Here is a 115,343-nt window from a genome sequence, read left to right on the forward strand (position 1 = left end):
ACTCTTCAATAGTAATTTCACCTCTGCCATAGCAATACTTGGCAAGAAACGGATAAACAGTAAGAACAAGGTAAAGAACAAACCAATAGATCCGATGAAGATACCTACATCGACCCAAGTTGGGTAGAACATCGCCCAAGATGATGGTAGGTAATCACGGTGTAGTGAAGTCACAATAATTACGAAACGCTCGAACCACATACCAATGTTTACGACGATAGATAATACCCATGAGATCGGAATACTAGTACGAATCTTCTTGAACCAGAATAACTGTGGTGAAATCACGTTACAAGTCATCATCGCCCAATAAGCCCACGCATACGGACCAGCCACACGATTAGCAAATGCATACATCTCGTATTCTGAACCAGAGTACCATGCAATGAACAACTCAGTTAAGTAAGCGATACCTACGATAGATCCCGTTACCATGATGATCTTGTTCATCGACTCGATGTGGAACATGGTGATATAGTTCTCAAAGTTCATCACTTTGCGAAGAATCAATAATAATGTCTGTACCATCGCGAAACCAGAGAAGATCGCTCCCGCTACGAAGTACGGAGGGAAGATCGTGGTGTGCCATCCTGGAATGACGGAGGTAGCAAAGTCCATAGATACAATCGTGTGTACTGAAAGTACCAGTGGTGTAGAGATACCGGCTAATACTAGGGAAACGATTTCAAAACGTTGCCAAGTTTTTACCGATCCATTCCAACCAAATGATAAGGTAGAATATACTTTCTTTTTCAAACCAGTAGCACGGTCACGTACCGAAGAGATATCCGGTAACAAACCTACGTACCAGAATACTAATGATACCGTAAAGTAAGTAGAGATCGCAAAGGCATCCCATACTAATGGTGAGTTGAAATTTACCCAAAGTGAACCATATTGATTCGGAAGTGGGAAAATCCAGTAAGCTAACCAAGGACGACCCATGTGAGCAACAACGTACGTAGCGGCACAGATTACAGCGAAGATCGTCATCGCTTCTGCCGAACGGTTGATGGAATTACGCCAGTTTTGACGGAAGAGCAAAAGTACAGCGGAGATCAACGTACCGGCGTGACCGATACCTACCCACCATACGAAGTCGGTGATATCCCAAGCCCAACCTACGGTCTTGTTCAAACCCCAAGCTCCAATACCAGTCCAAAATGTGTAACCGACACTGATAACCCAAAGCATGGCTCCGCAGACAGCCACGATAAATCCTATCCACCAAGCTTTGTTCGGCTTGTTTTCAACCGGAAGCAATACATCGTCCGTCACTTGGGCGTACGTGATCTTTTTCCCGGTTACTAATGGTTCTCTTAATATTGATTCGTTATGCGATGACATAGTTGTTTATTTCAAAAAATTGAACAAGATTAAGCCTCAAAGCTGTTTCTAACTTTCGTCATATAACCGATGTTCGGTTGTACGTTGATTTCTTCCAATACGTAGTAGATACGTTCGCTACGCAATGCTTTGGAAACTTCTGAATTAGGATCGTTAGCATCTCCGAAGATCATAGCATTCGCGCTACACACGCCTGAACACGCCATTTTGATATCTCCATCCTTTAACGGACGGCCTTCTACTTTTGCTTGAAGCTTACCTGCTTGGATACGTTGGATACACATAGAACATTTCTCCATTACCCCACGTGAGCGAGTGGTAACATCAGGGTTCAACACTAATTGTGTGAACTCATTGTTCAAGTAGTTATCAAAACGAGAATCATTCCAGTAGTTGAACCAGTTGAAACGACGTACTTTGTACGGACAGTTGTTCGCACAGTAACGTGTACCGAAACAACGGTTGTAAGCCATGTGGTTCAATCCTTCTGAAGAGTGAACGGTAGCTAATACCGGACAAACTGTTTCACAAGGAGCGTGTGAACAGTGCTGACACATCATTGGCTGATGCACCACTTTCACATTCTCGAATGAAGAAAGGTTAGCAATATCATCTTCTTTTGTGTAATCTACTCCGTCTTCCTCGATCGTATAGTAACGGTCGATACGCATCCAGTGCATCTCACGACGACGGCGAACCTCTTCACGACCTACTACTGGGATATTGTTTTCGATGTTACACGCTACGATACAAGCACCACAACCTGTACATGCGTTCAAGTCGATTGCCATCACCCATTTGTGACCTGGCTGCTCGTACTTGTTCCACAAGTCGTATGTTTTGTGATCATCCGAAAATTTACCGGCTTCAGAAGCTGGGTTCTTTAAGAATTTAGAGAATGTCGTTTCACGAATGATGTTACGACCTTCAATCGTATGGTGTGTTTGCGTTTGTGCCAACTCGTAAATACGAGATGCTTTCGTGATAGACACTTTGTTCACAAACTGCAATGTTCCAGCTTTTACTTGTGCGAATGGAAATGCATTCACCCCAACATTATTACCCGCTTTACCTACTTTAGTACGACCGTAACCTAAGGCTACTGATGCTGTACCTAACGCTTGACCTGGCTGTGATAGTACAGGAAGTTCTACTTCGAAATCACCTGCTTTAATCGTAGCGGTACTTTTCTCACCAAAACCAAGACGTTCTGCATCTTTAGGGTTAAGGGCAACGTAGTTGTCCCAAGTCACTTTAGATACTGGATCTGGCAATTCTTGCAAGAAAGCGTTGTTGGCGTAACGACCGTCGCGAATCGCTGCCGATTCGTACAGTGCTAATTCGAAGTCGTCACCCGCTTTGATTGCTTGAGCAGCTGTAGTTGCCGCAGAAGCTGCCGCATTTACATTACCAGTAAAAGAAGCAGCACCACCTGTCGCATTACCTTTGAACTCGAATCCTGTTTGTAGGATATCTGTCCAAGTTTTTGAACTTCCAGCTAGAATGTTGGTTTCCCAAATATTGCGAACGTACGTGTAGATATCGGTGTTGTTACCTGCCCAAGTTAGTAAGCTAACTTCTGCTTGGCGGGTGTTGAACACAGGATTGATCGTAGGTTGTACGATCGTGTAATAACCCACTTTTGACGACTCATCGCCCCAAGACTCTAAGAAGTTGCTCGTTGGCGCGATTGCTTTCAATTCTGAAGCAGTCTCATCGGCACGATCGGAGAACGAAAGGGTGAAATCTATTTTAGAAAGTGCCTGCTTTACAGCTGCACTGTCGTAGTAATCGTATACTGGGTTGCTATTCCAAAGAATAGCAGTACCAATCTGACCTGCATTGGCCATGCCCAATAAAGCAGCAAATTCAGACTCAGAACCTTGGTATTTCTTCGAATAGTTAGCTAGATCGATTGTCGTGCCATATGCGCCGATTGCTACGTTGATCGCATTGGTCAACGTTTGGATATGTACGTCATTCGCGCCAGCTACAACAACAGCTTGACCACGGTTTTTCAACAATTCTTGTGCAGCTAACTTGATTGCTTTTGCCGCATTAGCTTGCTGAATACCGCCAGCTAAGGAAGAACCAGTGATCTCGTTGTATAAAGAGATCAACACAGCAGCTTCTTCAGAAGGCTTGATGGCGATACGCACATCTGCATTAGTACCCGTCATGCTCAATCCAGTTTCGAATTGGATGTGACGAGACATTTTGCCTGCTTCTAAAGATTGGTAGTTTCTATTCTTGATGTAATCTTGTGTATGCTCTTCACCATCTAACCAAGTTCCTAAGAAGTCAGCGCCTACCGATAGGACCACTAATGCTTGTTCGAATTTGTAGGATGGAATTACTGCTTGACCAAAGCTAGCCTCGTTGGCTGCACGGATACCAGAGTAAGAGATTGGATCCAATTGTACGTGTACGGTACCTGGATATTTATTGGTGAATTCTGCAATAGCTGCCAAGGAAGTTGGGCTATTGATCGTTCTAGAAACGATGGCTACGCGTTTACCAGCCTGTACTGATTTGTTTAATGCCTCAATAACTCTAGCATCTAACTTAGCCCATTCTACATCTCTCCCATTGATTTGTGGATTCTGTAGTTTATTGGTCATATCGTACAAGTCTAATACTGAAGCGACCGTAGCCGACTCTGTACCTTGTACTAAACCAACACTGTTCGGGTTTGCCTCTACCAAGATAGGACGACCTTCACGTGTGCGGACTAGAATACTTTGTCCATTAAATGATGAAGCGTAATAGTTAGGAACACCCGGCGTTACTTCCTCTGGTTTGATTAAGTAAGGAACGGCCTTGTGAACAGGTGTATTTTGACAAGCAGCCAAAGAAACGGCACCTAAACCAAAACCCAAGACTTTCAAGAAGTCACGACGAGGCGTTTTGGTGCTCAATCCTTCTTCATTCAATACATCCTCTACGGGAATCGACTCAGAAAACTCTCCCTTGCTCGATTGTACGAACGCAGGAGTTTGATTTAGCTCTTCTAACCCTTTCCAATATTTTTTGTTGCTATCCATGTAAAGCTGTATATTAAGATTGCGTTTTTTCTGATTTGATTAATAGTGACACTTACCACATTCTAGACCACCGATCATTGCGGCTGTCATTTTCTCTCCTTTTTTCAATTTATCGTGTGCCTCGATTAATTGATCGTAGTACTGATTGTCGGTGTCTACCGAAGTTTCGCGGTGACAATCGATACACCATTTCATGGTTAGAGGAGAATATTGATATACTTCTTCCATCGTTTCGATTGGACCGTGACAAGTCTGACATTCTACACCTGCAACAACAACGTGCTGTGAGTGGTTGAAGTAAGCGAAATCTGGAAGGTTGTGGATTCTGATCCACTCAATCGGACGGGTATCGTTACCGTAAGTACGTGTCTCTGGATCCCAATCTACCGCACGGTACAATTTGGCAATCTCTGGAGAGATACCACTATCATTGTCATAGTGATCACCAGCAGTAATGGTATTATGACAGTTCATACATACGTTTGCCGAAGGAATAGACGCATTCTTAGATTTGAAAGCACCTCCGTGACAGTATTGACACTCGATCTGATTGACACCCGCGTGAATTTGGTGCGAGAATTTAATCGGCTGTACTGGCTGATAACCTTGATGTACACCGACATTCCAACCTGTCTTCCAACCGACAACACCCAGAAGTGCGACAATCATCAAGACCGCGAAGAATACCAATTTCTTATTGCGAACGAATGCTTTGGCAAACTGACCAAATTTCGATCCGCGAGCAGCATATTCTGCTGTAGCTACGTCAATAGATTCTTTGTTGGTATCGATTACTTTCTCTAAAGTCTTCGTGATACGAGACAATAAGATAGAAACACCTACCACGATAACGACCAATACAGATACAATGACAATCATCAATGTACTTGCACCTTGGCTACCACCAGCACCACCACCTTGCGCCGCAGCCTGCTCTTTCTTAGCAGCCGCTTTTGCCTCTTCTGCTTGAAGATACGCGATAATGTCACGCACATCGTCATCAGATAGGTGGCTGTAAGGAGCCATCATCGTAGGGAACTTTCCTTTTAACTCCACAGCTTGTGGATCGCCAGAATCGACCATACCTTGTGGATTGTGTACCCACTTGATAATCCAAGACTCTTCACGACGATCGGTTAATCCTGCCAAATCTGGTCCTGTCAATTGACGACCTACAGCGTGACAAGAATTACACGCGTTTGCTTTAAAAAGAGCACCTCCATTAGAGGCATCCTGCGCATTTGATACACTTGTAACGGCAAACAACAACACCAAACCAACTGATATTGACTTCGCCAGCTTTCCCAAAACGGATGAGATATTTCTCATATTTAGCACTTTATACTATTTTAATGTGTATGATATATTCAAAATCTCTTTGAAAGTAGAGTTTTCACCCCACTAAACTTTGCACAAAAGTATAACTATTTAAACAATCCCTGACAATTTGGTGACTGAATAGTTTAATTTATAACCGTTCTAAATAATAGCCTTAAAACGGCATTTAAATGGGTTTATTTCGTATTTTTGTATACAGAGGTAAACAATTTACGCATGAAATTACTTATAATTTTGGGCATCATTTGGATTTCATTGTTACAAGTTAATTGTAGTGATGAATCTACTAAAAATCGAACAGAAATGAGCAACAGCAAATACAATGAATTAACAGCAGAAGAGAAATATGTAATTGAGGATAAAGGAACAGAGCGACCATTCACGGGCGACTTGTTGGACAACAAACAGCAAGGCACGTATTTATGTAAACGCTGCGACGCTCCGCTATACCGATCAGAAGATAAGTTTGAATCTTTCTGTGGCTGGCCTAGCTTCGACGATGAAATAGAGGGAGCAGTACGCCGCGATACGGATGCCGATGGCCGCCGCACCGAAATTCTATGTAACGCTTGTGGCGCGCATTTAGGCCACGTCTTTAACGGCGAAGGTTTTACAGCGAAGAATACACGCCATTGTGTGAATTCGATTTCGATGAAGTTTGTACCGGAAGTGGTGGAGTAGGTTTTCGGGAGTCGAGAAGGGAGTTAATAGGGTTTAGAAAGTTGATAAGGTTGATACCTTAGATTGCCGCAGCGTTGTGCCTCGGCTTCGCAATGACGACTTTCAAGTAACGGACGACCTTCCATTATGTCGTCATCGCGCGGAGGAACGACAACGCGATCTTTTTATTAGTTAATAAGGTTGATAGTGTTCATAAAGTTGATAGCGCTTTAGATTGCCGCAGCCTCGTGCCTCGGCTTCGCAATGACGCCTTGGTGAGTCAGTAGTAATGTTTGGTAATTCTTAAAGCAATTCCTTAATCCGAATATTCCGAAAGGATACCGAGTCGGTATGGTTTTGTAAAGCAATCCTACCTGAAGCGTACTTTCCAAAGTCGGGGTAAGCCGTAATCGGACTATTGCTCACTAATTCGTGAAATGCAGGTGAATCCACTTCGCGCTCGAAAGTCAGCTTGTCGTTCAACCAAAAGCTTACCTTTCCTTTTTGTTGTACGATACGTGCCTTATTCCATTGCCCGTAGGGCAATGGCAAAGAATTTTCCGCCTTACAATCTACCGAATACAAGCAGCCTGCCCAGTGCGTAGAATCCCGCTGATGCCGCGGCTCAGCAAATTGATTATCCAACAATTGCATCTCCAAACCTGTGGCAAAAGTCGCCGCATACGCCGAATCTTCTTTTACATTGATCAGAATGCCGCTATTTCCCCCTTTATTTACTTTCCACTCCAAATCCAATTCAAAATCTTGGTATTCCTTATCGGTGATGAGATCACCGAATACGCCATCCGCCTTGTGCGGATCGCAGATCAACTCGCCTTGTTGCACTTTCCATTTGGAAGCTGCATTTCCTGCATTGTACAAATGCCAACCCGTCAACGAATCACCGTGCAATAAATCATGCCACTCCCCCACTTTACCTTCTTGCTCCGCTACTGTTTGTTTTTGCTCCGACTGCCTACAGCTAGAAATGAGCAGGACAAGTAGGATATTGAATACTATTCTCATAAAGTTTACATTGAGCTCACAAGATAGTAAATGCATCAAGAAAACAGCGGATGCCATCGGCAGATGTTACAAAGCATCTAGGTAGGCCATATACAAAGGCACACTACGAGCGATCCACGACTCCTCGGTATTCAGCTCCAGATCATAGTACGCAAACAAGGGCTGATAATCTGCTTTTACGTAATCAAAAGTCAGTTCGAATGGCCGTGTCAGCTCCTCCAAAGTATATTTATATTTTTCTTCGGCGCTATATATTTCTTCAGCAACACCTACAGAAATTGCGAGTGCGATTTTCTTGCCTTCCATTTTAAAACCACTTTTACTACCATATGCCCAACCATAGGTAAGTACCTCATCTTGCCATGTTTTAAAAAGTGGCGGACTGCTAAACCAATAGAATGGGAATTGAAAAACAATTTTATCGTACTGTTCGATGAGCTGTTGTTCTGCCGCCACGTTGATCATGCCATTGGGATATTCCCGATACAAATCATGTACATGGTATCGCTCCGGATTTTGCTGCAACGCACTCATCCATCTTTTATTGATGACCGAATTTTCCAAATCGGGATGTATAACTATTATTAAGATCTTCTCCATTCCACTATTTCCTATTTTCGATTCGAATATCATGCTTTATTTTTCGACTAATGTCATCCAGTGATAATAAAGCATTTTTGTAACTTCGCGTTATGACGTCGGATATCATTCAACTATTGCCAGATGCTGTGGCCAACCAGATCGCTGCTGGAGAAGTTGTACAACGACCCGCTTCGGCTGTGAAAGAACTGGTGGAGAATGCGATTGATGCTGGAGCAGATCAGATCAAACTGATCGTAAAAGACGCCGGAAAATCGCTAATCCAAGTGATCGACAACGGCTGTGGCATGAGCGTGACAGATGCACGCCTTTGTTTTGAAAGGCATGCTACTTCAAAAATTCGAAAAGCAGAAGATCTATTTGCCATCCGCACGATGGGATTTCGTGGTGAAGCCATGGCTTCTATTGCCGCTATTGCCCATGTGGAATTGCGCAGCAGACGTGTGGAAGATGAACTGGGTACGATTGTACAAATCGAAGGCTCTACCGTACTGGATCAATACCCCGAAAATATTCCTGCCGGAACCAATATCTGCATCAAAAATCTTTTCTACAATATACCTGCTCGACGCAATTTCCTCAAAAGTAATGCGGTGGAGATGCGTCATATTATTGACGAATTTCAGCGTGTCGCTTTAGCGCATCCCGAAATTAGTTTCTCCTTGCATAGTGATGGCAACGAAGTTTTTCGCCTGCCCAAAGAGGTATTGAAACAACGCATTGTACACCTATTTGGAAATAATTACAATCAGCGGTTGGTGCCCGTGGAAGAGGATACGACAATCTTGCGTATTCAGGGTTTTGTGGGCAAACCGGAGTTTGCGAAGAAAACCCGCGGTGAGCAGTTTTTCTTTGTGAACAAACGCTTCGTCAAAGATCCTTATCTGAATCATGCGGTAATGAATGCGTTTGAAGATATTCTTCCCTCCGATTCTTTCCCATTTTATGTGCTATGCATAGATATTGATCCGGCAAAGATCGATATCAACGTGCATCCGACGAAGACGGAGATCAAGTATGAAGACGAAAAATCCATCTACGCGATACTCCGCTCTGCCGTCAAGCGCTCGTTGGGTAGATACAATATAGCTCCTACGCTAGATTTCGACCAAGAGACGAGCTTCAATCACATGATCTCCCAGAAACCATTGGACGAGATACAAGCTCCAACGATTACGTTCAACCCGAGTTTTAATCCATTTGAATCGGAAGGCGGCAGCAGCACAACACGCACCTCTACTAGGAGTGCAGACTATGCGATGGGATTTGAGAAAAAAACCGCCATCCCGCAAAACTGGGATACCTTATATCAGATTACCGAACAGGACAACACGGCACAGCAGTTGCCACTCATTCCTACAGAAGAAAAAGAAAAGGCAGAGCAAGAAGAAATCAAAACCAGCGTCGTCAAGCAACCCTTTCAGCTACACAACAGATACATTGTATCGCAGATCCATTCGGGCTTTATGCTGATTGATCAACAAGCCGCGCACGAACGGATCTTGTATGAGCAATTTGTAGAACATCTGGAACGTCAGCAAGGATTGAGTCAGCAAAGCCTCTTCCCACAAACAATCGAATTAAGTAATTCCGACGCGGCTTTGATGCAAGAAATATTGCCTGATATACAGTCGCTGGGATTTCAGTTACGTCCATTTGGAAAAACAACGTATATTGTAGACGGTATTCCGGCAGATGTGGGCAACCACCTCAACGAGACTACGGTGATTGAGCAATTGCTAGAAGATTTTAAGAACAATAAGGATGAGCTCAAGATGAGCAAACGCGAAAATTTGGCAAAAAGCTTGGCGCGTAGCGCCGCGCTAAAAAGTGGCACCGCGCTTGACCATGCTTCGATGGCAGACTTGATAGACAAGCTGTTTGCCTGTACGGCACCGAGCATCTCCTTACAGGGAAAGCCGATCATCATTACATATACGCTGCAAGAACTGGCCGAACGATTTGCAAAAACACTATAATAACAAAAACTATACTTTAAAGATTGTATGAATCCGTTGAATAATTTACCTCCTATTGCCAAGAACCTCTTGATTATTAATATCATTTTCTTTGTAGGCTCAGCAATTTTTTCTGGATCCAGCGAGTTTTTTGGTGTGTTTTATCCGGATTCCCCTTTATTTAAGGTTTGGCAACCGATCACCTATATGTTTATGCATGGCAGCTTGATGCATATCTTCTTTAACATGTTTGCTTTGGTGATGTTTGGTTCTATCATTGAGCAAGTGCTGGGCAATAAACGTTTTCTAAATTATTACTTGATTTGTGGTCTGGGTGCATTGGTATTACAATATGGTGTACAGGCGATAGAGGTATATCAAATTACAGGTACTATAAGTGCACGCGATTGGTTGGAAATCGATATGTATAGTGGACGTACCTACGCCACTCGCCCAATAGATCGCGATAGTTTGGAAGTGCTCGCGTCGATCTATAGAACACCGATGGTTGGTGCGTCGGGCGCTGTTTTCGGACTTTTATTGGCATTCGCGTACTTGTACCCTAATATGCCTTTGCAGTTCCTCTTTATTCCGGTGCCGATCAAAGCGAAATACTTTGTAGGTGGCTATATCCTGATCGAGATTTATCTAGGCTTTGCTCACACTACTTCTTCTATTGCGCATTTGGCGCACGTAGGCGGTGCACTTTTTGGTTTTATCCTGCTTAAAACCTGGGGAATCAGACGTACAAATTTTTACTAGGATAGGTGATGTACAACGAAGGGACTTTGAAGGAATTTCTGCGAACGACATATCGTTCGGGATCTCCTGTACCCTATATTATCTCAACGAAAATTCTGCTATTCGTACTGATCTACATCTTTGATCTATTGTACGACACAGAGACGATCACAGCGCCACTATTTGACCAAACGTTGGCTTTGCTGAGCCTTCCAAAATCTTTTTCGGTTTTCTTACAGCAACCTTGGTCATTATTGACCTATACTTTTCTCAATCAGAATTTATTAGAATTACTGTTTGATTGCTTGTGGCTGTATTGGACGGGGCGTATCTTTCTCAATCTACTGCAAACGCGTCAATTGATTACCGTATATATTGGTGCGATCATTTGTGGTGCTTTGATGTATTTGGGAATGAGTCAGCTCAACGTATTCGCACAACAAGGCGCTTCTTATCTCTACAGTGGAGCAGTAGCCAATGCTGCTGTGATCGGATCATTGCTAATTCTGGTGCCAGAAACCGAGATTCGTTTGTTTTTATTTGGTAATGTACGCTTACGCACCATCGGTCTGATATATTTGGCATTACAATTGGGTTATTATATCCTAAATGATCAATCTGCTGCTGGAGCTTATGTGGTTGCTATCATTTGGGGAGTTGGGTTTATGCACGCACTAAAACAGGGGAATGATTGGAGTCTTTTGTTTCGTAAGAAAAAGAGACATTCGCTAAAGGTAGTGCATCACAAACCAACAGGGCCAACATACAAAAGTTACCGTGCAGATCTTCCTAATCAGGAGGTCATCGATGAGATCTTAGATAAAATATCACTCAATGGATATGACAGTCTAAGCGCATTTGAAAAAGAAATCCTCTTTAAAGCCAGCAAGCAGGAAAAGTAGTACCATGCCCAGACATACGAATAAACTTGGTTTTTTTAGTAAATTGATCTTGCTGTTCAATGCGCTTGCGTTATTGGCGCTATTTGCAAGTTATTCAGCATCGTTTGTTAATCCGACCTTCTTCTGGCCGACCGCAATTTTTGGTCTCGCCTACCCTCCTATTCTTCTCGCTAATATCATCTTCGTAATCTATTGGCTCGTCAAGAAACCAAAATTTGCCCTTGCATCGTTTGTGGCCATATTGATTGGCTGGCCGTTGATGACCAAGCATATTACATTTAATAGTAGCACAGCGGCAGCACAGGCAGAAGATAGCACCCTTCGGGTAATGTCTTACAATGTACATCTCTTTCAGGCGATTCAGGATAAGCATACGCAAACCCAAGATAGCGTGATTAAGCTCGTGCAAGATCATCAGCCCGATGTGCTGTGCATGCAAGAGTTTCAGAGCACGGTGACTGGCGAACAGAAATTCACCGAAAAGATGAAGAAGGCTTGCGATTTTAAAGATTACTACTTTTCTCCGGCCAATGAAAATGCGTATCACGGCTACGGACATGTGACGTTTTCCAAATACCCGATCGTAGATGCGGGCGTGATCAATGATTATTCTTATGGGATCAACCGAATCGTATTTACGGATATTGTCAAAGATCAGGACACGATTAGAGTATATAATGTGCACCTACGCTCTTTCTTGTTGCAAGATGAAGATAAGGATTTCATTAAAAACCCTTCTGGTGCTGATGATGAAAAAGCAGCTGGTAAACGTGTAGGTCGTAAATTGAAAGATGCCTTTTATTACCGCAGCAGACAAGTGGAATATCTTTTAGCGCATTTTGAGACCACCAAACATCCAAAGTTGGTAATGGGCGACTTCAACGATACGCCGATGTCATTTAGCGTGAATACGATTGGAAAAAACATGAACAATGCCTTCCAAAAGAAAGGGAATGGCTGGGGCGTTACCCACTTTGAGGTATTCCCAATACTACAGATCGACTATATCTTTTCTGACTATGATGTATTGGATTATGGCATCATCAAACGTAAGTTTTCCGATCATTACCCGATCTGGGCAGATGTGAAGCTCTAAAAGATTTCTATTATTAATATTCCCAACGTGGCTTGGGCACACAAGTAATATCTGCTGTTTTGCGTAGCACAATAGGTCGTTGGTCAAAGCGGCTTTCTAGCACCACACTATCCGCGCTTTGTGCCGTTATTTTGAATCTTGGAATATACGTTCCAGATCGGTAACAGCCAGAGATCTTTTGTTTAAAATTGGGTTTGGTGTACAAGCCATCTACGATTAAGCTATCGCCACGCACCACATAAACGCCTTTGGCATACTCCGTCCAACTGCCAGATCCAAAACAGCTATCCGACATGTTTTTCACCGTAGAATTGACCCGAAGTGTGGCGTAAACAGAATCACAGGTCACTTTGAATTCGTGCAAGGTATAATGCAGCATCTGCTCTTGACCCGGAATGGAATCCTGCACCCATTCGCCCTGAAAAAAATCAGCTCCCGTCGTTTGCATTTCGGATTGCCGCACACAGCTGGCAGAAAACAAAAGCATGCCCACTAAAAGTAGGCATGCTTGGCTACGATATCTATTTATCATCGTAAAAATAATATACTATTTGATGTTTCCAACCATCGTCTCTGGGCGTACCCATGCATCAAAATCTTCGGCAGTCACATAACCTAAGCGCACGGCTTCCTCTTTCAAGGTTGTGCCATTCTTATGCGCTGTTTGCGCGATTTCGGCCGATTTATAATAACCGATTTTGGTGTTCAATGCAGTCACCAACATCAAGGAGTTATCTACCAACTCTTTGATACGCGTATGATTTGGCTCAATTCCTTGTGCACAATGCTCATCAAACGACATACAAGCATCGCCAATCAGGCGTGCCGACTGCAAGAAGTTGTAGGCCATCAATGGTTTGAATACATTCAATTCGTAATGTCCTTGCGTACCACCAATGGTGATCGCGACATCGTTACCCATTACCTGTGCTGCCACCATCGTCAATGCTTCACATTGCGTTGGGTTTACTTTTCCAGGCATGATAGAAGATCCCGGCTCGTTCTCTGGAATCAATATTTCACCAATTCCCGAACGCGGACCAGAAGCCAACATACGGACATCATTCGCAATTTTATTCAAAGAAACCGCCAACATCTTCAATGCACCGTGAGATTCTACAATCGCGTCGTGTGCTGCCAAAGCCTCGAATTTGTTAGGAGCCGTCACAAATGGATGTCCGGTGAATTCAGCAATGTATTTAGCGACCAACACATCATAGCCTTCTGGCGCATTTAATCCTGTTCCTACGGCTGTACCGCCCAAGGCGATTTCTGACAAGTGAGAAAGGCTGTTATTCAACGAACGCAATCCGTAATCCAGTTGCGCTACATAACCCGAGATTTCTTGTCCTAACGTGATCGGCGTAGCATCCATCAGGTGCGTTCTACCAATTTTTACCACTTCTTTGAAATCAGCGGCTTTCTTCGCCAAGGTATTGCGCAATTGCGTCACACCAGGGATGGTTGTTTCTACGACCGCTTTGTACGCCGCAATATGCATTCCTGTCGGATACGTATCGTTAGAAGATTGTGATTTATTTACATCGTCATTCGCTTTCAAGATAGGCTCGCCTTCACCGATCTGACCGCCAGCCAGTACTTGCGCACGATTGGCAATCACTTCGTTCAGGTTCATATTTGACTGTGTACCAGAACCTGTTTGCCAGATCACCAATGGAAAATGCTCATCTAGCTTGCCAGCTAATATTTCATCACACACTGCTGCGATGGCGTCTCTTTTTTCTACCGGCAATACGCCCAAATCGTAGTTCGCGTAAGCAGCAGCTTTCTTCAAGTAAGCAAAACCATCGATCACTTCTTTCGGCATAGAGGCCGAAGGACCTATTTTAAAATTATTGCGTGAACGCTCCGTTTGTGCTCCCCAGTATTTGTCTGCAGGCACTTGGACTTCGCCCATCGTATCCTTCTCGATTCTGAATGACATAGTAAAATATGATTGTTTATATAAAGCAAAGTTAATGAAAATAAGCCTTTTTGCGGAATGTGTATACCGCCGCAAGCAAAGTGAAATGTCACATTAAGGTCACATACCCAATCTTCTATTGAGGTGCTCCTTGATATGATGATACAATTGTTTGGGCTTGAGCGTACGCCAAGGAAAATCATTGAGGTAATCGCCGAAACTCACGTAATAATCGATCTGATTACGCACAAATTCCTCGATCACGTGCGGTCTAAAGTTGACCCCAGCAATCCAGCCATCCTCAATATCTTGAAACCACTCTTCGTAATACGAATCGTCCGACGCATGAAAGTTCAACACGTTCTCGCCGATCAGTACAAATTGGGTGATGCCCGCATTAATCATCACGTCGATAAGCTCTCGCTTCATCATCATCACATCGTTGTATATCGCATCGTTCCATTCCCCGATCAGCTCAATAACTGCGTATCCGCGATCATAGTCGGCATACAAAACTTTGAGGTATAGGGTGTGCGACCCAAAATCATCCCATTGTGGATGCAGCAGAAAGTTGTAGATCTTCTTATCAAATTCAAACTCACTATACTCCATTCCAAAGAATGGGCTGCGCTCATCTTCTGACGCAATGTAATCATCTCTCCAACTGTAAAAAGGCTCTATTTCGTGCATTTAAAGATTTTTTCAAATATTACAAATAATTTATTTTTATAAAAACATGTTGGACTTCATTTTGTACATAAAATAATTGTTATTATGTTTTTAACATTGTGATTTTGCAAGTAATTTTGCTTTCCAAACCACGCAGATGCAGAAGGAGACTAGGAAAAATATTTTTGTTGCCGCCACTTATGGCGCGACATTAGTGCTGGGGTTAATTTTAGGGCAAAACTATGCTGATCAGCAAGGTAATAAGCCAGGAAATACCCTTGTACCTATCGGCCTTTCTGACAATACGTACAAGCTACAACAAGTCGTCGATCTGATCTCTGCCGCGTATGTGGATAGCATCAATACCGATTCGATACAAAACGGAGCAATTAATCATATTATTGCCCATCTAGATCCTTATTCTAGCTTTTTACTTCCCAAAGAATCTCAGTCTCAAACTGAAATCCTCGAAGGAACTTTTGAAGGCATCGGAATGGAATATTTCAACCTGAACGACACACTCTTAATCGTAGGATTGATTACCAATGGACCAGCAGATAAAGCCGGTTTCAAAGTGGGTGACCGCATCTTGCGCATAGACAATAAGCCGCTCGCTGGTGTTGGTGTTTCTAAAGAAGAAGTAGACAAGTTGATCCGTGGCAATCGCGGCTCGGAGGTCAGCTTCCACATCAAACGCGAGAACATTGAGCTTCCGGTACCTATCAAAGCGACGCGCGATCAAATCAATGTCAGTTCACTGGACGTAGCCTACATGATTGAGCCAACTGTAGGATTCGTTCGCATCCGTAGATTTGGGCAGCGTACCGCGGATGAATTTCGATCGGCTATCATACAGCTGAAAAAACAAGGAGCGCAAAATTTAATTCTCGATCTTCGGGACAATGGTGGCGGATATTTTCATGTTGCGATACAATTAGCGGGCGAATTCTTCTCGGACAAACGCCTCATCGTGTATACTGAAGGTGCACACGAAAAGCGACGCGAATATTTTTCAGAGCGCACGGGAGAGTTTAAGGATGGCAAATTGGTGATATTGGTCAATGATCGCACCGCATCGGCTAGCGAAGTTGTGGCGGGCGCCATTCAGGACTGGGATCGCGGTACGATCATCGGTCGTCGCAGCTACGGGAAAGGGATCGTGCAAGAGCAGTTTGATTTTGCAGACGGATCTACGATTAACCTAAGCATTGCCAAGTACTTTACGCCGCTAGGCAGAAGCATTCAGAAAAAATACAGCGCCAACTGGTCCAACATGGATGCAAAGACCAGTTTGTACAAAGGATTGTGGGCGTTAGATACATTGTATGCGCATGGACAGGCTTACAAAACCGGTATGGGGCGCGAAGTTTACTCTGGCGGAGGTATTGTACCGGATATTCTTATTCCAAGAGATTACAACGAATTGAGCTTGTTGTATCAGCAAATCTCGAAATCGAACTACTTGGATCAATTCGTATACGAGCGCTTCACCAAGCAGCTCCCTGCCTATTCTATCGAGAACTTTTTGCAAGGTTACAATTTACCTTATACTGAATATTTGGCTTTTATAGAGTTCCTGAACAAAACGGGAGGTATTGAGGTTTCTGCGCAAAAACAACGCGATCTGCACGATCTCATCCAGACCGATATCGAAGCATTGGTAGGACGTTATTATTTTGGGCGCGAAGCATATTTCAAAGTCAAAAACCGCGATGACAAATACATTCGCAAAGCGATGGAAGCCTTCGCGCCACAATTGATCGTACAAAAATAAGCCTTTCGAAAAATCATTTCCGAAAGGCTCATCTTTATATATATTGGTGCTTTCGCACCATGAATTCTCCAATACTAGAATTTCCAGCGCACGAATGCTTCAATCGCTTCGTAGTTCGCCAATCCAAGTTGATGATACAAGCCTGCTGTCTCGCTCGTACGATCTTCGGCACGCACCCAGAATTCACGTGGATCATCTCCTGGGAATACCGGCACATCTTTCTGTGATTGGTGTTTGAAGATGGCAATACGCTTGCGCTTCACCTCTTGTGGAGATAATGGCACGGCCATTTCGATCTCGTGGATCGGATATTCGTGCCATGCACCTCGGTACAACCACAACCAACAATCCTTCGTCCATTCATCTGTTTCTCTCAAGCGGATCAATGCTTGTAGAATAATATCAAAACATACACGGTGTGTGCCATGTGGATCGGCAAAATCGCCTGCCGCAAATACTTGGTGTGGTTTTACCTGACGAAGTAATTCCATGGTTTGTTGGATATCGTCTTCAAAATCTACTTCTTTAGAAAACTTGCCGCGATCATAGAATGGCAAATCTTGGAAATGAATATGCTCATCTGGCAATCCAACAAAACGTGCTCCCGCAATCGCTTCTCCTTTACGAATCAAACCTTTGATCGTACGGATCACTTCTGGATCTACTTGATTTGGCTTTTTAGATTCGAAGAAGGTTCTGGCTTCGTCGTATATTTTTTGTTTTGCTTCTTTTTCTTCAGCGCTAGATGCAAAATCAATCACAAACTCTAAATAGCGAAGCACATCATCATCCCAAACGGCCGTATTCCCAGAAGTCTGGTACGCCACATGCACCTGATGCCCTTGATCTGCCAAACGGATAAACGTACCGCCCATAGAGATCACATCATCATCTGGATGCGGGGAGAAAAGAATCACATTTTTAGAAGCTGGATTGGCACGCTCCGGACGATTGGAATCATCCACTCCCGGCTTGCCACCTGGCCAACCTGTAATGGTGCGTTGTAATTCGTTGAACACGCGGATATTGATCCCATAAGCTGGTCCTTTCTCGGTCACCAACTGCGCCATACCGTGTGTATTATAATCGTCGTCCGTCAATTTCAGAATTGCTTTGTCCAATTCCAAAGAAAGCCAAACAACTGCTTTTTTGGCTAATTCATCTGTCCATACCACATCTTCCGCCAACCAAGGCGTGTCAAAACGCGTTAATAAAGAAGCGGCATCCTGATCTAATATGAATTCTACATTATCCGAAAGTTGTAAGTAGGTTGCTGGAATATCTGCAGAAAGTTCGCCTTCGATGGCTTTCTTCACAATCTCGGCTTTCTTCTCATTCCAAGCCATCAAGATAATCTCTTTGGCTTTGAAGATCGTACCAACTCCCATCGTAATGGCTTTGGTAGGTACATTTTCTTTACCACCGAAATCTCTTGATGCATCTCTACGCGTCAAGTCATCTAGAGTAACTAAGCGTGTACCAGAGTTTGGCGCAGAACCTGGCTCATTGAAACCGATGTGTCCTGTACGACCAATACCTAATAATTGAATATCTAAACCGCCATAACTGCTGATCTTGCGCTCGTAATCCTCACAGTATGCGTGAACCTGATCTGCAGGAACAGTACCATCCGGAATATGAATATTTTCAGTCGGAATATCAACCAGATCAAACAGGTGTTTTTTCATGAAAGAAACGTAACTCTGATCTGCCGTCGGGTGCATTGGATAGTATTCATCCAAGTTGAACGTGACAACATTTTGAAAGCTTAATCCTTCCTCGCGGTGCAAACGTACTAGCTCACGATACACTTTGATCGGAGTAGCACCGGTAGCCAAGCCTAAGATTGCTTTTTCACCGTTGTGTTGTTTGCTTTGAATTAAGTGTGAAATACGATGAGCTACGTCGATCGACGCTTCATCTGCTGTTGGATATACCTTCACAGGCACCTTCTCAAACCGAGTTTCTTCCAATAAATTTAATCTGGCCATTCTATTAAAATAAGTTTTATTACGGTAGTGATAGAATAGCAAATGTAACGAAAAACCCAGAAAATTTTGGCTGAATCGAAGAAATATCGATCAAAAATATTCGAACTGCTACGGAAGTAAATAAATGCAGCTCTGAGACATACATCATATTTAAACTTTTTGCACATCGTCAGTCTAACTTTAATTAAATTTACAAAAACGAGAAATCTATGAAGTCACTACTTGCATTCCTGATATTTTGCCTACCCATCATGGCCTTTTCGCAATCTAAAGAAGAACTAGTCGAGAAAATAACTGCAAATCCAAAGGATGTGGGTAGCATTGCTTTGATTCAGAAAGTTGGCGGCTACGATCCGGATTACAAAGAACTGACAGCTCTATTTAAGAAACTGGACAAAAAAGTGCGTAAAAGCACGCAAGGACAGATTTTTGATCGCTACCTACAAGCGTTAGAAAACAGTTCGGTCGGCAAGAAAGCACCAAGCATTACCCAATTCGATCTAGAAGGATCACCGTATGCACTATCTGATCTGCAAGGACAGTATGTGTTGGTCGATTTTTGGGCGAGTTGGTGTCCACCTTGTCGTGCCGAAAACCCGAAACTGGTGGCGCTATATGAAGAATTTAAGAGCAAAAACTTTGAAATATTAGGTATTTCCTTCGACTCAGAATTCGAAAATTGGGCAAAAGCGGTAAAAGATGACAACCTGACTTGGAAGCATATCTCAGATTTGCAAGGCTGGAATAACTACGCGAGCTTGGTTTACGGTGTTAAAGCGATTCCTCAAAATATTTTGGTAGATCCTCAAGGCATCATTATCGGACGCAATCTACATGGCGACGCTCTTCGTGCTAAGCTGATGGAAGTCTTGTAATTCTGCCAAAAAGCCCCCAATCGAATAGTCTACCATCTTGCCAGACTTTTTCTTATATTAGAAAAAAATGAGGTTATGAGAAAAGTAGAAACGGATTTGATTCACGAAGGCGAGCAGTATAATGATACACGAGCGGTGACACCGCCCATTTATCAGACAGCGACGTACTTGGCGGGTGGGACGATGGAGGAACAATTATCTGATGCTACTGGAACCAAATCTCCTTATTTCTATCATAGACATGGTAATCCGACCAATAGTCAGCTCGGCGAAATAGTAGCCAAACTAGAAAAGTCGGAAGATGCGCTCTTGTTAGCCACCGGTATGGCGGCGATTTCCACGGCTGTGCTCGCTACTGTTGTAGCAGGAGATCATGTCATTGTGCAAAAGGCACATTATGCCGCGGCACAGGTTTTCTTCCGCGAATTTCTTCCTGCTTATGGCATCGAAGTAACGCATGTAGATCAGACAAACATCGCTGAATTTGAGGGTGCAATTCAGAAAAACACGAAGTTGATTTATCTCGAAACGCCTTCCAATCCCAATCTAGAAATCACGGATCTGGAAGCGGTGGCGCAATTGGCCCGAAAAAATCAGATCTTCACCATCGTTGATAATACGTTTGCTTCTCCGATTAACCAAACGCCTCTCGATTTTGGAATTGATGCTGTGATACACAGTGCGACCAAATATTTAGGAGGACATAGCGATCTCACAGCTGGCGCAATCTGTGGCAGCAAAGAATTTATTCACAAAGCTTGGCGCAGATCATTGCTGTTAGGCGCTTCTCTTAGTCCGATGGATTCTTGGCTATTACTACGTGGGCTCAAAACGCTCTCGCTCCGTATCAAACAAATCAATGAAAATGCGCTAACATTAGCGACTTGGCTGGAAGGAAAACAAGGAATTCAAAAGGTTACTTATGTGGGTTTGCCTTCGCATCCGCAACATGCTCTGGCCAGTAAACAAATGCGTGGATTTACTGGAATGCTGTCGATAGAATTGGCTGGTGAGGATGAACAAAAGGCTTACGCCAACGCGCAACGTCTGTTAGAGAAACTCGATATTTTTGCCAATGCAGTAAGCTTGGGCGGGGTAGAATCATTGATAACGCATCCAGCTAGCTTGTGGAACTCTACACAGCAGCCCGGAACACCTAGCAAACCAGCTTTCCCTTTAGGTTTGCTGCGCATCTCCGTCGGGATTGAGCATATTGACGATCTCAAAGCAGATCTGCAACAAGCGCTGGAATCCATACAATAAGATGCCATCTTCGCGGTGGCGTATTATGCTTCGCCGCGAAGCAATTCGAAGATCGTAATCTCTGGCAATATACCGACGCGACCTGGATAACCCAAGAAGCCAAAGCCTGTATTCACATACAATTTCTTGTTTCCATCTTTATACAAACCGGCCCATTCTGGATAGATATACTGCGCCGGACTCCACTGGAAATGTTCGGCACGCACACCAAACTGCATACCGTGTGTATGACCAGCAAACATGGCATCTACATCGCTATCCAACACTTGTGCACGCCAATGTGATGGATCGTGCGACATCAGCAATTTGACCGCATCTTCTTCAGTACCTTGTAATGCTTTAGCCAAATCTCCTTTTTTAGGAAAACGACCCATACCCCAGTTTTCGACACCCACAATAGAAATACTTTCGTTGCCCATCGTAATGCGACGATTTTCATCGCGAAGTAGATCCCAGCCCATGACTTTGTGCGTATCTACCAAATTTTGAAAATTTTTACGCTTCGCGGCCGAATCTTCAAAACCATATTTGTAATCACCATAATCGTGATTTCCGAGCACAGAGAATACGCCCAATTCGGCCTTTACCTTAGCAAATATATCTTGGTAATCGCGCATTTCCGAAGCTTCATTATTCACCAAATCACCCGTGAAAAAGATCACATCAGGTTTCTCTCCCAGCAACATTTCTACACCGCCTAATACTGCTTTGCGATTGTAAAAAGAACCGGAGTGCACATCCGATAATTGACCCAATTTCATCCCATGAAACTCTTTAGGCAAGTTGGGAAGATATAACTTTTGATGACGAATTCTATAATCGTACGCACTGGAGATTACGCCCCAAGTTAATGGAAAGAAAGGTATGGAAGCTACCGCAAGCCCCGATTTTAATAAAAAATCTGATCGACTAATACCGTGTTTTTTTTCTTCGACCAGTTCTTCTTGTTTTTCGACAACTGGACTCGGTTCTTTCTTGCGAAATAATCTCGCGAGCCATACGCCTCCACGGCGAATATCGTCGATCAAAAGGATAATCACGTAGATCAGCTTGCAGACCACCGTAATAAAAAATGCGACCAAGATGATGGATCGATACATCAACGGAATACTAAATTTGTAGGAAACAAATACTCCTGCGGCTAGAATTGCGCTGTAACCCCACCAAACCCAAGTAAACCATTTCTTTTTGGCAAACTGTATTCCCGAGCTGCGCAGCGCAAAGAATATGTATAAGTCAAAAACAAATAGTAAAATGGTATTATAGATAATCATCATAATTAATTCCTTTCGTTTAGCGCTAAGCGCTTCAAAGATTCAATCCATTTTGGATTAAGGTTTAGGCTTTCTACCATAGCCACCTCTTCGCCACCTAATGCTTTAAATTCATCAGCGTATTCTACTTGTATCTCATCCAACGTTTCGATACAGTCGGCAACGAATGCCGGGCTAAATACTAACAAACGCTTTTTGCCAGCAGTAGCCAAATCGTGCAACGCATCGGAGGTATACGGCTGTATCCAAGGCGTTTTCCCTAAACGAGATTGAAAACAGACGGAGTATTGTTCTGGTCTAAGACCTAATCTCTGTACAATTGCTCTAGTAGTCGCATAGCATTGTGATACATAACAATATGGATTGGTCGTTTCTCGACATACCGCGCATCCATGGCTTTCGCAAGGGGCTTCCTCTTTGCGCGGATTGATTTTCTGCAATTGCCTTACCGGCAATCCATGGTAACTGAACAGAATATGGTCGAAGCTATTCAGATCATGACGTTGTGCATGCTCCGCGATAACATCTATCAGCAAATCATCATCACAAAAGCTATTCACAAAACTGATTGCGGGAATGTATTGCCATGTACGCACAATCTCCATGACGCGGTCAATGACTGATCCTGTGGTAGCCGAGGCGTACTGAGGAAACATCGGAATGACGCGAATAGATTCCAACAACATACCTTCCATCTCCCCGAGCACGTCAGGTAGTGAAGGATTTTGATAGCGCATGGCTAATGCCACATGGTATTCTTCGCCCAAAGCCGCTTGCAGCATTTCTTGCTGCTTTATACTGTAATACATCAAAGGAGAGCCCGTCTCTTCGTCCCAAATGGTTTTGTAGGTTTCGGCGGATTTTTGCGCTCTTCGCGGCACGATGGCACCTTTTACCAGCAAATTGCGCGTAAAGTACGGAATATCAATCACCCGGCCATCCATCAAAAACTCATCTAAATAACGACCAACATCGCGGGTAGTAGGCTTATCCGGTGTACCTAATTGCACCAGCAATATGCCTTTTTTTGCACTCTTCTTCATGTACCAACAAATTTAAGATTTCTCCATTATCGTGCCCGTAAAAGGCACGCAATGTGATGTAAAAATGACCTTACAATGCTTCAATAGATGCTTTTACATCTTTCATCAACCACATCGGTGTAGATGTAGCACCGCAGATGCCGACGGATTCATTAGATTGAAAAACGGCTGCATCCAACTCACTTACATCCGAGACAAAATAGCTATTGGGATTAGCCGATTTGCACACATCGTATAAGACTTTACCGTTAGAAGATTTCTTACCCGACACAAAAACGATACGGTCATATGCTTGGGCAAAATGCAACAAGTCTTCGTAGCGATTGGATACTTGACGACAGATCGTATCATTGGCCTTTACTTCGTGACCACGATTGATCAACTCTTCTTTGATCGCATAAAACTTATCGACACTTTTAGTCGTCTGACTATACAAGGTAAATGATTGCGGCAATTCTACATCGTCCAGCTCAGCAATATCTTGGAATACTAACGCTTCATCGTTCGTTTGCCCTTTCAATCCAATCACCTCGGCATGACCATGCTTACCGAAAATGAGTATTTTCTCCTTGTTATCGTGAGAAGTTTTAATCCTATTTTGCAGTTTTAATACCACCGGACAGGAAGCATCGATCAATGTAATATTATTTTCTAATGCCGTTCTATAAGTTTCTGGCGCTTCACCATGCGCTCTAATCAGCACTTTAGCATTTTGTAAACCTGGCAGATCTTCATGGCTGATAATCTGCAGACCTTTCGCTTTTAATCGCGCGACTTCTTCATCATTATGCACTATATCGCCCAGACAATAAAGCTGTCCTTCTTCTTCCAAGATCTCCTCGGCCATATCAATGGCATAGACCACTCCAAAACAGAAACCGGAATCCTTGTCAATGGTAACTTGTAAATTCTTCGACATAGTGGTACAAAGATAATCAATAGATGCGAGATACAACTCTTTGTCAATCTGCATTTATATCCAACGATTATGCGTGCAATTTGTTCATCTTTATATATGATTTGGCACGAATTTAAAATTCCAGAACACGAAGGCGTATCTTCTATCCAAGTAAATGGCAAAAAACTCTGCTTAGTTTACCAGTCCGGACAGCCATATATTACAGGCACAAAATGCCCGCATGCTGGTGCTGACCTATCTCAGGGCTGGTGCGAGGATGGGAAATTAATCTGCCCATTTCACCGACATGGTTTTGATATCAAGACAGGAAGAGGAAATCCTGGCCAAGGAAACTACATAAATACCTACCCCGTAAAACAAGAAAATGGCAGTTGGTACGTCGGTATTACAAAACCTTGGTGGAAAATATTTTGAGAACAATAATTAGTTATTTATATTTGATCTAAATAAATATAAATACCACATGTGTCATTCACGAATGCTCAGCTCGAATGGGCAAACTCATATCACCTATTGTCCAAGCTGCAAAACCTATTACATCTGGCAAGATTCCACCTTGCTATCTTTTGATGGGGAGCACTTTCAACAATTTGCAAACGGCGTACACACGTATAAAGGACGAGAAAAATTCTTCACCTGTCCAGATGGCGTATCGCGCATGATGTTACCCACACCACTCCCAGAGTTAGCGCTCACTTTTACCTTTCCTGAATGGGGAAATTTTATCCTATCATTGGAAGAAGCTCGCTATATAACGGAAATCTATCAGATGGTTGGACAGTTCTAAAATCATCTTTAGCGTAACGATAACCTATCGCCTACATCAAACTCCATGATACAGTTGAAATTAATCCCTACATTTGTGGGTAAAATTTCGACGACTAAACATACTTTACATGATTAAAAAGCGATTACTGCCTATCTGCATGGTGATCACCTCCATGGTAGTAGGTTGTGGAGAATCTAAACAAAACGACAACATGAACAACCCTTTGTTAGGATTCTTTGACACCCCTTTTAATGTTCCACCGTTTGACAAGATCAAAGACGAACATTTCCGTCCGGCTTACGCCGAAGCCCTCAAATTGCATAATTTAGAAGTAGATTCTATTGTCAATAATGAGGAAGAGCCAACCTTTCAAAACACAATCTTAGCGTTAGAAAATGCGGGCTCCATGCTGAGTCAGGTAGCCGTGATTTTTGGCAATCTGAATTCGGCCAACAAAACGGATTCTTTGCAAGCCATCGCTGCTGATATGGCCCCAGTGCTATCCGCACACCGCGACGAGATTCAATTAAACGCGAAATTATTTGCGCGTGTCAAAGCCGTCTACGATCAAAAAGATGCTTTGGGTATGGATAAAGAAGACATTAAGCTGCTAGAAGAAACCTACAAAGGTTTTGTACGTGCAGGAGCCAACTTACCAGAAGAGAGCAAAGAAAAGCTAAAAGCGATCAACTCGAAACTGTCTACGCTGACGAATTCATTTGGTGATAACTTGCCAGCTGAGGCGAAGACGTACGAATTGGTGATCGAAGACGAGAAAGACCTGTCAGGATTACCAGAAGGTGTACGGGCTGCCGCAGCAGCAACAGCCAAGGAAAAAGGTAAAGAAGGCAAATGGGTATTTACTTTGTCTAACCCTTCGGTAATGCCATTCCTACAATATGCTGACAACCGGGAGTTGCGCAAACAAATCTGGAATGCTTACCAATTGCGTGGGAATAATGGCGGCGAATTTGACAATAAGAAAAATGCCATTGAAATTGCTAACCTGCGTTTAGAAAAAGCGAAATTGTTAGGCTACCCTTCGCATGCAGCCTATGTATTGGAAGAATCCATGGCCGAAAATCCTGAAAATGTATTCAACCTATTGAATAAACTGTGGGGACCTGCGTTGGCAAAAGCCAAAGTAGAAGAAGCAGATCTGCAACAAGAGATCAAATTGGCAGGCGACACCTTCCAAGTGGCTCCGTACGATTGGCGTTATTACGCAGAAAAAGTGCGTATGAAACGCTTCGCGTTGAATGAAGAGGAAATCAGACCTTACTTTGGCCTAGCCGAAGTACGTGAAGGAGCTTTTCAGACTGCCGCTAAACTCTATGGCTTGAGCTTTGTCGCGCTGAACAACGTTCCTGTATATCATGAAGAAGTAGAAGTATACGAAGTGAAAGATAAAGACGGCTCGCACTTAGGCATTTTGTATGCTGATTTCTTCCCACGCGATTCAAAACGCTCAGGCGCTTGGATGACCTCTTATCGCTCACAGTACACCAAAGATGGTAAACGCGTTGCTCCGGTAATTTCTATCGTATGCAACTTTACGAAACCTGTTGGCGATAAGCCTGCTTTGCTGACTTTTGATGAAGCGAGCACTTTGTTCCACGAATTTGGCCATGCATTACACGGTTTATTATCTAACGTAAAATACAAAAGCCTGTCGGGCACTTCTGTACCGCGTGATTTTGTAGAATTGCCTTCGCAAATCATGGAAAACTGGGCAGGTGATCCAGAAGTCATGAAAACGTATGCTAAACACTATGAAACTGGCGAAGCGATTCCAGATTCGTTAATCGAGAAAATGCAGAAAGCAGGCACATTCGACCAAGGTTTTGCTACGGTAGAATACCTAGCCGCTTCGTTGCTAGATATGAATTACCATTCGACGACGACGCCGATCACGGCCGATGCGATCGCATTCGAAGATGCCGCTATGCGTAAAATTGGATTGATCGATGCGATCATTCCGCGTTATAGAACGACGAACTTCCAGCATATCTTTTCTGGTGGATACTCTTCGGGATACTACAGCTACATCTGGTCTGAAGTATTAGATTCTGATGCGTTTGCAGCCTTTAAAGAAAAAGGTTTATACGATCAATCTACAGCAAATTCATTCCGTCGCAACATCTTGGAGCGCGGTGGAACGGGCAACCCTGCAGAGATGTATCGTACCTTCCGCGGTGCTGATCCAAACCCAGTACACTTAATGAAAAAAAGAGGATTAAACTAATCCTCTTTCCTTCAAAATGCAAAAGAGCCAACTCCTTCCGAGTTGGCTCTTTTTGTTGTTACTTAGTAACCGAATTATCGCTCGATTCTACGTCGGCTAAGCGCTGCGTAGGATCTATCGTTACTTTCTTGGGCTTTTGAGATAATGTGATATTGTAGGTAGGTTTTGTCCAGAACCAATCTTCCAGCACCGTCCGTTTTACACCATCATACAGCGCGTATCCTTCCGCAGGTTTTTGTCCGCGCATTTCGCGAAGCGGAATGTAAAACAACTCTTGGCTACCGTCTTGGTATTCTACCAACACATCTAAAGGCATCGCCAAATCCGACTTGTTCCGCAATACAATTTGCTGATCCGTTACCTGCTCTATACCATAATCAATCGTGCGCGTGGTATTGATAAAGAGATTAAAGTACCATTTCAAGTTAATCCCGGAAACCTCTTCGGCAACGCGTTTAAAATCATTCGGCGTAGGATGTTTGAACTTCCATTGGTCATAGAATGCCAGGAAGGTTTTTTCTAAGTTTTCCTTACCAATAATATAACCCAACTGCTCCGCCAATACCGAACCTTTAGTGTACGAGCTTTGCGTATAGCCATAGTTGGTTTTGTAGTAGTCGGCTAGCAAGCTCATCGGTTCTTCTTTTCCAGACAGCACAAGTTTATAATACGCGCGGTACGAATCGATCATCGGGTTAGTTTCTACAGCGCCTTTCTTGTCGAACAACTGTTGGAACGCAATATCTTGCACGTAACTTGTAAAACCCTCGTCAAACCATTCATCGACCGTTTCGTTGATACCAAATAGATGCTGATACCAAGAGTGTGCCGCTTCATGGAAGATTACGCCAACTAATCCATCGAGTTTTCGCCCGCCCGTCACCAACGTTGCTGTTCCGTATTCCATGCCACCGTCGCCACCTTGTACAATACTATACGTTGGCCATGGATACGCGCCAAATTTTGCAGAAGCAAAATCAAAAAATTCTGTCGCCAAACCAAGGGCAGTTTTCCAATTTTGAATCACCTCTTTGTCTGTGGGGAGAAAGACCGTGTACACTGTCACGCCGCCTTTGGTTTTCGCCGAGTCGACCATCATTTTGGGATCTGCCGCCCAAGCAAAATCGTGGATTTGATTGGCTTTGAAATGCCAAGCTACTTTATTGTTTTTGTCAGCCTTTGGTTTGGCCGACTGATCATATCCTTTGACTTGTTTTGGGTTTTGCAACTTACCTGATCCACCCACCACAAAATCCCTATTTAAGTGAATCGTAACATCAAAATTGCCAAATGGTGCAATGAATTCACGCGCCACATATTCGTCCAAATGCCATCCGTAATCATCGAAATGGGCCATTTTTGGATACCATTGGGTCATCGACAAAGCCACACCTTCTTTGGAATTGCGACCGCTACGGCGGATCTGCTCCGGCACTTGCGCATCCCACGTCATGTTGAATTCGCCAACAGCACCGTCTTCTAGCGTCGCTGGCAATGCTACTTCTAATATGGTTCCGCTTACCGCGTACTTTGTGGGCGCGCCATTAAAGGTCAGCGATTTTATTTTTTGATAGCCGATCTCATTGGGCTGCAATAGCGTAATTCGACTTTGCAACGCACCGGAATTACCAGACTTGGCCATCATTCGTTTATCAGGATCGGAAATGGTTTGCAAACGGTAATCCATCATGCTGCCGGGCTGAAAAGCATTGAAATATAAGTGAAAATACACTTTATTTAGTGGCTTGCCGGAGTTGTTGGTATATAATAATTTCATATCTCCAGCATATTGATAGGCTTTTTCGTCGACATCAATATGCATGGTGTAATCCACTTTCTGCTGCCAATAACCTTTGCGCTGCGCTTGCGCTTGCAACATCAAAAGAGAAAGGCTGAGGGAAAGAAAAGTATATAGTAGCTTCATAGAAGCCAAACTTACAAAACAAAAGAAACTATTGGGGAGAAGGCTTCGTAAAAAATATGCGATATAGCCGTATTTAAGTGCCTAAAGCGACGCTTAAGCTAGGGTAACAGGCACACCCAAGCTTTCCAAGTGACGCAGCATTTCGGTCATCTCGTCGACAGACTGAAACAATTTATTGCGCCAAAAACGAACAGGTTGGAATTTTTTCTTTTTGTGAATGGCTAGCAGGTTGCCTCCCGAGCGCAAATGATTTTGAATATGGGTGATATCCTTCAGATCAAACTCCCAAGTTTTGCTGCCTTTTACAATGCGCAGTAAACCAGCATGCGTAGACCAAGTAGAAGGTTGCTGACTCCATTTGACACTTAAAAATAAGAGGAGTGGTAAGCAAACAAGCAATCCAATAATCTTTGGAATCTCTTCTACATGTATATAAGAAGCGCCGATACCTACGGCAAATAAAGAGCCGAGCAGAATTTGGATAAACCGCCCACGATGTAAAGTATGAATGACGAACGTGGTTTCGCTCATGTTGAAGATCGCGTAATAATGATGGCGTTAGTCGACTTTACTTGCTAATAGCATGGGCTCACGCGCATCGGCTACGGTAACGGTGCCAATCAGTTGACCGCCCATATCTACCGAAAATTGTGCTATCGCTGCATTGCCATACAACTTACCTGCAGACTTGAGTGTAAGCGTTTGACATTGCACATCACCCTTGACATGGCCATAGACTATTAATGTTTCGCAGGAAATATCACCATCTACAAAAGCCGATTCACCAATAATCACACCTTTTCCCATACGGATATTGCCTTTGATCTTGCCATCAATGCGCAAACTTTCCGTACCAATCAAAGCACCTTCAATAGAAATTCCTTCTGCAATGACCGTGCTGATTTGGAAATCCTCTGGACGATTTAGCTTCCGGACTTTATCTTGCTTGGCGTTGAACATAATGGTTACTATCGACTTTAAACGGATCTATTAAAATTGGAAATATTTTTCTGGATTAATGGTACGACCGCCTTGCAATACTTCATAATGAAGATGTGGCCCGGTGCTACGGCCTGTACTACCTAAAAGACCAACAATAGTACCTACATCAATGCGTTGTCCAGACTTCACTCGAATTCTACTTAGATGTGCATAACGAGTCTCATATCCATTGGCATGCCTTACAGCGACTAGGTTTCCGTATCCACCTTTATATCCGGCAAATATTACCGTTCCTTTGGCAGTAGATTTTATGTTTTCACCGGTACGACCTTGAAAATCAATACCAGAATGTCTTTCACGGCCACCTCCGGTGAATGGATTACCGCGGTAACCGTAGCGAGATGTAATGCGACCGTTGTGTGGGCGACCGAATGGAGCGCCGTCCAACCGATTTTCTACATCTTCCAGCATATTCACATAATATTTCGCTAATTCTTCGAGATTATCATCGTCTTCTACCAGTGGGCCACCGGCGTTGTTGAGGGCAATGGCTTTCAAGCCACGTTTTTTCATTTTAGCATTGATGCGGTTGAGTGTGCTATCAAAGCTATTGATGGAGCGTCTTACGTCATCTATATTGACCTGCTTACTCGCATCGTCTAATGTAAGCTGCTGATTACGCTGTCGAAGTTTATCAATCTTCTTCAAGTATACTTCGGCATACAATTTCTCATTTCGATGGTTTACGAAATAAACAATCCCCACAACACCCAACAACACAACTGTAGCCAATGAAAACGCAATATGTTTCCAATAAGACAGTAAGAATGTAGGAATCTGAATCTTCTTGTTAGGGTTACCATCAGCGCTAACAATCAGGACAGAAGTCTTCTTCTTCAGCATAATTTTTTGCTCCTATATTTTTTTACACAGTCGCAAACTTACTGATTATTCAAACTTACCCTCATATTTTCACAATTTTTAACACTAATTTTTGCAATTCGGCACGATATTTTCAAACTTTGGCCTCATGTCATTTTCTTCAAAACTCATCGCGTGGTACGAAAAATATGGGCGAGAGTTACCGTGGCGGCAAACCTCCGACCCTTATATCATCTGGCTATCGGAAATCATTCTGCAACAGACACGTGTAGAGCAAGGGCTACCCTACTTTCAGACTTTTGTAACACAGCTGCCAACGGTTCGTGATTTTGCGGAAGCAGAGGAAGATTTTATTTTGAGGCTTTGGCAAGGCTTAGGATATTACTCACGCGCCCGCAATATGCATAAGGCTGCAAAGACGGTGATGAGTAATTTCAATGGCGCATTTCCCACTTCGTACGAAGAGGTGATTCAACTTCCCGGCATTGGCGCATACACCGCCAGCGCCATTTCCTCATTTTCTAGCAATGAAGTACGCGCAGTGGTGGATGGCAACGTGTACCGTGTATTATCACGCGTTTTCGGCATTGATACCGACATTAATAGTGGTACAGGAAAGAAGCAGTTTCAAGAATTGGCCGATTCATTAATCAGCACATCACAACCCGGTTTATACAATCAGGCCATTATGGATTTTGGCGCTACAGTATGTAAGCCAAAACAACCTTTGTGTGCAGCATGCATCTTCGCCGATCAATGCGATGCTTTTGCCACTAATCGTGTTGATCTACTGCCAAGGAAAGTGAAAACGACCAAAATACGAAAGCGGTATTTTCATTACTTTATCATCCGTCGTGGTGCAGAAATAATGGTAGCCAAAAGACCGCAAGGCGACATCTGGGCAAACTTATATGAATTCCCGATGCTGGAGACAACCGCTCCAATATTGGTAGAAGAATTGCAGAACAGCGACGCCTATATTGCGCATTTCGACTCCGCAACGCCGATTCCATTAGGTGTGCCGATCAAACAAGTATTGAGCCATCAACACATTTATGCACAGTTCTATTTGCTTCCAGAGAACACACAGATTAAAAATAAAAAAACGGACTGGGAATACATTTTGTCAGATAATTTAGATAAATTAGCTAAACATAAGCTGATCTTCTCCTTCCTAAGGACGGACAACTTCCCAAACTAACACCCTAAATTACTCCATTATGGCGAGCGTAAACAAAGTTATATTAGTCGGGCACCTAGGCAAAGATCCTGAAATTCGCTACTTAGATGGCAACGTTTCTGTTGCAAGTTTTCCACTTGCTACTTCTGAATTTTACAATAAAGATGGCAAAAAAGTGGAGCAAACGGAATGGCACAATATCGTACTGTGGCGCGCTTTGGCAGATTTAGCGGTAAAATACTTGAAAAAAGGCAAATTAGTTTATATTGAAGGAAAGTTGCGCACCCGCACCTACGAGGACAAAGAAGGTGTGCGTCGATTTACCACGGAGATTGTAGCCGAAAGCTTCAATTTGTTAGGTAGACGGTCTGATTTTGAGCCGCAATCGGGAGAGCGCAGTAGCGATAGACCCGAAGATCAACCCGATGAGGAAAAGGTAGACTTTCGTGAGAACGATGATGATAACGATGGACTGCCATTTTAAATTTTTCGCTCCATAAAAACAGATTCTTGTTACAACACGGGGGTGCAAGGATTTTTTAATATTTTCCAGTATCTTTGAGCCATGTTGCAAGATAAAATAGCGCAGTATACGCAGGAGATTCAGGAAAGTTCGTTGACCAACGCCGCAGAGATTGAAGCATTTCGCCTCAAATTTTTGGTATCAAAAGGCATTGTCAAATCCCTATTTGAAGAGTTTAAGTCGGTTTCATCCGAAGAGAAAAGAACGCTTGGAAAGGTATTGAATGAATTCAAAATCCTAGCAGAAACTACGCTGCAGCATGCCATTGATACCGTTGGCGATGCTGCCGACAGTCAAGAAAAAGCTTTCGACGGTGACTTAACGCTTCCTGGTGAAGGATTCCAATTAGGCTCACGTCATCCACTTTCTTTGGTACGCAAGGAAATTGTGGAGATCTTCAAAAAATTGGGTTTTATCGTAGCAGAAGGACCAGAGATCGAAGACGATTGGCACAATTTCTCTGCACTGAACTTTCCACCAGAGCATCCTGCAAGAGATATGCAGGATACGTTTTTCATCAAAAAACAAGATGGAAATGACATCGCTCTGCGTACTCATACTTCTTCTGTACAAGTTCGTTTGATGCAAGCTGGTCAGCCGCCTTTCCGTGCGATCATGCCGGGAAGAGTATTCCGCAATGAAGCGATTTCTGCAAGAGCGCATTGCTTTTTTCATCAAGTAGAAGGTTTGTATGTAGATGAGAATGTATCCTTTGCCGACTTAAAACAAACGCTTTTCCACTTTGTGCAAGAGTTGTACGGCGAAGGTACAAAAGTACGCTTCCGCCCTTCTTATTTCCCATTCACAGAGCCTTCGGCAGAGATGGATATCTCCTGTACGATCTGTAAAGGCAAAGGTTGCCAACTTTGTAAAAACTCGGGTTGGGTAGAGATCTTAGGCTGTGGTATGGTGGATCCTAATGTGTTGGAAAACTGTGGAATTGACTCCAAAAAATACAGCGGATTTGCTTTTGGCATGGGGATAGAGCGGATCACGAACCTCAAATACGAAATCCGCGACCTGCGTCTTTTCTCTGAAAACGATACGCGATTCTTATCTCAATTCGAAACAGAAATCTTATAACAAAGTAGCGCGACAAACGTTATAAACATCCGCCAAAGTAAAGCGCGACCTTATGGATACGGATATTATAGTAAACAATATTAAGAAATCTGCCCGCGAGCTATTCAGGCGATACGGTTATAATAAAACCAGTGTCAATGAGCTCGCTAAGCATGCTAATGTTGCGAAAGCTACTTTTTATAAGCACTTTAGTAGTAAAGAACTCATTCTGCATGCCGTGTTGATGGATTATATCCAAGAGAATGTGCAGGATATCTTGAGCAAGGAAGTTGGTCAGCAGGATTTACGTACCTTTCTAGCAAAAACTATTCTTCGCGTGAGTCGCGTGACCTACACGGTGTGTAATGAATTTATTGGTTGGGAGTTTATCCGTGAATCGGCCAATGCGCAAGAATACCTCAAGATCCTATCCGACGATTTGGAGTTTCTGTTACTCAGCTCATTCATCCAAAATGAAACAATTGGTGCTGTCGTGCCCGAAGAGAAATTGACATTTCTGATCAAATGCAGCAAGAACATTGTATTCTCTTTTGCTTTCACAGCTGTATCTGATGCGGATGTACGCAAGAATTTCATTTCGTTTCAGAAAGATATGCTGCCGCATTTGGTAGCTGCTACACTCCAATAGACAGCTAGCAATTTGTCCTAGAGTGACGCTATTATTTCGCTCTCAAATTCATACCTTTGCATAAAATTTCACCCAATATGGCAACTAATAGAACTTTTACGATGATTAAGCCGGATGCAGTAGCAAACGGACATATCGGAGCAATCTTGAACGACATTACCGCTGGCGGTTTCAAAATCGTAGCGATGAAATATGTACACCTTTCAGATACAACAGCAGGTAACTTTTACGCAGTACACAAAGAACGTCCATTCTACGGCGAGCTAGTACAATTCATGACTTCAGGTCCTATTGTTGCGGCTATCTTGGAAAAAGAAAATGCTGTAGAGGATTTCCGCACATTGATCGGCGCTACTGATCCAGCGAAAGCGGATGAAGGTACAATCCGTAACAAATATGCAAAATCTATCGAGGCGAATGCAGTACACGGGTCCGATTCAGACGAGAATGCAGCGATTGAAGGAGATTTCTTCTTCTCGCAATTCGAGCGCTTCTAGTCGAACTACTCTTATAAAACAGCAGGCCTGAATTTTAACAATTCAGGCCTGCTGTTTTTTTGGACAACACAACTCATTGAAGCTAAAAAGAGGTCATTAAACGAATGAACGAGTGCCTAAGTAATGATCTTCTTTGGCAGTCATTAATTTTTTGTCTGCTGGCTTCTTGTCCAAGTATCCGCAAAGATGTAGCACACCGTGGATAATGACGCGATGTAGCTCATCGCTCTCCGGGACATTAAACTTTTGCGCATTATCCTGAATACGATCTACGGAAATAAATATATCTCCAGCGACGACATCTTCGTCTTCTGAGCTATCGAATGTTACGATATCGGTAAATGTATCGTGATTTAGGTATTGTTTATTGATCTCTAATAGATACTCATCGGAGCAAAAGATAAAGTTCAGCTCCCCGACGCGTGCAAAGCCTTCGGCTTTGATGGTATCGGCGATCCATTGACGCACCTTTTGCTTTTGTTTTAATGTAAAGTCGATTTCCTCGACGAAGAAAGTGATATCTTTTAATGCCATTAGTAGATGGATTTGCTATTCAAATAATCTTGTAAGATGATGGTGGCCGATAGCGTGTCGACTGTCTCCTTGTTCTGTCTTTTCTTGCGGTTCATACCGCTCTGCGAAATAACAGCCGACGCCATTTTGGACGTAAATCGCTCATCGACCTCCACCACGGGTATGCTCGGAAATTCCCGTTGCAATCGCCGCGTGAATCCAACCACGTGCTCGGCCGATTGAGAATCTGTGCCGTCCATCCGCCGTGGCTTGCCAACGACAAACGTCTCGACGGCTTCGCTTTGCATATACTCCTGGAGGAAAGGCCACAATTTATCGGGATGCAATGTCGTCAATGGATTGGCGATGATCTGCAACGGATCCGTCACGGCTACACCTACTCGTTTGGTTCCGTAATCGAAAGCCATTATACGCATATCTTTTTTTTACAAAAATACGATTTAAAACGTAGGATGCCAGACTCCAAAAAAAACGATACATTTGGTAAACTAATCCACACGCTATGCAACAGGCTTTTATTATCCTACTGTGCATGATCCAGACCAGCACGCTTATGGCACAAAAAACTTCCACAAAGCAAAAAACCGAATCCACTTTTGCCGCACACGAACGCAAGCTCATCACCGATGGCAAGGGAACGATGCACGTTTATTTGGTGACCGATGAAAAGGAATTAGCCGTGTTGACCACGATTTCGGAAGATCTAAACCCGACTGATCCGCTCGTGCAAAAACTCAGTGCACGCATGTTAGCGACGGTACAAGACGAAGCACATGCGGGCGTTGGGATTGCAGCCCCACAAGTCGGAATCAACAAAAATCTGATCTTGGTACAGCGATTTGACAAAGCAAGACAACCATTTGAGAGCTATATTAACCCCAAAATCATCTGGCGATCTACGTTATTGCGCACAGGCGCGGAAGGTTGTTTGTCTATTCCAGATCGCCGCGAGGAGGTAGAGCGCAGCTATGCGATTCGTTTGCAATACGCATTGCCGACGGGAGATGTCATCGAAGAAAACGTGGAAGGTTTCACCGCCGTGATTTTTCAGCATGAAATTGATCACTTGTTTGGCGTTTTATACCCAGACCGCGTAGACGAGCAGGAAGCGACGCCGAGCACCTCTTTGAATACATCAATAAAATTCTCTGCTAAAGACGGTGCTCCGCGGCTCTAAATTATCTGGGCGACAAACGTACTTCGAATAGTTGTGTCCAGTCTTTTCCGGTCACGTAGAAGGTTTTGGTGTTGGCATTGTAGGCAATGCCGTTCATTTCGTTATTTATTGACTGACGCTCGCCATTATAAAGGCCTACAAAATTGACTTTACCTTCTACTACGCCTGTTTCAGGATTGATAATGACCACTTCGTCGCGGTCGCCATAATACAAATTAGCGTAAATCTTACCATCCACATATTCCAGTTCATTAAGATTCACCACCGGTCCACGATCATCAAACACTTCAATCGATCCAAGATCGCGAAAGGTGACAGGATCTACAAAGTATAAAAAGGAAGATCCGTCGGTTTTGATCAACCGCGTGCCATCGTAGGTAATCCCCCAGCCTTCTTGATTTGGATTGGTATAATCAAAGGTTTGCAATCGCTTTAAGCTGGATTTGTCATACACAAATCCTACTCCGCTCGTGTAGGTCAAGAAGATAATTTTATCCCCGACGATTGTCATTCCTTCACCAAACAACTCCCCATCTAAATCCGTTTTTTGAATCACATTGCCAGTTTTCAAATCTACTTTGCGAAGAGAAGAGCGACCTTGCATACCAGTAGATTCATATAAAACGCCATTTTCGTACTGCAAGCCTTGGGTGAAGGCTTTGGGATCGTGCGGATAGGTATTCAGCACTTCAAATTGATACGCTGTTGGTGTTGGTGGAACAATAAGAATATTGGTATAGGCAATGTCTTCTTTGCCTCCATAGTATATTTTGGCACTCAAGCTGCGATTACCGTAGTTGAATTGATTGCTATCGAATTCTAAGGCCGTGGTATCGGTCTTGCTCGCTAGCAGATCGCCATCTACCGAATAAATGACCGAATCCACTGTTTCATCAGGAAAGCGTAACGCCAATTGAAGCTTCTCCCCTTTCAATATAGACGTGCCTGCTTCTGGAGTTACAAATTCGAACCTTCCCTTTTGACTTTTACAACCTATCAGGAATAAACAGGCGGATAACGCTACCGCAAAAGCTTGGTATTTCATACGTGTATTTTTTATTTAATAGTGCCAAAAGGCATCTTTAATGTGTTCTATTAAGACTTCGTCTTCGGAGATGATGGATACAATATCAAAGCGTATTTCTCCTTCGTGTCCGTATTTTGCGAGATAAACATTCGCTAGCCTCACTAAGTTCTTTTGCTTCGCATAATTCACGGATTCTTCCGGATAACCATACCGCAACGAAGAACGGGTTTTGACTTCTACAAACACAAGGATGTCACCATCTTTCATGATAATGTCGGCTTCCACATGTTTGTGTCGCCAATTTACCGTAAGTATTTCGTAACCACAACTCCGAAGATAAGCTTGTGCGCGTTGCTCACCAAAATCGCCCTTAGCTTTCTTCTCGGTCATGCAGTGATTTTATTTGACAATGGTGTTGCCTAGGTATTCGCCGAGCATCATTTCCATATCTTTGTATTTCTTGTATTTGGCCATCAATATTTCCAAATCAACCGCCGATTGAGGTGATTTTAACTCTTCGCGAATCTTCTGCAGTTCGCGCTCTACCTTTCGTTTTTTCAAGCGGTATACCGTTTCGGTTACCAAACTTTTTAGGTGATCCAATTCCGTCGTGACATAAATCTTACGCTTGTCATCATTCCAATTTGGACTAAGCTCATACCGTGTAGCGATGAGCGTGACGGCAAGGTCAGAAACGCCGGGTTGCTGATCGGAAATGAAATGTTTGGCCTCGGGTATATCAAAGGTGGCCATCTTCTTCTTGAATACGTCGAAGATGTATGCGCTGGCAGGGTCTTCGAAACTGATATCGTCAAAGTTATTGATGAGATACGGCGCAATCGGCATATTCTCCACTTCTGGATCCCAGGTAACGAGCTCGTTGCCATAGTTTAACAATATGCGGATCAATTCTCGTTCTTGCAATATTTCGGGCGATAGCTTGGTACTTTGCGGTGTGGTTGCTGGTTGCGGTATGGCAGCAACTTCATCCGAACCCATCATCGCGGCAAAAAATTCGGCCGGAGGCTGATCGCCAGCGCTAGCGGCCGCCTTTTTCTCTTTGGCTGCCGACTTATTGATGCGCATTTTATTCAATTCCGACAGGAGAATCCTTTCCTCCATGTCCAACAAAGTGCTACATTGGCGGATATAGAGCGATACCTTGATTTCGTCAGGAATTAACGAAATACTTTCAACCACATCGCGAATCACTTCGGCTCTCTTGACGGGATCATTCCCCGAATCTTTGAGGAGAATATTGGTTTTGAAAAACACAAAATCCTCCGGATGTTTGTCGATATATTCCTTGAAATGCGCCGAGCCAAACTTCTGCACGTAGGAATCGGGGTCGTGCCCATCAGGAAAGAGCAAGACTTTGACATTCAATCCTTCTTCGAGCAACATATCGGTACCGCGCAAAGACGCTTTGATACCGGCAGCATCACCATCATAGAGAATGGTGACGTTCTTTGTATATCTAGAGATCAAGCGAATTTGTCCGCTGGTAAGTGACGTACCAGAGGAAGACACCACATTTTCCACGCCTGCCTGATGCATGGAAATCACGTCGGCATAACCTTCTACGAGGTAACAAATATCGGTATCCGAAATCGCTTTTTTGGCCAAATTAAGACCGTAAAGCACATCGGATTTGTGGTAAATCTCACTTTCGGGCGAGTTGACATATTTCGGAACGCTCTTCTCGGTTTTGAGCGTTCGCCCACCGAATCCGATGGCGCGTCCCGTGACATTGAATATCGGGAAGATTACCCGACCACGAAAGCGATCGTACATACTTTGATCTTCGCGCTGAATGGCGAGACCAATTTCTTTGAGGTATTCTTTCTGAAATCCCGCTTGCTCCGCCGCAGTGACCAACGCTTCCCATTTGTCCGGCGAGTAGCCCAAGGCAAACTTGCGAATAATATCTTCGCGGTAGCCGCGCTCTTTGAAATAAGATAGTCCAATGGAGCGGCCTTCTTCTGAATCCCAGAGTTGATCTACGAAATACTGACCTGCCCATTTGCTGAGCACAAATAAGCTTTCGCGCTTATCTTGCTTGGCCATCTGCTCAGGCGATCGCTCGACTTCCTCGACTTGAATGTGATACTTGTTGGCCAAGTAACGAATCGCTTCCGGATACGATAATTTTTCGATCTCCATCACAAACTTGAGCGAATCGCCACCAGCGCCACATCCGAAGCACTTGTAAATGCCTTTGGCTACAGAAACATTGAAGGAAGGGGTCTTTTCATCGTGAAACGGACAATTGCCAATAAGTGAGGTTCCCCGTTTTTTTAGGGGCACAAAGTCGCCTACAACCTCTTCTATGCGTGCCGTATCCAGGACTTTATCTACTACCTCCTGCTTGATCATACCCGAATGTACTAAGGATAACTAAAAAGAAAAAATTAATGTTTTTGCGCCGTCTTATTTTGCGCATCCGGTCCATCTAAATCCATAAATTTAGAATTCTGCGATGTAAATTCTGGCACTAGCGCTTTTACCCGACGCACTAAGTCCATTTGATCCATTTCTGGATCGGCATCTCTTACAAAGGTACAAAGGTTATCGATTTGCATCATACTCTTTTGTGCATCTTCGCTATTTACCAATGCAATCATAATCTTCTTATGATGCGTCTGTATGGTATTTTCGTCACTGGCTAACAATTCCTCATAGATCTTCTCGCCAGGGCGTAAGCCGGTGTATTTGATTTGAATATCTTCTGGATAACGGTATCCTTTGAGACGAATCATGCGCTTGGCCAAATCGGTAATCCGCACGGGCTTGCCCATATCAAATACGAATACTTCCCCACCTTTGCCCATGATCGCCGCTTCTTGCACCAATTGGCAAGCCTCGGGAATGGTCATAAAATAGCGCGTAATATCATGATGCGTAACCGTCAGCGGCCCTCCATTTTTCAACTGTTTTTCGAATAGCGGAATGACCGAACCATTGGATCCTAAGACGTTACCAAATCGGGTCACGATATAGTTGGTAGCACTTAATCCATTCAACGCAGAGACGTAGATTTCGGCAATCCGTTTGGTAGCGCCCATCACATTGGTCGGATTCACTGCTTTATCGGTAGAAATCATCACAAACTTATCCACACCATACGCACTGGCTAGATCGGCAACGATTTTGGTGCCGTGTACGTTGGTACGTACGGATTCGTACGGATTATGCTCCATCAGTGGCACGTGCTTGTATGCTGCCGCATGAAATACTACCTCCGGTTTATATTTTTTAAACACACTTTCCATGAATTTCCTATCACGTACATTGCCTACAATAAACGCACTATCTACTGAGATTAGATGTTTTAATTCTTGTTGCAAATCGTACAGAGGCGATTCGGCTTGATCCAATACAATAAGCTTCGCTTCAGTATTGATCGCAATTTGTCGTACCAGTTCGCTTCCAATCGAACCGGCACCACCTGTAACCAGTACAACTCGGTTCGACAAAGCTTCCGCAACGATAGGATTATCCAATTGAATAGCAGCTCTCCCCAACAAATCGGCAATCTGTAGCGGTCGCAACTGATTCACGGCGATTTGACCATGCAGCATTTTTGCCGAGGACGGCAATATCTTAATTTTCACCTCCCAAGATTCGATCACTTGTGTGATGTGATTTAAGCGTTCTTGATTATTATCATCCAGTGCGATTATGACTTCGTCTACATTCATAGATTGTAGCGAATTCTCACTGAGCTGATTGATGCTTAGTATCTTATATCCGTGAATCATCTTACCAATCCGCGACGGACTATCATCGGCGAAGGCCACCACTTTGTATTTCTGTTTGATATCGCTACGCAAAATATTGAGTGTAATTCCACCCATATTTCCTGCACCGAAGATCAAAACTCGCGTCAATTTACGACCATGCAAAAATAAGGATTCGTAGATGGTCCGGTAAAACACCCGAGCTGCAACGAGCGCCACAGTAGCCAGAAAGGCGTGCATAAATACGACTGCATAGGATAAGCGGAAATACTGCCCAAGCAGCTCTTCCCTTTGCAAGGTATTGCGCGCAATCAGAGAAATTAGCATTAATACACCCAATGCGCTAAAGGTGGCAATCATGATCCGAGCCGCATCTTGAATACCGGCCTGCCGGACGATACCGCGATACGTTCGATAAAAGATAAACGATAGGGTGTACGTGAAGGTTACCGTAAGTGATTTTTGAAACATCAGCTCAAAATCAAACCTACCTTTGGAGCTGTTAATTACATAGCTCGAAAAGTAGTAGCAAAAGAGCACGATCATAATATCGATGAGTAGTATTACCCAACGAGGATTATCTTTACGAAATCTTTTTGCAATAGATAGGATCGCCATGAACGGTAAAATAAGAATGTTTTAGCGTATTTTATGTGCTAAAAGGAGTTCTTCCACATCATGCTTTCGACTGGTCGTACGGTTTTAGTATTGTATTTGGCATTTCCTTTGGTGTTGTAAAGTGTTTCAATATCACCTTCTACATCAAAGTAAATTAATTGCCCAATCGGCATTCCAGCATAAATACGTACCGGTTGAGCTACGGAAATTTCCAGCGTCCACGTATTGCAAAAGCCCACGTCACCTTTACCTGCGGTGGCATGAATATCAATACCTAATCTTCCAGTACTTGATTTTCCTTCCAAAAACGGAACATGCTTGTGCGTCTCTGTATATTCTAAAGTAACACCCAGATACAAGGTATCGGGTTGCAGAACAAAACCATCTTCCGGAATTTCAAAATGATCTATCTCGTTGTGTTTCTTGGCATCCAATACACGATCGCGATAGGTAGCCAGGTACTTGCCCAAGTGTACGTCGTAAGAATTGGTACCAAGGCAGGTACGATCAAAAGGTTCAATGACTATCGTGCCTTCTTCAATCTCTGCCAGTATTCGCTTATCAGATAAGATCATATTTTCTCTTGTTAAACCCGACATTAGGAAAATAGCCGGGCATCAAAAATACATCATTGAATGATATTCAGCAAATTTCACTTTTGTTGCTTATTTTTGAATATGGGATTAGTCTATCTACGAGAGCTCGATGCGGACTCTAAATTTGCGATTTGGAAAATTGAGGAAACAGCTGACGAGTTATTATCCTTTCTACAACTCAATGACGTCGAGTCACATACGCTAAAAACCTTGAATAAAGGAAAGCGTACATTGCACTGGTTGGCTACTAGAGTGTTACTTCGACAATTGTTACAAACAGAAGAATATATTCAATGTGTGCCAGACCCAAATGGCAAGCCATATCTCCCGGATTACCCCCTGCAGATCTCACTTACACACTCTTTTGACTATGCTGGCGCCATGTTGAGTAACAGAGGAGCCTGTGGTATTGACCTAGAACTGGTGAAAGATAAAATTGAACGGATCAGAGAGAAATTTCTTCGGCCAGAAGAACTGGCTTTTATTCCCGCCACCTTGAATCGCATCGAACAGCTGTATGCGTGCTGGTGCGCAAAAGAGGCCGTATATAAGTTGCAAGGCAACAAAGGCACTTCCTTCTACCACAATATGACGATCTTACCATTTGAATACACGCCGCAAGGTGTGATGCAAGTTCGCTTGGATGCGCATGGTACCTCGCAATTATTTGATGTCTACTACGAACGCTTCAACGACTACATGCTGGGCTATGTAGTAGGATCTTAACACCTTAAAATAAAATATTTCGTATCTTTGTGCCGCTATGTCGGTAAAAATTGGAGATCATATAGATTTGGGCGCGTTCCCGCTATTACTTGCACCTATGGAAGATGTAAGTGATCCGCCATTTCGCTTCGTTTGTAAGCAAAATGGGGTGGATATGATGTATACCGAGTTCATCTCATCAGAAGGACTTATTCGCGATGCGGCTAAGTCGCGTCAAAAATTAGACATTTTTGAGTATGAACGCCCCATTGGAATTCAGATCTTCGGCTCTGAAATCGACCACATGCGCATGGCCTCGGAGATCAGCTCTCAAGCGGGTCCGGATCTGATTGATATCAATTACGGTTGCCCAGTCAAGAATGTCGCTTGTCGTGGCGCAGGCGCAAGCCTGTTGCAGGATATCGATAAGATGGTCGCGATGACCAAAGCCGTGGTAGAAGGTACAAATTTGCCAGTAACCGTAAAAACGCGCTTAGGCTGGGATGACAACACGAAAAATGTATATGAAGTAGCCGAGCGGCTGCAAGACGTGGGTATCAAAGCACTTTCTATTCATGGTCGCACGCGTGCGCAGATGTACAAAGGGCAGGCAGACTGGACAATGATCCGAGATGTCAAGAAAAATCCGCGCGTAAAGATTCCAATCTTTGGAAATGGCGATGTGGACTCCGTGGAGAAAGCGGCAGCATGGCGCCAAGAATACGAAGTAGACGGCATCATGATTGGTCGCGCCGCGATTGGCTATCCATGGATCTTTAGAGAGATCAAACACTTTTTTGAAACGGGTGAACACTTGGATGGCCCAACCATCAAAGAACGCGTTGATGTGTGTAAAACGCATCTGACAAAATCCATCGAGTGGAAAGGCGATAAAACGGGTATTTTTGAAATGCGCAGACATTATGCCAACTATTTCAAAGGAATCCCGAACTTCAAAGAATATAGAATGCGTTTGGTGAGCCTTCCTACGCTAGCCGAAATCTTGGAAGTATTAGAAGAAATCGAGCATCAGTTTGACCCGGAACTTATCCTTTCTTAAAATCCGTTCCCGCAGTCTATCTTGTTATCCAATTGGCTTAAATCGATCGGCAATATATTGCTCCAATCGATGATTGACCTCGCTCCAATAGGTAAGTAATTCTTCGGCCTCCGTCATTTTATCTTCCTGATTAAGCAAAGCTTTTTCTAATGGTTTCACGGGGCGAATTTCCTTGACTTTAATCTGTGCAAAGCGCGAACTAAGCTTATGCACCAATTCCCCCAAAGCGACCGCATTGCGCTCACGCAGATAACGCATACCATCTTGCAACATCGCGCTATTCCCCTGCTGCAACTCTTCCAACACCTCTTCCAGCATCGCATCATCGCCCATCGTAAACACTTCCAGATCTTCGAGATAAAACATAGGCTGTGATGAACCATCGGTAGCAAGACCAGACTCTTGCGATCCAGATGTGTCCCAAGCCACCTCTAGAATTTCGGTGATCGACTTCAAGAGTTTAATTTTTAAGATTGGTTTTGATATGTATGCATCGTACGCTGCTAACTCACTCTTCTCTTCATCGTTTAACAATACGTTGGCGGTCGATGCAATGACTTTCTTCGGCCGCATACCATCTGCCGTCAAAGCTGCAAGTAGCTCATGCCCCGTCATCTCCGGCATTTTGACATCGGTGATGACTAGATCATATTTATCCCCTTCTTGCTTCAAGTGCTGGTAGGCCATCAGTGGCTCGTTTATAGAGGATACATTTGCCCCATACTCGCTCAAGATCATTTCATACAGCTTCGTGATAAGTGGATCATCATCTACACAATAGATTTCCTTTCCTTTCAGTAAGGATTTTGACAAGCTAGCAATTTCATCTTTAGACACCGGCGCATCTGCCTTTTTCAATGGCAGAAAGAGGTGAAATGTAGAGCCCTCTCCCACCTTGCTCGTGACCGAAATCGTGCCATCTAACTGTTGCACCACTTTCTTCACCAGACCCAAACCTAGTCCAATGCCCTTCGATTTGTTCTTGTATGTACCTATTTGCTGATATTCTTCAAAGATCCGATTGATATTGGATTCTTGAATCCCTATGCCTGAATCGGCTACATCGATGCTCACTTCGTAAATGCCATCCGTCTCCACTACACGGGCAGTGAGTTTGACAAAACCCTTGTAGCTAAACTTAATCGCATTATGGATTAGGTTGTAGATGATCTGCTGAATACGGTAGGAGTCAGACGCTACATAAAACGGGTCTTCTGGCAGAGCATATTGCGCTTCTAATTTGGCGTCCGTGATCATATTGACCGTATTATCTTTGATCTGTTTCAGCAGTTCGGTCAGGTCAAACACGTTATCCGATATCTCAATGATGCCCGACTCGATTTTGGCACTATCTAAGATTTCATTGGCCACATTGAGTAAGTGTAACGAAGATGACTTAATGGAGCGCGCTTTGGTATCCGACGCATCAAGCAATTCGGCATAACCAATGATCGATGTGAGTGGCGTACGCAGTTCGTGGCTCATCGTTGTCAAAAATTGTTGCTTCGCAATGACCTCTCGCTTGGCCTTCTCTTCATTATTCAATATCTGTTCCTGATATTCTTTATTTTTATTGATATCTCGTCCTACTAAGAATACCAGTAAGAAGCTCAACACCGCAAATGAAACAATGACAACGATGATAGTGTGTTGGAAATTTTTGGAGAACGCGGCCGTTTGACGTGCCTGCTCCATCGTCTGATTATTCTCTTGAAAGCGCAAATCATTTAGTATTTGCTCCAAACCCATCGTAATACGCGCACTTTTTTGATAGAGCTTAATTTCGCTTTGATTAATACGCTCCATGAGCTCTAGCTCATCCGTATAATAATTCGTAAAAGCATCTTTTATCACGTCGGTAACTCGATCTTCGGTAGAAGGCACATCTACACGCTCAACGACCACGGTATCCGTAACGGTATGAACCACCGTGTCAGAAATCGTTTTGTAGGTTTGCTGCAGAACCTTGGGCTCCGGTTTTGGTGGTTTCGCCTTAGAAAATAATCGTTGGAAAAAGCCACGCTTTTTATTGTCGGGACTCTCTTTTTGGAAAAACATACTATCTGGAATATTCCGACTACGTATCTCCAGTGAGATACGATCCACAATATTGAGAGAATCGCTGGAGCTAAAGGTATCCAGCTTAGCCAATAGATCCTCCTCCAAGTTGTCCAGTACTTCCAACTGTTTTTCGCTACGCATGGATTTGAGCCCACGAAATTCATTCTTGATTTGCTCCAATACGCCCGGGATGGAGTCCAGATCCTGAATACCTGCCGAATCCAACTCATTCGAGTACAAAGATCGCAGCTGGCGAATGTTATCTCCGATAGAATCGATCAATAGCACATACTGATTGTCGAAATCTTCCGCCGGGTTCAGACTTTGGGTATAAAAGACATCATTGAGACGATGTAAATCTGCGGTGATTTGCCTGAAAAGCTCCCATTTCTTATTCGGGTTGGACAATTGTGCTACACGGTCTGTGAGTTCAAACAGGTTATTGATCGAATAGAAACCTATACCGCCAATACAGAGTGCCGACAGCATAAGAATGAAGAATATCTTGCTTTTTAGTGAATTCAAGGACGAGCAGATTTATGTAGCCATCTATTGATCGCAAGGTGCCAGTAACACCGTGCGATCAATGTGAAATGGAATTAACCTTATTTCAGCAGCGCTAGTAGCTCTGAAGGATTGAAAGGTTTGTTGAGGAAAGTGGTGACACCCAGCGACTGTGCTTCTTCACGCAGTTGCTCATCGAGCATGCGGCTCATCACAATCACATTGCTCACCGATGTGTTTTCCCTGATCCAACGTACCAAATCAATGCCATTAGTATCTGGCAAGCGGTAATCCACTAATGCCACATCAAATTCCGTTCGTTGTAGTTGCTCCTTTGCAGAAGCGCCATCTGTTGCTTGCGATGCTTGATGTCCGTTTTTGTTTAAGTAGTTGCTCACTAGCTTACAAAACATCAAATCATCCTCTATAACCAATACATTATTCATAACTTTTCTTGCTTAGTCAAACATTCTTTTAGCTTGCTGGTCTATCGTGTACACAGCCATACAGCTTTGCACAAAACCTTCAATCAACTCATCTAGCCCTAAACCCAATATACCGAAATTTTTAATATCGAACAAGATCAGACGCACGTCGTCATACGACCAACCGTCTGTGTTTTTCACCGATAGATTGGTTCCATACACTTCCCACGAATCCAATCCTTCGGGCAAGGGCTGATTAAGTGGATACTTAGATTTACGAGAATAAATGGCTAATGGCCGCATTCCCTTATCTGTTGCATGCACCATCATCCGCGCATCGAAAGCAAAGCTTCGGTTCTTCGTATCCGGCAAGGTACCTATATGGTAAAAGGCATTTTCGAACTTTTCGTTTGCATTGCTGAAGATTAATTCCTGAATCAGGTATTTATCATCTGGATTGGCCGATAACGCTTGGTAAGCTTTATCAAACTCCGCTTGCGAAGTCACCGTGTACACACCTTGTCCCGCATTGCTATCTGGCACCTTGATCACCATGCTTCCTTCTAATTGATCATAGTAAGAAGCTAATTCGCCAAGTGACACATCTAAGAACGTTTTGGGCACATAGATCTCCAATCCATCTTTCTTAAATTCTTGGTTAAAGTCGGCATATGCTTTGTAAGCGGCACTTTTGTTTCGGCCTCCGGCCAAACAAGCTTCAATTGGGTTCAACAACAAGGTTTTGGATTTCTCGGGGATACGATCCCAAGGATGCTGTGTGACATAACGAAATGCCGCTCTGATCGGCACCCAATTGCCTTGTTCGTCTTCGATGTGTAGTTTCCCGTTTTCAAACTTCACGGATTCCGTATCGCTCGACTTGTATTCTGCTAAGTAAACCGGCTCGCCAAACACATCGGCAATCGCCGAGGCATAGCCTACGTTTTCCATCGGATTTTTATCATAGATCAGGGCGAGGGCGCCCGTCTCTTCATGTGCGTCTACGATCGGCTTGAACGTATCGTTCATCAATTTGTAGTAGCCGCCACTTTCTGGATCAAACTCCGGCAAAGGCATGGATTTTTGACCAGAAGGACAAGAGTTCGTCTCGATAACTACGAGCTTTTTCTGCCCTTTGCTATTTACTACGTGCATTAAGTCGGTACCCGCCCATTTGAAATATTTTGGAGTGTAATTAATCACCTTTTCCAATGCTTCGCTCTGCACATGTGGATTTAAGCGCACATAGCGTTCTACGAGCTGATGATTGTTTAGATTTAAAAAATAAGACACCAATGGGTGCAGATTGGAGTTCAATGCGCGTGGATACCAGTGATCCGCCGGCTCAAAATCGCCCGGCTCTACCAAATGAACACCTTTAGAAATGGACAGTTTCATATATTATATTTTGTCTTTTTTTATGGTCTTATGCGCTATCCGGATCTCTATGCTTGTAGCTTTGTGAACATCGGGGATAGCGTATCTTTAATTATTATTTCTCATGGTAACCTATCTTGCCTACCTTTTGTTGAGCGATGAGGCAAAAATCTTGTTTATTTATACCGACACATCAGCGAGGTACGATAGAATGTATGCTTTGTTTTTAATCAACATATAGATTCCGCTCAGTACCATACTGGATACGACGATCATGCGAAACATGTATTCAGAAATGCGACCGAGCAACTTGCGCCCAAAGTAAACGCCAACCATGGACGCTGCACCAACGATCAAACCGTATTTCACGATTTCACCATTAATAAGCCCTAAGGCAGCATAGCTGATGATTTTAGTCACGTGCAACAATATCGCATTGGCCGAACGAGTTCCCAGCAGTGCTTCTTTGGACATGCCGTACTTAAGGTATGCCGAATTCATCAACGGACCTACGCCACCAATTAGTCCCGACAGAAAGGACACCACCAAGCCCATTGGTGCAAAATGCCAGGCTTTAATCGAACTTTTCTGCTCGACTTCCGTTTTACCTGGCGCCTTGAATTGTACGACAGTAGAAACCAGAAACAACCCTATGATAACTTGTAATAAATCGGTAGGCACCTCGGCCAACAAACGTGCACCAAGCACTGAACCAATTACCGTAGAAGGAAAAAGCCATTTGAACAAATGCCAGTCAATATCCTTCCAGAAGAAAAAAGTTTTAGAAACGCTACTACAAGCGATTCCTATAGTCATAATCGGCGCTACACCTTGTACACCAATGAATGCCGCAATAATCGGCATGACTAACAAACTGGCTCCTCCTCCGCTGAGGACACTTAAGATAAAAGTTATGATAACCCCAATGATGAGGAATATTAAATACATATAAACGGGTTTGATTCTGCCACTATGTTGACATAAGAATCAAAAATGATGCCTTTTAGGTAAAATAGAATGGTCTTGAAGGGCCGATGAATCGTTTCAGCTACGTTAAACGCGTATTTACCGTAAAATGTTAACGTTTATTAACGTAATAAGAAAATTACGCAGATGTGGACATGCTTAGGCAAGCTCTTCGAGATTCACCCCATCCAGCGCATCATGCAACTGCTGAGAATCCAATTGCTTTTCCCAGCGTGCCACAACCACTGTGGCTACAGCGTTGCCTACCAAATTAGTAAGGGCCCGGCATTCGGACATAAATTTATCGACGCCCAAGATCAAGGTCATACCTGCTACAGGAACTTCGGGCACCACGGCGATCGTAGCTGCTAAGGTAATAAATCCCGCTCCAGATACTCCAGCTGCGCCTTTGGAACTGAGCATCGCAACCAAGAGCAAAATAATTTGCTGATCTAACCCTAGCTCGATGTCGCATGCTTGCGCAATAAATAACGCGGCTAAGGTCATGTAGATATTGGTGCCATCCAGATTGAAAGAATAACCTGTCGGCACAACAAGTCCGACCACGGGTTTGGCACATCCAGCCTTTTCCATTTTCTGCATCAGACTCGGCAACGCCGATTCGGAGGAACTCGTAGCTAACACCAATAACAATTCATCTTTCAGATACCGCAGCAGCTTAAAAATATTAAATCCATTGTATCGCGCTACCGCTCCTAATACCACAGCGATAAAAAAGAAAGCCGTCAAATAAAATGTAAGCACCAAAAACAACAGGTTGGACATCGCACTCAAACCGTACTTGCCGACGGTGAAAGCCATTGCGCCGAAGGCGCCAACAGGAGCTAATTTCATCAGCATACTCACCACCTTAAAGATGGGATGCGAGAGTGCTTGCAAGAAATCATATACGGGCTTACTCTTATCGATCGTCGTAGCGATGCCGATTCCAAAAATTATCGCTGTAAATAGCACTTGTAAGATATTCGTACCTGTTAATGGGCTCACCAAAGTTTGAGGAATGATGTTCATGACGAACTTGACCAAGGATGATTCCTTGGCACCAGCCACATATTCCGAAACGCTATCCAGATCCAAGCTTTCGGGATCAATGTGCAAGCCGCTGCCCGGCTGAACGAGGTTGCTCACGATGAGTCCGATGATGAGTGCAAGCGTAGAAAAAGTAAGGAAATAAATAAATGATTTTCCAGCCACCCGACCGACCTTCTTCATATCATTCATGGAGGCGATGCCCAAAGTAACCGTGATGAAGATCACGGGCGCAATAATCATCTTAATAAGCTGGATGAATCCGTCGCCTAGCGGCTTTAATGACTCACCTGTGTCGGGATAAAAATGACCCAAAAAAACGCCTGCCGCAATGGCAAATAGCACTTGCACATAGAGCAACTCGTAAAATCTTGGCTTACGCTTAGGCGCGTCTACACGTATAGATTGCGGCATGATTGGCATGCGATCAGGTTTAAAATTTCAGAGATTACTTCGATGGCTGATTGGCCGCTTTAGCAGCTCCATTCCATAGGCGCATAATCATCGCCTTTTCACTAATCCCTACCGCAGCGACATACACTACAAGTAGCAAATTACACCACCAGAAATTACTATTTAATGGCCCTTGCATGATGGCGGACAATAGAATAGCACTTAGTAAATATAAAGAAATCTTACCAACCGTGTAAGGAATGGGATAATTTTTTTGCCCCCAGAAATAGGACAACGAAATCATACATAGGTAAGTAACAGTCGTACTTAATGCTGCTCCCACATACGAATAACGTGGAATGAAAATAATGTTCAGCACGATAGTGACGATAGCTCCAATCACCGATACATATAGACCATATCGTGTCTGATCAGTGAGCTTGTACCAGATCGAAAGGTTCATATAGATTCCCAACAAAACGTAGTTAAACATCAAAACAGGAACGATAAAAAGCCCTGACCAGTATTGCGCTTGCTTGACAGGGTCTTGCGCACTCAGGTAGTACTTTACCCAATCTAGATTAGCACACATAGCCAACATACCCACCACCATAAATACGACAAAATAAAGCATAATGTTGGCGTACGTTTTCTTGGCATTTTCATTTTTGGCGTAGGAGAAGAAGAAGGGCTCTGCTCCTAAACGAAATGCGGTTACAAAAAGACTGATGAAAACGGCTATCTTAGATACAGCGCCATAAATCCCTAAATCGACTTTACCCGATGCTCCCTCAAAAAGATGGGGAAACATCATCTTATCCAAATGTTCGTTGATAATAAATGAGATATTGGCTATTAAGATCGGAAAGCTGTACCACAGCATACTTTTAAGAAGTGATTTATCAAGTCGCAAACGAAGACTGAAAATTTGAGGCAGTAGTAATAGCAATGTGGAAATACTGGCGATGAGATTGGCTAAAAAGATATTGCCCAACACCCAGTCAGCCTGAAACCAGCCCGCGAAAAACACCCGCCAGAAATCGCTATCTGCAATAAGCTGCGGAAAGAAAAAGAGAAAAAGTAGATTAGCACCAATATTAACAGTAATATTTAGAACCTTCAGTGCACCGTATCGGATGGCCTTACCTTCGGCACGTAGCTTCGCGAACGGAACAACGGCGAGTGCATCAGCAATTAAAATACCCAAAAATAATTGAATGTAGGTACTGTAATCTGCGGATTCTCCACCCTCATTAAACCAAATCGCTATATTATCTTTCGTGAAATAAATGGTAATTCCTAAGAGCAAGGAGGTTAACAAAGTCACAAAAAAAGCGTGATCAAACACCTTTCCCTTTTCTTCAGGTTTCACTTTTTGCAAAAATCTGAAAAAGGTGGTCTCCATACCGAAGGCCAGAAATGCATTGAACATGGACATCCATGCGTACAAGTTGGTGTAGACACCAAATGCGGCTGGACCATTAAGCCTATTAACAAAGATGGGGGTCAAGAGAGCATTGACCAGGCGCGAGACAATGGTGGTAAAACCATATATAATTGTATCCGTCAAAAGCCGCTTGATACCAGTCACCTACCGTTGTTTTTTGTATACTTCAAAATTGTGATACGACTTTGGCTCTACTTCCACGATCTGTACATCCTCTACCGCAGCATAATCAGGACCTTCCCAGCACCATTCTTTGATGCTGTCTAATGCGAAGTCATCACCTACAGCCTCTAAAAACACAGAACCATCGTCTTGATTGACGACATAACCTTTTACACCTAATTGATCGGCAACGGCTTTGGTAGATGCCCGAAAATGCACGCCTTGTACTTTACCGGTTACGGTGATATTCCACTGTTTCATGCTTGCAAATATAGTCGGACATTTCCGATTTAATGCCATTCATTTTGCGATCCGATCAAGACCTCGTAATCATTCCGATAAAATATTAAACAATCCGTTGTACGGACGCTTGTGCAGTAAGCGATAAGCCGTCTAAACCCTTAATTAAAAGTAGTCCCGGAGTTTTACCAACTTCCAAAGAACCGTATTTGTCTTCTAAGCGGAGCGCTGTAGCGCCATTGATCGTAGCCCAAGCGATGGTCGTTTCTAAAGACAAATCCTCAAATTCTTCATGAATGGCCTTTAACTCTTCTAAAATATCCAACGTATCATTCGATGCTAAACTATCTGTGCCAATCATGAGTTTCTGCTTGCTCAACACGAAGTTTTGCACTTTTGGCAGGCGCCCCTCAATATACAGGTTAGCTTTTGGACATAAGCAGTAATACACATCTCTTCCGATCCGCGTGACATAATCCATATCCTTCGGAGCAGTGTACGTATTATGAACCAACACCACCCGATTCTCTTCTGGCAAGAACTGAATACTATTTTGCAACGCATTCTTTCCATTGGCCATCACATGTTCATGCGAAATATTATTTTCTTTATAAAAATCAAGAAATGCGCCTTGTTTGTAACGGAAAAACTTATTTTCCTCGTCACTTTCCTGATTATGGATACTGAATATGTTCTTGTTATCCACCTTATCGGAGAGTGATCTTAGCAATTTCTTAGAGCAAGAATAGGCTGCATGTGGCGTAATCGAAGTGCGTTGGGGCTCGAACTCATATTCAGTATCTCTTGCTTGATCAACTCTTTCGTCGGCTACCGCCGGATCAAAACCGATCAATTCTACAAATGTATGGTAGCAGATCGGGCTTTCCGCCTTAACAGCGGCCGAAACTGCGGTATTGACATGGTCTCCGACAACTTGTATTCCCTTAGCATACATGTCCTGATCTGCCTTGATCATCGCCTGCGCAATGTCCTCTTGCGAAGCTACTCTCTGCGACATGACGGTACTTAGAAACTTTGGCAAGCCTGTACCTGTAGGCACTTTGCCTCTCATATGAGAAAGTTCGAGATGGCAATGCCCATTCACAAACCCAGGTATCAAAACACCCTCATACCGGGTCAATTCTTTATCTTGAAGTTGCGGATCCGCGGAGTGGTAAACCCCAATAATGAGGCCCTTTTCATCCAAAGCAACAACTCCACCTTTAATGACAGGAGACGTGACGGGAATAATGTAATCCGCAGTATAGTAAGTTATCATCTAGCGCAAAAATGAGTTTATGTGAAGAAATAACCCTTCACCTTTGTAATCAAACGTAAAGAAATCTGAGCGGATTTAAAAATTAACAGCGCTCAAAAATTTGCTACTTCTGAAATTTAGGCTTTTATATTTTGAAGGAAAAATATAGCTTTGCGCCATCGATTAGGGGTGCCTTGTTTTTAGTAACACAAATACAGGCTGAGATTATACCCAGTTTCACATAAGCGGGAACATACCTGATCCGGATAATGCCGGCGTAGGGAGGGAAGTTAAATAGAAAGTGTTGTAAACCCCTTGCAGCACTCCGTTTAACGATTAAAAAACAAATTAACATGATGAAGCACTATATTGCTTTATGGGCGTTTTGCCTAATGGCCTGTGCAGCATTCGCACAAGAAAAATTTTCTGTTCTTGTGGTCGATGAGCAGTCCCAACCTATTAATGGAGCTACGGTATCTATTGGCCATGTAACACAAACGACAAATTCACGTGGCACTGCTCAATTCACTACACGTACTGCTTCTACACTGGTAAGGGTAAGTTATGTAGGCTACGAAACGGTATCGCAAACCATTCCTATCGGGCAATCCAACCTCAAAATCACTTTAAAACCTGCCATTCGTCAGACAGGAGAAGTATTTGTACAATCAACAAGAGCGCGCGAAAATAGCGCGACTACATTTCGGAACATCGGCAAAGAGGAGCTACGCAAAACAAATTTGGGACAAGATATTCCTTTCTTGTTGGATCAGACGCCAGGCGTTGTGGTTAGTTCAGATGCTGGTGCCGGAATCGGCTACACGAGCATGCGGATTCGCGGATCAGACAATGAACGGATTAATATCACTCTAAATGGCATCCCACTGAACGATGCCGAAAGCATGGGTTCCTTTTTTGTGAATCTACCCGACTTTACCTCTTCGGTAGAGAGCATACAGGTGCAGCGCGGTATTGGCACCTCTACCAATGGTGCTGGCGCATTTGGCGCTTCGGTCAACATTCAGACCGATGTATTGGAAACGCAACCTTACGCTGAATTAAATAACTCCTACGGCTCATTTAACTCTTGGAAAAACACGGTCAAAGTGGGATCAGGTTTACTCAAAGATAAATATGCTTTCAATGCACGCTTATCACGCATCGCAACGGACGGATACGTCGAGCGCGCCTCGGCCAATATGCAATCCTTCTATCTGGATGGTGGATTGTACACACAGAAACATACCTTGAAAGCGACTTTATTTTCGGGTAAACAAACGACTTATCAATCTTGGTACGGCACACCCGAGCCTTTGCTTACAGGCAATAGGGAGCAGTTACCAGCCTATGCCGATGCGATGGAATTGTATGATGGGCCTGAGCGCGAGCGCTTGTTGAATGCAGATCGTCGCTACAATTTCTATACGTACGATGGCCAAACTGACAACTATCAGCAAACGCACGCACACTTGCAATACAACTATACTCCCGGCCAGAAATGGAGCTTGCAAAGTGCCTTGCACTACACGCGCGGTGCGGGTTATTTTGAGGAATACCGTGCAGACGATCGCCTTTCTCGCTATAATCTTCCGAATGTTATCCATGGTACGGACACGATATCTCGCACGGATCTGGTAAGACAACGCTGGTTGGACAATCATTTTTATGGAATTACCTATTCTGCCAACTATGCCGTTTCCAATAATTTGCGATTTACGCTAGGTGGCGCGTACAATGAATATATTGGCGATCATTATGGTGAAGTCATTTGGGCACAGTATGCGTCTACTGGAAATTTGGGCGATCGGTACTATCTCAATGATGCCAAAAAGACTGACTTCAACATCTATGGTAAAGCCGATTACAGAACAGAGAATTGGTTGCTGAACCTTGATCTACAATACCGCAACATCAACTACCGTGCAGAAGGTCCTGATCATAGGGAAGTATACCTGAACTTCCGAGATAATCTCAATTTCTTTAATCCAAAGGCTGGCGCTACATACTTTATCAACGAATCGGCAAATATCTATGGCTCGTATGCTTATGCGAGTAAGGAGCCGGTGCGCAAAGATTATGCGGAGAATCCGCTTAATGAATTCCCAAGACCAGAACGGATGCATAATGTGGAAGTGGGTTATCGATTACGCCAAGCGAAGTTTAATTTGGGGGTGAATGCCTACGCGATGATCTACAAAGATCAGTTGATCTCGACAGGTGCTTTGAATGATGTGGGCGGATCCATCCGCCAGAATGTTCCAGATAGTTATCGTACCGGCGTGGAGTTCGATGGTGCATGGATAATTTCTCCACAGTTCGAATGGCGCGCTACGGCGGCGTTGAGTGCTAACAAGATTCGTAATTTTGTGGAATACATTCCGATCTATGATGCTTCTTGGGAATTAGCCGGAGAGCAGATAAACATGTATGACAAAACGAATATTGCGCTTTCACCGAGCACGGTCTTATCCAGTGATTTTACCTACCGTCCACTAGAACCTTTGGCCTTGAGCCTGACGAGTAAATATGTATCGCGTATGTATTTGGATAATACATCGTCTTTAGATAGAAGTATTGACCCTTCATTTGTCAATAATCTTCGCGCAGTGTATACCTTATCTGCTTGGGGATTGGAGCGCGTGGATCTGAACTTGGCGGTAAACAATGTGCTGAATGCCAAGTTTGCTACCAATGGCTATACCTGGGGCTCCATTGATCCATCGGGAACGCATAATTTCTATAATTTCTACTTCCCACAAGCAACAACCAACTTCTTATTCGGGTTGAATATTCGTTTCTAATATCACATATTACAACGCTGCTGTCGATCCTTTTTCACCTCATCGGCAGCAGCGTTTTTACGATTCTTTCAGTCGCCCAACACACTACCTACCGATTCCCATGCTTAATTGTAGATACACCGTCCCGGTGCGATCGCGTGGTGCATTTGCCAATTCGGTATTTCCCACTTTCCACGGCCGTCGACTAAGACCAGTTTGGTAGCCCATTTTAAATTTTGTACGATACGTTGCTGTAAAGAGATCATAAGTCTTGAAAGTGATTCCGAGATCTACCACCGGTGTGGTGTGGCTGAAGCGTGTTTGATTGGATGCTGTCGTTAAATAATCATCGAAACTGCCTCCTATGTTATCCTTATCAAGGAGTGCAGTAGCAAACTGAGCGCCGACGCCCAATGATGGCACGACCACCCAGCGATTGATGTGGAACATGTTGGTCGCGACGAAAACTGTTGGCGTCGTCGCGCCAAATTTGCTATCCCGACCGATACCATACATCCGCGAAACATTTCCGCCTAGCAGCACCTTATTCAAGCGATAAGCAATTCCTAACGCCACGTTAATGCCCACGGGTGAGATAGCGCTCAGATCTTGATTTTCCAGTGCGCGATTGAAAGACGGAGCACTAAAGTAGCTTCCACCCACATGCACATTCCACTCAAAGGGCAAGCTGTTAAATTGTGCCTGTGAGGAAGTGCTTAAGAGCATGCAAAGCATGATGAAAAATGGTATTTTAATCATGAAAAGAGATTGCAATTTTGGAAATATCACACAAAGAATACTGTTATAACAGAACGCATCTAAGACAAAGATAGAACTTAAAGAGAACCGAAATTGTTTTGCCATAACATGCAATTCTCACTCCGATTTTTAAATGAATATTAGTAGAAATGCTTGGCTATATGCAGCCTTTATCAGCATCCAAATACTTTTCCTTGAAACAATACGCTATCGTTCTGGTTGTTATCAGTATAAAACATATAAGACATGAAAAAGATAGCCAACTTAGCTTGGGTCGCAGGTGCGGCCGTATTTTTAATGAGTGCTTGCAATAGTGGCCCGCAAAATGCCCATGAGCAAGCGGTTGATCCTGCTTTGGAGGAACCTACTACTGGAGATGACAATATGCACATAGACTACGAGGTAGCCGATCATTTCTTAGTCAAACATACGGTTAAAGAAGTGCCTTCGAATCCCAAAATAGAAACTAAAGAAGAATTCGACCGTATTTTTTATTGCACCGAAGAAGACAAAAAGGCACATGAGATTGATTTCTCTAAAAACTACGTCATCGCAGTTTTAGCACCAGATCCAGCTTTGCGCACCACTGTGCAACCGATTAGCTTACGTGATTCTGAGCCTGATGAAGTGGTGTTTTCGTACCGTTGGGTGAGTGGTTCAGCACAACCTGATACTACGCGTTCAAGCATTGCCTTAGTGGTAGACAAGAAGTACGACGGAACAGTTATATTAAATGAAATGAAATAAATCGATCTGAGATAGACCGATCATACCAACAGAGCCTGATAATCAATTTTATCAGGCTCTGTTGGTATATTAACAACTAAGATCTAAATTAATACTCGGTCTGGAAAGTACGGAATGTAGATCGTAAACCGATTGTGAAGATATTAGCCGTCGTTTTTCCAATGGAATTCGGCGCATCTTGAATTCTATTGATAAATCCGACTTCTGCTCGCAGATTATAGCGAGGATTAATGATATAGGCCGCTCTTAACTCATTATAGAACAGATTGCGAAGATCGCCCTGTCCAATACGATTCCCCAACTGTGGAATATCCTGCCGAAATATATCTTGACCAACGTTGGTTGATATATCTGAATCTACACCATAACGAGCATACATACTTTGCCCATACAAATCAAACCGTTTCCAACGGTACGTCAGTATACCTAATATTTCCCGAAAATTTGCACCATTTGGATGTGCAATCGGTTCACCATTATTGCTATAATTGATGCGGTTGTTTTCGTTTTGATACGTATATGGTGCAGCTTGATTGAATTCTACAGTAGCGTTTAATCGATCCACATTAAATAGATCGTGCGTTTTGACACCAAATTGATAAGAAGTACGACGATCACTATCTTTATTGAAGCTAAACTTGGAGAGTCGATCCGCATACAATTGTCCATAAACAATCCATTTAGGAATTGGTCGATACTTCACATTTAAGCCCAAACCGCCATTTGCTCCCGATTCCTCGAGACCATGATCTTGCGCCCAGATCAAGGAATGAAATGCACCAATCGTCAGATTATTGGTCGCAAGATAATCCACATATTGAAAAGCCGCATACTTTACACCCTCTCCTAAACGTGTGGTGAATGCTTGATCACCACCATACTCACGTGGATTGAATCTATCTAACATCGTACCCCAAATACTATTGTATTGAAAGCGCTTCACCTTTCCAGAGAAATGAGCGTGTGCAAAATTGTACGGGCTTTCGGATACCAACATGGAGCGATAGCCATCACCAATGTGCAATTTATCATAGGCCAAGGTCACACGAAATGCAGTATCTACCTCGTAAGTCATATTCACCGTCGTATTCATCCAGTCAAATTCACTGGTTGGAACATTCTTGGAAAACCCTTGCCCAGGCAAGCCACCAATGCGCAAAGCACTGTTGTCTATATGTGTTGGGAAGCGTGCCTGATTTTCAAAAAAATTGACGTACAAAGAGAACTTCTCCCCTACGGTTAGTCCGGCTTGTGCACCGCGGGTATTAGTCCACAAATTTTTCTGATTCGTACCACGCTGTGTTCCAATTATTAAATCGGGCAAAAAATCGAGATAGAAAGTATGATCCTCCTTCACGATCTGCACCAAATGTTCATCGAATATTTTTCGAAGAAACCAGTTTTTAGACGTATCAGCAGGTCTAAGTGGATCATCCGAATATCCTAATGACTTTTTTACTAAAGGTTTTACAGCAGTATGTCCAAGGGTAGTGTCGTTATAGAGCTCCTTCTGAAAATACTGATATCGTTGATAGGAATAGGGTTGATACTTAATCTGCCCAACAGCAAATTGTGCCAGCCCAGCAAAGAGGAGAAAAAGCGATAATCTTTTAGCGAAGTAGTGTGTCTTTTTAAGCGTATCCATCGATCCATCGAATATTGATGAATCGAAGATACGCTTTTTAGAATAGAATGTTCGCCCTAGTTAAGTTTGTGCTAGTCGATCAATTTGGATTGATGCTTTTCTAGGGTGTTATATACTTTCTTAACGTCTTGTGACTTTTCTTTTTGAACAAAGAGCATCGCATCAGGCGTCGATACCACAATGGTATTTTTTAGGCCAACAAAGGCTGTATACAGATCTGATCCCAACACCATGTTGCCATTTTCATCGACCGGATGTCCGGTTTGTACCAGGTAATCGTACAATGATTCGAAAGATCCCAAATCAGACCACGCAAACTCTGTCGCCACTACGCGGATTTTCTTGGAACGTTCCATCACGGCATAGTCGATACTGATGGATGGAATTTTCTTCGACAGAGATTCATCTAAATAGCCATCTTTTTGACTCTTCCAAGTGGCTAATGCGGTCGCATACACCTGCGGCTCAAACTGCTGCAACTCTTGTAATAACGTATCTGCCCGAAAGCAAAACATACCCGAGTTCCAAAGGAAATTTCCCCTTTCGATAAAATCTTCCGCCGTGTCTTGATTGGGTTTCTCGCGGAAGGATAGCACTTGATCCTCTTGAAATTCAATATAACCGTAGCCTGTTTCTGGACGTACTGGTTTAATCCCAAAGGTCACGATATACCCTTGTTGCGCTTTGGCTATACCGGCTTGCATTGCTTGGCTATAAGCTTCTTCACCCACGATCACGTGGTCAGATGGTGTTACAATCAAAATATCATCTGGATTAGCGGCGAAAGCAGCGAAAGCAATTGCTGCAGCCGTGTTACGAGGCGTCGCCTCAATAATATCGGTATAGGCGATATCTTGCGCATCCATTACTTCTTGACTGAGTTGGTGGTTGTCGCAGTTGCCCACTACAGTCACTTGGTCGCACAGCGTTTGGTTGCGCATGACGGTCATGGCGAAGAGCGAACCTTCTTTAAATAGTTTTAGATATTGCTTTGGATTGCTTTTTCGAGATAAAGGCCACAGTCGACTTCCTACGCCGCCTGTCAGAATTACGTGGATGATGTTGCTCACGGAGAATTGTTTTTTTATAATTTTTTTGTCTGGCTATCTTCAATTACTAATCTCGACGCAGATGTGTCAAAAGCTTAGGATCGGATTGACAGATTAGAGTGAGATTTTGCATGTTTTTGATACGGCACATTTAAACTCTTTAAATATACGGATTATTACAGAGATAATCCCTAGCATTAAACAACAAGATTTCAAGGATTTAATCTATAAATCGAATTAGCTTATCTTATAATTTGCAGCTTGGCATACATTTGCTATCTTTAAGTAGAACATCTACTCATGAAGAATTTTATTGTTGCCATTATAGGCGTTTTTAGCCTTGTATGTGGGAGTCTCCGTGCCCAAACGATCCTCGAAAAAGACAGCAGTCGCACTTCTGGATTTTCATTACAATTGGAAGGTGGCTACGCCGGTGATCGCCAAGTTCCCTTTTGGATGCGTTCCAATCAATTTGGATCCATCCCCTTAGAAGGAGGTTCAGGAAGCCTGTTGGTTCGGAGTTTCAAGGATTATCGCCAGCCTGGCGAATGGAAAGGGCGAGAATCCAATAATAATTCGCTTTGGGATTGGGGATACAGCTTAGAAGGTAGGGCAAATATCGGCCGTACTTTACAGGCACAAATCATCGAAGCACATGCAAAAGTACGATTTGCCATGTTTGAAGCACGATTAGGTCGCAGCCGCGATGTGATGGGACTCAACGGAGACACGCTGTTAACTTCAGGAAATTTTGCGGTATCTGGCAATGCCTTGGGCGTGCCGAAGTTTGAGATCAGTATCCCAGAATATTATCGATTACCTTGGTTTGATGGTCTATTTTCATTCAAAGGTAATTTTGCTAATGGATATATGGGGAAATTTGAATTAAAACCCTCATCATTCCGAGTTCCTGTAGACGATTATCGACTTAATACTTTTCTACACCAGAAATCTCTTTATGGGCGATTAGGTCGTGAAGCGTGGAAATTACAACTCTATGGAGGATTCAATCACCAAGTACAATGGGGCGGCGAAAGTAAGCGATATGGCAAAGATTTTGACCTTAATTTTCTACAAACGCTCACTTATGTCACCTTGGGAACAGCATATGGTGGGCAAGGAAATCCCATACCTCGCTCCAAAATTGGCAACCATCAGGGTTCGCTTGATTTAGGTGCCTCTTATAACTTTGGAAAAGTTACCCTAATGGCGTACCGACAAAACATTTATGATGTAGGTGCATTATCAAAACTGGCAAATATACGAGATGGATTAAATGGTCTTACACTAAGTAATAATTTGTACCGAAAAAATTCAAAAAAATGGGATTGGCGGAAAATTTTGGTCGAATTCTTTTATTCGAAAGATCAAGCTGGTTACCCTTGGTCTAAGGCAACTGCTTCTGGAGACGAGGACTACTACAACAATTCCGAATATCTGGAAGGCTGGTCTTATCGAGATGTTGGAATGGGTACTCCTCTTATCATTACGGCGCTGTCTGCTAGACCTGGACAAGCACATTTCCCCTTTGATTTCTTTATCAGTAATCGTGTGGTAGCAACTCATATTGGTGCCAGTGGGCATATATTTGATTGGAATGTGCTTACAAAAATAACTTATGCGAAGCACTATGGTACGTTCGCAACAAGCGAATATGGAAAATCTACCGGCAGAACTTTCCACCAACCGCATAGCGAAATGTTTGTACCTGTAAACCAGTTTTCAGCATTTTTACAGACAGAGAAGCGGCTTTTCTCAAACACGTGGCTAGGAGGAATGTTCGCGATAGATCAGGGAGGCATGCTCCCAAGTGGCGCAGGATTGATGGTGCACATAAGGCGTGAATTTTAATTCACGCCTTATATCGACTTTTAAGAAAATGTTTATCAGTAGGATTACATCTTGGTAATCTCTCACGCTAACTATAAATCTTCAACTTTTTTACATCGTCTTCCAAAAGAAGACCATTTTCGCGTATCATCTCTACAAAATCCTCAGCATTAGGATCGCCTTTGAATGGTACGTAGTAATTGTTTTGGCTGTTCACCCAGAAACAAAAAGCGACCAAATCCTTTGGAAAGAATTGGGCGCATCGCGAAGTGAAGTAACTGACATCCGTATTATTCTTTTTGCCACCTTCAGCAATGAAATATGATTTACCTAGCTTTTTCGATGCGCTACGCATAGCGTCTAATGATTTAGATAATCTAGCTTTTAAAACCTCTGGCTTATAGTTTTCATAATCGTAAAAATCCATCGAACACAAATCAATATATTCATTCCCTGGATATCGCTTCTTGTATTCTTCTTCAGAAGATACACGATCCGTATTATACACCCAAAGAATATTGTCCACGCCTTTTTGTTTACTCAAATATTCGTGTGTCAGTCGATAAAGGTTAATGTATTCTTCATCCGTACAGCGCCCTGCTCCCCACCAAAACCATTTCCCGGTACATTCATGAAAGGGTCGAAACAACACCGGAATTTCCTCTCCCCTGTCGTCCACTAATTTATGAAAAAATGCAGACAGCGTATCCAGCCACGTCAGGTATTGTTGTTGTATTGCCTTATCATTCAAGATTTTACTAACGGTATTTCCAAAATCTTTCACTTTTCCATTGGCAGCACGGTTCTTTTGGTCATGATTTATATCCAATGGATTTCGTGTGTGCCAAGAGAGCGAGACCAAAAGACCTTTTGCATAGGCGTATTTGATAGCATCAACCACGCGCGAGGTAGATCCATCCAACCAAACTCGACCATTTCCGCGCTCTATCCAACCGAGATCGTAAGCGACCATTCCAGGGAATTGTCCGGTTACATCTTTAAAATCACTTTCCTCTAATCCGCGCCAACCAGTTCTAGACAAGGTATTTGTACTTTGATGCCCTAGAATAACTTGATCGCTACGACCAATCTTCACCAAATTATGAAGCAGCTGCCGGGTTCTATTCGTAATGTAACTGTTGGAGGGAAATTGTGCTGGAACATGATTTATGTTTGTATCTATCATACACATCGTTTTACTTTAATTATGAATACTCGTTGTAAAAATAAAGGAGGGCGAACCCTCCTTTTAAAACGTTTTATCCATTATTTTATTCTGTACCGGATGATGAAATCACTATTCTCCTATTGCGTAGTAAGCAAATCCTAACGTTTCCAACTCTAATCTATTCAGCAGTTTACGTCCATCAAACACAAAAGAAGGGCGTTTCATATCTTCTTTGATACGTGTCCAATCATAGGTTTTAAATTCGTCCCATTCGGTCAACACTGCAGCAGCGTGTGCACCAGACAATGCCTCGTAAGGATCGTTTACTACTCGAACTAAACGTCGGTTATCCTCTGGAGAACGTGTGCCCAAATAATCCAAATCTTTATAAATCTGTTCCGCTGTTACTTTTGGATCGTAAACGACGACATTAGCTTCTTCTGCCAACAGGTGATCGGCAACATAAATCGCAGCCGATTCGCGTGTGTCGTTCGTGTCTTTTTTGAACGCCCAGCCCAAGAAACCAACGTGCTTTCCATTGACGGTGTTGTACATGGTTTGTATGATTTTTTCTGCAAAACGCGTTTTCTGATGGTCGTTCAGCAAAATCACTTGTTCCCAATAATCGGCTACCTCTCGCAGGTTGTACGAACGTGCGATGTACACCAAATTCAAAATATCTTTTTGAAAACAAGAACCTCCAAAACCTACCGAAGCTTTTAAGAATTTCGATCCAATTCGCGAATCTTGTCCGATTGCTTTTGAAACTTCTTCTACGTTTGCACCTGTTACTTCGCATAATTCGGAAATCGCATTTATACTGGAAACGCGTTGCGCTAAAAATGCGTTAGCTACTAATTTAGATAACTCGGAAGACCACAAATTCGTCGTTAGTATGCGTTCGCGTGGCACCCAAGCTTCGTAAACCTGTACCAAGGCCTCAATCGCTTCTGCACTCTCTCCACCAATCAATACGCGATCCGGATTGTGTAAATCGGTGATGGCCGTTCCCTCTGCTAAGAATTCGGGATTAGAAAGGATATGGAAGTTTACACCATTGCCCGTATGATCCAAAATACTTTTTAGTGCCTCTGCGGTACGTACTGGTAGCGTAGATTTCTCTACTACAATTTTATCGGAAGTAGCAACTTCAGCGATTTGACGTGCACAAAGCTCGATATATTTCAAGTCTGCTGCTTGTCCTTTCCCTTTACCATACGTTTTCGTCGGAGTATTTACTGAGATAAATATCATGTCTGCTTCAGCAATTGCCTTATTCACATCGGTAGAAAAGAATAAGTTTCTGCCGCGTGCTTCTCGCACCACAGCATCCAAGCCAGGCTCGTAAACAGGTAAATTTTCAAGATTCTCATCGTTCCATGCCGCAATGCGAGCTTGATTTAAATCTACTACAGTAATATCGATATCTGGGTTCTTCTGCGCGATGACTGACATCGTAGGTCCGCCTACATATCCAGCGCCAATACAGGTTATCTTCTTAATTTTGCTCATTTGTCTAATTATTATAAAAATGAAAAAATCATTTATGCTAAAATATCACTATTTCCCAAAGGGATTCTTATATACACAACGCTTTTCTTTAAATATTAGGGTAAAAAACGGCAAATCATCCACCATATAACGCTTCCAGAGCCGTCCCGGTTCTTTCCACATTCTATATAACCATTCCAGCGATAGTTTTTGCATCAGAACTGGAGCTCTTTTCAGTGTTCCAGCTTCGAAATCAATTGTCGCCCCGAGTGCCATAAAAACTTTCACTCCAAGCATCAAATGTTTGTACTTAAAAATCCATTTTTCTTGTTTCGGAGCACCCACACCGACCACTAATACCGTCGCACCAGATTGGTTAATTTTGTCGACAATGTCCAAGCACTCTTGTTCGTTTTTCTCAAAACCATAAGTCGGAGAATGATGACCGATCACGATTTCGCGCCCAACCTTTTCATTAATTTTCACTGCCGCTTTTTCGGCAACGCCCTCTGCTGCGCCCATCAAAAAGATTTTAACTGCATCATTATTACGGTGAAAATTATAGTAAGCTGGAAAGAATGAAGAACCGGGAATCACCTCTTTCACAGGTTTTCCCAAAAATTTCAATCCAAGTTGTACAATTTTGCTATCGCAAATTACCCAATCCGTTTGTTGGTAGATTTGATACAATTCTGCGTCTTTCTGCAGTTTAATTAAATGATCCACATTCGGCGTGATAAGAACACCTTCGTCGAAAGATTTTAATAATTCTTCCGTGCTGATATCGAGGATATCTATGTTTAACAGTTTAACTGTTCTTTTCATCAATTTTTACTTTTACGCTTATTTTCCCGATCAATCATTACCTTTTTGTAGTCGAATATCTTCTCTAAACCGATGAAGATATTACTTCGATTGCGAAGGATTTCTTTGGCAATGTATGATTTAACACCGAATTGGTGTGCTTTTGAGACAAAATATAAAACCGAGTATTGGTATGCGCTCAATTTGCTTTGGCGAAGCATATTGTTCACTCGGATGGTTTCGTCAAATCGAGCCAGAAAATATTCGGGCTTAATAGTATTCACGATGCTTCCGTCTCGGATGGTCACCGTGTATAAAACAAAATCAGATATCTCAAACGTTTTGGCCAGCACGCCACAACGACATGAAAACCACATATCGTTACCGGCAATCACTTCCGCGAAACGGATGTGATGATCCTCAATAAATTGACGGCGGTAAATCTTACCCCAAGGCACGGAATACTTGTACAGCACATCACGTTTGCCCTTTTGCTGGTGAGCATCGATTAAATCATTGAAGAACAAATGGCGATGACTTTCTTCGTAAGTATCCGAATCAGCAGAGTACACTTTATAATAGAAAACATCTATTTCTTTTTTAGCAACGCGATCCAGTTCATCATGGAAACCTTTGTTGAAAAAATCATCCGAATCCGCCAGTAACACGTATTTACCACGCGCATGCTCTAGGCCCACATTCCGACTAGCGCCGGCTCCTCGCTTTCCTTTGTTGTGATATAGCGAAAATGCATAACCGGCTTGTAGTTTCTCAAGATTAGCAATTTCTTGCACATCGCTATTATCGTCCACTACGATCACTTCCAAATCAATTCGTTGCGGAATAGATTCTAACAAGCGTTGCAGCAGTTGGGTAGCATTTTTATGAGGTATAATTATTGAGAAAACCATACTTACGTTTTAAAAATATCCGACATGATGTTGATTGCCAGCTGATGATACGCAGATTCTTCGCTTTGCAACTTTGCCAGCAATAGTGTTTTATTTTGCAACACGTGAGCGACATTCGTAAGTGCGGTCGGCGTTCCCTTCTGCGTATCCACCAAGAGCTCTTTCAATCCAGCGTCCGAAAAGATTCCGTTGATTTTGGCGTGTTGCTGAATATCGGTGAGGATGATTGGTAGACACGCGAACTTATAAGCCAACAAAGCAACGTGCAGTCGATTCGTCAATACAAAATCAGCCGAGCTATAATAACCCGCCCCTTGCAGATCAATCTGCTCTTGGCGTAAGGTAATTGGAAAACGGCTTTTAAATGTTTCATAAAGCTGTTTACTAAAATCCTTATCCGACGCAACTTGATAAGCTATTTCAAAATGAAATTGATCTTGATGAGTCATCAAAATTCGCTCTAGAATCTGTACTAGCGATTGTTCGTAGGCATCTACGGCAGATTCGCCATGAACCGCACTTCTAAATGATAGTACAACTTTCGGCAAAGCGCTGCTTGGGTATCCATCAGGTGTGGTGATGCGGGTTTCCGGATTAGGTTGATAACTCCAGCACAAATCCGGGAAGAACTTTGCATGGTTTACACCAATTCCTTTTGCGTATTTCAGGGAAATGGAATCTCGCACGTAGTAGTTTCTTACGAACCAAGCGCGAAAGCGTTCGCCAATCTTTCCCATACTACTCAGTGGCCCAATGGAAAACCCAATCTTGATAATTTCTACACCAAGAATATTCAACAACAAATAGAATAATCCGGTCAGGACATACTTGCATCCAGTTACAAAGGAATTATCGAATTGATGTCCCGGAGGCGAGGCCAAAAAGTAAACCTTTTTCTGCGGATTGAAACATGCATTGAAGGCATCAGCGACCAAAGCGCTATGAAATCCTTTTCCCTTTTTTGACACACGTTCTGCATCCGTAACTTCTAAATTCTGCAGATAAAAATCAGGCATTTTAGCATCGCTTACTACGATCGATGCATGCTTGCGAAAATGATCAAGCAAACTTTTGTTAATCAACTGATCACCAATATTGTGGTATTGCGTATAACCTTTGTAATATAAAATTCTATTCATGCAGCGATTGGTAATAAGAATAATAACTTGATTCGATTTGATAGATATTGAATTTCTCAGCGAATGTTGTGCGCTGTTCGGCAACTTGGCTATCCTCAGCATTTGCGTTGGATAACGTCAATAGTTTATCGGCTAGCGCATCCACATTTTCCACCACAAACTTTGGCTCAACTTGCTCAACTAATTCCTGCAATCCGCCTCCATCGCGCATCACTAAAACGGGTTTTCCGAGGTGCATACATTCGATAGCGACCAAACCAAATGGTTCTGAAACGGATGGAAAAACGCAAACATTCATCACCGATTGATACGCGGTTACTTCAGTTTGAAAACCCGCAAATATAACGGAGTCGCTAATTTTCAATTCTGCACTCAAATTTTCTAAAGATGCTCTTTCATCGCCATCCCCCACTAAAAGCAGGGTACCATCGCCGCCTTTTTCTAAAAATTTAGAGAACGCTTGAATTAGATAATCTACGCGCTTCCAGCCAATAAACCTTGAGCTTGTACCAACGATAAATTTTGCTAGCTTAAGTTGTGGAAACGTTGCAAATGGCAAACTACGGTCGAAGTTTTCTTTAAAAAGCACGCCGTTGTAAATCACCTCGTTGTTTTTTTTCCGCACACCTTTTTCCAACCAATAATCTTGTGAATATTTCGAGTTGTTCACCACACCTAAACAGCACCTGTTCAATTGAGAAACTTGAAATTTCACTTTCAGCTTTGCATATTTAGATTGCTCACGACGTACTGTACCGGCTGTGTGTACCGTAAAGATTACTGGTGTTTTTGAACGGCTGAGTGCCTCCAATAATAATGGTTTATAGATATGTAATTGTGCTAGATCGTAGTTATTTACGATTTGCTGAATGCGCCTGTATTTACTCAATCTCCATTCGAATGGTTTGATAGCTTCGTAATAGATTTTTACACCCAACGTTTTCATACGCGGATTCGCCACCTTTCTTTCTTCCTGACAGCATAATATTGCCACTTCCAAGTTCGGATTGGCAGACTGTGCTTGCACCAAATAATAGAGATAACTCTCTATTCCGCCAAAAAGGAAATCGTGCACCACATGTATAATTTTCATTTTAGGCATGCTTTATTAATATTTTGACGACAAAGTACCGACCAATCCGCGAACCATTTTCTGTACTTTTCGCGTTTTCTTCTTCCAATTTATTTTTGATTTGATTTTTTCTAAGTACATCGATGGGTTTTGCTGAGGACGTTTCAAATTCTTTAATAACACTTCTTTCAACGCATAGGAAGATTGCAAGTGCTCCACGAAATATGTGTAGTCCACCATAATTTCATCTTGTGTATATCCATCTACTCGTGCTGCATAGACGAAGTAATCATCCACTAAATCGTTGATTACTTCTTTGTGGTAAGCTTGTAAATTAACCTTCTGTTTAAAGAGATTCTCTACCACTACTAATTGCGCTAATGCGCGGTTTCTACCCTTTTCCTTATTTTGCGCAGAACTATTTACGGCGGATGTAGGCACATCGTTGTATAAGTACAGCACACTACTGATGGTGACCATGTTCGCGGTTCTCGTGAAAAATTTTAAGATGAAATCTTGATCTTCTGAGTACCGCAATTGTTCGTCAAACCTGATTTGATACGTTTCGATGATTCCTCTTTTAAATACATACGACCAAACCGCATGCGTATAATTTTCTACTGAAAAATATCGATTCAAATCATTGTACTGTTTTGATCGCGTTGGTGCGACCTGATATAAAATGCGATCGCCAATTCGTCGCTCGAACCCAATTTGTAAAACATCTGCTACGCAATATTTCAATGTGTTTTCTAGCTTAAGCACGTAATCTTCTGTCAGATGATCGTCGCTATCTACAAAACAGATATATTCTCCAGTTGCTCGTTCCAAACCCAAGTTTCGTGTTGGAGAAACGCCTGTGTTCTTTTTAGAAATAACGATGATAGAATCATGAGCAGCTTCGAAATCGCGTAATATTTTTAAACTGTCGTCGGTTGATCCATCGTTTATCAGTATAATTTCAATTCCACTTGCGGCGTTTTTCGCGCTTCGCAAAATAGCCTCTATACATGCTCCAAGATGCTTTTCCGCATTGTAAACCGGAACAACAAAGGAAAACTTAATCTCTTTCTTTTTCACGTCGTCGAACTTTTTTAGTTTTTGATGGAAATAGCTTGGGTGAAAACACGTAACAACATATAATAAACACCGATAATGGCTGTTCGCTAAATGCCAATGAGTTGTTGGTAGAACTTAACAGCAGAAAAACTCCGGTAATAAATAGCACTTGTATAGTCTTATAACCGCTAAACAAGCGACGGAACAAACGAACATACATAATGGTGAGCAACGCAGTGAAAATGACGCCGTAACGAACAATAAATATTAACCAATAATTTTCTACACGCGCCATACCAATTCGATCCAACACGCGCCCGAACGACTCTGCAGACGTTCCAAACAGAAAATCTTTTAAACTGTAATAATCGAAAATTGCCCAAACTTCTAAACGCGCTGCGGCACTGCTATCGTCAGATAGATCAATCTCTAGCAATCTATTTCCCCAACCTGCCACGAAGAGTAGGTACATTAATGCAGAAACTGCGACCGCCATACCGAGAATTAATACAGGCTTCGCTTTCTTTACACGTTTTTTGTTCGACAATAACACGCCAATAAAATGGACGCCCAATATAACGCCCCAAAGCACAATGGAACTGCGCGTATTGAAACACAAAAGAGAAACAAAGCCTAGGCAAATTGCTCCGTATTTTTTTAACAACGGCAATGACTTGTCCCAAAGCAAAAAGCTCATAATGGTGGAAGTCATCAACGCATTGTTCAAAGGGTGGTTTTGCAGCGCAGAACTTCTGAATGTACCATCTATCACACCTCCTCCCGTTTCACTTCCTGTAAAGGGAAAGAAATTGACGTACAATAATCTTTCTGCTACCGCAAACAAGCTGTTAAATATCACAAATCCAATCACCCAAGGCCGGATCTTCCGAACCAATTGGATTGGCATGCCGCGGATGATCAACGAGATAAGCGCTGGTAGCATTAAACCATTTGGAATTCCAGAAAGGCCTCCCGTGTTCCCGATGAGCACCATCATAAAAATGAGCGCTGCAATAGTCAGTAATATCTGTACTTCTTGGAGCCGAGTCTTTAGGATATTTTCTTTGTTCGAGATACCAACCAGTAATAGGACGAAATAGAATTGTGGCAGCAATTGCTGATACGATGCGGCACTTGGGGAACCTGTGCGCCAGCCGAAAGCATGCCAGATACTTGTGCCCACAAAAATGGTGCAGGCAATAACAAAGAAGAATACATACCGAAACCTATAGTTCGGATGGTAACTTCCTTTTTTTAGTATAGACAATTTGTTCAACATGCTACGACACTATTAAGTACTGCTATTCGGTCTTGCCCGAGACCGCCTTTGCCAAGAAATCAATGGATTCGTTACGCAAACTTTCGAGTTTCGAATTCACAGTTTCCCAATCGATCGCTTTCAAATCTGCGCTAGGTAAATCGGATACATTTTCGACTAATCGATCTTCTAAACCGAACATCTTTAACAAGGAGCTCATGCGCGAAGTACCGCGTGTTTTGTTGGCTACAACAATGAATGGTTTGTTGAATAAGATAGAGAATACACACGCGTGGAAAGAATCAGTGATAACAAAATCTGCTTCTGCAAAACCTTGCAGCCAATTTTCCACCGGCGGCGCGATTCGACTAGTCACATCCGGACCATTATCACCTATTTGTACATTTAATGGCACGAACGAAAGTCCGATTCTAGCGCTTACTTCGTCCAAGATTTGCTTCTTTTCGCCCGAATTATCCAGTACATATGTAATGCCTTTGCTGCCATATTTATTTTCTACCTGTCCGACTACGTTCAAGTAGTCTTCAGGCTGCAACAGCATCGTTGGATCCAAAACGTGTACAGCATCTCTTCCAAAATTCTTTTTCACCATCTGAAGGGCAGAATCTTCCCGAACAGATACGCTATCAAATTTGCTGAGCAAATCTTTGCATAATTGCGTTTGTGCTTCGGAATATTCCCAAGCATCCGTTCCGAATGAAGGTGCATACGATATGCGACGCAACTTCCTATCTTTCACAAAATCCAGATAAGCGTTTTCAATGGCGTGATAGTATCGTGGCCGCCAAATTTGGTCGCTTCCCACCACGATAGCGTCCAAGGAGAAACTTTTATCTGCCTTTATTTTTTCCAATTGGACAATATTCTTGAAGTACGATCCAATGAATTGATTGGTGTGTTGGGCAACAATCGGATATTCTTGCTTAATACGCTTTTCGCGAAATATCTCTACATTTTTGCGAAGCAGATACTTTTGAATACTTCTTTTTACGTAGCGCTTCAACATCTCTAAACCCGAAGGCTCTTTCTTGTTTTCACTATCAATGATATATACGTGATTGCCCAAGCGCTTTAATGCCTCTTGTAAGGCATATGCCTGCAATATGCCGCCATAATTGGTATGAAGCGGCAGGCTCATGATTCCGACCTTTTTCGTATTATCTATCGTTTTCATTCTCTTAATCTCCTTTTAAACCTAATGATCGCCCGCCATCCACCATGATGTTTTGGCCTGTAATAAAGCTAGCTTCTGTTGTAGCAAGGAACATCGTCATGTTGGCAATATCTTCTGGCTTGCCATAATCCGCCAGGTAATTCGTTTTGGTTAATCGTTCCACTTGCTCGCCATTTACTTCTCCGCGAGGCACAATGCCCGGAGAAACACAGTTTACCCGAATTCCTAAAGGTCCAAGTTCCATCGCGATGGATTTTACGAAAGCAATAATTCCAGCTTTCGCCGCAGCGTACTCCGAGAATTTGGCTTTTCCGCGCTCTCCGATTACAGAGGTGATACAAACAATATTCCCTGCCTTTTTATCTACCATATATTTGGACGCTTCGCGACAGCAAAGCATCGTTCCGCGCAGGTTGATCGTCAAAATGGTATCAATCACATTAATCGAAAGTTGATCGATTCTTGCATTTTTCTCGCGCGAACTTCCTCCTGCGCTATTAATCAATAAGTCGATTCTTCCTTCCGCGTCGTTGATTTCTTTAAACTTCGTTTTGATATCGTCTTCCGAAGAAAGGTCAATAACAAATGGAACTGCCTGACCGCCCAACGCGAGCACATCGTCTACCGTCACTTGCGCTTTTGCGAAGCTTGTTCCACAAACATATAACTTAGCTCCTTCCGCTGCCAAACGACAGGCAATCGCCCGGCCGATGACACCGCTACCGCCAGTGACAACAGCAATCTGCCCATCCAACCGACGCAAACCATTTTCTAGATGGATTTGATACGGCTTGGTGACCTCCGTGTAAGCGAATTTCTTTTTCAGCTTCCGGTCTATTTTATTGCGCAGAGACTTTGGAATTAGTTTTTTTATCATTTGAAATTTTAATAGGAAGTTTCTTTTGAATTTTATCAATCAAACTAGCTCGTTCTTGTGCCGAAACACCGAACAAGATGGTCGCAATAATGACCATAACTACGCTAGTCAAACAAACCACAATCGCATTGCCCAACGTATTTTCTAAATTATACCGAAGGATCACAGGTAATGGCACCGCGGTTGCCAACACCAAAAAGCATCGCCAAACGACTTGTTTTGCATATTGACGCAGGGAGAGCTCAATGGATTTCCGCAAAAAGAAAAGTCGCAAAATGGAAATAACAGCAGAAAGCGCAATGGAAATGAAAAGCACCGAATAAGGCGCAGCGCCTGTTTCCAACACCAAATAAGCGATGGGCAAATTCAACAATCCGACCGCGCTTAACACGATATGGTACTGCTTTACCTTGCCCGTTGCTCCTTGTGCCGTGCCGTGTACGCTCGCAAATGATTCGACTAACGCTTGTATCAAGATCAATTGCACAAAGAACACCGCATAATCTGGCACTTCTTTCAGCCATGTGCTTAAAATCACATCGGCCTCGATCACGACTGGTAAGGCAATCAGTAATAATAAAATAAATGCTATGCGCGAACTGAACATCACTAGCTTGCGCATTTCTTCGAGACGACCTGCAGCGTAATCCTTTACGATCTGCGGATTGACCGAAAGCGTAAAGTTTGCGGTAAAACCCACAATAATCGCGTTGATTTGATTAGCTATACCTTGCGCAGCATTAATTACTGTGCCGAAAAATATATTGAGCAATACACTTGCTCCCTGATTCCTTAACACAACGGAGAAACCGCTAATCAATGTCCAAACGGAAAATCCAAATAGCTTCTTCGCAATGTCGCCATCCCATTGTAGGCCTCCTTTACATTCTTTGAATTGGCTTTTTGAATAAAACCGATAAATTAGATTTACCGCTAACACCGATACCAAAAGCATAATCGCGTACCAAATCAATTTATCTCCAGAAACCCATTGTATAACGAAGATAACCAGCAGCTTTAATAGTACTTCTACGATACTTATAACTGCGAAAACCGACATGCGCTCGTTTGCCAAAATCACGGATCGGTAGGGGACATTGGCGATGGTAAGCACGAACGACAGCACTGAAACATGAAACACCCAATTAGCTGCTTCAAGTCTTTCTGGTTCGATATTCAATTTGTAATTTATAAACCATAAACCAATGGCCTCTACCAAAACCAATAAGCCGACAGCAATCAGCGCGTGAACGAAAACGCTAGTTCCGAAAACGCGTTTTACTTGATCTAGGTCTTCTTTTCCTTTTCCGAAGTTGAGAAAACGCTGTGTCGAAGACGACATCGTTCCGCTAATAAACGAGAAGAACGTAACCACGCCACCTACCAAGGCATACAAACCATAATCCTGAACACCTAGCACGCTAAGAACGACACGTGAGGTGTACAAAGACACCAATACCGTGATTAGCATCCGGAAGAAAAGGGAAACTGTATTTCGTGCTATGCGCGTGTTGTTGCTCGACATTTTTTTTGCTATCTAGAAGCGCTTTAAAATATTTTTCATTTTTGCCGCAGCTTTCATCTTCACTTTATCCATCAATGTCTCTCGGTTTAGGCTTTTGAAGTACTCTTTCAGGATCCGTACATCGGTTTCTTTTTCTGTAAAAACCTCGAGAACGATTGGTCCTTCCTGAGAAAGATCGGTCAACTTCTCAATTCCTTCTAAACACGATTCTTGATCGTTGGCCGCCAAGTAGGTGAAACCAACAGACTCCAGCCAACCCTTTGCAGAAGTAACATGGCCTGCAGAAACGTGCTTAGGAAGGATGCTCGCTAAACGCTCGTGCAGCGGCATGTGCATCACCGCGCCTCCCTCGTTATTGAGTAATAGGATTCGGAAGTTTTTGGATAAATGCCTGTTCCAAACCGCATTCATATCGTAGAAGAACGTCAAATCGCCAATCATCAGGAACGTAGCATTCGATGTACCCGCAGCAAATCCTACCGCGGTAGACATGCATCCATCGATACCGTTCACGCCGCGATTACAATACACTTTTACTGATGGATCAATTTTGTAGGTCGACGCCATCCGAATGGGTGAACTGTTTGCGATGTGCAAATCCACGTTTTGCGGCAGCTTATGAATGAATTCACCGATAGCATACAATTCGCTGTAAGGCACATTGGGCTCTGGCAAAAGTTTAGAAATCTCGTTCCATTGATCGAAATAGTTGCTTTGGCTGTTTCCACTAAATGCGCTCAACTTATCAAAGAAAAGTTGCTCTGGCATTTCGAAAATATGCGTTAATCGACGGAATGGATCCACAATTTCTCCATTTGCACCAATCATCCAATGTTCTACCGATTTGCCCAAAGGTCTTAGCAATTGTTTAATCTCGCCGTTGAAAACGTAATTGCCGTAAAGTGTGATAACAATGTCCGGCGAAAATTCGCATTTTTCACTGCGTTTTAGAGCACGCAGTAATAAGAAAGTATCGTCCAGCGTGTTAGGTCCGTTGTAATTAGATAGGTTATCAGTAAGAACAACCGGATTAAAGGCTTCGACAAATTTTTCAAATGCAGCCGCAACTTCTGTCGGGATAAAATGCGTTTGTCCCCAAACAACCATTACCTTTTTATTACGCAACTTCTCTGCAAGATTCTGCCAAGAAGCATCCGTTTCGTACGAAAACAAACGATTGATTTTACGAACCGTAGGCAAATCGGTTTTAGAAAATGTATCTAGGTGGTGATTTTCAATCGGAATATTTAATTGAACTGGACCTTGCCCGTTATGTTTAAGTGCCAACAAACCTTCGTTGATGATGCGGTTACAAAACCATTCATCAAAAGAATTTTTGATTTGCTTTAGTTGCCCATTGAATTTCACGAAATGTTGGAACGTATCGCCTTGACGGAACATCTGATCCTCCATCTGCCCCAAAAACTCTGGTAAACGATCTGCCGTCAACAACAACAATGGCAATTTTTGGTAAAATGCCTCAATTACTGCCGATCCATAGTTAATCACAGACGTACCCGACGTACAACAAACGGCTACCGGCTCGTTCGATTGTTGAATAAGTCCAACAGCAAAGAATGCAGCACTACGTTCGTCAACGACCGAGAAAAGTTCAAAAAAAGGATCACTCTCCATCGAATGAATGATCGAGAAATGTCTACTCCCTGGGGAAATCACTATTTTCCTGATGCCAAACTGCTTAAGTAAAGATAGGAGATTTGTAATCAATGGATTATCAGAATACATAAATGTTCTTTTTATACTTTTCTTCAATATTCATTTCAAGAGTTTACTTATTACTTTGTTTTCCAAAATTGCCACCAAGGGCGAACAACTCTATCCTCGCCATAATTGCCATAACCAAAGCCATAGCCGTACCCATAATTACCATAATACCCTCCTCTAGGCTTTACATCATTTATTACAAAATGAATAGGCTTGATCTTATTTTTAGCGACAAGATCATTAGGAATGTATAATTGTTCTTTGTATGTGTAACCCTGCCGCACCAAGTAAAGACACGTATCAACATATCGAGATAAGAGTTGAGCATCAGTCACCATACCGATTGGAGGAGCATCTATTAGAATGTAATCATAACGCTCGGACAAATCATGCATTAAAGATGTCGCTCTAGCACTGACTAATAATTCGGCAGGGTTAGGCGGAATAGCTCCGGCCTGAATTAGATCCACATTCTCATGTTTCCCCGAAGGCATTATAATTTCCTCAACTCGCATATCTTGCCTGATTACGTATTGTGAAAATCCTTTACCTACTGCCAACCCCAATTTAGAAGTAATGGATGGTTTACGAAGATCAAGCTCCATGATTAACACTTTTTTGTCAAGTAAAGCAAGTGAAACAGCCAAATTTAGAGCCACATAAGACTTACCTTCGCCAGACATAGATGATGTAAAAAGAACTCGATTCCCACCATTTAATATAAATTCTAAATTAGTACGCATGGCCCGAAACTGTTCAGCTATAGCAGAACGCGACGATTTAGTAATAACTACCTGCTCTTTATCGTCTGAATGTGAAATTGTCCCTAAAATCGGTAAACGACTTGTACGCTTAATATCTTCTATACTAACGACGCGAATATTAAGTAAGTCTTTAATGTATAGTACAACCACAGGGATCAATAGTCCAAAAAAAAGAGCGAGTGCATATACAATTTTTCCTTTAGGCGATATAGGGTATTCATCGGCGCGAGGTGAATCAATCACTTTGGAGTTTGAAACATTTGCAGTACGACCGATTGCTGTTTCCTCCCATTTTTCTTGTAAAAAGATATACTGTGCCTGCTTAATTTGTTGCAAACGTGCTAGATCAATAAATCCACGCTCAATAGTTGGAACCTCTTGAATACGTGAAGATAATTGAACTGACATCTGAGACTGCTTTTTTTTAGCCAATTCTAAGTTCTTTTTCGTAGAACTCAAACTGCTAATCATATCCTCACGCAATCCGGCAATCTGTTTATCTGCATTTAGTACTAATGGATTCGTTTCGGTATTCGCCAGTAACAGACGTTCCCTTTCTAAAACCAGCGAATTGTACTTGGTAATTAAGCCATTGAAAGCCAAATCCTGTTCCATTACCGATGAAGGCAATACTCGGGGATTTGCTGGGTTTTTTAGGTAAGCCAAGACAGCATCAAGTGACGATAATTGCACATCAATTTCAGCTAAACTTTTTGTATACTCAGATGAATTCTGCAAAAGTAATCTACTTTGCTCAGTCATATCAGCCAATTGTGTCCTTTGCTTGTAGCCAGATATTTTATCTTCAACACCCGCCAACTCTATTGTGATAGCTTCTAGCCTCGTTTTTATAAAAGACAACGTAGAATCGGCGATTACATTTTTATCATTGAGATTTCTATCCGTATACTTTTGCACCAATTTATTTAGTTGACGCACACCTCTGTCCGGGATGGAAGTATTTAATGATAGATCGATAGTTGACACATTTTTATTGGTTACAGAAACTTCTAAAGCCTGCATAAAACTAGAAACGGCCTTATGCACAGGTTTTACGTAAAACCCATAACGTTCAGTTGGATCTATAGCGTTGATTCGTTCTACTCTTAACGTTCCGACTTCAGGATACATGAAAGGTTCGGACAGCCTAACATTGAAACTCGTATCAGAATCTTGGAAAATTAAATTTTCGTCCTCTCCAAAACTTATTTCGAAACCAATCCCTGATCTTATTGCCATCGGATTTGATAATACTTGTACTCGAAAGGGGGCAACATCGATAGGTTCATCCCTTAAAGCGCCTTTTGTAAAATACCCAATGTACGACGTATCCGCCAATACCATTTCCTGCATCAAGTCCGTCGTGAGGAGCACTTCTACTTCATTATCCACCGAACTTTTCGCTCCCATAAGTCCGGAAAAATCATCTAATGCTGACCCCGCTAAGCCTCCTGAACCTTTCCTTTCATCAGATACAAGAAGTTTAGCACGTATGGTATATGTCGGTACGGTGAAACGTAAATAGAAAAAAGCTAATACAATTCCCACAATCGCACATACAGCAAACCAATACCAATTCGAAAGTATCTTGCTGAAAAATCTGACGAAATCATTATTATCGGAGGAATTTATTTCATCAACAAATTCTTCATCCCAATCCATTTGCTTGTTAGCCATAAGTCTTTTAATTAATGATAGTTTTGTTGAATCGAAAGTTACAGTAGGGAAACACGTAGTTATCTCCAACGCGTAATCAATACGATCAGTAAAGAAAGTGCAGAACCAATTATCGCGTAAGTTTGTGTTCTAGCCGCATTGTTGGTAGCTGCTTTAGCTTTGCCCGGCTCTACATAGATAACATCATTCTGCCGTAGATAATAGTAAGGGGACTGAAAAATATCGCTATCCGCAAGATTTAACCTTACCATTGCTTTTTGTCCATTTTCTTCACGGATGAGAAGCACATTCTCCCGCTTACCATAGATAGTTAAGTCACCAGCCAAACCTAGAGCATCTAATATAGTCACCTTCTCATTGGGCACGGTGTAGGTTGCTGGACGAGTCACCTCCCCAAGTATTGTAATTTTATAATTGGCAAATCGAACCTGGACCGTGGGATCGCGATAGAATTCTTGAGCCTTTTGGGTTATTAACTCGCGCGCTTTATAAGTTGTTAATCCAGCTACTTTAACTTTACCCAATAAAGTCATATGCACATAACCGTCTTTATCTACTAGGAAACCGGAAATCACCTGATTTCCAACATTTGATGCACTACTAGCACCAACCGCTTGTATAGCCTCTGTTTGGTTGGCGATGTTACTTGTTGTTGGATCTAATGTTTGTACAGTAATGCTTAATAAATCGTCCGACTGTATTATCGGTTCACTAAAGTCCGCGGCAGACTTTATTACTTTAAGGGTGTCTGATGGAAGATCCTTGAAATACACGACATTTTTCACTGAACAACTACCCAATAGGATCGTAAATAATAGACCACTGAGTAGACCCCAAACGGGTAGTCGTGGTAAAGTCTTTTTTAAATTGTTAGTCATTGTGATTGTAGTTGTAGTTTTAATATGTCGTGTTAGGCATGTGTCATGTCGAATAATGCCTGATTTTGCAAATTGCACTGTTTGAAAGAGGGCCACAGATCTTCTTTTCCGATCCAATGTTCCAATGCTTTGATATGCCGCATATGATGCACATCGCTACCGACCAGATCCACCAAACCTTTTTCGGTTAATTGCTTCGCTGCCTTTCTTTCGTTAGGCCCATAATAGCCGTAAAGTGATAGCAGATTGAGCTGTAACAAGCATCCTAATTCGCGTAAGCGTTTTACGGCTTTTAGATTGCCATGGTAGAAAACATAACGCTCTGGATGCGCCAAAATCGGCCTGTAACCATTCATCTGTAAGTCGAAAATGACTTTCTCAATCAACGAGCTTTCCTGAATGTATGACATCTCGATGAGGACATGATTGTCGGGCAAGGTGGCCAACGGATCTCCTTTTTGTATTAGACCATCAAAATACGTGTCGACCATATATTCTGCGGCATAACCTCCAAGGGTATCTGCATATCTGCTATTCAAAATGCTTTCGTATGCCGAAGCGATACGTGCTGGTGTGTTGGGATACATGCCTTGAAAAATATGGGGAGTGAAAAAGAATTTTCTAATCCCCAATCCATTCAAGCGTTCTATCAATTGTAAACTATCTTCCAAAGTTGCAGCGCCATCGTCTAAGTTGGGCAAGATGTGCGAATGCATATCAATCTGCATCCATTCTAAATTCTGAAACTTTCTTTTTGCTCGGAAGATGTTTAGCATATGTTCTCCTGATAAGCAAGGTAATTGTAGAAATACCCGGCCGGAGCGACCGTCCGGGATATTTCCCTACAATTACAAGCTAACACTTGTTTCTTTTGTAAACCATACTGGTTTTATCCTCCAAACTATCATTAGAAGAGTTTCTAGAAACCAGATGGAATACCATTTTTTCACGTTTAATTTATATTATAATTTTCCACACTCTTCGGTCAGGATGGCCAAGTTGGTCGCACCCGCTTTTTCGCCGATAATATCGCCTGGTTGTATACCAACAGTAGCCGTGTTGTCTACACTGATTGTTTTGCCGCCAACCACTTTCACTCGGTTGTTCCAGATTGCTCTAAAATCGTATCGAGTACCATCTGTGCGCAACAAGGTTGTTCTCAAAAATCCATTAGTAACGGTGCCTAAGAATTGGAAATCTTTAGTTCCTGTAACCCGGTGATACAACTGGAAGGTTGGCAACAAGGTGATTGGATCTACTTTCTCTGGACAGCGTACATACAATTGTAAAGTCGCAGTCGGGTTAGTAGGATCACCCGGATTAGGCAACGCGATCTGCGTAGTCTGACCACATGCCCCAAGTACTGTCTCCGCGATAACTGTTCCAGCAGCATTTTTCACGACAATCGTAACGCCTGAAGTAGGCAAGTCTGCAACGCTGATATCTTTCATGCTGCTAGAAATAGAATACTGTCCAGAAGCGATGACATTTCCTCCCCATACCGCTTCTACGGTAACTGGGTAAGTAGAACCATTGGCCATCCAATCACCAGTAAAACTGATGACAGGCTGAACGTTACAGGCTGCACCAAACTCTCCAGCTAGGAAGAAGGTTAAGTGAGTGATCGGGAAGGTGACGCGGTAACCTGCACCAGTATCGCCTGTTACAACCGCATTTTGCTCGAATCTCCAGATTCTATCGCTACTACTATTGGTGAACACTTGGAAGCTTTCTGCTGTACTGATCGCACGATTTGTTAGCGGACTAACGTAATCACTCGATACTGGTAATCCAAGAGATAGTGGTTGGCTAAATTGTCTTACCGCAATGCCATTGATCACCATATTGATACGTGTTACAGCTGCTGGGCTAAATGTACCCGCTGAACTAGCACCGCCTTCTAAAACAACATTGCTACTTCTAAGACTACCGCCCGGTAGAATAGATTGTGCATCGCGGTTACGTCCATCGATACTACCAACAACCACTTCAAGATTTGTACCTACGATCAGGTTACCATTTGCATCGCGAAATTGTGTTCCTGCTGGAATATCTAATGAAACTTGGCCGCCGCCTTCTGCTGCAGGCAAAGAAATTGTGATAGGCTCTAATGTAGCGCCGTTAGCACCTAAGGCAATATTACGACGCACCTCGCTGACCCCATCAGGAAGCTGTGATGGTTTTCTTAAAATAATCGTTTCGATACCAGCAGAGGCATCAGTAATGGATACAGGAACAATTTGTGTCGTATATCCACTGGCGCTGATGGCTACCATGAAACGTACTGGTGCTGCTGCGGAAGCAACTCGTTTTGGATCCAAACCAAATGTTACCAAGTTTTCCGTAGGCTTGAAATCACGGAAACCATTCATGTTGTAGATGTCTTGGGTATCACCAGATTCTAGTGCAACCGAAACTCCGTTAATCGTACTTCCATTTTCGTCAACAATACGTAAGGTTGCTGAATGCCTAATAACCTCCGTACTGATAAGAAGATCAAAATCTTTTAGTGGGTTCTCACAAGAACCAGCAACACTTATCAAAATAAGTGCGCATATATATGTAGCTAATTTTTTCATTTTTGTCATGTGCTTATGGATGATCCCCCCTTACCAAAAACGGTAACTAAATCCAATTTCTACACGTGGCAAATAGCGGTAGTTGCGAATGTTGTTTTCGATTCGCGACGCATTGGCCACATTTTCTTCCAGTAAACCGCTGGCTTCCATACTAACTGACGGCTTTGATAAGTAATAAGCTCCCAAGTCAATATTCATGGAGAATCTGCTATCAATTACGATATTGCTCCAACCTATACCTGCGTAAGGACTGACTGTCTCTTTCCAGTTGACATGTGTGGTAATCGTACCTACGTACTCTGGATCGACCGCTATCTCCCCATAACGGTATGGATCAGCAAGGCGCGTCTCCAATCTGCCATCTAATTTGAAGAAATACGCTCCACCTAATTGCACATTAAATGAGCGAAAAAAGCCCGTTCTAGACGCAAAAGGAGTCCAGCCAAATAGTAAAGACACATTATGTGCTTTCGCAAATACATTTGTTCTGGTATCGCGGCCACTGTAGTTGCCTGCAATTTTAGTATTAAATGGCATAAAACTACCTGCCAGACGCGCTCCGAAGTGTGTTCCAAGCGGTTGATAATAGTGTAAGCCGACGCCGGTAGTCCCAACGTGAACACCTAATCCTACAGGGTATGGATAACCATACTCATAGGCCGATGCAGGGATACTATCTCGATCGCCACCTTTAGCAAGCACGCTAGTGCTCGCGAATAGGCTGCAGAGACCGAACAGCATCATCACGACAAATGTGAATTTAAATTTCATAAAGGTTGATTTGATATTATAAATAGATGTAAATGTTAATAAGCGTTTTCCTCCCCCTTGATCATATTGATCGCAGTCATACACACAATCTTAAAATCAAGCATAGCTGACCAGTTTCTTAAGTATTCAATATCATACTCCACACGCTTAGCCATCAATGCTGGATCTTTAGTTTCTCCTCTAAAACCATTGACCTGAGCCCAACCGGTAATTCCTGGTTTTACGAAATGACGAACCATATAATGTTGGATCAATTGACTGTAATGCTCTGTGTGCGATAGCATATGCGGTCGCGGACCAACAACACTCATTTGACCTAGAAATACGTTGATAAATTGTGGAAACTCGTCCAAATTAGTTTTTCGTAGAAATTGGCCTATTGGTGTAATGCGTTTGTCACCTTTGCTTGCCTGTTGCGCATTGGATTGCTTATTGACTACCATGCTGCGGAATTTGTAACAGCCAAAAGCACGGTTATTCCTGCCGGAACGTGGTTGCTTAAAGAAAATAGGACCAGGACTTTGTATTTTGATGATCAAACCAAAAAGAGGTATCATCCAGCTTAGAATAAAGATAATGACCATGCTACTAATGAATAAGTCGATCAAACGCTTTTTAAACCGATTTTCCATCGTAGACATGGGCTCCTCATGCGATTTGAGCACCGGCAGATCAAACTTCAACGTCGTATTTTCACTACCATTGTAGGTAATCCGTGCACTAATCGCTGGAACGAAGTTCAATTGAACACACTGAAAATCGGCCGCTACAATAAGATCTTCGCTATAAGCGCTAACCTCAGGTGTGGTTACTAGAAAGACATCGTGAATACCGTCTCTGGATACGGTTTCGAAATACTCCTTAAAGCGCTGTAGCGTCTTTTCTTTATTATCCAGCGCATCTTGATCTTTGTAACCGATCGTATTGATACTGTAGAAATCTCCTTGTTTTTCAAAATATTCGGCAACAGGTGCCAAATGATCCCCATGACCAATGATCGCGACGCGCTTGGACCAATTAAATCGCTTGGCAAACGCAGGGTATATATAAGTCATGAAAAAGCGAGATACTATAAAATACGTGGCCAAACCAACTGAAAGGATAGCAACAAATGGCCAAGCATGGGCCAATTGAAAACCTGACATCACACAGATACCAAAAGATATAATCAAACCTGTTCCGCCACGAAGTGTGGCGCGGAACATATTTTCGAGACGTTCCATCGAAATATCACGATACAGATGCGACAGAAGTGCTGCTAAGACTGCTAAAAGATTATACATCATCCAAAGTGACTGAAAAGCGGATGACGACTTGTCGATGTATTTTATCAAATTCAACTCTAACGCTAAATCAAAAGCTAAGAGAAAGGCTAAATTCACACAAATAAAATCCGTTGCTATCCAAAAGGCTCGCAAGTATACTAATACTCGATTTTGCACGTACCTAAACATAGTTTTTCATGAGTTAGTGGATAATTCTGTAAAAACTCCTTAATATTTGGAATAGATTTTTGTGAATCTCTTCTCCCTGGAAGGCAATACACAAAAAATCTATTCAGTAATCGAACTCAACACTTTTTTGAAACTTTAAACACATCAAAAAATCTTCGTAAATAGTTTTACGGACTTGCCGAATCCTAATTTTCGATTACTCGCCAAAGATACATGCAGATTTCGCTTGAAACAACGATTCAGCACGCCTCAGGGGTAGACAAATAAGGGACAATTGGAAAAATACGACGTCAGGAGCTCTGAGAGCAGCATTTATAAATGCCATGTCCACCCTTTGTCCACCCCACGACATGTTAACAAAAACACAAAATTATACACGCTATTTTAACAATAACGTAACGTAAGGCCGTAAAATTTAAAATTTTTGATGTTATAACAACTATGCTTATTCGGAAGGATCTTCCATTTTCTTTTTGAGACGCTGCTTTCCTTTCTTAACACCATCCATTGAGATACCTAATAGGGAGGACATTCCCATATTGCTGTACTTCAATTTCATTAATGCAAGTAGTCTCAAATCTCCTTCGGTAAGTCGGGGATACTTTGCCTTTTTCTTCTTCAAATAATCGGGAAAAACTTGATCAAAGGTGAGCTTGAATTTTGTCCACCGATCATCAGTCATAATTGGTTCTTTCAATAATTCATCCAGTACCTCAACGGAACGAACTTTTATATCCGTATTTTCTTTACCCAACTTCTCTAAGTCATTCTGAAGTCCTGCAATCAGCGAGGTGCTTTCTTTCGATTTCTCATCGGCTTCTTTCCATGAATTTGTTATTTTCTCCAGTTCCTTATTCAATACTTCGCGCTCCAGTGCGTAGGTCAACTGTTCCTTCTCCAACATGGTGGATTTAATTTTATGCCTATTTTTACTTCTATTGAGGAGTAGGATAACAATTATCAAAACGGAGGTGAGGAGGAGTCCAAATGCTAGTTCCAAAAGTAGAGACGTTTTTCTCTCTTCATGCGCTGCCGCAATAGAACGTTGAAAGTCGTCGGATTGCCACTGCCAGTATGCGCGCTGCAATTCATCATAACGTTCGGTAGCGCGCAAACTATCGTCGTAATGTACGTATTGCTTCAGATATAGCAACTCATCTGCCTGATAGCCTTTGATGCTTGCGATCTCAGAGCGCAATTTGGCAATTCTTGTTTTAATGGGCAGGAAGAATGGTTTGGATTTGACATACACTTCGCTACGCGTAAGATATCCCTCGGCCTCTTGCCAACCGCCTACATCAATCAACACATCTGCTAGCTTGATCATTGATCGCATCGCATCTAAATGCTCGCTATACTTGACCGATAAACGTACATTTTCTTTCAGTAAACGTATGGCTTTATAAGGATTTCCTTTTTGCTCTTCAATAGAAGCGAGGTTACCAAATATAATTCCCATCCATAGGCTGTCTTGATTGCGTTCGGCGATGCCGAGTGCGCGTTGAAAATGCACGACAGCCTGACCCAGCAGTTGTTGCTTCTCGCTATACACGCCCATGGAATTAACCATGCTAATATGTAATGCTGTACCATCCTTACAATAAGGAAGACCTTCTTGTAAAAGGTTGATAGCACCAGAATAATTGCCGATATATCCGTAAAAAGAGGAAATCTGATGTATATGCCGACTGAATAAGGGCACTGCTTTGTAATCAACTTGTCCAATTAATTCGCCCGCTTGCAGAAAGTAAGGAATAGCTGCCTCTAACTCTCGATATACAAAATAGTAATATCCTTGCCTGATAAGTACAATGAGACGAAGTTCATCATTTTGAATACGTTTGGCAGAAGATAAGGCTTTCTTATAGCAAAGGTCTGATCTCGGATTAACCTTATCACTCAATTTAGAGTAATAATCAGCGGCCAACAAATCGTGGATAATTTCTAGTTCAGCACTTTTCTTTGCTTTTGCTGTTTGCAGTAGTTCATTTAAGTGATCAACGACCACAGTACTATCTTTAGATCTAAAATTCTGATCCATTAAAATAGTTTCTAGAGAAGATACGCTACCTACGCTATTAGATTTATTCGAGAAGGATCTATGTTGGGCTTGCACGATCGCATGGCACAACAAGAAAGCTATCACGCAAAGTAAACGAGACATGGATAGAGCTAATCTTTTCAAAGGTTGACACTACAATGATACCGATTGTGAATCGAAAATCAAATAGTTGCCACAAAGTATTCGAAAAGCTTTTTTAAAGGAATTTTTGGATGATTTACTTTTAATAGAGGATCAAACTATGCCGATCTCTCCGTATTGGCCAAATAGTCTGGAGTGTCAGTGTCCAAAACTGCAAATGCTGAGTTTTGTGACTTAAATTCGGGTACAATTTCTTTCATTTTAGAGACCAACTCATGATTACAATAATTTACACGCATAGATTGAGTATATTGGCACAAATCATTGATCTGAATATATCGCTGCGCAAGATCATCTGTATTCACTTTAGCGATCATAATCTTTTCATGGTATGTCTTGATGGTATTCTCACCATTTGCCAGCAGTTCCTCGTAGACTTTCTCTCCCGGTCGTAGGCCAACAATCTTGATATCAATATCAACAGGATATTGAAGTCCTTTGAGGGCAATCATTTTTTTTGCCAACTCCATGATACGAACTGGCCGCCCCATATCAAACACAAATACTTCTCCTCCCTTACCCATTACAGCAGCTTCTTGAACCAATTGACAAGCTTCTGGGATGGTCATAAAATATCGAGTGATCTCAGGGTGTGTAATAGTAAGGGGACCGCCTTCCTTTATCTGCTTCTCAAAAAGTGGTATAACCGAACCATTTGAGCCTAGCACATTACCAAATCTTGTGACAATAAAAGAGGTTTTAGAAGCCCTATTTAATGCTGCCACAAAAATTTCCGCGATGCGCTTTGTCGCTCCCATAACATTCGTAGGATTAACAGCCTTGTCGGTAGAAATCATCACAAACTTTTCGACCATATATTTATCAGCTAGCCGAGCAATCACGCTAGTCCCGACGACATTTGTCCACACGGCCTCGTAAGGATTATCTTCCATTAAAGGTACGTGTTTATAGGCTGCCGCGTGAAATATCAAGTCTGGACGCTCCCTCTCAAAAAGGGCGTCCATAAAAATGGTATCTCTAACATCACCTACCACCGGATTCATCCTTTTAGAATCAAGAATGCATTTGAGCTCTTGTTGAATATCATACAAGGCCGACTCAGCTTGATCTACAATAATTAGCTTTTTACAGTTTGATCGCGCTATTTGCCGCACTAATTCGGAACCTATTGAACCTGCGCCACCAGTCACTAGTATTGTCTTATCGCGCAACGCTTCCGATACAATCGGATTCTCAATATTGATAGTCTTTCTACCCAGCAAATCCTCGATCTTCAAAGTTCGGATATGCTGTGCCGCAACGGCGCCTTCTATATATTTGGATGAAGGTGGAATAACCTTAATTTTCAAGGGAAGTTTTTCTGCTACACTAGAAATCCGACTCAGTCGTTCAGGATCTACATCATCAATAGCTATAATAAGTTCCTGCGCACCACCAACCTGCTCTAATAAAGCCCAATTTAACTGACTTAATGGGCGAACGATGACACCATTAATGTGTTTTCCAATTCGATTAGGATTATCGTCAACAATAGCCACTACACGATATCTATTTCTCGAGCCCAAATGCAAAAGATTATAGGTATTGTGCCCCATATTGCCTGCACCGAACAAGATAACGGCGATAGCATTATCCTTATTATACCAAAACAATTGATGAAATAATTCTCTATACAACAACCGCAGACCACTCATGGCTATACCTACCATCATACCATGAACAAATAGTTGCGTATGAGAAAAATGAAAAATGTTGTGCTTTATAGAGAATGGAGCAGCATGATCAAAAAACAATAAATCGACACTATAGGCCGACACGAAAAGGATAAGCAAGGAGAGCAATATACTATTCCCTATCAAAAACAAGTCATTTAAACTCGTTCTCCTGATGATCCCTTTAAACGGTTTGTACACTAAAAAAGAAAAAGCGTATACGAGCGAAACCAGACCTCCTTGTCTGAGCATTGTACTCACATTTATCTCACCAAGCACACGCATAATTAGAAGATAGCTCAAACAGAAGCAACACCAAACTACGAAAAAATCAATTAATAACACCAACCACCGGGGTCCGTGCATTAGCAATTTTGATTTTAAAATTGGGCTTATAAACATCGCATTCTACTACCGAATATTTTCACTCATCAGATCAAATAATGAGCAATAAAGTTGTAAAGATAAGAAAATAACCAAACAAGATCTGGCAAAATACCGTGAACAGGCTTGATTGCGGTTGTGAAATTTAAATAAAGTAATCAGATGGCCACAGATGGTCATCCAAAGCAGCGTGCTCTACTCCATAATCAGCAAAAACCAATAGCTCTGAATTATTCTCCTTGGACTGAAAAGCTGTAGCATACCCTGCCGGAACATGCAAAACTTGACCTTCAGAAGCTGTCAATAAAAACTGCTCAATGGGCAAATTAGCCGAGGGATTATTCCAGTTGTCGATCTTGACTAAACGAGCCGAAAAGACACCTGATATGGCATAGAACCAACGTTGTTCGATCTTATGCCCGCGCCAACCGCGGATCAGTTCAAGGTTTGCATTTTGAATAAGGTAAAACCGCTTCACCTCTGTCATGTCAAAGGCATTGACAAAACGAATTTGCCCACGTGCGTCTTTCGCAACTCCGCCTGGAATAAAGCTGTAATCTGAATTTTGCATCACTAACTTGTCTGCTGGTTACTTCGAATGTGTTTTTTTAATATAGATTCCTTCAGAAGGAGATAAACTATACTGAGTACTAATAATGAAACAACTGAAAACAAAATTTGTGCTTTAACATCAAAATTAGTTGCGTAAATAACTAGCATGCCGAAAACAAACTGAAGAATACCATATATCGCCGAAACTAGAAGCTTAGGTACACCTGCTTCATTAGCCAAATATTGATATAAATGTGATCGATGGGCTTGAAATATGTTTTCCTTTAGATAGAGCCTTCGGACGATTGTCCATACAGCGTCAATACCGTAAATCCCAAGGAATAGAATATAAAGAAAGTTTCCAGTCTGCAAGATCAACTTCGCCAGCGCAAACATCAGTATGAAAGCAATCGCGACCGAACCGACATCTCCTGCAAAGCATTTGGCTTTTTTACGGAAATTGAAGAACGCAAAGGCAAGTACACCAAGCATTGTATAAGATAGGAGATCTGGATCAATGAAGCCTACCGTACTGTTGACCAGCATCAGAAGCCCACCCACCGCTAAGCTATATGCGGCTGTAATACCGTTGATACCATCCATAAAATTATACGCATTGATAACTCCAACGACCAGCACGAACGTTGAAAGTAGGTAAAACCAAGGCATCGCAAACAAATCTAACTCATACGACATCAATAGAACTGACAGGAAATGGATTAATAGACGAAGTTTGTTTGAAAGTGTCAATAAATCGTCCGCAAAAGAAACGACCGTCATCAAGGTTAATCCAAGAAAAAACCACGGATAAGAAAAGCCTGATACGATAAAGTAGATCAGAGCCGCAAAGTAAAACACGATACCTCCGCCGCGTAAGGTTATTTCTGTATGCGACGACCTTTCATTGGGCTTGTCAATAATATTGAAATGATCCGCAATACGAAAATAGAATAATTCAAATAGGATGAATGCAGCTAATAGCAGAATGTAATGCATGTTAGATTATGGTATTTAGCGAAAATAGCAGAATTACCTCTTATTAACTACAAATGATTGGATTGTTTTTTCCATACCTTCTCGAGCCGTAAGCGGAAGTTTATCTATGCCTAAGGCGTCTTTTATTTTTTGATTGGAGACTAATAGTGTGCTAGTCATCTTCTTAAGTCGATTTGTGTTTAAAGGCACGAAGGAAAAGTAATCCCCACTTTTAGCAACAAGTTTAATGAGCCATTTTGGTATATCCATTTTGATTGAGCTCTTTTCAGTTACCAACTTGATAATATCTATAATTTCATTCGTAGCCATTGGCTCATCATCAGCCACATGATAAATACCAGATTCCAACAGATCTGATTTTTCGATAATCTGCTCGATTAAATAGCAAAGATTTGTAATAGAAATAAAAGAACGTCGGTTATTAAACTTAGAAAGTGGGTATGGCAATCCTTTCGACACGAATTTGTACAAAAGACCCAAATTACCCTTGTCGCCAGGCCCATGAATCATGGGAGGGCGAAGAATTATCAGTTTTTTACCCTCGGGCACCTCTTGGGCTAAAAGCCATTTTTCAGCCTCTCGTTTAGATTGCCCATACCAAGATACTGGTCGGCAATCATTTTCTTCGCCTAGTGCTTTCTCAGACTCAAACTCCTCGATTGCCGCTAATGAACTTATGTGAATGAAAAGAGTGGCATTACTTGAGCAGAAAACGCGAAAAATATCTTGTGTTAAGTTTAAGTTAGTATGAAAATAGTCATTTTCTGTTGCACGGCGATCATGGTCGTGCGCCTTACCCACAAGATTAATAATGACATCTCCGTCATCAATCAGCTGAGATTTCCATGTATCATTTTCTCGAAGGGATATACCGTAAACATCAGCATCATGAAGTGACAAATATCTACCTAAATGTCTCCCTACGAACCCAGATGCTCCTAGAATTTTAATTTGCATAAACATTGGTAAGTTATCTAAATTATTGAGATAGTACAAACAGTCTTCTTATAAAAAAAAGTTTAAAAAATTAACAAAAAAAATATTTTACAAAATGAGAATAACAGAAAAAATGAATTATAATTGCAAAAAAATAAAAATGAAAACCCTCAATACTAGAGCCTTATTATTGCTGCTTTACATTATCTTAACTTCATGCGCAAAAGATAAACCTCTTAAAATTGATGAACCGATAGACTTTGTCCCTGTAAGCAGAATAGGAATCGACAAGATGGCTCATACATCTTCACTTTATACTGACGATTATGCAAAAGATGGCACGATGTGGGCCGTATACATGGCGAGCGAAAATGATTTATTTGAAACAATCGAATCAGATGCTTCTACCTACTTGGTCAAACTAAATGGAAAAGATAAATCTGTTATTGAGCGGCACAAGATATTGAGTCGCGGAGAATTAGTAGATAACTTTCAAGTTTCAACCAAATATAGCCCCTATGATCCTCTAGCTATTGTCTTTAAAGATTTCGTGCGTTGTTATTCTGTTTGCGCAAATGAAAATGACCAAGAAGGATTGAGATACATCTACAGGGACTTTAATAAAAAAACAAAAACGTTTGGCGAAGTAAAGTCTGTATACTTCATCACCGATAAAGCTGGTACTGAACAAGGAACGCTTATGAGTAACAAAACTTTTTTCGATTTTTTTTCAAAGAATCAAGCACTAAGTAATGACGGAGTAAAATACTTAATTATGGCAGGAGGACTGATTAGTTATCGGGGATATTACTATACTTTTCTCGGCGCCTATCCTGCGGGTATGTCAGGAGCTATAGTCCGTTCGAGAAATGGAATAGAATGGGAAACGGTGTTTCCCTTACCTACAGTTTTTGGACATATTTTCGAAGCTTCATTTGTTATTCGCGACAATAAGCTGATATTGATATCGAGAAATGATACAAGGCGTGAATATGTTATCGCAAAATTCAACATGACTGGAAGCATGGAGACATCCCGGACAATTACTGATTGTTCTCCTTCTAGACCACGTATCTTCATCCATAAAAATGAAATATTCACTATGTACAACGGAAGCGAAACCTATCTTGACAAGATACAAGTAACTCGGAATAGGGTGATTCTAGAAAAAATTAATATCAATACATTAGCAGCCGAAACGAGCAGAGAAATACTCACAAACTTCAGTTTTCAATATTATTCTACGGCATTCAATAACAGCAATGATAAACTATACATCATGTGGACCAATGGAATGCAATTGAATATGCCAGCACAAATGAAAGATGCGATCGTTTGGAAGCTCTTTGATTACTTTTAGCATCTACAAAATGCTTTTTTACTTTACCAATAATTAATTAGTCTTTCAATACTTTTTCCCAATAATTCGACTTGCGCAAGTCAAAAACTTCTTCCAACCAACCTCTTAAAGACATTGCCGCATAAAGCTGTGGTTCAAAGTTTAGAAATTCAGTCTCAAAAAAAGCAGGATCAAAGTCTACCTGTTCCCTATCTATAATCATTACATTTTGAGTATTATAAAAGGGATACTTTTTAATATTTGGATTAGTTGTTATTAATTTTCGACCCGCTCCTAGCGTCTCGAACGTTCTCATTGTTAAACCATCCTGATCAGGATGGTTTATATCTAGAATTGCGACAGAACGTCTATAGATCTCTTTTATTTCGAGATGGGAAAGACTATGAAATGAAATATGCCGAATGCGAAAACCCCTGAATGACTTTTTAATCAATCGGTTTATGTAAAATAAGAGCTCGCTAGGTGAAAAATAGAATGCAAACATATTTTTTCCGTTGCTTTCGCACCACTGGCGAACACGTTCACTAATGCTATATCTATCAGAATGTGCAGTTCCTATAAAAGCAACAGTATATTTGAGATCGTCCCTCTCTCTATACAAGCTTGCGTAGTCTCCAGCAAAAAACAATGGTCTAAAATTGATTCCGTAGGAAATAGCATCCTTTCTGTCGAATGTATAAGATGAGTCAAAAAGATGTAGATTATTCAGGCCGTTCTTATTATTTTTAAATGAATCATAGGTGTAATAAATCATCTTTATATTCTCATTATTTTCGCGTAAAAAATCGATAAAAAAAGATGGAATTGCCTCCCCTTTGATCAATAAAAAATAATCGTAAGATTTAAATTGAAGTTTCTCCATAAGCTTTTCGTAGTATCTCTTTATGGAAGTCCTATATAAATCCTTTTTTAAGCGAATAACAACTTTACTCAAAAATGAATTGGAAGGGCGTTCATCGTAGATATCAACATAAGCTCCCATTTGAGTCAACTCCTCTTTTATTAAATTTTCATAATTGAAAAATTTCACTGAAAGGATTAATATTGACTTATTGTTCAATAAATCCATTATTTGTATAAACCCTTTTCTTTCATTTCTTGAATAGACTTCGCATACTGGTCTTCGTGAACAGCTTGTGTGTTCACCCAATTTGTAAATCGCTGCAAACCTTCGTCAAAAGACACTTTAGGTGTAAAACCTAATAGATTTTTAATCTTAGTAAGATCCGCATAATTGTGTCGTATATCACCTAACCTATAATTGCCAGACACTGTTATAGGAACTTTTATTCCATAGTATTCACTGAGTTGCTTTGCCACAGTCATGACATCCACTGCCTGCCCGTAACCAACGTTGAACACCTGATTATTAGCATTATCATTTTCTAAGCCCAAAATAGTAGCATCTACCACATCGTCTATGAATACGAAATCTCTACTTTCTTTACCATCCTCGAATATATTTATTCCATGACCATTTTTAATTTGTGTTGAAAAAATAGATAATATGCCTGTGTATGGATTCTTCAGAGACTGTCCAGGACCATATACATTTTGATAGCGAAATGCTACTCCAGCCACACCGATTGTCGGACATACTGTCATGACCATTTGCTCTTGATTTTGTTTAGTAATTCCGTAGACGGATGATGGGTGAATCTTTGATTCTTCATCTGTACCAACCAGCTCCAAATCTCCGACACCATCGTATTTAACTTCAAAATCACCACTGTCCATATCAACTGATTCACGCTGCTTTGGGTATACTGGGCCTAAATCTTTACAAAGATATTTTCCTTCACCATAAATTGAGCGGGACGACGCAACAATCACTTTTTTGACAGTATGCACACTATTAACCAATAGATCCAACATGATAGCGGTGCCATTTATGTTTACCTCGACATATTTATTCACCTCATACATTGATTGTCCGGTACCCGTTTCAGCAGCGTAATGAATAATAGCGTCCTGTCCTGCCAAAGCTAGCTCCCAATCAACTTTACTTGTAACCGTACCTTTGATGAATTTTACTTTATCTATTATGCTAAGGTAGAGTGACGAAGTTTTTTCAGGATCTTCTCCATGTATCTGAGTCGATAGATTATCTAAAACAGTTACTTGATACCCCCTTTTGACTAATTTTAATGCTAAGTTGGAGCCTATAAACCCAGCTCCTCCCGTTATCAATATGTTTTTAATGCACATAAACTTTATTATATCTTCTCCCAATTTTTAGTTTCAAAATTATATCTTTTGACAACACGCGCCGGCGTCCCCACAATTACGCAGTAATCAGGAAAAGAACCTCTTACAACTGAATTTGCACCGACAATACATTGCTTACCTAAGATAGTACCCGCCTGAATACATGCACCAATTCCTATAAAGCAATTTTCACCTATAATCGTTTCTTTTACATTCCACGATTGATCAAGTACTTTCATATCAACTTGACTATACTGATGATCGATATTAGTTATAAAAACATTTGCTAATATAGTAGAAGATCGCCCTATACGCAATTTCGCACCGCTAGTAATATGAACATTTTGAGCAATCCCAACCTCGTCTTCAATATATATAGATGACTTCGATCCATGACATTCCATTCGAACGTGGGGGAATATTCTTACTTTCTTCCCAATAGAAATATTTCTTGCTCCCAATATTATAATAGGTTTACCTATATATGATAATGCACCTATCTTTTTAAAGAAAGGTTTGTACAATAGGGCTCTTATACCCCAAAAAAGCTTTATGAGACCAAACATTTTCTCCGAATATATTTTGCTTGAGAATATACCTTAAAAAAGTAATACTCTAATAAATTTATATTACCTCTTTTAAACATTTGTCGGATATTTGTCTGAACCCCGCGTTCCATCTCGACTAAATTACTCGACAAGCCTGAAGAACCAAAATTTGGTTTTCCTTGTCCTGTTATAACTAATCTTTCATTTAGAACGACCATCTTATAATGCTCACAAACTCGCATCCAGAAGTTAGCATCTTCTGAAAACTTTTGATCTTCAGAAAATACGTCCGTTAATTTCAGTACCTCTCTGCGAAATATTGCCGTAGACGTCTGCCCTACTATTTTGATAAGAAGCTTCTTGATAGTTACATGAGCATATAAATTGTTTATTAGCACATAAGGAAAAGATAGCACATCATCATTCCTTAGGGCTGTCACAAAACTAAAATCAGAAAATTTCAATAAAAAGTTTATTTGCACACTTGTTTTTCTATCCAACCATTCGTCGTCAGCATCTAGAAAAGCAATGTATTCCCCTGTGGCAATATTTAATCCGACATTACGAGCTTTTGAAACCCCGCCATTTGCTTGATCAATAATTTTAAAAGCATGATGACTACTTTTGCATTGAGAAACGAACGCCTCAACTATTGCTAATGAATCATCAGTAGATCCATCATTGATTATTATAACTTCAAAATTACCATTGTAACTCTGCTTCATGATGGACTCTAAAGCTCGCAAAACAAATTTCTCTGCGTTATACATAGGTATTATTACCGACACTGTTGGAAGGTTCACATCATCATTCATACTGAACAAACTAAATACTTTTATTAAGTCTTTTTAACCATTAAGACAGTGATATTGTTGTCTGATACGCCTCTCAAAACACTTTCCATAAACGTTCAAACTCGGCAACCCTTGTCCTCAAATCATAATTTGACTCCGCATATTTTTTCAACACGTCTTGATTAAGAGGAGTATTGTACGCATTTGCTAACTTACAAAACAAATCATTTGGATTGTCTAGGCTTGCAGAGATATATCCATATTTACCATGTTTTAAAATATCGATCGCTCCCAAGGTAGGAGTAGATACTATTGTTTTGCCTAATGATAAGCTTTCTAACAAGACTGTAGGAAATGCTTCAGATATTGATGACAACACAATAACTTTCGCGTTATTAATATACGGAAAGGGATTTGACTTTATGCCTAAATTCTTCACAGCATTCTCTAATCCCAATTCTTGAATATACGAAGTTATAAACTGTTCCTCAGGCCCCCCACCTATCAAAAGTAATTTTACATTACTGTAAGCCTGATGAAATTTACTAAACGCATCCAAAAGCAATGGTATATTTTTGACTTTCTCAAAACGTCCGACGAATAATAGATATTCTTGCGGCAAATCACACACAGGGTCTAAAGCATATTTATTAATCAGTGATAAGTCAATAGGATTATAAATCTTAACAACTCTATCTGCTTTTAGATGAAAGTTTTTGATAAGCATTGACCTAATCCCTTCTGAAACAGCAACAACTTTGAAACACAATGGGAATATATACTTCGCTACAAATGTTTGCTTAACACCCACTTTCGCATAAATATCATAATAATTGTGCTGAGAACTTATTATTTTAAAAGAGACACCACTTAACAATTTTGCAACGTAAACAATCAAAGTAGCATCATTAGCAACAAACACGATGTCAGGTCTATTATTTCTAAAATAGCGAACTAATGCGAAAAGTGAGTCTCGCAATCTCTTTGTACCCAAATGTTGATATTCTAGATTATCCGATGCTACTATATCCAACTCTCCTTTGCTATAAACAGTCAGGTAAGTCACTGGATATCCTTTTTCTGCTAACCCTTTAGCATATGTATTCAGCACTCGTTCGATACCTCCAATATTTAGCGAGGGCGTAAAAACTGTTATCTTTTCCATGAGCTTTGTATGAGTCGATTAAGATATGCTAAAACTAAAGCTAAAACTACAAAACGAAGGGGATGGACATATCCTGCTCTAACAATAAATATCGCATTTCCAAGCATAGTTCCCAACATAATGATGGCATAATAATCCAGTGACAAACTTCTTTGAGTTATCTTATTAATGTACAAACCTAAACCAAACATTAGAAATATAGAACCTAATAGCCCAAAGGATAAATATATATCCGCTATTATAGTCGTACCCAAACCTATTCGAAACTCTTCGGGTGTGTTCAGATCTTCAAAAGTAAATGCTGTTAGAACTTCAGCTGATCCATCTTGTAGATCAGGGAAAATACTTTTGACCAGTGATGGCATAAGTGGTACTACACCTGACACTCCCAGCAGCATGGATTCTCCATAAGTAAATCCATGAGAATCTACATATTGAAATACCGTATAGGTATTCCTAACAGGAATCGTCAGATCTAAAATCAACATGATTGGATTTGAAAGATCTAAAGATTGATCACTCGTTCGCATCCGCTGTATAAACCACATAAATACGATTCCAGAAAATGCAAATAGAATAAACTTTTTAAAACTTATATTCTTGAATAAAAGTGTATACAATCCTAAAACCGGCAATATTAATTGACTTGTGGCGGTTCTATTTCCCGCCCATAGCAGCATCCCAGCCAACAGAAACAAAGCTGAAAATGCGAGCCAACTTATGTGATACGAAGCCGAAGCCTTTTTATTATAAAGTTCAGTACCAATCAATGCTGTAGCAGCAGCAATCAATAAAATTAAAATATGCTTGGCAATACCTGCTTCTTGATCAGCTACGGCATCATTATACTCTGACCTGTAGTACGAAACACCTCCAGACGCAATGAATACTAAAATGAGCAAAATGATTACAATAACTAGAGGCGTAGTCTTAAAAACCTTAGGATCTGTGGATACAAACTCATCTTTTATCAGGACTAAATTACCTACTAAATAAGACTGAAGACCGATTAGGGCTAAAAAATTACCTTTATTAACATATTCTTCCGGTATTTGAAACCCCAAAAATACTGCTCTAAAAAGATCTTCATCGTGATAAAGAAATGTCGTCGAAAAGCCAACCAGACAATATACTAATATGAAGAGTGTATCAAAATCAAGATAATTTTGCTTTTGCTTAGCTTTGAAATAAATGAAGTTTGATAGCAGCATTAATGAAAAACACACGTAAAAAAGAGACAAAGATACTTCTCCTTTTACTGGTATAAATAAATATACCATAATTGTCAAACATAGTAATACTGACAAAGATACTCGCAGAATCTGAACTCTCGACACCACCATACTTTTTCGACTTAGTTACCTAAATTTTATCATCGCTGCAAACTCTGTCAACAAGAAATCACCTTAGATTATTCGGAACCAACTTCAACTTTAAATTATACAGTTTTACATATATAAATCTATATACTAAGAATACTTTTAAATACTTCTTTTTAATCATTTCGAAGATGATCTTATCTCGTTGCAAAAGAAATGACGTATCCTTCATATGATTCGTTTCCGGGAATAATTTTATAAGTTCGTCCAAATATGCGATCTCCGCATAGAAAAGTAAATCCATTTTCTTTCTCAACTTCCCCCTCAACAGCGCTACCTCATACAAATGGTAGTCTTCCTTATTTGAAAAAAAGCCTGTCAAGTCATTCAGCACAAAGATAACATTATCAATACTATTCTTGGATAATTTCTTGGTCGTATAGGATTCCGGATTTGTTTGTAAATAATGGTATAGAGGAGAGTCAACTTTCGTGATCCTCCTAGCAAAATACACCAACTTTGACACAATCAAAAAGTCTTCACCATAATTTATCCCTCGAGGTACCGATATGTCATTTTCAATGAAAAGATTCCTTTTGATCAACTTATTAGGAAGGCCTAACATAGTCTTGGCTGACAGCAGCAGCTGCAGAAAATCAACTTTAGTTTCGCCTACTTTCTGAACCGCCAGTGTTCTGTAATTTTGCCACTCTATCCAAATGTCACACACTACAATATCAGCATCTTCCTGCAATGCTTTTGCGTACATTAATTCTACTAAGTTGATTTCCAGATAATCGTCACTATCTACAAACAATACATAATCTCCACTCGCATTACTTACTAGCGTATTACGTGTTTCTCCTATACCTTTATTATGGTCATTTTCGATTATGCGAATCTGATTTTTCCGATGAGGATAACGAGTTATAACATTATTTAATATTTCAATCGAATTATCTAAAGTACAATCATTAACAAATATATACTCTAGGTTTTCAAAAGATTGCTCAAATAGGGATTTCGCACACCTTGCAATGAAATTTTCAACTCCGTAAATCGGAACCAAAATAGAGACTTTTGGAAACATGAGCTTTTTTTTATAAGTAGTTTACTGTATCTTCATTAGACAACAAAGTAATGGCGAAAAACAAAAGGTAGTAACCTAATTATTTATTATGAAACAAGGTCTTATCTTTCACTTTTCTGATAACCTCTAAAAAGGCATGTCCATAACGTAAATCTGGCTCTAGATAATTACCTTCTGCCCATTCGTTCCATGACTTTATGAAGATGATTCTATTCTTTTTTCTAGACACGTTACTCATAACATTACTTACATGTGTTTTGAAACTTTCTGGTGTAAATTCATCTAAAACCAGTCCTTCTCTGCCACTTCTTGGCGTATGATCCCATCCAGTAATGATACTAGGATAAACACGCTCATTCATATCGATTTCTTTATTAAAGAAATAAGGTGCAACTTTCGAAAAGTTAAATCGATTTGGCTGATTAAAGAATATTCGATTAAGCTTGTTAAAGATTTTGGATCCTAAGGATCTTTTTTTGTAAATATCAGCTATTCGCACAGTATTCACGGCATCTACTCCTGAGGCCAAAACGTCCTGATAATTAGACTCTGGGCTATTGATATGACCAATGAAATAGAAGTCATTTAAGTCATTTTCTTTTGCTAATTGTCTCCAAGTAGTGATAAAGTCAGGTATTGATTCATCTCCTAAAGGGCGATATATAACAAAAGCAATCTTGCCATCTATTCGCAAATAACGTTTATCCTTAAATGCTTCCAATAATGCATAGAAATGATTGCGTACATCTTCTTCTCCCGGATACAATTGTTCGATAAGAGTATTCCTGTTTTTCAGACCGTGGGCGAAACCTTTCCAAGATTCATTTGCCCAGCCCAAGCAGAAAGGAAAATCAGGTTCGCCAGATTTCACCATTTCTTCAAAAGGACGCTCCATTAATCGCTTGCCATTACCAAACCAATAATGCCAGTAACAAAAAGCGTCAATACCATGCATCCTTGCCAAATCTGTTTGTTCTTTCCTTACTTCTGGAACACGCAAATCATAATAGCCTAAATCAGCAGGCACTCTAGGTTGATAGTGACCTCTGAATAAAGATTTTGCTTTACCAACGTTAGTCCATTCAGTAAATCCTTTTCCCCACCATTCATCATTTTCGGGGAAGGGGTGAAATTGTGGCAGATAATAAGCAATGATTTTTGTATTCTCGTCTTTTCCCATAGTCACTTAGTTATTCAAAATTTTATTATAATCATTTGCACCAATTCTTACAAACTGATTAACAAACAAATTGATTTCTTCGTTATATTCTTCAATATTTCTCTCCTTTATAGCATTCAAATTATCGATTAAGTCTTGACAATCTGAAAAGGAATCTCTTGGCATCCCGAAGGGGATATCTTTTTCATTCAAGGAAAATCTAAATGCTACCAAATTATTAAGATAATATTCATAGTAGATCGTAGAGTTGTAAACTACCGTAAAATCTGGTTGATATCTTATTATCGTATCTGCAACATTCAAATTTACATCTGCACACTCTAAATCTAGTTCGTCAATTAAGGATCTATATCTACTTATATCGCTATTGGGATGCAATTTGAGAATGGGACTGTATCCCGTATCACGCATTTCCGCTACTATGTTAATAAGCAACTTGTTTTCCTCTGTGTACAAATCTCTTGCTAAGCAAACAATAAACCTAGTACCTTCGGGTATTTTGATATGAATCTGTTTAATGTGAGCATACTTAGGATTACCTGCTACGATACATTTCTTATTGTTATACCCTGCCTCATCAAAAACTCTCTTAGTAAAGTCTCCCCAGCCAAGAAGATAGTCGGCCTGAAAGTTTTCAAGATTAACAAAGTCCATAGGTAATGGTTTACTATAGAGGTTCTCACTTAGAAGAACACCATGTTGTAAACCATACGTAGGGATTTTACATGCTTGGAAAAATTGGCAGAAAAGACTTTCCAGAAGCAAGGAGCAGTTAAACCCAACAAAAGACTTAATACTGACTTGGTCTTTGTGCTTATCAAGCTCATCTAATACGTTTTTATAAAAAGTCAAGCAAGCAAAATAGTAAACTCGACTTTTTATATCCGGGCAACAAAATTTCTTTGAAAAAGCTTCTTTAAAAGAAGATATTATGTTCTTCAGACTATATCTGAATTTATGTTTAAACCTCGTAGGAAGTATATGTGTGTTATCTACTGTTGAAATGATATCCTTTATGAAATCAAAGTAATCATTTCTAGTTGTTTGATAGAAAAAGACAACTTGATCTTTCCGGAGATCCTCTACCATACTTTGAAAATCATACGTGACACATATCTTAAGCAGCTGACGAACGATGGTATATGATGACTTGCTAATTGGCGAATAGCTATTGAAAAGGAAAAAATTAGCCATCAGCGGTTTCATATCATAACCATTGTGCTTGGACTCGAAAGTGCATTTTAGTTTTTTATAATAATCATAAGCGCTTTTGTCCATCATTTAATTTACATTATCATTGGCTTTATACTTGTGATGCTCAAAGCTATGTACTACCTTTTCCTTGTTTCCGCACATAATTTCTGCTTTACGTATGTCGGCCACGAAATTTTTGAACTGATCATTGTAAAGATCAAGTGCTACTGAATCAAAATGAACCCAATCCAGATCTCCAAGTTTTACATGCTTCTCTACCATGCGTGCCCCAGCTGCCACCGCCATCATACAACCGATGCTACCTAGGTCGTGAGATGAATATCCAGGGACAATATTAGCATGCTTTTCGCGGAGTTGTTCGTAGTGTCTTACAACAGATATTTGACAACCTTCTGGCGGAGTTGGATAAGACGACGTACATTGTAGCAAAAATAGCTTCCTATCATTTACCAGATTATCTAGAACAAAGTCCTCATAAGACTGTTCGGTAAAACCAGTGCTTACAACAAGTTCACCTTTGAAGTGCTGTGCTACCTTTTTCAAATAATTTCTATGATTTGAAATCGTAGAAGGTAATTTGACCATAGGACAATCAAGCTTCTCCATGTGTAGATACGAATTCCAATCCAGAACAGAAGCAAACCACGGAATATTTCTTTTACGACACTCTACATCCAGGAGTTCAAACATATCATCAGTTAACTCGACGCCAAATCTGTAATCCGCTAAGGTCTCTCCAAACGGAGAAGAATATGGCGAAGCGAGCTCTTCTTCTGTATAAAAGGTATTTACGTCCCTCTTTTGAACTTTGATCATATCCGCACCGGCCTCCACAGCCAATTCAATCATCTTCAGTAAGCGGTTTCGATCTCCAATATGATTATTGGTAAACTCAGCAACGACAATAACGTGATTGCTACTATTCAACTTTTCTAGCAGTTTCCCATATATCACTGAGTTTGTTGGCAAATCCTTTGATAACAGATTATGTTCTAAAGAAGCATTAAATTGATCTATTGTGAATTTACTGTACTTCTTGTTACCAACATGGGAAAACCTAAGGTCTGGGTTTTTAAATTCCAAATCCTTTCTAAGCGTGATAAAGATCGATTCTTGGGTTTTTAGATGCGCATTACGATACTCAAGTCCTAATACATCACCCTTATTAACAGAATCTATAAAGAAATCAAACCCCAAAAATACTGTTTCCAATAAGTTATCCTTTACTTTTTGAAAAAGCATTGACAACTTAATAGCGGATAGTAATGTAAAATCTAAAATGTAAAAGTCGGGTGTATAAAAATAAGAATAAACTCTTTCTAACCCCTCTTGATCAAGTGAAACGTACTCTGCAGGAATGTGTTTTCCTGATGGTAATTCTAGACTCTTAGGAGCCAAGTAATATCTTGAACTAAATCCACCTTCTACAAAAGTCTGTACAAGTTGAGGTTTGTAAAATACAGTGATATCTGCTGCAAAGGGCAGGTCAACATCGTTCAACGCAATTACAAAGTAATCCTTCTCTAATTCGACCAGATTTATTTGCTCTAGAGACGTTCCTTTACCTACAATCGCTACCTTATTTTTGTTCGATTCTGAAAATATATGTTTGATCTGGTCTAAGGAGTTCTCCATCATACTTTTTGTTATTAACTGTTACTTTTAATTTATGCTCTAATGCTAGATTGAGACCGGGCAAAATATCCCAAACTTTTGCCCCTTTTGGATTTTCAAACACACAAAATGATCCGGTTAAAACATTGTACATATTATAGACGCAACATCCAATGATACGGTACTCAAATCCATCATCTAATCTAAGTAGTTCCTCCTTTGTTAAGCTGGAAGATATTCCTACTATCCGAGAGCTGTGCTTTTGAAAAGTGTCTCCGTTTTTCATATACAAATCAAGTTCTGGCAAAGCTAGCATCGATTCCACGTGTTTACCGCTCTCATAGACACAAACAGCTACCCCCCATTCTTTAAGTCCCGAAATGAAGTTTTCAGTTCCATCTATAGGGTCTAAAACGATCACCTTATCGGCATTAATTGCTTTTAGATTTTCTTCAGGAGACTCCTCTGACACCAATGCGTAATCAGGATAATTTTGCCTAATCATTGACTTAACCAGTGATTCCATCAGCAAATCTCCCTCAGAAACATAGCTCCCATCCGATTTTAGCTTTTTTGTGCTCCTAAGTTTTAGAATATCCTTTAAATTCTCTCTTATGATTCCCTTTACTTGTGTACAAATATTTGACATGATCCTAAAATAGATATTTTTTTACGTCCTCTAATCCTGATTCAACTAAACACTTCACTATATTGAAATCTGATTCATCATCAATATCTAATCCACAAATCTTATCAGTGACTAACCCTAGTACATTTCTACCTAAGAAATCATCTCCAAGATTCTCTTTATTAAATCGAAATATGTCTGTACTGTAAACTTTGTAACGGCTCCCAACATCCTGTCTCCTTATCATCGACTTATTTTGATCATCAAACGTAGGAATTAATTTACCATCTTCTAATCTGTACAATCTAGATTCTGTTTCACAGATTGTACGAACAGAAGAATATTCTGGGTGTTGTATCAAAGTTTGAATCCCCTGCTGTATCAGTTCTAAATCCCTAAATACAAAGGTTGGTCTGAGCCACACTATGATATCAGGAACTTCGATCTGATACTGTATAAATTTCTCGTACAAATCTTTGAGTACATCTTGCTCCATGGCAGTATCCCTAGCAGCAAAGTCACTCCTAAGAAATGGCACCTCGGCGCCGTGAATTTCTGCTATATCGCGATATACTTCCGAATCGGTAGAGCATATTACCCTATCACAACCTAATGCTTGTGCAAATCGAATCGAGTAAGCAATTAGCGGACTTCCATTTATCTGCTGTACATTTTTATTTTTAAAACCCTTTGAACCTGATCTTGCAGGAACTATTGCGTAGACTTTCATCCTTTGTATATTATATAATTCTACCAACTAACGTTCAATAATTTTATTGCAACCCATTTTTTGGCTGACAAAGTCCTTAATTACTGCTTTTTCTTCTCGGGATAGACCTAAGAAATAGATTACTGTAATCAATGCCAATTCTATAATAAGCGTTCCGACTAATATTTGGGGTATAGTATAAACTTGATCAATAGAAGACAAAAGTAAAACAACAAACAACACCGCAAAAACACTCACCAAATTCATAAAATAAATGAATAATTCCTTGAACGAGAATCTTAGGTATCTATTTACAAAAATGTACCGAAAAACCTGTATTACAATGTTAATGAAAAACTTCGCAACATACACGATCGTTGGATCATACCCTCTTTTCAACAAAATATAAGCCAACGGTAGTAATGAGATATTAATTAAAGACAGTACAATACTATACACTTTTATGACGCCGATGGCTGTCGCCGCCATCCAGAATGGACCAGAAATTGCATCAATCAAAGAGCAAAAGATCACTACCTGCACAAACACTTCAACGTACATAGGCAAATTATCGCCTAACCAAATCGTTAAAATAGTGTGGGTAAAAAATAAGATCGGTGCCGACAGTAGGGTCATCAGAAAAAAAGAGTATTTTGATGTACTAAATATCAATTCCCTGCTTCGACCAAGATCTCCCAACGAATAACTTTGTACTATTTGGGGATTGAATGCAATCTGAAAATTACCGACAAATCCATAGATTGCAGCATTAACCTGATTAGCTATTCCAAGAGCGGCATTTACAACTACCCCATGAAAGATATTAAGTATCATGGCTAGACCTTGATTGGCACCGACGTAGGCGACCTGTCCTAACAAAGTCCATCCTGAAAAGAAAAGCATTTCTTTTTGTCTTGCTGGATCTTTGTAAAAACCAAGTGTTGTCTCAGTCCGAAATTGTCTACGGCAGTAAGAAAGCATAATTCCGCTTGAAAACATTTCTGCTATTAGATACAGTGCCGCATAAACAGGCAGATGTTCTACATTAGGAACCAAATACAAAAATACAGCTATACTTAATCTTGATAGGGTTTCAAATACCCCAACAAATGCATAGTATGCCATTTTCTCATGTGCGACGATAATGGCATTTAAAGGCATTCTCATAATTCCTAAAATTGTCGTTGCTATCGATATCTGATATACAATGTTAGCCTGAGCTATCTTGGCATCAGGTATATTAAGCTTATTGTTTAAAAACCACAAACCAACAGATTCTGCCAAGGCCAATACAAATAGAGAGATTATTAAATGGTTTTTAACGCTTAGGTTAAAAACGCGCTTGACATTTTCCGAAAGCTTAGTTGCTCTCTCAACATTAATAAACCGTTGAGTAGCGCTACTCATGGAGTTGTTTAGAAACGAGAATAAAACTACTACCCCGGCAACCAAATTGTATATACCAAAATCCTCTACACCTAATACTTTTAAGATGAGACGTGATGTGTAAAGTGACACGCCCATATTGAAAAGCATCCTAGAATAAAGAAAAATTGTATTCCTAAATATCGTTTTATTGCCAGTCATAACTTCGGCTTACATGCTCACTAAAGGTTCTCCTCTTCCATAACTAAGTGAAACAAACGAGTGCAGACAAGAGCTCCTAACGCAAGGAATAGAGATATGAATCCTCCAATTGTTATCGCTTTAGCTTTACCCAATCGACTTTTTTCAAGAGGATAAATTGGCTCATCTACGACTTGAATTAATGGTTGTTCTTGCAGTTGGTTCATTTTGGATAATTCCAGATTCTGCACTAATTGTCCTAATATTGCTTTGTTAGTTTCGGTTGAGAATTGGGCTTGTTGACTTGGAACTATCCGCTGTCGGGCTTGGCGAGTTGGGTTAATATTTGGCGTGGCATCAATAACATTAGCTGCTCTATTGATAGAGCCAGTCATAATAGCTCTAACAGAGTCGACCTTTTCTTGTAATATATCTATCGTTTTTAAGGATTTGATTGTCTTAGTTTGAATGTAGAACTCGTTTACATGCCCCACTAGAGCTTCATTAAATGTTTTTGAAAAAATTTCATCGGGGGATGATACATCAACTTTATAAATGGTAGATTTCTTGTTCTCGGTACCTACAGTAAGCATCTTACTATTAATAGCATCTGTAACAGAGCCAAGTACACTATCACGAAGCCTTAAGGTGCTAACAGTCAGCGCGCTACGATCAACATTAAAATCAAGAGCTAATAATTGTTCTTTTCTTTTTTTCCGCCATTGCTCTCTCATCTCGCTAAAGGTTATAAATCGTTCGATTAATAATTCCGATGAATCAGAATACGTTTTTGACAAAAGTGCCTTCTCTAGCATTGCGCGAGATTTATAAAGCGCTTGAATGTTATTTCCCTGAAATATTCCACCACCACTACCACTCCCGCCAATGTTCAATCCCATCATGGCGGCCATACCTGCATACTGAGATAACCCACCGCCATCATTAGTTTCTAAAACAAATGTAGTTGTCGCTGTATAACTTGGATCGATTGATTTCGCGTAGATATATCCCACACCTCCACCTAGTAGTGCAGCACCCAAAAAAATATACCATTTCGAAAGCAGATAACGATACCATACTGCTATACTCGAAATTAATTTCCGCAATGACACCTCGTCTGTATTTTTATTGACCATATGTATATAAAAGAGCGCTACCTCAACAAACTAACAATAATCGCAGCCAAAGAAGCTACTCCTGTGCCCATACCTATCCAGCCTTGTGCGCTAATTCGCTCTCGAGGTGGCCTCTTCGGGACAATGATAGATGAGCCCGGTTTTACCTCTGGATAGAACATATTTGTACCCTCTACACTACCATTCGCATGTTGTACAAAAGTTTTCTTTTTTAACGCTTCTTTTGTAAACCCACCGGCCTGACTAATATAGTAACCTAGGCTTTTTCCTGGGCGGTATACTACATTGTTAGGATTTAACACTTCACCAGAAACCTGTACGGTCTGCAATTCCTTTGGAACGGTAATCACATCGCCATCTAAGACTAATAGGTTTTGTCTACTGTGTGCATCATCCAATATCTTTTGCAAGTTTATCCCGACCAGATCACTTGCTTCCTTAATTTCAGCGTTATTTTGAGAATATGAGCCTGCCAACTCATTAAGATTTTGATCAGCGCGACTCGTACCATTCGCAAATCCCGAAAAAGTAGTATCATCGCTTAGTTCATCATTTCTCCTTCTCTCTTCGTTTGCTTTTTCTTCCTTGGCGGTAGCCAATGATTTACCAGTACGCCGAAGCGATGCTCCGTCGACATAGGCATAAGGTGTCAAACCTCCGGCTCGAGCAATAATATCAGAGATCTTCTCATCTTCTCGCGTCACAGTATAGATGCCGGGATACATGACCTCGCCATCTATTTTCACTTGACGCTGCGTTCTAAATCCAGCATCTCCTAATACCGTTACAATATCGAAGGGGCTTAAAACAACATTCGCATCGGCCACCACTTGTCCATCTCGCACATCTACGACAAAAACTTCTGATGTTGTGCTATCAATACCACCGCCCTCTCTTTTGATTCGTCTACTCACCTCGATTCTTGAATTAGCTCCAGCCTCCGTAAAACCTCCTGCTAACTGAACTAAATCCGCCGCTGTCATGGCTTCAGCGAAAGTAAAATCTCCCGGCTCTCTTACTTCGCCCTGTATCGTAAGACGATATTCGTCTCGTAAATCAAAAATAGATGAAATCGTGATTTGATCCTCTCTTTTTAAAGTAATATCCCCATTCCCATTCAGCACATCTCGAACATTGAAATGAATAACTTCTAAATTATTATCCGCCTTAAGGCGTGTAATTAGACCTCGATCCATATAAGCATCTTCTTTCAGTCCCTGTGCTTGATTGATGAGATCCACAAGCGTCATACCTGGGTCTAATCCATAAAAACCGGGTTGAAATACGGCACCGACAACTTCAACTCTATTTTCAAAACGGTCTAAAAGTTCTCCTACAATGACATAATCACCATTCTTCGGAGAATAAGTAGAAAATGCATTATCATATACATCTTTGATACGTCTCTCTTTAGAGGTTGTTCCTACGATTTGTACGCGAGCCGTGTAGGCTTTGGCATCAAATCCACCCGCATAACTAATAAGCTGATCTAGATGTTCTTCAGACAACGTCTCAAAGATTCCAGGCCTTTTGACGGCACCGGCCAATTCAACTCTATTGACATATACGGGAATATGAATCACATCTTGATCCTGCAATCTAATATTTCCGCGTTGGATACCGTTCACCAGAAAGTCGTAAACATCTACGGTTGATACCACCTGATTGTTTCTGATCACCTGGATTGTACGATAAGTACCATTTTCTGCTGGACCACCAGATGCATACAACGCATGATAAACTGATGCTAGGGATGGTAGCGTATAGGTTCCTGGACGGTTAACCGCTCCAGTTAGTAAAACCTGAATGCTTCTAATATTCCCAATGTTTACGTCCACAAGTGTTCGCCCAGACGATATACCGCCATAAACACTTTGCAATCGGCTTTTAATTTTTGCTGTTGCAGCTTGCACAGATAAGCCTGCGACCTGAACTAGACCTGCATATTCAATGTTTATGCTTCCATTAGTATTTACATCCAACGTATAATTAGCTATATTATCACCGGTAATATCGATAATCAACTGATCATCAGGACCAATCACATAATTCTGAGGCGTAGCCATACGCATGTCCGGCTCAAATGTTATCCGAGAGTTGCGAAACAGTTCAGAACCGAAGATCTTAGGCTTATTTGCCTGCAATAAACTATCTTTGTGAAGCTCATTATACAAGCTATCTTGGATCCGGAGTGAATCCAGAGACATACTATTTCTGCTTAAACGACGGCTATTACTTGATATGTTTGAAGGGTCGCTCTGCTTGCCGCGACGTTCGATATCAGCGATACGCTGCTTCAGTTTCTGCACTTCAGCTGCGGGCATTCCTTGGGCTTTTGCTAATTGATCAATTTGATTGGTGGTATACCCTACCTGCGATGCTTGCCGCATGTATTGCTGAATTTGTGCATCGCTCATCTGATCAACTTTTATATCGGCGTAATTCATTTGAGCAAACACGCTAATTGATAAAATTAGTTGAACACATAGCAAAAGTACACCCCTAACCATCCTTATATAACTTGTCATTCTATTTCTTTACTATATTTTTCAAGTACAATCCATACCCAGATTTCACCAATGGTTCTGCCAACTTAATAAGCTGGGCAGCGTCAATAAATCCCATCCGATACGCTACTTCTTCAATGGCTCCAATTTTTGTTCCAGTCCGTTCTTCTATGACTTGAACAAATTGTCCAGCTTGCATCAAAGATTGAATAGTGCCCGTATCTAACCAGGCTGTTCCTCGATCGAATACACCAACCTGTAATTCCCCTCGCTCTAAATACACCTTATTAACGTCGGTGATCTCTAATTCGCCACGATGAGATGGTTTTATATTTTTCGCAATTTGAACAACTTCGTTATCGTAAAAATACAATCCGGGAACGGCATAGTTCGATTTAGGATTTGTCGGCTTCTCTTCGATGGAAACTACTTTCTTATCCTCATCGAAATCCACTACTCCGTACCGCTCTGGATCATGTACTTGATACGCAAATACACATCCGCCATCTGGGTCAGCGTTGGATTGTAACAACTTGGACATGCCCGATCCATAAAAAATATTATCTCCTAAAATTAACGCGACTTTATCGTCACCAATAAACTCCTCACCTAAAATAAATGCTTGTGCCAATCCGTCTGGAGAAGGCTGTTCTTTATAACTGAATGAACATCCTAATTGTGAACCATCACCGAGCAACTTCTCGAAATGTGGCAAATCCTGCGGAGTGGAAATAATAAGTATCTCCTTTATCCCGGCCAGCATCAACGTGGATAAAGGATAATAGATCATGGGTTTGTCGTAAACCGGCATCAACTGCTTACTTACCGCCAATGTTAAAGGATGCAGACGTGTACCGGAACCGCCAGCAAGAATTATTCCCTTCATATATTTATATTATAATAAAGTCAAATTTGGAGTTCATAATTTTCCCACCATCACCCTCAAGCTTTCTTCCCATTTTGGAATTTCTACTGCAAAGGTATCTTTAATCTTTGTCTTGTCCAAAAGAGAATATTTAGGGCGCTTGGCTGGTGTAGGATATTGTTCTGTCGGAATAGGATTAATCTCACAATCCAAATTAGCAATTTCACGGATAGCTACTGCAAAATCATACCATGAAATTTGGCCTTCGTTACTATAATGATAGATCCCTGAATTCCATTTTTCACTATGCGCAATAGTCATGATAGCGCTAGCTAGATCATGCGCATAAGTGGGTGAGCCAATTTGATCTGAGATAACCGAGATCTCATTTCGCTCAGTCATTAACCTGATCATGGTTTTTACGAAATTGGAGCCATAAATAGAATACACCCAGGCAGTTCGGATAATTACCGCATCTGCACCAGATTTTACAATAGCCTGCTCTCCCTTTTGCTTCGTTAAGCCATACACATTAATAGGATTGGTTTTTTCGCTTTCAGTAAGCGCAACGCTACTATTACCTTGAAAAACATAATCCGTAGAAATATGAATCAATTTAGCATCGTGGATCTTAACCCAATCTGCTATTTTTGCTACCGCAAGATGGTTCACCATGTCCGCCAACTCAGGTTCAGACTCTGCTTTGTCGACAGCAGTATATGCCCCTGCGTTGATGACCAAATCGGGATTATATTGATCTAAAATTTGATTAATTTTCGCAAGATCATCCAGAGGCACTTCCTCACGAGTGACAAAGCTAAAATCATCTTGTGGATGATTTTTAACTAGGTTTCGTAATTCACTTCCTAATTGTCCGTTAGCTCCCGTTACTAAAATCTTCATATAGTTTACGTATGCTGTGTTTTATTTTACTGATTTCCCAAATACCTCAGTAAAAGTTGGCAGTATTTCGTCTTTATCCGAAATCAACAACTCGTTGTGTGGCAAAACCCAATCAATTCCTAATGCTGGATCATCAAATCGAACGCCCTGTTCGGCATCTTTGTGGTAAAAGTTATCGCATTTGTAGAAAAAAGTAGCCGTCTCACTCAACACCACAAAGCCGTGCAAAAAACCGCGAGGAACAAACAATTGCAGGTTATTTTCAGCTGATAATTCTACCGCCACGTGTTGACCAAATGTCGCAGATCCTTTTCTAGCATCGACCGCTACGTCCAAAACTTTTCCCGCTAACACGCGAACCAATTTGGCTTGCGCATGTTCACCTGCCTGAGCATGCAGACCTCGTAAGACTCCTTTTGTAGAATAAGATTGATTATCCTGCACAAACCGAGTTTGCGTTTTCGTAACGTCATTAAATGTTTGTTCGTTGAAACTTTCAAAAAAGTATCCTCGGCTATCGCCGAATTTTTTCGGCTCCAAAATGAAACAGCCTTTCAGCTTGGTCTCGGTTGCTTTCATGTTTTTGGGTTAAGAGAGTTAATAAAGTAAATAAGATTCATACAGTTTAGATAGTTGACGTGTTCGTTTCTTGTGATTTTAGGCTTTTGATTAAACTCGATAACATGCTCTTAATCTGTCTAACTCTTGCTTCGAAAGTAGCAGACTCAGTAATGAAGCCTAATCTACGAGCAATTTCTATTTGAGTTTCTAATTCGCTAGCAGAGCCTAAAGCGATGTAGAGAAATCTAACATACTCAGCATTACTTTGTCGACCAGCTCCTTCGGCAATATTAGAAGGAATAGACACCACAGCTCTCTTGACTTGGCTAGTCAGACCAAAAAGTTCTTCTTTCGGAAAATCATTCAACTTGGCGTATATCTCTACAACCAAATTCATTGACTCCTGCCAAACTTTTAAATCCTTATGACTTCCCATCACCTATCTACTCTATCAACCAATAATATGAACTTTATCAACCAGTACTATCTACTAATTATACTGTTTCTTGTAATAATTCTGATAATCGCCACTAGTCACATTTTGTAACCACTCTTGATTGCTCAGAAACCAATCGATAGTCAGCGATAAACCTTGTTGAAAAGTGACAGATGGCATATAACCCAACTCCTTGTTGATTTTTGTAGCATCGATCGCATAGCGAAGATCATGACCCGGTCTGTCTTTTACGTACGTGATTAAGCTTTCGGAAGTCCCTTTTGCTCTACCCAACTTTTCGTCCATTTGTTGGCACAATTCCTTTACTAAATCAATATTTTGCCATTCGTTGAATCCACCGACATTGTAAGAATCGCCATTTTTACCTTTGTGATACACTAGATCAATGGCCTTGGCGTGATCGATCACGAATAACCAATCGCGTGTATATTTACCATCACCGTAAATTGGCAATGGTTTATTATTCAAAATATTGTGAATACACAACGGGATCAATTTTTCTGGAAAATGGTTTGGCCCGTAGTTATTCGAGCAGTTCGTCACCACAATTGGCAAGCCGTACGTATCATGGTATGCGCGCACGAAGTGATCCGATGAGGCTTTGGAAGCGGAATATGGCGAATGCGGATCGTAACTTGTTTCTTCTGTAAACAAACCAGTACTACCTAAGGCACCAAAAACCTCATCCGTAGATACGTGATGAAAACGTTTTCCTTCGAAATTGTCTTTCCAGATTTCACGAGCGGCATTCAATAAATTGACAGTACCAATCACATTGGTCATCACAAAGGCAGATGGATCTGCAATCGAACGATCCACGTGAGATTCTGCTGCCAAATGGATCACGCCATCGGGTTGGTATTTTTTAAATACTTCCAGAATATGAGCCGCATCGGTAATGTCTGCTTTGACGAAGATATAATTTGACTTGTCTTCAACATCCTTTAGGTTCTCTAAGTTCCCAGCATAGGTCAAGGCGTCTAAATTTATAATGCGATAGTCAGCATATTTCGTGACAAATTCTCTGACCACATGGGAACCAATAAATCCGGCTCCGCCGGTAATCAATATTGTTTTTGGCATAGCTATGTTTAGATAACTTTAAAAGTTAGCGATCTACTTATTATTCTTTGCAGCTTCTTTTTCTGCTACAATCCGTC

At 41.4% G+C, this 115,343-nt stretch carries 101 protein-coding genes (2 of these 101 cut by a window edge); 23 read left to right on the forward strand and 78 right to left on the reverse strand.

What is annotated here, in order from left to right:
• The 3 genes in view from nrfD to DC487_RS06200 are tightly spaced (at most 39 nt apart) and all read right to left on the reverse strand, a layout consistent with a single transcriptional unit that may run on beyond the window.
• Positions 1-1,347 carry the 5' portion of an NrfD/PsrC family molybdoenzyme membrane anchor subunit gene (gene nrfD / locus DC487_RS06190; RefSeq protein WP_116775104.1) on the reverse strand. It extends 135 nt beyond the left edge of the window, so 1,347 of the gene's 1,482 nt are visible here — the first part of the coding sequence; its start codon is at positions 1,345-1,347; its stop codon lies beyond the left edge, outside the window.
• A 29-nt stretch (positions 1,348-1,376) separates the two neighbouring features.
• Positions 1,377-4,391: a TAT-variant-translocated molybdopterin oxidoreductase gene (locus tag DC487_RS06195; RefSeq protein ID WP_116775105.1), complete on the reverse strand. Its 3,015-nt coding sequence runs from the start codon at positions 4,389-4,391 to the stop codon at positions 1,377-1,379.
• 39 nt (positions 4,392-4,430) lie between these two features.
• Positions 4,431-5,720: a cytochrome c3 family protein gene (locus DC487_RS06200; RefSeq protein ID WP_116775106.1), complete on the reverse strand. Its 1,290-nt coding sequence runs from the start codon at positions 5,718-5,720 to the stop codon at positions 4,431-4,433.
• Positions 5,721-5,945: 225 nt separating this feature from the next.
• Here DC487_RS06200 and DC487_RS06205 point away from each other — a divergent pair, with 225 nt between their 5' ends.
• Complete coding sequence (locus tag DC487_RS06205) at positions 5,946-6,410, forward strand: methionine-R-sulfoxide reductase (protein ID WP_116775107.1); 465 nt, start codon at positions 5,946-5,948, stop codon at positions 6,408-6,410.
• A 282-nt stretch (positions 6,411-6,692) separates the two neighbouring features.
• On the opposite strand, the gene DC487_RS06210 is transcribed toward DC487_RS06205, so the two are convergent.
• Both DC487_RS06210 and DC487_RS06215 read right to left on the reverse strand, forming a co-directional pair.
• Positions 6,693-7,415: a 3-keto-disaccharide hydrolase gene (locus tag DC487_RS06210; protein ID WP_116775573.1), complete on the reverse strand. Its 723-nt coding sequence runs from the start codon at positions 7,413-7,415 to the stop codon at positions 6,693-6,695.
• Between the two features lie 66 nt (positions 7,416-7,481).
• Positions 7,482-8,048: an NAD(P)H-dependent oxidoreductase gene (locus DC487_RS06215; protein WP_239016330.1), complete on the reverse strand. Its 567-nt coding sequence runs from the start codon at positions 8,046-8,048 to the stop codon at positions 7,482-7,484.
• A gap of 59 nt (positions 8,049-8,107) precedes the next feature.
• Between DC487_RS06215 and mutL the strand changes: the two genes are divergently transcribed.
• From mutL to DC487_RS06235, 4 genes are read left to right on the forward strand one after another with little or no spacing between them, the layout of a single operon-like run.
• Positions 8,108-9,994 carry a DNA mismatch repair endonuclease MutL gene (mutL, locus tag DC487_RS06220; RefSeq protein WP_116775108.1) on the forward strand — a complete coding sequence of 629 codons (1,887 nt, stop codon included), beginning with the start codon at positions 8,108-8,110 and terminating at the stop codon, positions 9,992-9,994.
• A 27-nt stretch (positions 9,995-10,021) separates the two neighbouring features.
• On the forward strand, positions 10,022-10,735 hold the full coding sequence (locus DC487_RS06225) for a rhomboid family intramembrane serine protease (protein ID WP_116775109.1): 714 nt from the start codon (positions 10,022-10,024) through the stop codon (positions 10,733-10,735).
• An 8-nt stretch (positions 10,736-10,743) separates the two neighbouring features.
• The gene (locus tag DC487_RS06230; RefSeq protein WP_116775110.1) at positions 10,744-11,616 is read left to right on the forward strand and encodes a rhomboid family intramembrane serine protease; all 873 of its coding nucleotides are present in this window, start codon (positions 10,744-10,746) and stop codon (positions 11,614-11,616) included.
• 4 nt (positions 11,617-11,620) lie between these two features.
• Positions 11,621-12,712 (forward strand): endonuclease/exonuclease/phosphatase family protein, encoded by a 1,092-nt coding sequence (locus DC487_RS06235; protein ID WP_116775111.1) that lies wholly within the window; start codon positions 11,621-11,623, stop codon positions 12,710-12,712.
• A gap of 13 nt (positions 12,713-12,725) precedes the next feature.
• Here DC487_RS06235 and DC487_RS06240 read toward each other — a convergent pair whose 3' ends face one another.
• The 3 genes from DC487_RS06240 to DC487_RS06250 all read right to left on the reverse strand — a co-directional run bounded on the left by DC487_RS06240 (position 12,726) and on the right by DC487_RS06250 (position 15,326).
• Positions 12,726-13,244: a fumarate hydratase gene (locus tag DC487_RS06240; protein ID WP_116775112.1), complete on the reverse strand. Its 519-nt coding sequence runs from the start codon at positions 13,242-13,244 to the stop codon at positions 12,726-12,728.
• 15 nt (positions 13,245-13,259) lie between these two features.
• Positions 13,260-14,657, reverse strand: a complete 1,398-nt coding sequence (gene fumC / locus DC487_RS06245) for a class II fumarate hydratase (RefSeq protein ID WP_116775113.1) — start codon at positions 14,655-14,657, stop codon at positions 13,260-13,262.
• A gap of 99 nt (positions 14,658-14,756) precedes the next feature.
• Positions 14,757-15,326 (reverse strand): hypothetical protein, encoded by a 570-nt coding sequence (locus tag DC487_RS06250; protein ID WP_116775114.1) that lies wholly within the window; start codon positions 15,324-15,326, stop codon positions 14,757-14,759.
• Positions 15,327-15,462: 136 nt separating this feature from the next.
• Between DC487_RS06250 and DC487_RS06255 the strand changes: the two genes are divergently transcribed.
• Positions 15,463-17,079 (forward strand): S41 family peptidase, encoded by a 1,617-nt coding sequence (locus DC487_RS06255; protein WP_116775115.1) that lies wholly within the window; start codon positions 15,463-15,465, stop codon positions 17,077-17,079.
• A gap of 74 nt (positions 17,080-17,153) precedes the next feature.
• Here the strand turns inward: DC487_RS06255 and nagB are convergent, their stop codons facing one another.
• Entirely contained in the window at positions 17,154-19,070 is a 1,917-nt protein-coding gene (gene nagB / locus DC487_RS06260) for a glucosamine-6-phosphate deaminase (RefSeq protein WP_116775116.1), read from the reverse strand.
• 209 nt (positions 19,071-19,279) lie between these two features.
• Here nagB and DC487_RS06265 point away from each other — a divergent pair, with 209 nt between their 5' ends.
• The gene (locus DC487_RS06265; RefSeq protein ID WP_116775117.1) at positions 19,280-19,945 is read left to right on the forward strand and encodes a TlpA family protein disulfide reductase; all 666 of its coding nucleotides are present in this window, start codon (positions 19,280-19,282) and stop codon (positions 19,943-19,945) included.
• 75 nt (positions 19,946-20,020) lie between these two features.
• Positions 20,021-21,208: a trans-sulfuration enzyme family protein gene (locus DC487_RS06270; protein WP_116775118.1), complete on the forward strand. Its 1,188-nt coding sequence runs from the start codon at positions 20,021-20,023 to the stop codon at positions 21,206-21,208.
• A gap of 23 nt (positions 21,209-21,231) precedes the next feature.
• Here the strand turns inward: DC487_RS06270 and DC487_RS06275 are convergent, their stop codons facing one another.
• From DC487_RS06275 to DC487_RS06285, 3 genes are all read right to left on the reverse strand, one after another.
• Entirely contained in the window at positions 21,232-22,482 is a 1,251-nt protein-coding gene (locus DC487_RS06275; protein ID WP_116775575.1) for a metallophosphoesterase, read from the reverse strand.
• 5 nt (positions 22,483-22,487) lie between these two features.
• Entirely contained in the window at positions 22,488-23,525 is a 1,038-nt protein-coding gene (hemH, locus tag DC487_RS06280) for a ferrochelatase (RefSeq protein ID WP_116775119.1), read from the reverse strand.
• A 70-nt stretch (positions 23,526-23,595) separates the two neighbouring features.
• Positions 23,596-24,444: a 4-hydroxy-3-methylbut-2-enyl diphosphate reductase gene (locus DC487_RS06285; protein ID WP_116775576.1), complete on the reverse strand. Its 849-nt coding sequence runs from the start codon at positions 24,442-24,444 to the stop codon at positions 23,596-23,598.
• A 96-nt stretch (positions 24,445-24,540) separates the two neighbouring features.
• On the opposite strand from DC487_RS06285, the gene DC487_RS06290 reads away from it, so the two are divergent.
• The 3 genes from DC487_RS06290 to DC487_RS06300 all read left to right on the forward strand — a co-directional run bounded on the left by DC487_RS06290 (position 24,541) and on the right by DC487_RS06300 (position 27,458).
• On the forward strand, positions 24,541-24,858 hold the full coding sequence (locus DC487_RS06290) for a Rieske (2Fe-2S) protein (protein ID WP_116775120.1): 318 nt from the start codon (positions 24,541-24,543) through the stop codon (positions 24,856-24,858).
• A 49-nt stretch (positions 24,859-24,907) separates the two neighbouring features.
• A complete protein-coding gene (locus DC487_RS06295) occupies positions 24,908-25,231 on the forward strand; it encodes a hypothetical protein (protein WP_133228429.1) in 324 nt (107 codons plus the stop codon).
• A gap of 109 nt (positions 25,232-25,340) precedes the next feature.
• The gene (locus tag DC487_RS06300; RefSeq protein WP_116775122.1) at positions 25,341-27,458 is read left to right on the forward strand and encodes a M3 family metallopeptidase; all 2,118 of its coding nucleotides are present in this window, start codon (positions 25,341-25,343) and stop codon (positions 27,456-27,458) included.
• A 58-nt stretch (positions 27,459-27,516) separates the two neighbouring features.
• Here the strand turns inward: DC487_RS06300 and DC487_RS06305 are convergent, their stop codons facing one another.
• The 4 genes from DC487_RS06305 to DC487_RS06320 form a co-directional block, all read right to left on the reverse strand.
• Positions 27,517-29,382 carry a M1 family metallopeptidase gene (locus DC487_RS06305; RefSeq protein WP_116775123.1) on the reverse strand — a complete coding sequence of 622 codons (1,866 nt, stop codon included), beginning with the start codon at positions 29,380-29,382 and terminating at the stop codon, positions 27,517-27,519.
• Positions 29,383-29,475: 93 nt separating this feature from the next.
• The gene (locus DC487_RS06310; protein ID WP_116775124.1) at positions 29,476-29,913 is read right to left on the reverse strand and encodes a hypothetical protein; all 438 of its coding nucleotides are present in this window, start codon (positions 29,911-29,913) and stop codon (positions 29,476-29,478) included.
• A gap of 27 nt (positions 29,914-29,940) precedes the next feature.
• A complete protein-coding gene (locus DC487_RS06315; RefSeq protein ID WP_116775125.1) occupies positions 29,941-30,342 on the reverse strand; it encodes a bactofilin family protein in 402 nt (133 codons plus the stop codon).
• 30 nt (positions 30,343-30,372) lie between these two features.
• Positions 30,373-31,227 (reverse strand): M23 family metallopeptidase, encoded by an 855-nt coding sequence (locus DC487_RS06320; RefSeq protein ID WP_116775126.1) that lies wholly within the window; start codon positions 31,225-31,227, stop codon positions 30,373-30,375.
• A gap of 127 nt (positions 31,228-31,354) precedes the next feature.
• Here DC487_RS06320 and mutY point away from each other — a divergent pair, with 127 nt between their 5' ends.
• The 5 genes from mutY to DC487_RS06345 all read left to right on the forward strand — a co-directional run bounded on the left by mutY (position 31,355) and on the right by DC487_RS06345 (position 35,117).
• Positions 31,355-32,407 carry an A/G-specific adenine glycosylase gene (gene mutY / locus DC487_RS06325; protein ID WP_116775127.1) on the forward strand — a complete coding sequence of 351 codons (1,053 nt, stop codon included), beginning with the start codon at positions 31,355-31,357 and terminating at the stop codon, positions 32,405-32,407.
• 19 nt (positions 32,408-32,426) lie between these two features.
• Positions 32,427-32,870: a single-stranded DNA-binding protein gene (locus DC487_RS06330; protein WP_116775128.1), complete on the forward strand. Its 444-nt coding sequence runs from the start codon at positions 32,427-32,429 to the stop codon at positions 32,868-32,870.
• Positions 32,871-32,951: 81 nt separating this feature from the next.
• A complete protein-coding gene (pheS, locus tag DC487_RS06335) occupies positions 32,952-33,992 on the forward strand; it encodes a phenylalanine--tRNA ligase subunit alpha (protein ID WP_116775129.1) in 1,041 nt (346 codons plus the stop codon).
• Positions 33,993-34,044: 52 nt separating this feature from the next.
• Positions 34,045-34,620 carry a TetR/AcrR family transcriptional regulator gene (locus DC487_RS06340; protein WP_116775130.1) on the forward strand — a complete coding sequence of 192 codons (576 nt, stop codon included), beginning with the start codon at positions 34,045-34,047 and terminating at the stop codon, positions 34,618-34,620.
• 77 nt (positions 34,621-34,697) lie between these two features.
• Positions 34,698-35,117, forward strand: coding sequence for a nucleoside-diphosphate kinase (locus DC487_RS06345; RefSeq protein ID WP_116775131.1), 420 nt, complete (start codon positions 34,698-34,700; stop codon positions 35,115-35,117).
• 96 nt (positions 35,118-35,213) lie between these two features.
• Here the strand turns inward: DC487_RS06345 and ybeY are convergent, their stop codons facing one another.
• Together ybeY and ruvX are read right to left on the reverse strand one after the other, a co-directional pair.
• Entirely contained in the window at positions 35,214-35,651 is a 438-nt protein-coding gene (gene ybeY / locus DC487_RS06350) for an rRNA maturation RNase YbeY (RefSeq protein ID WP_116775132.1), read from the reverse strand.
• Complete coding sequence (gene ruvX, locus DC487_RS06355) at positions 35,651-36,067, reverse strand: Holliday junction resolvase RuvX (RefSeq protein ID WP_116775133.1); 417 nt, start codon at positions 36,065-36,067, stop codon at positions 35,651-35,653. Before ruvX ends, ybeY begins: the two co-directional genes overlap by 1 nt.
• A gap of 137 nt (positions 36,068-36,204) precedes the next feature.
• Here ruvX and def point away from each other — a divergent pair, with 137 nt between their 5' ends.
• The gene (gene def, locus DC487_RS06360; RefSeq protein WP_116775577.1) at positions 36,205-36,828 is read left to right on the forward strand and encodes a peptide deformylase; all 624 of its coding nucleotides are present in this window, start codon (positions 36,205-36,207) and stop codon (positions 36,826-36,828) included.
• A 1-nt stretch (position 36,829) separates the two neighbouring features.
• On the opposite strand, the gene DC487_RS06365 is transcribed toward def, so the two are convergent.
• Genes DC487_RS06365 through dcd form a run of 5 tightly spaced genes read right to left on the reverse strand, consistent with a single transcriptional unit; the run spans position 36,830 to position 42,788 of the window.
• The gene (locus DC487_RS06365; RefSeq protein WP_116775134.1) at positions 36,830-37,873 is read right to left on the reverse strand and encodes a glutaminyl-peptide cyclotransferase; all 1,044 of its coding nucleotides are present in this window, start codon (positions 37,871-37,873) and stop codon (positions 36,830-36,832) included.
• A 15-nt stretch (positions 37,874-37,888) separates the two neighbouring features.
• Positions 37,889-38,245, reverse strand: coding sequence for a YraN family protein (locus DC487_RS06370; protein ID WP_116775135.1), 357 nt, complete (start codon positions 38,243-38,245; stop codon positions 37,889-37,891).
• Positions 38,246-38,254: 9 nt separating this feature from the next.
• Complete coding sequence (gene dnaG / locus DC487_RS06375; protein WP_116775136.1) at positions 38,255-40,231, reverse strand: DNA primase; 1,977 nt, start codon at positions 40,229-40,231, stop codon at positions 38,255-38,257.
• 35 nt (positions 40,232-40,266) lie between these two features.
• A complete protein-coding gene (locus tag DC487_RS06380) occupies positions 40,267-42,213 on the reverse strand; it encodes a polysaccharide biosynthesis protein (RefSeq protein ID WP_116775137.1) in 1,947 nt (648 codons plus the stop codon).
• A gap of 38 nt (positions 42,214-42,251) precedes the next feature.
• Positions 42,252-42,788, reverse strand: a complete 537-nt coding sequence (gene dcd, locus DC487_RS06385; RefSeq protein WP_116775578.1) for a dCTP deaminase — start codon at positions 42,786-42,788, stop codon at positions 42,252-42,254.
• A gap of 102 nt (positions 42,789-42,890) precedes the next feature.
• Here dcd and DC487_RS06390 point away from each other — a divergent pair, with 102 nt between their 5' ends.
• Both DC487_RS06390 and dusB read left to right on the forward strand, forming a co-directional pair.
• Positions 42,891-43,535 (forward strand): 4'-phosphopantetheinyl transferase family protein, encoded by a 645-nt coding sequence (locus DC487_RS06390; RefSeq protein ID WP_116775138.1) that lies wholly within the window; start codon positions 42,891-42,893, stop codon positions 43,533-43,535.
• Between the two features lie 37 nt (positions 43,536-43,572).
• A complete protein-coding gene (dusB, locus tag DC487_RS06395) occupies positions 43,573-44,574 on the forward strand; it encodes a tRNA dihydrouridine synthase DusB (protein ID WP_116775139.1) in 1,002 nt (333 codons plus the stop codon).
• A 24-nt stretch (positions 44,575-44,598) separates the two neighbouring features.
• On the opposite strand, the gene DC487_RS06400 is transcribed toward dusB, so the two are convergent.
• The 8 genes from DC487_RS06400 to DC487_RS06435 all read right to left on the reverse strand — a co-directional run bounded on the left by DC487_RS06400 (position 44,599) and on the right by DC487_RS06435 (position 54,478).
• On the reverse strand, positions 44,599-47,160 hold the full coding sequence (locus DC487_RS06400) for a hybrid sensor histidine kinase/response regulator (protein ID WP_133228432.1): 2,562 nt from the start codon (positions 47,158-47,160) through the stop codon (positions 44,599-44,601).
• Between the two features lie 80 nt (positions 47,161-47,240).
• Positions 47,241-47,585: a response regulator gene (locus DC487_RS06405; RefSeq protein WP_116775141.1), complete on the reverse strand. Its 345-nt coding sequence runs from the start codon at positions 47,583-47,585 to the stop codon at positions 47,241-47,243.
• Between the two features lie 12 nt (positions 47,586-47,597).
• Entirely contained in the window at positions 47,598-48,962 is a 1,365-nt protein-coding gene (locus DC487_RS06410) for an ATP-grasp domain-containing protein (protein WP_116775142.1), read from the reverse strand.
• A 159-nt stretch (positions 48,963-49,121) separates the two neighbouring features.
• Positions 49,122-49,889, reverse strand: a complete 768-nt coding sequence (locus tag DC487_RS06415; RefSeq protein ID WP_116775143.1) for a sulfite exporter TauE/SafE family protein — start codon at positions 49,887-49,889, stop codon at positions 49,122-49,124.
• 177 nt (positions 49,890-50,066) lie between these two features.
• A complete protein-coding gene (locus DC487_RS06420) occupies positions 50,067-51,371 on the reverse strand; it encodes a dicarboxylate/amino acid:cation symporter (protein WP_116775579.1) in 1,305 nt (434 codons plus the stop codon).
• A gap of 34 nt (positions 51,372-51,405) precedes the next feature.
• Positions 51,406-52,941 carry an MATE family efflux transporter gene (locus DC487_RS06425; protein WP_116775144.1) on the reverse strand — a complete coding sequence of 512 codons (1,536 nt, stop codon included), beginning with the start codon at positions 52,939-52,941 and terminating at the stop codon, positions 51,406-51,408.
• A complete protein-coding gene (locus DC487_RS06430) occupies positions 52,942-53,220 on the reverse strand; it encodes an acylphosphatase (protein ID WP_116775145.1) in 279 nt (92 codons plus the stop codon).
• Between the two features lie 85 nt (positions 53,221-53,305).
• The gene (locus DC487_RS06435) at positions 53,306-54,478 is read right to left on the reverse strand and encodes an amidohydrolase family protein (RefSeq protein WP_116775146.1); all 1,173 of its coding nucleotides are present in this window, start codon (positions 54,476-54,478) and stop codon (positions 53,306-53,308) included.
• 332 nt (positions 54,479-54,810) lie between these two features.
• Between DC487_RS06435 and DC487_RS06440 the strand changes: the two genes are divergently transcribed.
• Complete coding sequence (locus DC487_RS06440) at positions 54,811-57,258, forward strand: TonB-dependent receptor (protein WP_116775147.1); 2,448 nt, start codon at positions 54,811-54,813, stop codon at positions 57,256-57,258.
• Positions 57,259-57,342: 84 nt separating this feature from the next.
• On the opposite strand, the gene DC487_RS06445 is transcribed toward DC487_RS06440, so the two are convergent.
• Positions 57,343-57,996, reverse strand: a complete 654-nt coding sequence (locus tag DC487_RS06445; RefSeq protein ID WP_116775148.1) for a hypothetical protein — start codon at positions 57,994-57,996, stop codon at positions 57,343-57,345.
• Positions 57,997-58,242: 246 nt separating this feature from the next.
• On the opposite strand from DC487_RS06445, the gene DC487_RS06450 reads away from it, so the two are divergent.
• Positions 58,243-58,743 (forward strand): hypothetical protein, encoded by a 501-nt coding sequence (locus tag DC487_RS06450; protein WP_116775149.1) that lies wholly within the window; start codon positions 58,243-58,245, stop codon positions 58,741-58,743.
• A gap of 88 nt (positions 58,744-58,831) precedes the next feature.
• Here DC487_RS06450 and DC487_RS06455 read toward each other — a convergent pair whose 3' ends face one another.
• Positions 58,832-60,388 carry a gliding motility protein RemB gene (locus tag DC487_RS06455; RefSeq protein ID WP_116775150.1) on the reverse strand — a complete coding sequence of 519 codons (1,557 nt, stop codon included), beginning with the start codon at positions 60,386-60,388 and terminating at the stop codon, positions 58,832-58,834.
• A 71-nt stretch (positions 60,389-60,459) separates the two neighbouring features.
• Positions 60,460-61,458 carry a mannose-1-phosphate guanylyltransferase gene (locus DC487_RS06460; protein WP_116775151.1) on the reverse strand — a complete coding sequence of 333 codons (999 nt, stop codon included), beginning with the start codon at positions 61,456-61,458 and terminating at the stop codon, positions 60,460-60,462.
• A gap of 279 nt (positions 61,459-61,737) precedes the next feature.
• On the opposite strand from DC487_RS06460, the gene DC487_RS06465 reads away from it, so the two are divergent.
• Positions 61,738-63,288: a capsule assembly Wzi family protein gene (locus tag DC487_RS06465; protein WP_116775152.1), complete on the forward strand. Its 1,551-nt coding sequence runs from the start codon at positions 61,738-61,740 to the stop codon at positions 63,286-63,288.
• Between the two features lie 67 nt (positions 63,289-63,355).
• Here the strand turns inward: DC487_RS06465 and DC487_RS06470 are convergent, their stop codons facing one another.
• From DC487_RS06470 to DC487_RS06580, 23 genes are all read right to left on the reverse strand, one after another.
• Positions 63,356-64,453 (reverse strand): glycoside hydrolase family 26 protein, encoded by a 1,098-nt coding sequence (locus tag DC487_RS06470; RefSeq protein ID WP_165799031.1) that lies wholly within the window; start codon positions 64,451-64,453, stop codon positions 63,356-63,358.
• 111 nt (positions 64,454-64,564) lie between these two features.
• Positions 64,565-65,947: a nucleotide sugar dehydrogenase gene (locus tag DC487_RS06475; protein ID WP_116775154.1), complete on the reverse strand. Its 1,383-nt coding sequence runs from the start codon at positions 65,945-65,947 to the stop codon at positions 64,565-64,567.
• Positions 65,948-65,995: 48 nt separating this feature from the next.
• On the reverse strand, positions 65,996-66,751 hold the full coding sequence (locus DC487_RS06480; protein ID WP_116775155.1) for a WecB/TagA/CpsF family glycosyltransferase: 756 nt from the start codon (positions 66,749-66,751) through the stop codon (positions 65,996-65,998).
• The gene (locus DC487_RS06485) at positions 66,751-67,641 is read right to left on the reverse strand and encodes a glycosyltransferase family 2 protein (RefSeq protein ID WP_116775156.1); all 891 of its coding nucleotides are present in this window, start codon (positions 67,639-67,641) and stop codon (positions 66,751-66,753) included. Before DC487_RS06485 ends, DC487_RS06480 begins: the two co-directional genes overlap by 1 nt.
• Before the next feature lie 2 nt (positions 67,642-67,643).
• Positions 67,644-68,780: a polysaccharide pyruvyl transferase family protein gene (locus DC487_RS06490; RefSeq protein ID WP_165799032.1), complete on the reverse strand. Its 1,137-nt coding sequence runs from the start codon at positions 68,778-68,780 to the stop codon at positions 67,644-67,646.
• A complete protein-coding gene (locus tag DC487_RS06495) occupies positions 68,773-69,873 on the reverse strand; it encodes a glycosyltransferase family 4 protein (RefSeq protein ID WP_165799033.1) in 1,101 nt (366 codons plus the stop codon). The genes DC487_RS06490 and DC487_RS06495 overlap by 8 nt, the downstream gene beginning before the upstream one ends.
• Before the next feature lie 15 nt (positions 69,874-69,888).
• Positions 69,889-70,932, reverse strand: coding sequence for a glycosyltransferase family 2 protein (locus tag DC487_RS06500; protein WP_116775159.1), 1,044 nt, complete (start codon positions 70,930-70,932; stop codon positions 69,889-69,891).
• A complete protein-coding gene (locus tag DC487_RS06505) occupies positions 70,913-72,190 on the reverse strand; it encodes a VpsF family polysaccharide biosynthesis protein (protein WP_116775160.1) in 1,278 nt (425 codons plus the stop codon). Before DC487_RS06505 ends, DC487_RS06500 begins: the two co-directional genes overlap by 20 nt.
• Positions 72,191-72,212: 22 nt before the next feature.
• Positions 72,213-73,364: a polysaccharide pyruvyl transferase family protein gene (locus DC487_RS06510; RefSeq protein ID WP_116775161.1), complete on the reverse strand. Its 1,152-nt coding sequence runs from the start codon at positions 73,362-73,364 to the stop codon at positions 72,213-72,215.
• Between the two features lie 4 nt (positions 73,365-73,368).
• On the reverse strand, positions 73,369-74,241 hold the full coding sequence (locus DC487_RS06515) for an SDR family NAD(P)-dependent oxidoreductase (protein ID WP_116775162.1): 873 nt from the start codon (positions 74,239-74,241) through the stop codon (positions 73,369-73,371).
• Positions 74,204-75,766 carry an MATE family efflux transporter gene (locus DC487_RS06520; RefSeq protein WP_133228436.1) on the reverse strand — a complete coding sequence of 521 codons (1,563 nt, stop codon included), beginning with the start codon at positions 75,764-75,766 and terminating at the stop codon, positions 74,204-74,206. Before DC487_RS06520 ends, DC487_RS06515 begins: the two co-directional genes overlap by 38 nt.
• A gap of 12 nt (positions 75,767-75,778) precedes the next feature.
• A complete protein-coding gene (menD, locus tag DC487_RS06525; protein WP_116775164.1) occupies positions 75,779-77,512 on the reverse strand; it encodes a 2-succinyl-5-enolpyruvyl-6-hydroxy-3-cyclohexene-1-carboxylic-acid synthase in 1,734 nt (577 codons plus the stop codon).
• A 50-nt stretch (positions 77,513-77,562) separates the two neighbouring features.
• A complete protein-coding gene (locus DC487_RS06530) occupies positions 77,563-79,932 on the reverse strand; it encodes a GumC family protein (protein ID WP_116775165.1) in 2,370 nt (789 codons plus the stop codon).
• Positions 79,933-79,991: 59 nt separating this feature from the next.
• Entirely contained in the window at positions 79,992-80,810 is an 819-nt protein-coding gene (locus tag DC487_RS06535; protein WP_116775166.1) for a polysaccharide biosynthesis/export family protein, read from the reverse strand.
• A gap of 32 nt (positions 80,811-80,842) precedes the next feature.
• The gene (locus DC487_RS06540) at positions 80,843-81,586 is read right to left on the reverse strand and encodes a tyrosine-protein phosphatase (RefSeq protein WP_116775167.1); all 744 of its coding nucleotides are present in this window, start codon (positions 81,584-81,586) and stop codon (positions 80,843-80,845) included.
• A gap of 186 nt (positions 81,587-81,772) precedes the next feature.
• Entirely contained in the window at positions 81,773-83,389 is a 1,617-nt protein-coding gene (locus DC487_RS06545; RefSeq protein WP_133228439.1) for a hypothetical protein, read from the reverse strand.
• A gap of 30 nt (positions 83,390-83,419) precedes the next feature.
• Positions 83,420-84,160 (reverse strand): hypothetical protein, encoded by a 741-nt coding sequence (locus tag DC487_RS06550; protein ID WP_116775169.1) that lies wholly within the window; start codon positions 84,158-84,160, stop codon positions 83,420-83,422.
• 35 nt (positions 84,161-84,195) lie between these two features.
• The gene (locus DC487_RS06555; protein ID WP_116775170.1) at positions 84,196-85,614 is read right to left on the reverse strand and encodes an exopolysaccharide biosynthesis polyprenyl glycosylphosphotransferase; all 1,419 of its coding nucleotides are present in this window, start codon (positions 85,612-85,614) and stop codon (positions 84,196-84,198) included.
• A gap of 445 nt (positions 85,615-86,059) precedes the next feature.
• On the reverse strand, positions 86,060-87,655 hold the full coding sequence (locus DC487_RS06560; protein WP_165799035.1) for a tetratricopeptide repeat protein: 1,596 nt from the start codon (positions 87,653-87,655) through the stop codon (positions 86,060-86,062).
• A 260-nt stretch (positions 87,656-87,915) separates the two neighbouring features.
• A complete protein-coding gene (locus DC487_RS06565) occupies positions 87,916-89,490 on the reverse strand; it encodes a polysaccharide biosynthesis protein (protein WP_239016331.1) in 1,575 nt (524 codons plus the stop codon).
• Positions 89,491-90,019: 529 nt separating this feature from the next.
• Positions 90,020-90,445 (reverse strand): WxcM-like domain-containing protein, encoded by a 426-nt coding sequence (locus DC487_RS06570; protein WP_116775173.1) that lies wholly within the window; start codon positions 90,443-90,445, stop codon positions 90,020-90,022.
• A gap of 2 nt (positions 90,446-90,447) precedes the next feature.
• A complete protein-coding gene (locus DC487_RS06575) occupies positions 90,448-91,422 on the reverse strand; it encodes an MraY family glycosyltransferase (RefSeq protein WP_116775174.1) in 975 nt (324 codons plus the stop codon).
• A 33-nt stretch (positions 91,423-91,455) separates the two neighbouring features.
• Positions 91,456-92,379, reverse strand: a complete 924-nt coding sequence (locus DC487_RS06580; protein WP_116775580.1) for an NAD-dependent epimerase/dehydratase family protein — start codon at positions 92,377-92,379, stop codon at positions 91,456-91,458.
• A 94-nt stretch (positions 92,380-92,473) separates the two neighbouring features.
• On the opposite strand from DC487_RS06580, the gene DC487_RS06585 reads away from it, so the two are divergent.
• Entirely contained in the window at positions 92,474-93,718 is a 1,245-nt protein-coding gene (locus tag DC487_RS06585; protein ID WP_116775175.1) for a hypothetical protein, read from the forward strand.
• A 37-nt stretch (positions 93,719-93,755) separates the two neighbouring features.
• Here the strand turns inward: DC487_RS06585 and DC487_RS06590 are convergent, their stop codons facing one another.
• The 21 genes from DC487_RS06590 to DC487_RS06690 form a co-directional block, all read right to left on the reverse strand.
• Entirely contained in the window at positions 93,756-94,787 is a 1,032-nt protein-coding gene (locus DC487_RS06590) for a CgeB family protein (RefSeq protein ID WP_116775176.1), read from the reverse strand.
• On the reverse strand, positions 94,787-95,950 hold the full coding sequence (locus DC487_RS06595) for an NAD-dependent epimerase/dehydratase family protein (protein ID WP_239016332.1): 1,164 nt from the start codon (positions 95,948-95,950) through the stop codon (positions 94,787-94,789). The genes DC487_RS06590 and DC487_RS06595 overlap by 1 nt, the downstream gene beginning before the upstream one ends.
• Positions 95,935-96,492, reverse strand: a complete 558-nt coding sequence (locus tag DC487_RS06600) for a DapH/DapD/GlmU-related protein (protein ID WP_116775178.1) — start codon at positions 96,490-96,492, stop codon at positions 95,935-95,937. The genes DC487_RS06595 and DC487_RS06600 overlap by 16 nt, the downstream gene beginning before the upstream one ends.
• Positions 96,477-97,289 carry a glycosyltransferase family 2 protein gene (locus tag DC487_RS06605; RefSeq protein WP_116775179.1) on the reverse strand — a complete coding sequence of 271 codons (813 nt, stop codon included), beginning with the start codon at positions 97,287-97,289 and terminating at the stop codon, positions 96,477-96,479. Before DC487_RS06605 ends, DC487_RS06600 begins: the two co-directional genes overlap by 16 nt.
• Before the next feature lie 73 nt (positions 97,290-97,362).
• Positions 97,363-98,433 (reverse strand): glycosyltransferase, encoded by a 1,071-nt coding sequence (locus DC487_RS06610; protein ID WP_116775180.1) that lies wholly within the window; start codon positions 98,431-98,433, stop codon positions 97,363-97,365.
• Entirely contained in the window at positions 98,421-99,776 is a 1,356-nt protein-coding gene (locus tag DC487_RS06615) for an O-antigen polymerase (protein ID WP_116775181.1), read from the reverse strand. Before DC487_RS06615 ends, DC487_RS06610 begins: the two co-directional genes overlap by 13 nt.
• Positions 99,777-99,834: 58 nt before the next feature.
• Positions 99,835-100,842, reverse strand: coding sequence for a glycosyltransferase family 2 protein (locus tag DC487_RS06620; protein WP_116775182.1), 1,008 nt, complete (start codon positions 100,840-100,842; stop codon positions 99,835-99,837).
• Positions 100,843-100,921: 79 nt separating this feature from the next.
• Positions 100,922-102,022, reverse strand: a complete 1,101-nt coding sequence (locus DC487_RS06625) for a glycosyltransferase WbsX family protein (RefSeq protein ID WP_116775183.1) — start codon at positions 102,020-102,022, stop codon at positions 100,922-100,924.
• A 6-nt stretch (positions 102,023-102,028) separates the two neighbouring features.
• Complete coding sequence (locus DC487_RS06630; RefSeq protein WP_116775184.1) at positions 102,029-103,303, reverse strand: hypothetical protein; 1,275 nt, start codon at positions 103,301-103,303, stop codon at positions 102,029-102,031.
• Positions 103,304-104,875 carry an N-acetylneuraminate synthase family protein gene (locus tag DC487_RS06635; RefSeq protein WP_116775185.1) on the reverse strand — a complete coding sequence of 524 codons (1,572 nt, stop codon included), beginning with the start codon at positions 104,873-104,875 and terminating at the stop codon, positions 103,304-103,306.
• The gene (locus tag DC487_RS06640) at positions 104,817-105,500 is read right to left on the reverse strand and encodes an inositol monophosphatase family protein (RefSeq protein WP_116775186.1); all 684 of its coding nucleotides are present in this window, start codon (positions 105,498-105,500) and stop codon (positions 104,817-104,819) included. The genes DC487_RS06635 and DC487_RS06640 overlap by 59 nt, the downstream gene beginning before the upstream one ends.
• A 4-nt stretch (positions 105,501-105,504) precedes the next feature.
• Positions 105,505-106,209, reverse strand: a complete 705-nt coding sequence (locus tag DC487_RS06645; protein ID WP_116775187.1) for an acylneuraminate cytidylyltransferase family protein — start codon at positions 106,207-106,209, stop codon at positions 105,505-105,507.
• Between the two features lie 27 nt (positions 106,210-106,236).
• The gene (locus tag DC487_RS06650; protein ID WP_116775188.1) at positions 106,237-107,775 is read right to left on the reverse strand and encodes an MATE family efflux transporter; all 1,539 of its coding nucleotides are present in this window, start codon (positions 107,773-107,775) and stop codon (positions 106,237-106,239) included.
• A 20-nt stretch (positions 107,776-107,795) separates the two neighbouring features.
• Positions 107,796-108,890 carry a lipopolysaccharide biosynthesis protein gene (locus tag DC487_RS06655; RefSeq protein WP_116775189.1) on the reverse strand — a complete coding sequence of 365 codons (1,095 nt, stop codon included), beginning with the start codon at positions 108,888-108,890 and terminating at the stop codon, positions 107,796-107,798.
• A 17-nt stretch (positions 108,891-108,907) separates the two neighbouring features.
• Positions 108,908-111,307: an SLBB domain-containing protein gene (locus DC487_RS06660; protein ID WP_239016333.1), complete on the reverse strand. Its 2,400-nt coding sequence runs from the start codon at positions 111,305-111,307 to the stop codon at positions 108,908-108,910.
• A 112-nt stretch (positions 111,308-111,419) separates the two neighbouring features.
• Positions 111,420-112,283 (reverse strand): glucose-1-phosphate thymidylyltransferase RfbA, encoded by an 864-nt coding sequence (gene rfbA, locus DC487_RS06665; RefSeq protein WP_116775190.1) that lies wholly within the window; start codon positions 112,281-112,283, stop codon positions 111,420-111,422.
• Positions 112,284-112,316: 33 nt separating this feature from the next.
• A complete protein-coding gene (gene rfbD / locus DC487_RS06670; protein WP_116775191.1) occupies positions 112,317-113,165 on the reverse strand; it encodes a dTDP-4-dehydrorhamnose reductase in 849 nt (282 codons plus the stop codon).
• 21 nt (positions 113,166-113,186) lie between these two features.
• Positions 113,187-113,744 (reverse strand): dTDP-4-dehydrorhamnose 3,5-epimerase, encoded by a 558-nt coding sequence (gene rfbC / locus DC487_RS06675; protein WP_116775192.1) that lies wholly within the window; start codon positions 113,742-113,744, stop codon positions 113,187-113,189.
• A 46-nt stretch (positions 113,745-113,790) separates the two neighbouring features.
• A complete protein-coding gene (locus tag DC487_RS06680; protein ID WP_116775193.1) occupies positions 113,791-114,162 on the reverse strand; it encodes a four helix bundle protein in 372 nt (123 codons plus the stop codon).
• A gap of 54 nt (positions 114,163-114,216) precedes the next feature.
• Positions 114,217-115,266 (reverse strand): dTDP-glucose 4,6-dehydratase, encoded by a 1,050-nt coding sequence (gene rfbB, locus DC487_RS06685; protein WP_116775194.1) that lies wholly within the window; start codon positions 115,264-115,266, stop codon positions 114,217-114,219.
• 33 nt (positions 115,267-115,299) lie between these two features.
• On the reverse strand, positions 115,300-115,343 hold the end of the coding sequence (locus DC487_RS06690; RefSeq protein ID WP_116775195.1) for an adenylyltransferase/cytidyltransferase family protein. The gene runs 421 nt beyond the window's last position; only the last 44 of its 465 coding nucleotides appear in the window; the start codon falls outside the window, past its right edge — the gene reads right to left on this strand; it ends in the stop codon at positions 115,300-115,302.

Source organism: Sphingobacterium corticibacter, from assembly GCF_003076635.1.
Classification (GTDB): Bacteria; Bacteroidota; Bacteroidia; order Sphingobacteriales; family Sphingobacteriaceae; genus Sphingobacterium; species Sphingobacterium corticibacter.

Excerpts from the sequence above, each read along its gene's own strand:
- DC487_RS06250 (WP_116775114.1), bottom strand. The coding sequence starts at position 15,326 with ATGCACGAAATAGAGCCTTTTTACAGTTGGAGAGATGATTACATTGCG.
- DC487_RS06660 (WP_239016333.1), bottom strand. The coding sequence starts at position 111,307 with ATGAGCGATGCACAAATTCAGCAATACATGCGGCAAGCATCGCAGGTA.
- DC487_RS06590 (WP_116775176.1), bottom strand. The coding sequence starts at position 94,787 with ATGGATTTATTGAACAATAAGTCAATATTAATCCTTTCAGTGAAATTT.
- DC487_RS06635 (WP_116775185.1), bottom strand. The coding sequence starts at position 104,875 with ATGATGGAGAACTCCTTAGACCAGATCAAACATATATTTTCAGAATCG.
- DC487_RS06455 (WP_116775150.1), bottom strand. The coding sequence starts at position 60,388 with ATGGATACGCTTAAAAAGACACACTACTTCGCTAAAAGATTATCGCTT.
- DC487_RS06240 (WP_116775112.1), bottom strand. The coding sequence starts at position 13,244 with ATGATAAATAGATATCGTAGCCAAGCATGCCTACTTTTAGTGGGCATG.
- DC487_RS06655 (WP_116775189.1), bottom strand. The coding sequence starts at position 108,890 with ATGGTCAATAAAAATACAGACGAGGTGTCATTGCGGAAATTAATTTCG.
- DC487_RS06405 (WP_116775141.1), bottom strand. The coding sequence starts at position 47,585 with ATGAATAATGTATTGGTTATAGAGGATGATTTGATGTTTTGTAAGCTA.
- DC487_RS06430 (WP_116775145.1), bottom strand. The coding sequence starts at position 53,220 with ATGAAACAGTGGAATATCACCGTAACCGGTAAAGTACAAGGCGTGCAT.
- DC487_RS06565 (WP_239016331.1), bottom strand. The coding sequence starts at position 89,490 with ATGATGGTAGGTATAGCCATGAGTGGTCTGCGGTTGTTGTATAGAGAA.
- DC487_RS06480 (WP_116775155.1), bottom strand. The coding sequence starts at position 66,751 with ATGAAAAGAACAGTTAAACTGTTAAACATAGATATCCTCGATATCAGC.
- rfbA (WP_116775190.1), bottom strand. The coding sequence starts at position 112,283 with ATGAAGGGAATAATTCTTGCTGGCGGTTCCGGTACACGTCTGCATCCT.
- DC487_RS06630 (WP_116775184.1), bottom strand. The coding sequence starts at position 103,303 with ATGATGGACAAAAGCGCTTATGATTATTATAAAAAACTAAAATGCACT.
- DC487_RS06550 (WP_116775169.1), bottom strand. The coding sequence starts at position 84,160 with ATGAAATTTAAATTCACATTTGTCGTGATGATGCTGTTCGGTCTCTGC.
- DC487_RS06615 (WP_116775181.1), bottom strand. The coding sequence starts at position 99,776 with ATGGTGGTGTCGAGAGTTCAGATTCTGCGAGTATCTTTGTCAGTATTA.
- DC487_RS06640 (WP_116775186.1), bottom strand. The coding sequence starts at position 105,500 with ATGTCAAATATTTGTACACAAGTAAAGGGAATCATAAGAGAGAATTTA.
- DC487_RS06520 (WP_133228436.1), bottom strand. The coding sequence starts at position 75,766 with ATGTCGAGCAACAACACGCGCATAGCACGAAATACAGTTTCCCTTTTC.
- hemH (WP_116775119.1), bottom strand. The coding sequence starts at position 23,525 with ATGAAGAAGAGTGCAAAAAAAGGCATATTGCTGGTGCAATTAGGTACA.
- DC487_RS06445 (WP_116775148.1), bottom strand. The coding sequence starts at position 57,996 with ATGATTAAAATACCATTTTTCATCATGCTTTGCATGCTCTTAAGCACT.
- DC487_RS06680 (WP_116775193.1), bottom strand. The coding sequence starts at position 114,162 with ATGGGAAGTCATAAGGATTTAAAAGTTTGGCAGGAGTCAATGAATTTG.
- DC487_RS06205 (WP_116775107.1), top strand. The coding sequence starts at position 5,946 with ATGAAATTACTTATAATTTTGGGCATCATTTGGATTTCATTGTTACAA.
- DC487_RS06420 (WP_116775579.1), bottom strand. The coding sequence starts at position 51,371 with ATGCCGCAATCTATACGTGTAGACGCGCCTAAGCGTAAGCCAAGATTT.
- DC487_RS06510 (WP_116775161.1), bottom strand. The coding sequence starts at position 73,364 with ATGAAAACGATAGATAATACGAAAAAGGTCGGAATCATGAGCCTGCCG.
- DC487_RS06200 (WP_116775106.1), bottom strand. The coding sequence starts at position 5,720 with ATGAGAAATATCTCATCCGTTTTGGGAAAGCTGGCGAAGTCAATATCA.
- DC487_RS06210 (WP_116775573.1), bottom strand. The coding sequence starts at position 7,415 with ATGAGAATAGTATTCAATATCCTACTTGTCCTGCTCATTTCTAGCTGT.
- DC487_RS06310 (WP_116775124.1), bottom strand. The coding sequence starts at position 29,913 with ATGAGCGAAACCACGTTCGTCATTCATACTTTACATCGTGGGCGGTTT.
- DC487_RS06450 (WP_116775149.1), top strand. The coding sequence starts at position 58,243 with ATGAAAAAGATAGCCAACTTAGCTTGGGTCGCAGGTGCGGCCGTATTT.
- DC487_RS06315 (WP_116775125.1), bottom strand. The coding sequence starts at position 30,342 with ATGTTCAACGCCAAGCAAGATAAAGTCCGGAAGCTAAATCGTCCAGAG.
- rfbB (WP_116775194.1), bottom strand. The coding sequence starts at position 115,266 with ATGCCAAAAACAATATTGATTACCGGCGGAGCCGGATTTATTGGTTCC.
- DC487_RS06415 (WP_116775143.1), bottom strand. The coding sequence starts at position 49,889 with ATGTATTTAATATTCCTCATCATTGGGGTTATCATAACTTTTATCTTA.
- DC487_RS06505 (WP_116775160.1), bottom strand. The coding sequence starts at position 72,190 with ATGTTGAACAAATTGTCTATACTAAAAAAAGGAAGTTACCATCCGAAC.
- rfbC (WP_116775192.1), bottom strand. The coding sequence starts at position 113,744 with ATGAAAGCAACCGAGACCAAGCTGAAAGGCTGTTTCATTTTGGAGCCG.
- DC487_RS06270 (WP_116775118.1), top strand. The coding sequence starts at position 20,021 with ATGAGAAAAGTAGAAACGGATTTGATTCACGAAGGCGAGCAGTATAAT.
- DC487_RS06495 (WP_165799033.1), bottom strand. The coding sequence starts at position 69,873 with ATGAAAATTATACATGTGGTGCACGATTTCCTTTTTGGCGGAATAGAG.
- DC487_RS06440 (WP_116775147.1), top strand. The coding sequence starts at position 54,811 with ATGATGAAGCACTATATTGCTTTATGGGCGTTTTGCCTAATGGCCTGT.
- DC487_RS06285 (WP_116775576.1), bottom strand. The coding sequence starts at position 24,444 with ATGTCGAAGAATTTACAAGTTACCATTGACAAGGATTCCGGTTTCTGT.
- pheS (WP_116775129.1), top strand. The coding sequence starts at position 32,952 with ATGTTGCAAGATAAAATAGCGCAGTATACGCAGGAGATTCAGGAAAGT.
- DC487_RS06390 (WP_116775138.1), top strand. The coding sequence starts at position 42,891 with ATGGGATTAGTCTATCTACGAGAGCTCGATGCGGACTCTAAATTTGCG.
- DC487_RS06575 (WP_116775174.1), bottom strand. The coding sequence starts at position 91,422 with ATGCATTACATTCTGCTATTAGCTGCATTCATCCTATTTGAATTATTC.
- def (WP_116775577.1), top strand. The coding sequence starts at position 36,205 with ATGGCACAAAAAACTTCCACAAAGCAAAAAACCGAATCCACTTTTGCC.
- DC487_RS06290 (WP_116775120.1), top strand. The coding sequence starts at position 24,541 with ATGATTTGGCACGAATTTAAAATTCCAGAACACGAAGGCGTATCTTCT.
- DC487_RS06320 (WP_116775126.1), bottom strand. The coding sequence starts at position 31,227 with ATGCTGAAGAAGAAGACTTCTGTCCTGATTGTTAGCGCTGATGGTAAC.
- DC487_RS06225 (WP_116775109.1), top strand. The coding sequence starts at position 10,022 with ATGAATCCGTTGAATAATTTACCTCCTATTGCCAAGAACCTCTTGATT.
- DC487_RS06345 (WP_116775131.1), top strand. The coding sequence starts at position 34,698 with ATGGCAACTAATAGAACTTTTACGATGATTAAGCCGGATGCAGTAGCA.
- DC487_RS06340 (WP_116775130.1), top strand. The coding sequence starts at position 34,045 with ATGGATACGGATATTATAGTAAACAATATTAAGAAATCTGCCCGCGAG.
- DC487_RS06600 (WP_116775178.1), bottom strand. The coding sequence starts at position 96,492 with ATGTTTGGTCTCATAAAGCTTTTTTGGGGTATAAGAGCCCTATTGTAC.
- dusB (WP_116775139.1), top strand. The coding sequence starts at position 43,573 with ATGTCGGTAAAAATTGGAGATCATATAGATTTGGGCGCGTTCCCGCTA.
- DC487_RS06365 (WP_116775134.1), bottom strand. The coding sequence starts at position 37,873 with ATGAAATACCAAGCTTTTGCGGTAGCGTTATCCGCCTGTTTATTCCTG.
- DC487_RS06625 (WP_116775183.1), bottom strand. The coding sequence starts at position 102,022 with ATGGGAAAAGACGAGAATACAAAAATCATTGCTTATTATCTGCCACAA.
- DC487_RS06620 (WP_116775182.1), bottom strand. The coding sequence starts at position 100,842 with ATGTTTCCAAAAGTCTCTATTTTGGTTCCGATTTACGGAGTTGAAAAT.
- DC487_RS06610 (WP_116775180.1), bottom strand. The coding sequence starts at position 98,433 with ATGGAAAAGATAACAGTTTTTACGCCCTCGCTAAATATTGGAGGTATC.
- DC487_RS06410 (WP_116775142.1), bottom strand. The coding sequence starts at position 48,962 with ATGAAACTGTCCATTTCTAAAGGTGTTCATTTGGTAGAGCCGGGCGAT.
- DC487_RS06265 (WP_116775117.1), top strand. The coding sequence starts at position 19,280 with ATGAAGTCACTACTTGCATTCCTGATATTTTGCCTACCCATCATGGCC.
- DC487_RS06195 (WP_116775105.1), bottom strand. The coding sequence starts at position 4,391 with ATGGATAGCAACAAAAAATATTGGAAAGGGTTAGAAGAGCTAAATCAA.
- DC487_RS06580 (WP_116775580.1), bottom strand. The coding sequence starts at position 92,379 with ATGCAAATTAAAATTCTAGGAGCATCTGGGTTCGTAGGGAGACATTTA.
- DC487_RS06605 (WP_116775179.1), bottom strand. The coding sequence starts at position 97,289 with ATGAATGATGATGTGAACCTTCCAACAGTGTCGGTAATAATACCTATG.
- DC487_RS06535 (WP_116775166.1), bottom strand. The coding sequence starts at position 80,810 with ATGACTAACAATTTAAAAAAGACTTTACCACGACTACCCGTTTGGGGT.
- ybeY (WP_116775132.1), bottom strand. The coding sequence starts at position 35,651 with ATGGCATTAAAAGATATCACTTTCTTCGTCGAGGAAATCGACTTTACA.
- DC487_RS06295 (WP_133228429.1), top strand. The coding sequence starts at position 24,908 with ATGTGTCATTCACGAATGCTCAGCTCGAATGGGCAAACTCATATCACC.
- nagB (WP_116775116.1), bottom strand. The coding sequence starts at position 19,070 with ATGGCCAGATTAAATTTATTGGAAGAAACTCGGTTTGAGAAGGTGCCT.
- DC487_RS06475 (WP_116775154.1), bottom strand. The coding sequence starts at position 65,947 with ATGAGCAAAATTAAGAAGATAACCTGTATTGGCGCTGGATATGTAGGC.
- dnaG (WP_116775136.1), bottom strand. The coding sequence starts at position 40,231 with ATGATCAAGCAGGAGGTAGTAGATAAAGTCCTGGATACGGCACGCATA.
- mutL (WP_116775108.1), top strand. The coding sequence starts at position 8,108 with ATGACGTCGGATATCATTCAACTATTGCCAGATGCTGTGGCCAACCAG.
- DC487_RS06380 (WP_116775137.1), bottom strand. The coding sequence starts at position 42,213 with ATGGCGATCCTATCTATTGCAAAAAGATTTCGTAAAGATAATCCTCGT.
- DC487_RS06370 (WP_116775135.1), bottom strand. The coding sequence starts at position 38,245 with ATGACCGAGAAGAAAGCTAAGGGCGATTTTGGTGAGCAACGCGCACAA.
- fumC (WP_116775113.1), bottom strand. The coding sequence starts at position 14,657 with ATGTCATTCAGAATCGAGAAGGATACGATGGGCGAAGTCCAAGTGCCT.
- DC487_RS06215 (WP_239016330.1), bottom strand. The coding sequence starts at position 8,048 with ATGATATTCGAATCGAAAATAGGAAATAGTGGAATGGAGAAGATCTTA.
- DC487_RS06515 (WP_116775162.1), bottom strand. The coding sequence starts at position 74,241 with ATGATAAAAAAACTAATTCCAAAGTCTCTGCGCAATAAAATAGACCGG.
- dcd (WP_116775578.1), bottom strand. The coding sequence starts at position 42,788 with ATGATCTTATCTGATAAGCGAATACTGGCAGAGATTGAAGAAGGCACG.
- ruvX (WP_116775133.1), bottom strand. The coding sequence starts at position 36,067 with ATGCGTATAATGGCTTTCGATTACGGAACCAAACGAGTAGGTGTAGCC.
- DC487_RS06275 (WP_116775575.1), bottom strand. The coding sequence starts at position 22,482 with ATGATTATCTATAATACCATTTTACTATTTGTTTTTGACTTATACATA.
- DC487_RS06560 (WP_165799035.1), bottom strand. The coding sequence starts at position 87,655 with ATGGATCAGAATTTTAGATCTAAAGATAGTACTGTGGTCGTTGATCAC.
- DC487_RS06645 (WP_116775187.1), bottom strand. The coding sequence starts at position 106,209 with ATGAAAGTCTACGCAATAGTTCCTGCAAGATCAGGTTCAAAGGGTTTT.
- DC487_RS06305 (WP_116775123.1), bottom strand. The coding sequence starts at position 29,382 with ATGAAGCTACTATATACTTTTCTTTCCCTCAGCCTTTCTCTTTTGATG.
- menD (WP_116775164.1), bottom strand. The coding sequence starts at position 77,512 with ATGTATTCTGATAATCCATTGATTACAAATCTCCTATCTTTACTTAAG.
- DC487_RS06555 (WP_116775170.1), bottom strand. The coding sequence starts at position 85,614 with ATGTTTAGGTACGTGCAAAATCGAGTATTAGTATACTTGCGAGCCTTT.
- DC487_RS06650 (WP_116775188.1), bottom strand. The coding sequence starts at position 107,775 with ATGACTGGCAATAAAACGATATTTAGGAATACAATTTTTCTTTATTCT.
- DC487_RS06570 (WP_116775173.1), bottom strand. The coding sequence starts at position 90,445 with ATGCAAAATTCAGATTACAGCTTTATTCCAGGCGGAGTTGCGAAAGAC.
- DC487_RS06330 (WP_116775128.1), top strand. The coding sequence starts at position 32,427 with ATGGCGAGCGTAAACAAAGTTATATTAGTCGGGCACCTAGGCAAAGAT.
- DC487_RS06485 (WP_116775156.1), bottom strand. The coding sequence starts at position 67,641 with ATGGTTTTCTCAATAATTATACCTCATAAAAATGCTACCCAACTGCTG.
- DC487_RS06530 (WP_116775165.1), bottom strand. The coding sequence starts at position 79,932 with ATGGCTAACAAGCAAATGGATTGGGATGAAGAATTTGTTGATGAAATA.
- DC487_RS06470 (WP_165799031.1), bottom strand. The coding sequence starts at position 64,453 with ATGATAGATACAAACATAAATCATGTTCCAGCACAATTTCCCTCCAAC.
- DC487_RS06300 (WP_116775122.1), top strand. The coding sequence starts at position 25,341 with ATGATTAAAAAGCGATTACTGCCTATCTGCATGGTGATCACCTCCATG.
- DC487_RS06490 (WP_165799032.1), bottom strand. The coding sequence starts at position 68,780 with ATGAATAGAATTTTATATTACAAAGGTTATACGCAATACCACAATATT.
- rfbD (WP_116775191.1), bottom strand. The coding sequence starts at position 113,165 with ATGAAGATTTTAGTAACGGGAGCTAACGGACAATTAGGAAGTGAATTA.
- mutY (WP_116775127.1), top strand. The coding sequence starts at position 31,355 with ATGTCATTTTCTTCAAAACTCATCGCGTGGTACGAAAAATATGGGCGA.
- DC487_RS06255 (WP_116775115.1), top strand. The coding sequence starts at position 15,463 with ATGCAGAAGGAGACTAGGAAAAATATTTTTGTTGCCGCCACTTATGGC.
- DC487_RS06435 (WP_116775146.1), bottom strand. The coding sequence starts at position 54,478 with ATGATAACTTACTATACTGCGGATTACATTATTCCCGTCACGTCTCCT.
- DC487_RS06230 (WP_116775110.1), top strand. The coding sequence starts at position 10,744 with ATGTACAACGAAGGGACTTTGAAGGAATTTCTGCGAACGACATATCGT.
- DC487_RS06540 (WP_116775167.1), bottom strand. The coding sequence starts at position 81,586 with ATGCTAAACATCTTCCGAGCAAAAAGAAAGTTTCAGAATTTAGAATGG.
- DC487_RS06235 (WP_116775111.1), top strand. The coding sequence starts at position 11,621 with ATGCCCAGACATACGAATAAACTTGGTTTTTTTAGTAAATTGATCTTG.
- DC487_RS06585 (WP_116775175.1), top strand. The coding sequence starts at position 92,474 with ATGAGAATAACAGAAAAAATGAATTATAATTGCAAAAAAATAAAAATG.
- DC487_RS06465 (WP_116775152.1), top strand. The coding sequence starts at position 61,738 with ATGAAGAATTTTATTGTTGCCATTATAGGCGTTTTTAGCCTTGTATGT.
- DC487_RS06545 (WP_133228439.1), bottom strand. The coding sequence starts at position 83,389 with ATGAAAAAATTAGCTACATATATATGCGCACTTATTTTGATAAGTGTT.